The sequence below is a fragment of the Candidatus Thiodiazotropha sp. AKAK2 genome, assembly GCF_058244685.1.
The window spans coordinates 1-115,343 of the sequence record NZ_JBSYOP010000027.1 but is presented as its reverse complement, the minus strand read 5'-3'; the positions used below and the strand labels follow the sequence as shown (position 1 = coordinate 115,343).

Sequence of the window (115,343 nt, the reverse complement as noted above, 5' to 3'; positions counted from 1 at the left end):
GAATCCCGGTACAAGGTCTGTTGCTGCTTGCTAAAAAACTCGGACTGCAGGGTGAAATCGTCGATCTTCGCAACTCCGGGGACACCGCCGGGGATAAGAGCCGGGTTGTGGGTTATGGCGCCTACGCCTTTACCGAGCCATCATTGAGCCTTTGAGTAAAATTTGAACCTCAACCCATGAAGAGACGTTTTCAGCGGGACCCCTGTGTAGCTCATCTTGCCTCCTGGATCGTGCAGTCAGGTCGTGAGCTTAAACCGGACCGGCAGGAGGCTGAGTCATTCCTGCAGGCACTCGATGCGGAACATCAGCAGTTCTCCTTCCGCACCTTTTCCGATTCAGCCTATACACGCAACGGCTCAAAGGATCCTTTGGAAACTGCGCTTCACGGCTCGCTTTCCGACTGTTGGGAGAGACTTGTACAGCTCAACGGCGAAGGTGCCGTGATAACCGCAACCATCAATCAGACCAACGGGGTTGGGCGCGATGTCGAGGATATCTGTCGTGTCCGGGCGATCTTTATCGATGACGACCAGGGGATCGATGTCGAGCGGTTTCCTGTACAACCCCATATACGGGTAGAGACTTCAACGGATCACTACCATTACTACTGGCGGGTTGAAGACTTCCCACTGAGTGAATTCCAGAGCTGTCAGCAACAGCTGGCCAGATGCTATCAGGGGGACAGCCGGGTACAGGCGCTCAACCAGTCGATGCAACTGCCGGGGTTCTGGCGCAGGAAACGTTTGAACTCTCCCCGGTTGCCCAAGATTTTGGCAATATCAAACGCTCCGCCCCTGAATACATGGCTAGTCGAAAAACTACTTGGTGGATAGTTCGGAGCTGTTTTATTGATACCGCAAATGCACGCTAAGTACCGCAAGTTTTCACAAATTAGCAGGTGGGGTAAACAGCTCCCCTCTCCCCTTGCGGGAGAGGGGCCTGGGGAGAGGGGGGAATCAACGGCATCATTTCTCCAAGAATCGATATGATAAAAGATGAAGGGTAAAAGCGGCATTATCGATCACATAGTGAAACGCTTCGCGTACACCCTCTCCCCAACCCCTCTCCCGTAAAGGGAGAGGGGCATTAAGATAGACTGAAGTTAATGGTGTGGCGATGAGGTCACACAGAACAGCTTTCTATGAATCCACAATTCCAAATACAAGAAAACCCTAGCTCGGGTAACCCCGTATACAAGGCTTAATCAGTTTCTGAGTTAATTGGCTTTTCGTCATCCAATAATCGTCGGGATAGGGGAGGTTGATCCAATCAACAGGTCCTGGTGATGATTCAGGAGAACAGGGAGAGGTTATGAATCAATTGAACCGACAAGTGACGCTATTTTTGATGCTGTTTCTGCTCAGCTTGAGTGTCCATGGAAGCAGTCTGCCAAAGTTGAACATCATCTGGAATTGCGGAGCCTGTGCACAGAATGCGAAGGTCATTCCGCTGATCAGGCAGGCTTACCGGGCTGAAGCCCAAAGCCGTGGCCGCACCATCTCATCGACCGAGACCGCCCAGGTTGAGATCATCGATTTCAGACAACGAAACCCCGGTACCCGGGTGATGCTCGGAATCATGGCGGGTAAAGACCGCCTGGGTCTGCGAATCACCTACAAGGATCTGGAGTACTACACCAGCGATACGTCTGCCAATGCGATTCAGGGAATGAATCATCTCTGTGCCGCGGTGGGAGCCGAAACCTATCAGCAGCTTGATTGGGCAACAAAATAGTTTTTTGTTTAATCTGCGAATGAACGCTCATCACCACAAAGCATTGCGAATTTATATTTGAAACCACGGCTTTCCGCTAACTCTAAATTAGCCAAGGAGATGCATAAAAGCCCCTCTCCCTTGATGGGAGAGGGGTTGGGGAGAGGGTGAGCATCTTGCATTTGGTGTTACTTAGGCATCAATCATACTGTATGGAAACATCAATCCTTGTAATGCGGATTTTTATACATTTGAGGGTACTGATGGATGCTCCCCCTCTCCCCCGGCCCCTCTCCCGCAAGGGGAGAGGGGAGCTACTCTCTCCGTCTGTTTGGTGTGCTGGTGATTGGGTGCATTAACCTTTATCTCTTGTTGGTTATCGCTTTTCATGTCTCAAATTACGATAGGTTGAAGAGACCAACTGAAATTAACCCATTAGTATCAATTTAGGTTAATGGGAGAGCAGTGATTTGAAACAAAACATATACGCACTATTTGCGGTGATTTACGTCCATTTTGCGTCCAGTCTTACAGCACGTATAACTTGAGTGTCTCTATCCGGCCGCTGCGCAGTCGTCTGGCTTCTTCAGGGTTATCGGTCTCTGAACTGGTGATGAACAGGGTATCGTTCTCTGCGCCACCCACCATGCAGGCGTAAGGATCGCCGACCGGCATGACTTCACGTACGATCTCGCCGCCTTCTTTAACCAGCAGCAGACGCGATCGGTTTGGTGCAGCAACCCAGAGATTCTGTTGGCTGTCCAGCGCAATTCCGTCAGGGTAGGCGCCGTTCAGATCGGCCCAGAGTCGTCGCTGGGTCAAGCTTCCATCAGTGGAAACCGTAAAGGCGGTGATGCGGGAGGCGAAGGTCTCGGCCACCAGCAGCGTCTTGCCATCCTGACTCAGAGCGCACCCATTGGGAAAGATCAGCTGCTCCGCAGCCAGTTGCGGCTTGGCATCACGAGTTACCAGGATCAATTCAGCGGGTGCCTGGGCCTCACCACCATGCAGGTCGTAACCAAAGTTGCCGGCATAGCAACGCCCGAGGGGATCGACCAGCAGGTCGTTGCAGTGGAAGGAGGCAAGCTCATACAAGTCGGCATAGAGAGTGAGTTTGTGATCCGACAGGGCAAGAATCCGGCGCTTGGTCATGGAGACCACCAGCAGACGGCCGTCCGGCAGCCAGCCCAGACCACCGGGCAGGTCATCCAGTTCGGCGACGACATGCGACTCTCCCTGCAGATTGACCCTGACCACCTGTTGGGCGTGCTGATCGGTGAACCAGAGTTGGTTGTCCCGCCAGCGGGGTGCTTCAGGGAACATCAATTGTTCGAGCAGTACCTCAGTTTCCGCATTTCCGGGAGTGAGTTGCATGTGCTTCATGATCTGATCGGCAATCGTATCGGCTGGTTGATCTATCGGTAAGGTGAGGGCGTTTGATGGAGTCTCCAGGTCATCGAATTGGCTCTGCAGCAGCTCCACTCTCATGAAGTGATCTGGTCGCTGTTTGAGGCGTGACAGGATCAGTTCATAGGATCCTTCAAGATAGACAAAACGTACCGCCTCAGGGGATCTCATCAACTGATCCCGATAGACCTGTTTCAGCGCAGAGCAGGAGAGTACGGCGGAGCGATCCATCTGCAGATGTCTGTCGATGAGATTCGCCAGGCTGGTCAGCCAGGGTTGGCGGTCCTGATCGTTGAGTGGTTCCGCCGCTGCCATTTTTACCCGGTTTTCAGCCGGGTGATAGTGGTCTCCTTCGATAAACCGCCAGCCGGTCTTCTCAGCAAGCAGCCGACCGACTGTGGATTTACCTGAACCGGAAACCCCCATCACGATGATAATCACTCCAGATTCCTCCTTGCATGCACCCCTGACAGATGCCCCTCATCATAGCCGAGTGGGGCTCGCGCCACATCCGCATAAATAATGCCCCTATAGGCGCGATCATTTTGATTTCAACGCTGAGCCTGTTTAGGGTGTCATTCAACAGTTGGCACTTCATCATCAGGAGGTAGATTCATGGAGTACGGCCCACGGGAGATCACCACCCCTTTTCGCCCCATACCGCTGGAGGTTCCGGAGGGTATGAAGCCGAATGAGTTTTTCAACAGTACTGAAAACCTCAACGACCTGGTGCATAACAATGGCCTGTTGATGAATCCGGAGAATCTGCTGCTCTATCGCAAGGCGTTGGGGCACAGTACCGAGTTCGATACCTCGATCATCTACAACACCTCCCAGGTAATTCTGAATCCCCTGGGTCGGCCGGTGCGGCGTACACAGGTGCCTGAGGATGTACGGCATGTCTGGAACCGGATGAACCAGATCATCATCGAATATATGCTGGAGGCCTATCCCGATCCTGCGGACCATCTGTTGCTCGCCGGTGAAGCCAGTCTCGATGCGACCTGGCCGCTGACCTCGCCGGGTGTGCCGAGTATCCGAATGCTGCACAACCATTTCATCAGCTTCCCTATGGCCCAGCTGAGACAGGCGGAGATGGCCGATCCGAAAAACCCCAATCTCTCGGACGGTGGTCAGCACAGTCTGTTCCAGGCCTATATGCGGGATGTTTACCGGGAGTTTTTTGACAGTGCGCTGGAGCTGAAGGTGTTGAAACCGATCAGCTCGGATGAGTCGGGCATCAATCTGACCGGCTATCCGCAGGGGCTACCCTGTTGGGAGATTCGCGGTGGTGGCGCTGCGCTGAAGAACATCCGTTTCTGGCAGGAGTATGATGCCATCCTGGAAGGCTTCATCGATTTCTATCGAACCTTCTTCAGTCAGGTTTCGACCCGTAATGCGCCGATGCCAAGGGATGTCTACTATCCGGAGCAGGTCGAGAGCATGCTGCTTTTCAACAACGACTTTTTGGCAACGGCGAAAAGGGTCAGGGACCGTTGTATCGTCGATGCCAAGTATGCCAACTCGGTTCGCTGGCAGCCGGCCTTTAAACAGTTGATCTACAGAAACGAAGCGGGAAAACTGATCGTCACCATCAGTCAGAACTCGATTGGCAATGCGATCACCGAGCTGTTGGGTGTGGTGGTCAAACGGGTACCCGATGCGGAGGCTTACGAAAAAGCCGAGCCGGCGCTACTGGAGCGACTGCTGGAAGTACGACGCCGACTCATCGAGGCCGATCTGGGGTCCGGAATCGCAACCGACTACTGGCCTGCCGAGTGATGTTTTGAAATAGAGATTTAAGCCGCGAATCACCGCAAATATTCGCAAATAAAAAAATCACTATTTTTAGTCCGCTAATGAATGCAAATATGACTAAGGAGTCATCAGGTAACCACTTTCGGCATCCGCTGGGATGACGAAGGTCTTAAGCACCGAATATGAGTGATTTTGTTGGCGAGTATTTGCGGTGATTTGCGGCTTGAAATTTCCAGGCGATGACAACGCTTCAGGGCACAGGCTTACCTGGGCGGTATCACGATTCTGACAATACTGAACAGCAGGGCAGCCGCAACCACCACCGATGGTCCCGCCGGGGTGTCCCATTGCCAGGAGCCGGCCAGCCCAAGGATTACCGATAGGGCGCCCATCACGGCCGCCAGCAGCGCCATCTGCTCCGGTGTGCGGCTGAGGCTTCTTGCCGCCGCCGCCGGGATGATCATCATCGATGTCACCAAAAGCACACCAACGATTTTCATCGATACCGCAATCACCAGGGCGATGAGCAGCATGAAGGCCAGTCGTACCGCCATCACCGGCGTACCTTCCACCTGTGCCAGTTCTTCATGAACCGTAATGGAGAGCAAAGGTTTCCAGATCAGCATCAGTATGGTCAGAACCACAAAGCCACCACCCCAGACCCACAGCAGATCGGTGGCGTTGACCGCCAGAATGTCGCCAAACAGATAGGCCATCAGATCGACCCTCACCGAGGTTTGAAAGGCCATCACCACCAGGCCCAAAGAGAGCGCACTGTGGGCCAGAATACCGAGCTGGGTGTCGTGTGAAAGATGACGGTTTCTGTTCATGCCGACCAGTAGCAAGGCGAGCAGGATACTCAACAGGATCACCGAAAGATTGAGGTTGATTCCCAGCAGAATACCAAGCGCGATACCGAGCAGGGCGGAGTGGGCCAGTGTGTCACCGAAATAAGCCATTCTTCGCCACACCACGAACACACCCAGCGGGCCGGTTACCAGTGCAACCCCCAGACCGGCGACCAGAGCACGCAGCAGAAAATCATCCATGACCATGCCCCTCGTCATCGGACTTCACATTGCCATGAATGTCATGAGTGTGGTCATGATGATGGGTATAGATCGCCAGCTCGGCCTGGACGGCTGTACCGAACAGTTCCAGATAAGCGGGGTGCTGACTGACGCTGTCCGGATGTCCGGAACAGCAGACATGGTTGTTGAGACAAAGCACCTGGTCGGTATTCGCCATCACCAGGTGAAGATCATGGGAGATCATCAAAACACCACAATTGAAACGATCGCGGATACGGGTGATCAGGTTGTAGAGAGCGGCCTGTCCGGTGACATCCACACCCTGAACCGGTTCGTCCAACACCAGCAGGTCCGGTTGCCGCAACAGGGCGCGGGCCAGCAAGACCCGTTGATGTTCACCCCCGGAGAGTCGCTGCATGGGGTAATCGGCGAGCTGCTCAATATCCAACTCCTGCAGAATATCCTGCATACTGAGTTTGCTGTTTTTGCCCGCCATGGTGAGGAAGCGCATGACAGTCAGCGGCATATTCTCAGATAGAGTCAGATGTTGCGGCATGTAGCCGATGCAGAGCCCTGGCGATCGGACGACATCGCCACTATCCGCTTTGAGCAGGCCCAGCATCACCCGCACCAAGGTGGTCTTGCCGGCGCCATTGGGTCCGATCAGCGTGACGATCTCCCCACGTTGGACTGCCATGTTCACATTCTGCAATACCGCTCTTCCCTGATGAGAGATGCTGACCGCTTTGGCCTCGATCAGCGTCTCCCCCTGGCTATTCATCCGCTGTGCCCCGTTTGCACTGGTCGCAGATGCCGCTGATCTCAAGCGTCCATTGGGCCACGGTGAAACCCAGTTGATCGGCATCTTTCGTGATGACGGAACCGATCCGGGCATCATCCAGTTCCGCTACCTGTCCACAGGTTTCACAGATCAGGAACTGTGCGGTGTGATCATGTCCGGTATGGCTGCAGCCCACATAGGCGTTACGCGAGCTGATGCGGTGCACCAGGCCGTTCTCCATGAGGAAATCCAAAGCCCGATAGACGGTGGGTGGAGCTGCCTTACGGCCTTCTTGGGTCAATTGTTCCAGCAGTTCGTAGGCGCCCACCGGTTGATGGTTGGCCCAGATCAACTCCAGAACCTGGTGACGCAGCTTGGTCAGACGCAGCCCCTGTTGCAGACAATAGGCTTCAGCATTTTTAAGCGCAAGGGAGACACAGTGTTTGTGATCGTGGTCGGCACTTGGAAAGGCTGGGTTGTTGGTTTTCATATTGCACCGCCGAGACAGGAGGCAAGGTTGTCAGCCAAGCCGTTCAGCAATTGAAAGTAGGCTTCCGGACCCGGGTCGAGCGCCATTCCCAAAGGATCAAGAATGCCGGTATTCGCCTTGGAACCGGATGTCAGGGTTTCCACAAGTTTGGGTTGAAACTGGGGTTCGCTGAAGACACAGTTGGCTTCCAGCCTGCGGATTTTCTGTTGCAGTTCATCGATATGTTTTGCGCCACTCTGGCGTTCCGGGCTGATACTGACGGATCCCACGGCATTCAGACCAAAATGATCCTCGAGATAATGGTAGGCATCATGGAAAACGATAAATGGACGATCTTTAACGGCCGATATCGTGGTATGGAACGCCATCTCCTCTCGATCGATTCGCTGCAGCAGCTTTTGCAGGTTGGTTTGGTAGTCCGCTGTATGCTCGGGATCGAGTCTGATCAGCGCCTGAGCGAGGTATCGAACGGTGGTGCGGGCGTTTTTCGGCGATAGCCAGATATGGTTGTCCCACTCCAACTCCTCATCCGTATGAGCCTCATGATGGTGTTTCGAATGGTCATGGCTTGACCAGTCCAGATCATCTCGTATCGGCAGAAGGTGCATATTGGGGATTGCCAGCAAACTGATGACGCTCTCTGCATCGGAATTATTCTCTATCACACTGGTAAGTGGTGATTCCAGCGATTGACCTACCCACACCAAAAGGTCGGCCTGGCTGATTGCCCGGACATCCGAGGGTTTCAGTGTCATGGTGTGCGGGGACTGATTGCCTTTCAGCAGCAGATAGGGCTCGCCGATACCACTCATCAGGCCTGAAACCAGGGAGTGTACCGGTAATATGCTGACCACAACCTTGGGCCCGGCTAAATTGGAACTGCTGAACAGTAGGGTTGTGATGAAGAGCAGTAGAGCGATTGATTTGGAACTTCTGTGAGTCATGGTGCCTGATTAATCAATAAATATTTTTATATTGTTATGTTATATTGTAACATAATGCAGCGCCATGATCGAAAATCCTGATGAGCAGGATCTTTTGACTTTCCAGTGAGCTTTTAAGTAGCCGGTTCTATGCGTACAGCCTTGCTGACAATCCTGATCCTCAATCTCCTGATCTCTCAAGGGATATGGCTAGATCATATTTATCATGACCATGATCACGATCAGGATGAGATTTGCGAGGTCTGCTACTCGGCCCATGGCCATGGGCTCAGCACATCACCAAGCTTTCCCCTGGCGCTGCCGGATTGGCGTTCGCTTCCAGTTGTCTGTTTCTCATCCTCAATTTGCACCAACCACTGGGTAAACTCCCAGCTCATCAGAGCCCCTCCATACACTGGTTGATTGGTTACAGATTCCAACTGTTTTCAGTCCTGATTGACCAGGGGTATCCGCCCTGGGTCAAGCGGATTGGAGTGTGATGATTCCAGTTTTTTGTTGAGGGTTTTATGAGTACACGTCTGTTACAGGGTGCTGCCGTGATGGCGGCTATTTTATCGACAGCCGCCGGGGCCGCTGGCGACAGCAGCTTCAATCCGGAGATCAGTCTTATTCTGGATGGCCGCTATGGTTCATTCGACAACGATTCCGATTATGAGCTGCCCGGTTTTATGCTGGGTGGTGAGGCCGGTCGCGGCGAAGAGGGGTTTCATCTGGGGCATAGCGAGCTGGTTCTGAGTGCCAATGTGGATGATCTTTTCTACGGCAAGATGACGGCCGCAATCGCCGAACACGATGGTGAGACCGAGGTCGAGCTGGAAGAGGCCTATATCGAGACCTTGGGCTTGGGGCATGGTATTACCGCGAAAGCGGGTCGCTTTTTCTCAGGTCTGGGCTACCTCAACCAGCAACATCCCCACGCCTGGGATTTCACCGATGCACCGTTGATCTATCGGGGGCTGTTCGGTGACCAGTTACTCGATGATGGTGTGCATCTGAGTTGGGTTGCGCCAACCCCGATGTTTGTCAAAGTGGGTGCCGAGATCACCCGGGGGGAACGCTTTCCCGCCGCTGGTGCCAGTAATGACGGTGTCGGCGCTTCTACCATCTTCGCCAAGGTCGGGGGTGACCTGGGTGAGAGCCAGGCCTGGCAGTTGGGCATCTCCCATTGGCGGGCGGAAGTCGAGGGCCGAACCTCGGGTGGCCATCACCATCATGAGGATGAGGAGGGTGGTCATGAAACCCCCACCTACAGTGGTGACAGTGACGTTACCGGTATCGACTTCGTCTGGAAATGGTCCCCTCACGGCAATGCCACAGAGCGGCACCTGAAGATCCAGGGTGAATATTTCATCCGCAATGAGGATGGCGATGTGGTAATGGACGACGAGTCGGATGCACCGGAATCAACTACATACGACGGCGAGCAGAAGGGTGGTTATCTGCAGGCGGTCTATCAGTTCATGCCCCGCTGGCGGGTCGGTCTGCGCTACGATTGGCTCGATTCGGACAACAAAGGCTCCGATGAAGAGGTGCTGGCCGAGGCGGGCCTGGACAACGAGGGCCACACACCTCAGCGCTTTACCCTGATGGGTGACTACTCCCACAGTGAGTACAGTCGGGTGCGGCTGCAGTTTGCCCGGGATGAGTCCTATGAAGATAAGGACAACATCATCACCCTCCAATACATTGTGAGCCTCGGTTCCCACGGTGCCCATCAGTTTTAGGAGCAGACCATGTTGAGCAGAATAGTGCTGTTGCTGTCGGCGATCGGCATGATGCTCGCCCAATCGGCCAACGCCGGTCTGAATGTCTTTGCCTGTGAGCCCGAATGGGCCTCACTGGCTGAGGCTCTGGGTGGGGATAGGGTTACAGTCACATCGGCCACGACCGCCCGACAGGATCCCCATCACATTGAAGCGCGCCCCAGCCTGATTGCCAAGCTGCGCCGGGCGGACCTGCTGATCTGCAGTGGTGCGGAACTGGAGGTCGGCTGGTTGCCGATGCTGCAACGGAAAGCGGGTAACCGACAGGTCTTGTCCGGGCAGAAGGGCTATTTCGAGGCGGCCATGTTGGTGGATCGCCTGGATGTGCCTGAAGTCCTGGATCGTTCCCTGGGGGATCTGCACGCTTCGGGAAATCCCCATGTGCATCTCGACCCCCACAGGCTGTTGGCCATCGCCATGGCGTTGAGTGAGCGGATGATCGAGCTGGATCCACAGAATGGTGGCTTGTATGAGCAGCGGCGGAATGACTTCAAACAGCGCTGGCAGAACTCGATCGAAACATGGGAGCAGGTCGCTGCACCCCTGAAAGGTCTCAGAGTGGTGGTCCATCATATGGATTGGAGCTACCTGTTCGATTGGCTGCAGATGGTGAATGCGGGTGCACTGGAGCCGAAACCGGGACTGCCGGCCAGTGCCAGCCACCTGACCAGTTTGAAGCAGGAAATGGAACAGAATCCTGCTGCCGCCATCCTTCATACCCACTATCAGAGTCCGAAAGCGGCCAAACGCTTCTCTCAACTGAGTGGCATCGAGGTGGTGGAGCTGCCCTATACGGTAGGTGGTGCAGCGGAAGTGACCGATCTGTTTTCCCTCTATGACGTCACTCTCAAGCGTCTGCTGAAGCTGGTGCAATGAACTGGCAGTTGTTGGATCCGGAACTGCTGCTGCCTGCCTTCCTGGCCGGTCTGCTGGTGGCTTCGACCCATGTGCCGTTAGGTCGGCAGGTATTGCAGCGGGGGATCATCTTTCTCGATCTGGCAGTCGCCCAGACCGCCGCCATGGGTCTGATTGCCGCTTACAGTTTCGGCTGGGAGCCGGGTGGCTGGCAGGTTCAGCTGATCGCGGTCACGGCGGCGGTCAGCGCCTCACTGCTGCTGCATATGACAGAGCAGCGTTGGGCGGAGATCCAGGAGGCGCTGATCGGAACCCTGTTTGTCCTCACTTCGAGCGGTAGTATTTTGTTGCTGGCGGCCAACCCGCACGGTGGTGATCATCTGAAAGAGATGCTGGTGGGTCAGATCCTCTGGGTCGACTACCATCAACTGCTTCCTGTGGCATTGCTCTATGCGGTGGTGCTTTTGCTCTGGTACGGATTGCGCCAGCGCTCATCGTCGCTGCTCTTCTACCTGCTGTTTGCCATCGCCATCACCGCTTCGGTACAGCTGATCGGTGTCTACCTGGTCTTTGCAACACTGATCATGCCAGCGCTTGCACTCAGGAAGTCAGGCCGTTGGGCGGATGGGATCGGCTATCTGATTGCCGCATTCGGTTATGGCTCAGGCTTGATCGTTGCAGCACTCCTCGATATGCCGGCCGGGGCGATGATTGTCTACACGCTGGCCATGACTTCTCTGGTGGCAGGTTTGATATTCAGTAGAAGGGTACTCTCCCCACACTCCTGAGATTCAATTGAAGTTGATGGCATTGGTTGTTTTTGCCGACACATTAGGGCCATCTGTGTGTTTACTTGAAATCCAGAGAGTGTGTACATGCAATGTACATATGATTCAGTTTGAATGGAACTCAACTAAAGCTGTAGCAAATCTGCAAAAACACGGAGTCTCGTTTGAAGAAGCTAAAATTGTGTTTTATGACGAGTTTGCTATTCAATTCTATGACTCTGAGAATTCAGAGCTGGAAGAAGACCGCGTTCTTATGCTTGGTCTTAGCAGTGAATCCAGAATCTTGATTGTTTGCCATTGCAAAAAGATGCAGGCAGAACAATTCGGATAATTTCAGCAAGAAAGGCAACAAGTAGAGAGCGTAACTATTACGCAGGTAACTCATCATGAAAAAAGAGTACGATCTTTCTAATATGAAATCTCGTAAAAATCTTTATGCTTCCAAGCTGAAAAAGCCTGTCACGATGAGGCTAAGTGAAGATGTCATAGCCTATTTTAAAGGGGTGGCTGAAGAGTCCGGTGTGCCCTATCAGAGTTTAATAAACCTCTATCTCCGTGATTGTATGACTCATCACAGGCGGGTGGATATTCAGTGGCATAAACAACTCTGACCAGCCCCGCTTTGCAAACATAGAGAAACTTTTAGACGAATATATTAGTGCACCGGAAGTGTGCATGCTGGGCTAGAAACTTTATTAGATTCCTGCTCACAGAATCATCAGATCCTTTTGACTTGGAAGTGGCGCTGTATTAGACTTCCACCGATATTGAGTTGGTTGATTAACTTGTTGATTTTATAACAACATTAACCAACAGTAAGAAGGAAAACTCTTACCGAGCGGGCCGGCCCTGATGCGCCGGCTTTTTTTGTTTCAAGTGGCCTCTCGTATGGGCCACCACTGATGAGGATGCACACGAATGCCTGTAATCTCTCTTCCCGATGGTTCCCAACGTAATTTTGACGATCCGGTGACGGTCCATGATGTGGCTGCCGATATCGGTCCTGGACTGGCCAAAGCGGCGATGGCCGGTCGGGTTAACGGTGAACTGGTCGATACCTCCTTTCTGATCGAGGCGGACTGCGAACTCGCCATCGTCACCAGTCGTGACGAGGAGGCCCTGCCACTGTTGCGCCACGATGCCGCCCACGTTATGGCGCAAGCGGTACAGGAGCTCTATCCCGGTACCCAGGTGACCATCGGTCCTGCCATTGAAGACGGTTTCTACTACGACTTCGCCCGGGACGAGGCGTTTACCCCGGACGATCTGAAAAAGATCGAACAGCGGATGCAGGAGATCGTCAAACGCAATCTGCCGATTACCCGGGAAGTCTGGGATCGGGAAGAGGCGATCAAGACCTTCGACTCGATCGGTGAGACCTACAAGGTTGAGATCATCAAAGAATTCATCCCCGAGGGTGAAGAGGTGTCTGTCTATCGCCAGGGTGAGTGGTTCGATGTCTGTCGAGGTCCCCACCTGCCGAGCACAAACATGCTGGGTAAAGGCTTCAAATTGATGAAAGTGGCCGGCGCCTACTGGCGTGGCGACTCCAACAACGAGATGCTGCAGCGTATCTACGGTACAGCCTGGCGGGACAAGAAGGAGCTGAAGGCCTATCTGCACCGACTGGAGGAGGCTGAAAAACGGGATCACCGTAAGATCGGCAAGACCCAGGATCTGTTCCATACCCAGGAAGAGTCTCCTGGTATGGCCTTCTGGCACGACAAGGGCTGGCGCATCTATCTTACGGTTCAGCAATATATTCGGGACAAGCTGAAAGACCACGGTTACCAGGAGGTCCATACACCTCAGGTGATCGATCGCAGCCTGTGGGAAAAATCGGGGCATTGGGAAAAATTCCGTGACGACATTTTTGTCACCGAGACCGATGACCGGGTCTATGCGATCAAGCCGATGAACTGCCCGGCGCATATTCAGATCTACAACCATGGGCTGAAGAGCTACCGGGATCTGCCCCTGCGCCTGGCGGAATTCGGTTCCTGCCATCGCAATGAGCCATCCGGCACCCTGCATGGTTTGATGCGGGTGAGAAACTTCGTACAGGACGATGCCCATATATTCTGTACCGAAGATCAGATTCTCTCCGAGGTAGAGGCGTTCAATACATTGCTGCTCGAGGTCTACAAGGATTTCGGCTTCGACGAAGTGCTGGTCAAACTCTCCACCCGACCGGAAAAACGGGTTGGTTCGGACGAAGTCTGGGATAAAGCGGAAAAAGCCCTGGAAGATGCCCTCAATCATCAGGGACTCGATTGGGAGCTGCAGCCGGGGGAGGGTGCCTTCTACGGACCGAAGATCGAATTCTCCCTGCGGGACTGTCTCGGCCGGGTCTGGCAGCTGGGTACCATACAGCTCGATTTCTCCATGCCTGATCGTCTTGGGGCGAGCTATATTGCTGAAGATAATAGTAAAAAGGTCCCTGTGATGTTGCATCGGGCGATCCTTGGATCGCTGGAACGCTTCATCGGAATCCTCATTGAACACTATGCCGGCGCACTGCCGATCTGGCTGGCTCCGGTACAGGCAGTACTGCTGAATATCACCGATCGACAGTCCGAATATCTGAATCAATGCCACAAATCACTGCGGGATAACGGTTTTCGGGTAGAATCGGACTTGAGAAATGAGAAGATTGGCTTTAAAATCCGCGAGCATACGTTGATGCGCGTGCCTTATCTGCTGGTCATCGGTGATCGGGAGATGGAGGAAGGGACCGTCGCTGTGCGTACTCGCACCGGGGAGGATCTTGGATCCATGCCTCTGAGTGAGTTCATGGAACGGGCCAACGCAGAAGTGTCTCAACGAGTAAATTGAGTGTAAAAAGCACTGGTTTTCCGGTGCTTTTTCTACTTTTAGGGTTTGGACTTTTTGGAGGAACCGACTATCGCTGCTGTGAAAAAGCACCGTCTTAATGATGACATTGCTGTAGCTAAAGTAAGACTCATTGGCGCTGATGGTGAACAAGTAGGTGTTGTATCGATTGAAGATGCCCTTAGGGCTGCTCAGGATGCAGGGCTGGATTTGGTGGAGATCGTGCCGAACGGGGAGCCCCCGGTTTGTCGCGTGATGGATTATGGCAAGTTTCTCTTCGAATTGAAGAAGACGAAACAGGCTGCCAAGAAAAAGCAGAAGCAGGTTCATATCAAAGAGATCAAATTCCGGCCAGGGACTGGCGAAGGGGATTATCAGGTAAAACTGCGCAACCTGATACGTTTCCTTGAAGACGGGGATAAGACCAAGGTAACCATGCGGTTCCGCGGTCGTGAGCACGCTCACCGTAAATTGGGTTTGGAGCTTCTTGAACGGGTGGAAAAGGATCTGGCTGAATATGGTCAGATGGAACAGAAACCCGCAATGGAAGGCCGCCAGATGGTGATGGTGCTCGGTCCCAAGAAAAAGTAACTTTTTTTACGCCTTAAGGCGTACAAATCGCGGAGTTAAAACGATGCCCAAGATTAAGACTAATCGTGGTGCGGCCAAACGGTTCAAACGCACCTCGTCCGGTTCATTCAAGCGTAACTGCTCTCATCGCCGTCATATTCTGACCAAGAAGAGCACCAAGCGGAAACGCCAGTTGCGTGCACCCAACACCATCGCAAAGTCCGATGTGGCAATCGCCCGTCGTATGATGCCTTACGCCTAACCTAACGAACCGGATCTGAACTATGTCCCGAGTAAAACGTGGTGTACAAGCACACGCCCGCCATAAAAAGGTGCTTGATGAAGCTAAGGGTTATTACGGTGCCCGTAGAAAAGTTTATCGTGTCGCTAAGCAGGCGGTCATCAAGGCCGGTCAATACGCTTATCGCGATCGCCGTCAGAAAAAGCGCCAATTCCGTGCGCTGTGGATTGCCCGTATCAATGCCGGAGCCCGTGATAACGGTCTGTCCTACAGCCGCATGATCAACGGTCTGCATCTGGCCAACATCGAAGTCGATCGTAAGATGCTGGCTGACCTGGCGGTGAACGACAAAGCGGCATTTAGCGTGCTGGCAGAACAGGCCAAGGCCGCGCTTTCCAGCTAAATAACTACTGTTTCCGGTTCAACCGGTGGCAGAGTAAGCAAAGAAGGGGAAGGCCTGAGGCTTTCCCCTTTTTTTGTCATGGATCCGCATGACCTAGGTTTGTCAGTTGATAGATTGGCGAATTGGCAATGGCCGGCCACTGGAAAACTGACCGAAACAGCCCCTTTATTCGCTCACTTGAGGTTTAAATAGACAGATGGAAGATTCCACATTGGACTTACAAAGTCTGATTGAAGCTGCCGAAAGTGCAATCAAACAGGCCGACAGTCTGCCCGCATTGGATGAGATTCGCGTCTCCTATCTGGGTAAGAGTGGCCAGTTGACTTCACAATTGAAGAAACTGGGTAGCCTGCCCCCTGAGGAGAGACCTCAGGCCGGACAGAAAATCAACAAAGCCAAGCAGGCCCTGCAACGCTCGATCGAATCCCGTAAAGGTGAACTCGAAGAGGCGGCGCTGGCGCAACGACTGGCCGACGAAAAGATCGATGTGACCCTGCCGGGCAGGGGGCTGCAACGTGGCGGTCTGCATCCGGTCAGCCGAACCCTTGAGCGTATCGAACGGCTCTTCTCCAGTGCCGGATTCGAATCTGTTCAGGGGCCGGAAATCGAAGATGATTATCACAACTTCGAAGCCTTGAATATTCCCGATCACCATCCGGCGCGGGCGATGCACGATACCTTCTATTTCGATGCGCACCTGTTATTACGTACCCATACCTCTCCGGTGCAGATACGCACCATGGAAAAGGGTGAACCGCCGATGAAGATCATCGCGCCGGGCCGGGTCTATCGTTGCGATTCCGATCTGACCCACACACCAATGTTCCATCAGGTGGAGGGATTCCTGGTAGATGAGGATGTTTCGTTTGCCGACCTTAAGGGCGTGCTGTATGACTTCCTCAGCCACTTCTTCGAGCGGGAGCTGAAGCTACGCTTCCGGCCCTCCTACTTCCCCTTCACCGAGCCTTCTGCCGAGGTTGATATCGAGTGCGTGATGTGTGGTGGTGAAGGCTGCCGGGTTTGCAGTCACACCGGTTGGCTGGAGGTTCTTGGCTGCGGCATGATCCATCCGGAGGTTTTCCGCCATGTGGGTATCGACAGTGAGAAGTACACTGGATACGCCTTCGGCATGGGGGTCGAACGTTTGACCATGCTGCGTTACGGGGTCAATGACCTTCGTCTTTTCTTTGAAAATGACCTGCGCTTTCTAAAGCAGTTTGCCTAATAAACAGAGTGTTCGGCGTCAGTAGAGCTATAGAGTGGTAGATAAGCATGAAATTCAGTGAAGCCTGGTTAAGGGCGTGGGTCAATCCACCGGTAACAACCCAGGAGTTGGCGGACCAGCTGAGTATGGCCGGTCTGGAGGTGGATTCCGTTGAACCGGTCGCCGCCGCCTTCAATGGGGTGGTGGTTGGTGAGGTGTTGGCCCGTGAAGCCCACCCGGATGCGGACAAGTTGAGCGTATGTCAGGTCAGCATCGGCGCTGAGGAGCCACTGCAGATTGTCTGCGGGGCGAAAAATGTTGCGGCCGGGATGCGTGTGCCGGTGGCCACGGTCGGCGCCCGTTTGCCTGGTGATTTCAAGATCAAAAAGGCCAAGCTCAGAGGTGTCAGCTCATCCGGGATGATCTGCTCCGCCAGCGAACTGGGATTGGCGGAACAGTCCGACGGTATCATGCCGTTGCCGGAAGATGCACCGGTTGGAGATGATTTTCGCCAATACCTGGGACTCGAGGATCAGAGTATCGATGTGGATCTTACCCCGGACCGCAGTGACTGCCTGGGACTGCTCGGCATAGCCCGGGAGGTGGGGGTGATCAATCGCTGTGCGGTTGAGTTTCCCCGAATTGAGTCTCAGCCAGCAACCACAGATGAGCGGGTCGATGTGGCACTGGAAGCGGACCAGGCCTGCCCCAGATATCTCTGCCGGGTGGTGCGTGGTGTGGATGTCAATGCACAGACGCCGTTGTGGATGCAGGAGCGCCTGCGCCGTGGTGATGTGCGATCGCTCGGACCGGTAGTGGATGTGACCAACTATGTGATGTTGGAACTGGGTCAGCCGATGCACGGTTTCGATCTGCAGAAGATCGAAACGGGGATCCGGGTACGGCTTGCCGAGCCTGACGAGAAGCTGACCCTGATCGGTGGCCAGGAGATCGAGCTCAGCGAAGGGACACTGGTGATCGCCGATGCCAATCGTCCTCTGGCGCTGGCCGGTATCATGGGAGGCGAGGATTCGGCGGTGTCTGACGCTACTCGGGATATCCTGCTGGAGAGTGCCTTTTTCGCACCCACCGCAATCAGTGGTAAAGCCAGAGCCTATGGGCTGCATACAGATTCCTCGCATCGTTTCGAAAGGGGCGTCGATCCCTATCTGCAGGCTCAGGCGATGGAGCGGGCGTCACAACTGCTGGTAGAGATTGCCGGAGGTGAACTGGGTCCGGTGGTGGAAGCGAACAATGAGTCGATGATCCAACAGCGACCGGAGATTCTGCTTCGTGCGGACCGGGTCAATCGTCTGCTCGGGGTTGAAATCGATCGGGCCGAAGTGACTGATATTCTCAATCGTCTCGATATGAGAATCATCGAAATGACGGCGGGCTGGCGGGTAACAGCACCAAGCTGCCGATTTGATATTGCGATCGAAGAGGACCTGATTGAAGAGGTTGGGCGTATCTATGGTTACGCAAAAATTCCGCCTCACAGAGGCAAGTCCGCGATGGTCATGGCCGATCGTCGGGAGGCTGAGTTCAGTCTGTCGAGCGCAAAAAACCTGTTGGTGGGACGAGATTACCAGGAAGTGATCACCTACAGTTTCATCAGTCCTGAGATTGAGGCACAGGTCGATCCGGAGGCGAAAGGCATTCGCCTCGCCAATCCAATCTCTGCCGATATGTCGGTAATGCGCACCTCTCTGTGGCCGGGATTGATCCAGACAGCCGTCTACAACCAGTCGAGGCAGCAGCAGCGGGTGCGGATTTTCGAGTCCGGTCTCTGCTTTCGCCAGGGAGACGGCATTGAACAGGAGCCGATGATCGCAGGCTTGATCGCGGGTAACGCTCAAGCCGAGCAGTGGGGTGAAGCCGGCCGTGCGGTCGATTTTTACGATATCAAGGCGGATCTGGAAGCACTGTTGAGTCTGACAGGGCGCCATCAAGGTATCGGTTTTGCGGCCGTTAAACATCCTGCACTGCATCCAGGTCAATCTGCCGAGGTGCGCATCCACGACAAGGTGGTGGGTATGCTGGGTATGCTGCATCCGGAACTGGAGCAGAAAATGGGCCTGAATGGGGCGACGTTTGTGTTCGAATTGGCCTTGGAAAACCTGGCCGAGGGTGTGCTGCCCGGATTTCAGGCGCTCTCCAAATACCCATCCATCCGTCGAGATATCGCTCTGGTGGTGGACGAAAATGTCAGTTTTGAGTCGATCAGGAATCTTATTCGTGATGAATCCGGCAAAATTATTAAAGACATCCTGCTTTTTGATGTCTATACTGGAGAAAACATAGATTCGGGTCGAAAAAGTCTCGCATTGGGATTGATTTTACAGGAAAAATCACACACTCTTACTGATAAGGAAGTGGATGAGGTGGTCGACGCGGTGTTACAACGGTTGGCTAAGGATACAGGCGCGAAACTGAGAGATTAGGACAACAAATGGCACTGACAAAAGCAGATATGGCAGCCAGGCTTTTTGATGAGCTTGGACTGAACAAACGTGAAGCCAAGGAGATGGTGGAGATGTTCTTTGAAGAGATCCGCATGTCTTTGGAACGAGGGGCGCAGGTAAAGCTTTCCGGGTTCGGAAATTTCGATTTGCGTGAAAAGAAACAGAGGCCTGGACGAAATCCGAAAACCGGCAAAGAGATCCCGATCTCGGCGCGTCGGGTGGTGACATTCAGACCAGGACAGAAACTTAAGGCACGAGTAGAAGCCTATGCTGGATCCGAGCAGCAGTAATACCGATCTGCCCGCAATACCGGGCAAACGCTATTTTACGATTGGCGAAGTGAGTGACCTTTGCCAGGTTAAGCCCCATGTTCTGCGTTATTGGGAGCAGGAGTTCCCGCAGCTCAAACCGGTCAAACGGCGGGGTAATCGACGCTACTATCAACGGCACGATGTGCTGATGATCAGGCAGATACGCAGCTTGCTCTATGAGCAGGGATTCACCATCGGTGGGGCACGTCAGCAGCTTTCCGGGGATACCGCAAAAGAGGATCTGCAGCAGAGCCAGCAGATCATCAAGCAACTACGCGGTGAGTTGGAAGAGCTTCTGCATATCCTCAAACGATAAACCTTTCCTGGCATTGACATAGGCCGTGTAACTGCCTAGTATTGCCGCTCTTTCCGGGCGTAGCGCAGTCTGGTAGCGCACTACAATGGGGTTGTAGGGGTCGGGTGTTCGAATCACCCCGCCCGGACCAAATAAAAAAGGGGTTACCCATGGGTAACCCCTTTTTTTTGCCGTGATTTCAGTCTTACTTGTTGACTGTGGTCAGGCCCAGGCTTACCCAGTCCTGCATGCCACCGCGATACCATTTCAGTTTATAAGCGGGATATCCCAGGTTGAGCAGGGTTTTGATGTTGCTCGAAGACTGAGGACACCAGCTGCCGTTACAGAACATCACCAGGGTCTTGGCATTACGGAAGTCAAGGTTGCCTTTGATATCCTGTACACCAAGCTGATTGATCAGAATGTCATGCAGTGTGTCAGCTTCTGCAGACACGTCAAAGGCACCCTGAACATCCACATTGATCCTGTTCCAGGGAATGTTAACGGAACCGGGAATGGTGCCGCGAATGATCCATTCAGGGGTGCGTGAATCCACCACCATCACTTTACGATCACCATCACTGACACGTTTCAGGTAACCCAGGACTTCCAATTCACCCACAGTATCCACCCCGGCTGAGATGGTCGCAGGTTGAATGCAGAAGGGTGGGCAGTGACGAGATGTTTTGGAAAAGGATTTCGGTACCACCGCATTCTTATCGGCAGAGCGGGTGATCATGACCTTTTCACCGCCATGCATCACTTCCACTGACTGCAGTCCTGGTGAAATCTGATTACCTTCTTCCGCACGCAATTGTGTAGTAAGTGCTACGCCACCAACAAGTGTGGTCAGCATGAGTACTTTGACAAACTTCATTATGTCTTCCTCCCGTGGCGTTAGCCGTTATTCGTAGTGTAGGTAAGAGGGCAGTTTAAGCTCTTTCTGTGACATCGCCTGTTCATAACCCAGGTGCCCCTGCTTGGCTGCTTTGTTGGCAAGCTTCGCCGCTGCCACAAAATCACCTTTTTTAAGAAGCCCTTTTGCCTTCTTGATCATTTTACCGGTATCACGCCATTCGCCGCCCACTTCGGCGGCCTGTTTTCTGGCAGCATCCGCTGCGTCAATCAGTTTTTGCACCTTGGCGGTAGATACTTCGTCAGCCAGGGCTAAGGTTGTCATGCTGCTGCATAAAATGCCAGCCAGCAGGCTGAATTTGAGAACTTTTCTTTTGTGCATCGCTTTTACTCCGATCACGTAATCTTGTCCTGATAGGGGTTACTTTCTGGCGCCGGGGCCGTTGAGTGGCAGGCCATTGCTCATGTAGGTCAGGAAGTACTCCAGATTACGGTACTCCTCACCATGCGCCTTGAAAGGTTTGGCACGGACCTGTTTGTTACAGCCGGTGAAACGGCGATGCAGTGTGCCTACCGTACCCCACTTCGAGCGATAGACAGGAAAGTGAGTGGTATGTCCGAGAGCCGGACTGAGAATCTCGGTACGTAGAATCATACCCGCATTCTGCAAATGACAATGGGCACAGGAGAAGTTCAGCTGTCCACGGCGGGTATAGTAGAACTTCTTACCATCCTCATAGGCCTGCAGGGCTTTTGGATCATCACTGGGTACGACCACATTAGTAACCTGACCGCGGGACTCATATGAGAGATAAGAGAGGATGCTGTTGATTGGGCCTTTCTTATACTTCATCGGCTTTTCGCCATTAGCTTTGCGGCAGTTGTTGAGTGCCAGAGGCAGGGTCATGACCATGCCTTTATCCTTGTCCCAGTGCGGATATTTACCGGCCAGGGCAGGACCGTCTGGAAAACAGTCTTTATAGGTTTTGCCATTCGCAAAGGGGGTCTCCCACATGGCTTGCCCTTCATCAATGAAAGGTTCATAGGGGGGGAACTCTTCGATGGCTTCCCAGTTTTCACGCCCGACCGGGTCGATGGAGTAGGCGCCATTGATATAGTCTTGGGTCTCTACATTGGGAAAGCGCTTTTTGAAGAAGTTCTGGAACGCCGCCAGGTCTTCTTCAGGGGTTGTTGCCTGTGCAGAAGCAATAAAGCCACAGGTCATGACCAGCAAGGTCAACTTACGAAATAGTTGTTTCATGTTATTTCAACCTCAAAGGAGTGCAGTCTTGATCTTTAGGAGTTGTATGGCTTAAAGGGTCCAGACGTACTCAACCACTTTTTTGAAATCAGACTCGGAAAGAATGCCGTGCTTGCCAAAAGGTGGCATTGAAGATTCCGGGTTTTTAATGGTGGCATCCCAGATCTGCTCAGTGAGTGCTTCCTTTGTCGGATAGCGGGATTTCATGGCAATCAATGCCGGTGCGATATTACCCGGTGAGGGCGCGCCGCTGATGTTGTGACAGGCCAGGCAGTTGCCTTTTTTCCTGTCGAATGCGATTTTTTTGCCTTCTGCGACATCTGCATCGCCGGCTAGGAGAGTGGGGGAGACCAGAACTTGGCCGGCTATGACACCAATCATACCGACTTTTCCAATCCACTTTTTGGTATTACCAATCATCGTGTCCTCCAGGATGGGGGTTAATGTGGTTGTAACCTGTTGTTTAATAAGCTTTATTGAGTTTATTTTAAGCTAACTGGATTACAACAAGTCGTTTGCTTGCCATTGTCTCTCAGGACGAATTTTTGGCTGATTGCATTGTGATACTTTGTAGTAGACTCTGTAAAGTCCTGAAAGTAGCAAAAATTATAGTGGTAAACCATGGTATCGACTATGGAAATCTGATTTGGCATGAGTATCTGGTTAATATTAATGAAAAAAACACCATTCAGCAGACAGCTTCACAGCGGCTTAAACAGGCCCTAGTGGCCCACGAGTGACTTTGATCGTCAAGCCTTGGTAGATCGATGACAACAGCAGATAAATCAGATTGGTATGTTTATATATTGAGATGTACTGATAACACGCTCTACACCGGCATAACAAATGACATCAATCGGCGGGTTGCTGAACACAATCGTGGGATAGGCGCCAAATACACCCGGGGAAGAACCCCCGTCGAACTGGTCTTTACAGAAACCCTGCCAGATCGAAGTGCTGCGTTACGTCGTGAGCTGGCAATCAAACGGATGAAAACCGCAGAAAAGCAGCTGATGATCAATCAGACCGTATCGTCATGAGGATTCACTCAGGATCAGACTGCTACCGCAGGTTTGGCAGAGATAAGTGACGCCGGAGATGATTCTGTTGTGCCGGATTGCACTGAGTTTATGTTGTCGGCAAAGACAGTGGTAATCGAAATAACGCATGCTGCGGGCTGCACTTTGCGAGGTGTCAAAACTGTGGCAACGGTTTGCCGGTACATTGAAGTAAGACATGATCGACCGCCACTCGCTGCCATGGGGTTTGATCGACTGACCGTAGAGTCTGCGTGCTAGCAGGTGTGCGACTTCATGGGGTACGGTCTGCTCAAGAAACTTCTCACCATACTGTGCCAGCAGCGTTGAGTTGTAGCGGATTTTCATTTGGCCGCTGGGGTGGATCACCAACAGCCCGGCCGATTTACCCTTCAGATCAAACAGGATCTCCGGATGGCAGGGGGATAACTTGAAGCTTTGCTCAGCTGAAGCCAGTAATTGGCGCGTTCTTTCCCTTGCTGCTGTTTGCGCTTGTTGTTCAGTCATCTGACCCTATGTAACCCGGTATCGACAAATCAAAGATTCAATATATCACCAGATGTGGTCGGTCCGGTAGGCTGATAAATCTGCTGCGTTCGCAATTGCAGTGTCCCAGATAGGGTGATCAATTACTGAGTGTTAACAGGCCCAAATAGGTGGTTCAAAAAACAGCCAGCTATGACTCAATCGGAGTTAAAAAAAGCCCCTGATATCAGGGGCAGGAGGAACTACATATAGTTTTTGGCCTCCTCTCCTGGATTGGGGAGTCCTGAGATACGCCAGGCTTCCCGGCAACCGCCAAACAGACGGGTCACACCATGCTTACCTAGGTGCATGATTCGGCAGATATGAGACATAACCGGGAGTCCACCGGATTCAAGGTGTTGCTCACGAAGATAGAGAATCACAGACCAGTGATCGGGGGTTAACTCTCTGATGCCATCCATTTGGGCAATCAACCTTCCGGTTTCCCGTGTCCATGCCTCTGTGTTGATCAGGAAGCCGTCCTCATCAAACTCCAAAGGTATATTGCCTTTACCTTTCAGAGGCGCTTGTGTGGAAATCTGTGCCATTACCAGCTCCTTTAGTCGTTTAATCAGTGATGCCCTATTGGATAAGAAAAACTAATGCGCCAATAAGTAGTCGTATTGGATAATATAGTCTGAAAAATCGCTCATTCAAGTTGAGAGTAATGGCATTATCCGCTGTCTAAATCAGGGATTTCTCTGTTTTCGTACAACCTGGGGAGGGTGCGGTGAAAAGAATCCTATTTTTAATAATAATGGTGTTGCATCCACTCGTGCTAAGCGCAGATGATGAACCGATAATCACTCAACCTAACTACGACTCGCCCAAAGTGGTTTACGATTTTTTTCTGGATGAGCCGGAGAAAATGTCTGCGGCTCTGTTCTGGATACGTTCACTGATGAATCCCCTGACTGAATCCCCCTATGACCTGGCGCCGGAGATGATGGACATCAAGGTCGTGATACACGGCACAGAGATCGTGACACTGGTAAAGAAGAACTATGCCAAGTACAAAGATGTGGTTGAACGCATGCGCTATTACGCCGCCCTTGGCGTTGAGTTCAAGGTCTGTAATCTGGCAGCCAATGACTACGACTATAAATTGGGTGATTTTCATGAGTTCGTCGAGTTGGTGCCTTCGGCCTTTACTGAATTGGTGCATTGGCAGCAGCATGGCTATGCACTGATCATTCCTCAGGTGCATATCCGCAGAAGAAGTCTCGAAGAGATACGCTGATTATCACTCAAGCGGGTATCAATCTTCATTCCATAGCCATGGATGGGTCCTTTCGACTTTGGCTTAACACAGAATATCAATCAGTTATCTAAAACTACCCAAGTCTGACTGTTTTTAACAAATGCGTCATAAAAAGACGCTACAGATCACAATCCCTATCCGCTAAAGGAATTACTATACGCTGATTTTTTCAAGCAGTAGTCCCATATGTTACGACCCAATCTGGTTATTACGCTGGCCATAGCTCTGTTGACGCTGATGATCTGGAATCTGCTCAGCGGAAGTTCCAGCGAGCCGCCCTGGCCAAAACGCATCCAGGGTTTTTCATTCTCTCCGGTCAGAGCCTGGCACGATCCGAGTCTTGGCCACTACCCGAGTGAAGCGGAGATTGAAGCGGATCTGTTGCTGCTGTCGGATAAGACTTATGCGGTACGTAGCTACTCGGTCAGCGGCAGTTATCGGGAAATACCCAGACTGGCTGAAGAACAGGGTCTGAATGTGGCGCTCGGCGCCTGGATCGATGGTGATCAGGCAACAAATTCAGAGGAGATCGAAAACCTGATCTCACTCAGCAGACAACACCATAGAAATGTTGTCCGCGTGATGGTCGGTAACGAAGCCCTCTATCGTGGTGATATCACACTGCAACAGGCGATCGACTACCTTACCCTGGTAAAGCAGCGGGTCTGGGCGCCGGTCAGTGTTGCTGAGCCCTGGCATATCTGGTTGGAGTATCCGCAGCTGGCTGAACATGTGGACTATATTGCAGCCCATATCCTGCCTTACTGGGAGGGGCAGTCTGTGGATGCTGCCGTCGATTTCACTGTTCGCACGTTTGAAAAGCTGCAACAGACCTTCCCGAACAAGCCGATCGTGATCGCCGAAGTAGGTTGGCCCAGCAACGGCAGGCCAAGGCGCGAGGCTACACCATCGCAAGCGAACCAGGCCAGCTTTCTAAGGCGGTTTTTGCAGGTAGCGGAAGAGCGAGGCTATATCTACTACGTGATGGAGGCGTTTGATCAACCCTGGAAAGAGCGGCAGGAGAGTGGGGTTGGTACCTACTGGGGTGTCTACGACATCGACAGGAATGCCAAATTTACCTTTTCCGAACCGGTTGTCGATGTACCTCATTGGCGTGAGTTGGCGGCTATTTCGATTCTCTTCGGTGTTATTGCTCTGCTGTTCCTGTTTCGAGACAGCGAGGGTTTACGCTCCAGTGGCCGGGGTTTTCTGGCACTGGTTGCCTATGCGGCAGCGACTGGTGCGGTATGGATGTTCTACGACTATACCCGGCAATATATGACGCTGAATACCGTACTGGTAGGTATTGTGCTATTTATCGGCATGCTGGGTGTTCTGGTGGTGCTGTTTGCCGAAGCCCATGAATGGGCAGAGTCTTTGTGGTTGCGACAGTGGCGCCGGCAGCCGAAGCGTAAGCAGGTGAATGATGATGATCTGCCAATGGTTTCAATACATGTGCCGGCCTACAACGAACCACCGGATATGATGATCGAAACCCTGAATGCTCTGGCCAAGTTGGATTACCCCAACTATGAAGTTCTGGTTATCGATAACAACACCAAAGATCCACTGGTATGGAAACCGGTTGAAGCACACTGTGAAAAACTGGGCCAGCGGTTTCGTTTTTTTCATCGATCACCATTGGCCGGATTCAAGGCCGGGGCATTGAATTTTACCTTGCAGGAGAGCCATCCCGATGCCCAGGTGATTGCCGTGATCGACAGTGATTATCAGGTTGAGGCGAGTTGGTTGCGTGATCTTGTGCCGCTGTTTCAGCGCCGTGAGACGGCCATAGTCCAGTCGCCGCAAGACTATCGGGATGGCAGTGAAAGCTGTTTCAAGGCGATGTGCCTGGCTGAGTACCGCGGTTTTTTTCACATCGGCATGGTTACCCGCAATGAGCGAAACGCGATCATACAGCATGGCACCATGACCATGGTCAGACGTAGCGTGCTGGATGAGATTGGCGGTTGGGGAGAGTGGTGCATTACAGAGGATGCCGATCTTGGATTACGGGTATTTGAGCAGGGACATGAGGCGGTCTATATCCCTAAGAGTTATGGCCGAGGCTTGATGCCGGACACCTTTCTCGATTTCAAGAAACAGCGTTTCCGTTGGGCCTATGGTGCGGTTCAAATCCTCAAGCACCACCTGGGGATGCTGTTTGCAACCAGAACCAGCCAGTTGACCCCGGGTCAACGCTACCACTTCATAGCCGGATGGCTGCCCTGGTTCGCAGACGGCTTCAATCTGTTTTTCAATATCGCCGCGATCACCTGGTCCGCCTGCATGCTGATCTGGCCGGTGGATTTTACCGCACCATTGCCGTTGTTTGCTGTACTGCCGATGAGTCTGTTCGTGTTTAAGATCTTGAAGATGTTTTTTCTCTATCGACGTCGCGTTGAGGCAACGGTACGCCAGAGTATCGCGGCAGCACTGGCAGGTCTGGCACTCTCCCACACGATTGCTCTAGCAATCGTGCAGGGTATCTGGACCAGCGGTTTACCCTTCTTCAGAACGCCCAAACAAGCCAATAACTCGGGGCTATTAAAGGCATTGCAGGATGCCCGTGAAGAGGCGCTGTTCTTTCTCGCCTTGCTGTTGGCCGCGACGGTGATCAATTGGCAGTATGGTGCTGATTCCCCGGACGCGCAGATTTGGTCCATCGTGTTGTTGCTGCAGGCCATACCCTATGGTGCGGCAATCATTGTTTCCATGATCAGTGCCTTTCCTAACTTGTCGGCAAGGATTGTGGGTCCGATGGGTGTGATGCCTGATACGCTTGAAGGTCAAACTACAGAGATCGACCCTGGTTTATTATTGCAAAATCCGGACAAGTAATTTTCATGTCATCAATTCAAACTCCAGTTTGCCGGTTATTGGATCACAATCCCGCTCTATTTCCATGAAAAATTGAGTGGATTTTCTTAGAGGTTTTCTACCGGGAGACACTGCCAAGTGGCTTGCCGGGTGAATGGATAACTACTATTCTGCATAGCCACACGGTGAATCCAATCTGCAACGACCATCGTAATAAATAGAGTGCGTTCGTTGCACACTGTTTATCCTCTGTACTTGATTTTAAACAACAATGAGGTTTTGGAATGGATTTGGTTTTGCCTCTCCTGGCCGTTTCAATTGCATTGGTATCGATACTGTTGGCGCCCAAGGCGAATGGGGAGGGAGCTTTCTACAAAGGACTATCACCTGCGGGAGAGACACCTGGTTTGGTCATGTTGATCTTTTCCCAGGTTACGACCTGGATTTTTGCCCGCTCACTGATGAATGCAGCGATCCTCGGTTTCTACTACGGTTTGTGGGGTACGCTTGCCTACGGGCTCTACTATCTCTCATTTATAACCGGTGGCATGATTATCGATGATCTGCGTTTTCGCAAAGGTTACGACAGCATTCAGGCCTTCTTGTTTGATCGATTTGGCGAATGGGGTACGGGTTGCTACAACCTGGTAATCGGGGTGAGATTGACCAGTGAGGTATTTGCCAATTTACTGGTAATCGGCATTCTGTTTGGCGCGGCCGGCAGTGGCTCTTATGCCTTGGCGGTGGTGGGTCTGGCTCTGGTGACCCTGACCTACTCCATGCTGGGGGGGCTGCATGCGTCATTGAGAACCGATCTGTTCCAAATGGTTATCTTCCTGGTTGTCTTGGTTATGTTGTTGGTACTGGCCTTCAGCGGCGGGCATGTGAGCCTCGATAATCTACTGTTCAAACCTTTCGAGATCGATCAACCTGGGCCGATCCTGATGCTGGTGGCACTGCTGCAGATCTGGAGCTATCCAATGCATGATCCGGTGATGATGGATCGGGGCTTTCTCGCCGATCGACAGACGACGCGCCGTAGTTTTTATCATGCCGCCTGGATCAGTATGAGCTGCATACTCTTATTTGGTGGCTTGGGAATATTAGCCGGATCGCAGGCGGCAACAGGTGAGGCCATGAATGATGTTCTGATGCGCCTGCTGGGTGATGTGCCGATGTTGCTGTTCAATGCTGCGTTGGTGATTTCCGCCATGTCGACACTGGACAGTACGCTTTCAAGCTCAGCAAAACTGGTGGTTGTGGATATGAAATTCCTTTCACCCACGATGAGAAATGGGCGTATGGTGATGGCGCTATTTATGTTGCTGGGTCTGTTGATGGTCTTCGTCGGTAACAAGGATCTGTTCAGTGCTGTAGCGGTTAGCGGTACAGCCTCCCTCTATCTGGCACCGGTGATCTTCTTCTCTCTGTGGCGGAATTGGGAGCGAATCCCCGTTTGGAGTTATTTGGCAAGTTTTACACTCTCAATCACTGGAGCTGTGCTCTATTTCATGGAGTCCACCGGCTACACCATGTGGCTGGGAGAGAGTCATAAATACACCAAACTGCTCACGATATCCTTGAGTGTGTTAATTCTGGGGTGTTTGATGTTTTGGCTTGGGCGCCGGCAGAGTGATACCTATAAGACCATCCCTGCAAGTGCCAGTGATTACTGAGCGGCTGGCAACTTCAGGTTGACGAGGGAGTTATAAGAGTGACTGATAGCGCCGTACTCAATCTGGGTTGTTTTGAGCAGGCTGTAATGATCTTTGGCGGTCCCTATGGAAACCTGCAAGCGACACAGGCTCTATTACAGGTTGCCACTGAGCTGAAGCTACCGCCAACACAGGTGATTTGTAATGGCGATTGTGTTGCCTACTGTGGCCAACCGGCAGAGACCGTAAAGTTGATCAGAGAGTGGGGGATTCCTGTCGTTATGGGGAATTGTGAGGAGTCTCTCGCAACAGGGCGTGAGGATTGTGGCTGCGGTTTTGAATCCGGCAGTCGCTGTTCAGTGTTGGCAGAGTCCTGGTATCCCTACTGCAGTGAACAATTGAACGAAGCGGATAAAGCATGGATGGGGACACTGCCTAAGGCAATCCAGTTCACAATGAATGGCCACAGCTTTCATCTCGTGCATGGTGCAGTCAGCGCAATCAACCGATTTGTTTTTGCTTCATCTCCGGCGGATATAAAGCGGCATGAGTTATCCTTGGCCGGCACCGATGTATTGATTGGTGGCCATGCTGGAATCCCGTTTGCTGAAAAACTGGAAAACAGATATTGGCTGAATAGTGGTGTGATCGGTATGCCAGCCAATGATGGAACCCGGGATGGTTGGTATCTACTGCTCATACCCAATGAGGACTCTGTTAAGTGTCAATGGCATCGATTGAAAACTGATTACCGACAGACCCGGCAGGTGATGAAGCGGGCTGGTCTGGATAATGGTTATTGTCAGGCATTAGAGAGTGGATTGTGGCCAAGCATGGATGTTTTGCCGGAAAGTGAACGTGAACAACAGGGAAGGGCGATTACACTTCAGCCACTCTCATTGTGATAACTTATCAAGTGTCAGGTTATTTTAAGCTTGTCTGTTTGATTTTACTGCAGGGTTATGGATGTTCATTGAGAGACCGCTCGAAGCAGGTTAACAGGCCCGAACTCTTCCAGCCGCTTCAATCCCTCCTGATTAATCACAAACAGTGAGCCGACGTAAGCCATCGCATTGACAGATATCTTCTGCCAGCACTCTGTCGTGCGTGGTACCAGCAGCATCCATTGTTTCGTCACCAGTAGATTGTAAGGGGTTGAGTGGTGTTGCTCCTTTGAACCGGCCAATCTGGTGATCTCAAGGCGTTCCAGCATCCTGTGGTAGAGATGGTGACAATGGATTGCCGCCTGTTCCGGGTTATTGAACAGGCCCTCCGGCAGGCAGCAAAAGGCGTGTTTGAACGGCAGTTGGGTGAGTTGTGAGATTGTGTCGGTTTCACTCTGTTTTGCAAAAACCGCTGAGAATGGGAAGGGTTCTGCTTCTCCGTAGAGTGGTAAGGGCGCCATTTGCAGATGCTTGTGTTTCTGGCTGGCGCCGGCAGCTTCCCCGGCATTGTAGAAACCGAGACTGGGATACTCCGGCAGGCAGTGGCAGAGCGCAGAAAAATCCGTCATGGTCAGCAGACTCTGCTGTGATTCGAACTGTCGTGTGACAATCAGCAGGTGATGTTCAACCACATTGAATTTATTCAGTACGGCGATATGGGATGTGGAGATGTCACATACCGTCAACGCGGCTTCCGGCGGTAGAAACGGATTGAAATCGGGCGCTACTCTATTCTGATCTCTCTTGCGCTTGATGTTTTCAGCAACCCGAACCGTAAAATTCAAGCCTTGCTGCCGGATGTTGTAGGAGTGGGTCTCGATGGTAAGCAGGCTTTTATTGTCAATGGCCTGTTGAGTCGTGTCGACGACCTTCCTCCACAGGGTGCCTTTTTCAAGCTCGATTGACATACTTGATGACAGCTTTGTATCAAATATCCGCTTGAGTGTGTGTCATCCGCTGATACAGCTCTGGCAGTAGGTTGGTCACCGTATCGACGATCGCCTGGGTCTGCGGATCAATCTCAATGTTCACCCGGTCACCGATTTGACGACTGCCGATGTTGGTGCGCTGCAGGGTTTCCGGGATCAGGTTGACTTCAAACTCATTGGCCGCCACATCACCGATTGTCAAGCTGATGCCATCGATGCCTATGTAGCCTTTGGTGAAGATGTATTTTGTCCAGGCATGCGGCAGGGAGAATCTGATTTGATGATTGTTTTCGGAGGTCCTCACATCAACCACCTGGGCGGTACAAAGGATGTGCCCCGACATGGCATGTCCACCTATCTCATCACCATATTTCGCAGCGCGCTCAAAGTTGACCGCATCACCTACCTCGAGTTCACCAAGGTTGGTAATGTTCAGGGTCTCCTGCATCAGATCAAAATCGACCAGTTCACCGTCGATCCGGGTTACGGTCAGGCAGCATCCGTTATGGGCAATGGATGCCCCCGGGGTTAATCCAGTCAGCGCCTCTGAGGGGAAGCGTGCCCGGTGTGTGCGGAAGTTATGTTTCTGTTCAATGGCGACAATTTCGGCGGTGCCCTGAACAATACCGGTAAACATCAAAAATCTCCTCAACCGATGGTGTGATTCTGCATATGATAACAACACAGAAGCCGGTCTGGTCAGTAACTGTTCGAACCCTGTTCCTGACGGCCGTATAGGGTACTGTAGAGGCCATTGTTCTCTATCAGCTCATCATGCCGTCCCTCTTCGACCACCAGGCCATCTTCAAACACCAGTACCCGGTCCGCCTGTTTCACGGCGCTCAATCGGTGTGCAATGATAATCGTTGTACGCCCGTCGAGAAACACCTGCAGAGCCGAGTGAAGGTTGCCTTCTGTGGTGGTGTCGAGTGCCGATGTGGCTTCATCGAGTATCACCACACTGGGATCGGTCAGGACCATTCGGGCAATGGCCAGGCGTTGCCGTTGACCGCCGGACAGCCTGACGCCAAAGCGACCTATCAGGGTTTCCAGCCCCTGTTCCATCTCCATGATGGTATTTTTCAGTTGTGCAATCTCCAGAGCCTGCCAGAGTTTTTCCTCGTCAATATCCTTTCCTAGGGTGAGATTGATTCTGACACTGTCATTCAGTAGAGCCGGGTGTTGCAGGACGGTGGCCACATGGTCGCGCACGATGTCCATGCCGATCTCTTCAACCGGTACATCATCAAAATAGACGTGACCGGACTTCACCGGGTAGAGACCCAGGATGATCTGTACCAGGGTGGTCTTGCCGCCACCACTGGCACCGACAAAGGCTACTTTTTCTCCGGCGGCGATGTTCAGCTCAACCCCGTTGAGTACGGGGGGGCCGTCGCCATAGGCGAATTTCAGATCCTGCAGGCGCAGACTGACCGTTTTCTTTCCTTCGAACGGATTTTGCTTATGCGGATAGCAGGGCTCCAGGTCGACCTGCATCATAGCATTGATTCGACCGAGCGCGGCCTGGGCCCCGTTATAGGAATACTGAATGTTCAAGACCTCCTGAACCGGCCCCATCATAAACCAGAGGTAAGCGTAGACACCCAGCATTTCGCCAATGGTGAGATCTGACCAGAGCACCATGAACATACTGACACCGCGAAAGATATCGAAGCCGAACAGGAATATCATGAATGAGAGTCGATTTGCCGCATCGCTTTTCCAGGTGAATGCGGCTGAATGCTTACGGATATTATCCGCCTTGTCGATAATGCGGTGTATGTAGTGCCGTTCCCGATTACTCGCTCTGATCTGTTGAATGGCATCCAGTGTCTCTTCCAGGGACTCCTGAAAAGCCTGAAATGCTGAGTTCTCCCTTTTTTTGAGATGTTTGACTTTGCGTCCGAATATCGTGGTGAAGTAGATCACCAGGGGGTTGAGAAACAGGATGAACAGGGCCAGTGGCCAGTTGATCCATAACAGCACCACGGCTGTACCGATGATGCTCAATGCCGCGACCAGGAATTTACTGGTGGTGACACTGACAAAAGTGTCGACCGCTTCCAGGTCGGTGACCAGGTGAGAAGCGACTGTGCCACTGCCCATGGTTTCATAAGAGGACATGGAGATCCGTTCCAGCCGATGCAGCAGATCCCGGCGGATATGGAAAATCACATCCTTGGCGATCCGGGTAAACTGCCAGGTCTGCCAGACGCCGAAGATGAGGGCAAAAATACGCAGAATCAGGGTTAAGACCAGGACCGCCATAATATAGAGCACCGGGCCATGCCAGTGCTCCGGAAACAGACTGTTCATGATGCCCACAGCTGTTCCGGGCTGATTGAGCAGAACTTCATCAACCAAGAGTGGAATCAGCAGTGGAACCGGAACGGCAGCGACAGCTCCCAGGATCGCAATCAGGTTGGCGGCAACCAGCTCCCGACGATGCTGAAACACCATCTGGGTCAGCTCGCTCCAGCGGTAACTCTTCTCCCTTATGGCAGGCGGTGAGGCGATCTGATCGGCATCAATACTCATAACAGCGAAGTCTGGCCTTCATCCGTCGTAGCGCTTCAATCCGGTTCTCTGCTTCACTGACCCGATCCTGTTCGGAGTATTCTGCAGCACCTGAATAGCCCAGATAGGCCAGTGCGCCTGGGGCCCAAACAGCACCGACAAAAATCGAAGCTCCGGCATATGGGTCTTCATAGAATCCGGGTTTGGCACTGTATGTATCGGATTCAAGACTGGCAAGCTGCTGATCCAACTGGCGACAATTCAGCCTCTCATCACCTGCTTCAAAGGCTGGTCCCATCGGGCGTGGATAGAATCGGGTCTCACTGCTGTCGGCAGGTTGGGTCGATTCAGGCTGTTCGGCTGTCCTCGTCGAGTTTATTAGAAGGGGATCTATCGGGCTGGGATGGTTATCGATTTCAGCCATCAGATTCTGTGAAAAGAGAACCAGAAGGGTAGAGATCATGAGTTTGAGTGGGATTGTTTGCATGATAATTCACCTCCGGTGCCTATTAATCAGTCAAGCAGTTGGCCTGAATACATGAAAAAACATGCATATTACGAGCCAAAACCCCGGATTCAATGGCTGAAATCCTCTCTTTTTGAATGCGATTTAAGTCAAGTTTCCAGTCTGTCGTCGAAAATGAGTGAGCTTGATCCAGGACCGCCGGTTTGCTGTCAATTCACTCCTGGTGGGGATCAGGTCAACGGTGTGATCAGCCTCAGAGTACTGACTCATTGAAATCATAGATGAGGTTGCTCTCCGGTCTCTGTACAAAGTTGCCCTGTACATAGTCGGCGCCGCTGCTCCACAACAGAGCGATACTGCGTGGATCCTCAACCTGGGGAGCAATGACTTTGATGTTGCGTTTATGCACCATTTCAACCAGCTGTTTCACCTCATCCCCGGCATCGAGCAGGAGACTTCTATCCAGTTTGATATAACTGATCGGCAAATGTTGCAGTACCCGTTCGGTTTCCGGGTTTATGGAGACCCGGGTTAAAAGGGTGGAGATGCCCATTTTTTGCAACACTTCGAAACAGATCTTTGCCGATTTCATTGATTTGGCAACTTCATGAATATTGAATTCGAAAGTCAGCGTGTTTGGGGCCAATTGCCCGCCGCGCCGCTTGTCTTTTAGCCAGGTCAGTCGCTCCATGTTGTCCAGTAGATCGGCTGATTGAGAGACGAACAGATGCAGTGGCGTACCCTGTTTTCGGTGTTCATTGATCACGGCTATGGCACGCCGGGTTGTCCACTGGTCTACCTTACTGATCAGACCGGCTTCTTCTGCGGCCGGTATGAAATCGGCTGCCGCATGCAGGTTCCCGTCAGGTTCCTGCAGCCTCAGCAGGGTTTGGTAGTGGGCGAGGGTGGATCCCTGCAGGGCCACCACAGGCTGGAAGAAGACTTCAAAATAGTCCTCATCCAGGGCTTTCAGGATCAATGCCTCCATATCGTGGGCTTTGTCCTCTTCACTCTCGCTCTTTTTCTCAGGAACAAAGACTTGTACCTGATTACCACCCGCTTCAGTGGCCTGACGACTGGCGATCTGTGCATGTGCAATGATCGCACGGGAATCCTGATTTCCCGGTTCCACCGGGTAGATGCCGATGCTGAGGGTTACACCAAGGGTGGTGTTTTCAACTTCGATGATCTGCTGACTGAGGTGCTTGCATAGATTTTCGCCAAGTGCTGTTAGCGCCGCCTGATCACTACGCATGACAAGCAGACTTAGGCTGCTGTTACCAAATCGGGTCAGAATATCCTGTGATGTCAGCTGGTTTTTCAGGTGTTTGGCGACTTCCGCAAGCACTACGTCCAGCCCGCCTATGCCGACCGAGGCAACCAGGTCTTCCGGTTTATCGATCTTCAGAAAAAATACACCGGTCACCTCGTTGAGGGCTGAATCCGAAAGCAGTAGCGCATCCAGGCGTTCCAAAAGATAGTTTCTGCTGTGCAGACCGATCTCTTTTTCACTGCGGAAGTGGCCTGGCAATCGATGACTGAGCTGACTGGCGCGCCGTATCCTGTTGGTTACCGTACTGATCAGATGTTTCGGGGCGATCGGTTTGGAGAGGAAGTCTTCACCGCCAAAGCTCAATGCCGCCAGCTGTTTATCCAGATCCTGTTCACCGGAGAGGAAGACGATCGGTATGTCGACGTATTCATTCTGTTCCCTGATCACCGCCGTCAGTTCTGATCCACTGGCTCCCGGCATGTAGAGATCCATCAGAATCAGGTCCGGCTTGAACTCATTGAGTGCGTCCAACACTTTGAGGGGATCGGTAACGCTATGACAATCGAAATTGGCTTTGCTGAGTATCGCGTCGGCAAAATCTGCCTGGGCAGGATCGTCTTCAACGATCAAAATCCGATAATTCTTATGGCTACCGGTGGTGGAGAGCTCTTCGATCCGCTTTGCCACCAGATAGGGATCAACCGGTTTGGACCAGTAACCGCAGGCATCGACCCGCATCGCAGCCAGCCTTGTCTTCAGGTCTGATGAATCGGCGATAAAGGCCACGGGAAGACCGGGTAGACCGTTACTCTTGTTCCATAATCCACCTGATTTCGATTCGGGAAACAGCTCATCAAGCATATCAACATGGCTGATCAGGAAATCGGCCTCGTTGGGATCGAGGTCATAGTGACGGATGATCTCGGCAGGTGTCTCAATCAGTACAGCTTCAAGATTCTTGGCTTGAAAGTTTCTCATCAAACCTGCGGCAAGTGATTCTTCTATGCCCAGCAGATAGACTTTATGTTCTCCATTGAGTCGCTGGCCATCCTCCGCTGGAGCCTCTTGCTGCTTACTCGCCAGAGCTTCAGCCTGTTGATTACAGGCTTGTATCGAGGCATCTTTAAACGCATGGATCAGCCCGTCCAGGGCCACCACGTCGTCATGTTGGGGCTTCAGGCCGGTATTATGGTAGTCGCTCAGATGGCCAATCAGTGAGTTGCCGCTCTGGGTGATTTGCGGTACACCAAACTTGGTGCCCGATTCGGCAAGGGTGGAGATTCGTTCGATCAGGGTGTCGATCAGGTTCCCTTTCCAGTCGCTTTGTACCAGCTGATGCCAGTTTTCCAGGATGGCTGAGATCCTGCCGGGTACCTGATTGAGAAAAGATTCGATCAAGCTTGTGCTGGCGGCTGTTTTACTGGAAATATCACTGCTCATAGGGGTCGAGTCTTTAGCCCAGGGTTGATGACGAATGAATTTTTGGCGCAAAACCGGCAAGCGGCGGTGTGTCCATCCTTACAGGAAACTTATGTTATCCGAAGTGCTACCTTCGATTTTAAGTCTAACTGTTTGTCTCTAATTGAGAATAATAACGTTTTGTGGTGTTCGCCGAAAGGGGGGATATCATTGATAGGTTGCTTTTTTAGAGATTTTAACAACTCTGTGGACACAGAGTGGCAATCTCTCTCACCGCATATTGATTCAAGTAAACGGTTGATCGCTGAGCGGGGATAATTCAGTGATCAGATATCGGTCGTCTTCAACCTCCCAAATGATGTTGAAATCATAAAGCCGCATCCCAAATCGGTTACGTTTTTCTTGCTCCAGATAGGATGGACGGGGATTGTTGGACAATATCTGATAAATGAGCCGTTTCAGTTGGGTAATCTGATCAGCAGAGTGCTTTTGTAACTCAGACTCAGCTTGCCGGCTGAAATTGAGTTGAATCTCTTTGCCAGGTGGTGTCGGTGCAAAACCGGCTGTAGCATCCGGGATGGCGTCGGAATAGGGTACATAGGGCTTTATATCCAGCACAGGTGTGCCATCCAACAGGTCTACGCCGCCCAGCTTCAGTTTGATCTGTTGTGCCGAGAACTCCAGATCGATCAGCTTCACCACCGAGAGTCCGATGGGATTGGGCCGAAACGGGCTGCGTGTGGCAAACACCCCGACACGCTGGTTTCCACCAAGCCGGGGTGGGCGTACAGTCGGTTTCCACTGATCCCTGATCGCCGCGTGAAACACAAAACTGAGCCACAAGTGTGAATAACCCTCGATATCACGAAACGCCTCCGCACGATTGTAGGGTGGGAGGATAGTCAATATCGCCTCGGCCTCAGGGATCAGCCCCGACTGACGTGGGATACCGAACTTCTCCTTGAAGCAGGATTGGATAATACCGATGGGTTGGAATTCAAATTTCATGAGGGGTTGAACTGGATGACTTTCTTCAGCGGATTGAGATTGATTTCATCAAACACAGTGCCTGGATGGGCGTTCAGTACCCAATGGACCGCCTCTGCGATATCCTCAACCCGCAGGTGGTTTTCCGGGGCATCACCCGGCCTGAAATCCAATTCGTTGAAGAAATCACTGGCAACCATACCCGGATTGATCAGGCAGACCCGGGCTCCGCTGGTACTGCATTCAGCCCGCAGGGACTGGGCAAATCCCCGCAGCGCGAATTTGCAGGCACTGTAGAGGCTGCCTCGCTTGCCACCACTCAGGGCTGATTCGGATCCGATGATGATGATGTCACCTCGGCCCAGCTTTTTCAGCTGGGGAACCATCGCTCTGGCAGTATAGATGTGCTGTGTCAGATTGACATCGATCATCTGGCGGATCTGTTGAAATGAGAACTCCTCAAGTGAACCGAATTGACCATAGCCAGCATTCAGAACAACGCCATCAAGATCCGGGTGGGAGCGAATGATCTGATTCAGACAGTCAGGTAAACGCTCTAGATCGGACAGATCGAATGTTACCTTGTGAAGCCGGTCTGGTGGATCAGTCCATGCACTGAAATCCCGTCCAATTCCGACAACCTCATTGCCCTGCTCAAGCAGAGATCGGGAGATGGCCTTGCCAATGCCGTGGGTGGCGCCGCTAATCAGCAACTTCCTTCTGGCTTGATCACCCATCTTCAGAGACCTTTTCGATAAATTCCCTGATCAGGGAAATTTGATCTGTTATCAAACTGTTTACCCGTTTGGCGTTAATCGTTTCAATCCCGTTTTCGGGATTGTCGGAGACAACCTTGAGAATATGCACACGATCCAGAGACGTTGTTGGCGTCAGGGATGCGAGGAATCCTGAAGACTCCATATCATAGGCCATTTGTGGTTGGTAGACAGCCTGAGGCGATGCAACACAATTCAATTGTCCGTGATTTGCAATTGAACCTGCCGGGCTCTGTAGTTTCCAATGCAAACCGTCTGGCGTTGTAACCTGATTGGCAAGCAGCAGTTCTCCGGTGGCCAGGGAGCCGTGACCACAAATCCCAAGATTGATCCAGACCGGTTGGCTTCCCTTGGGGGTCATCGCTTGCAGATAGCTGATCGCTGGCTTTATCGATTTCAAACCGGGACCTGAAATGGCCAGATGGATGCCTTGTGTCGTGTAGAGCGGGATGGTGCCAACCGGCTGATGCCGTTGCAAAGCAAAACACTTGATCAGTGGTTTGGCTTCTGCAGGCAGGGCAGTGAGCAGATTTAGTTGTCGCCGGTGTTGCAAGCTGGCAACTCCTGTTGATATTGGGTATGGATCGCCATGAAATGGTCAGCGCGCTCCTGATGGCCACGTTTTTCGGCGCCCTGGCTGAGGATCAAGCACTTCTTGCAGAGTGTTTCAATGGCAGCACACCGGTCAGCATGATTCAAATGGTGGTTATCGAGCAGCTTCTGCAAAGCGTAGACTCGGAAACGGTCCATTCCCCAGTGTTTCCGTGAAAGCTGATCCTGGTGTCCACCAGTTTTGACAACCAATGGTTTTTCTACGAAATCCACCGCTTCTTTGGCGCAGATTCGAAGCCAGAGATCATAATCCTCACAGGCTGGTAAATGGGTGTCGAAGAGGCCGTACTCCTGGAAAACTGAATGATGTATGAGTGCAGCGGATGGGGAGATCACGCATAATGGTAGACACTGCTTAAAGATGTGCCCACCCTGTTTGGCGTGTTTGTTCATTTGATTAACCCGGACTCCATTTCTGATCCAGATTTCATCCGTGTGACTGATACGAAGTTGAGGTGAGCGGTTCAAACTCGCCATCTGCAATTGCAGTTTTTCCGGAAGCCATGAATCATCAGAGTCGAGCAGCGCCAGCCATTCACCTTTGGCGTGCTGGATACCGGTATTGCGCGCATGGCTTACGCCTGAATTGGCCTGCGACAGATAGATCACATCCGGGTAGTCCCGTTCAACCACTGTTTTGGTCTCATCCTCAGAGCCATCATCAATGACGATCACTTCCAGAGGAGGATGGGTTTGGGCGAATACGGAATCCAACGCCCGGGGGAGGGTGGAGGCGCGGTTGTAAGTGGGGATGATAACCGATACAGACATCCCTGAAAGCCTAACCTTTAAGCTTTCGGTTGTTAATATGTTTATTGAAATTGTGAGGCAAGTATTAAAAAAAGCAGTATTTATTAAATACCCCAAGCCAGACAAACTGTAATAATTGCTTTATACTGACAAATGGTGTTTGCCGTTGTAAGTGCTAATGAGGGATTACTAAGTGCTTATTTGGAAAAGGATTTTTCTGAACATAATCTCCTACCTACATAGGGTGGGTAGACATGGAGCCTCTGCTAAAGTGAAATCGAGACGATTTGATACAGAAGCGGTACTAAAAAAGATCCTAAAACATGATAAAGAGGGATTCTCCTCTTTTTACGAACGATATCGGGGGCGTGTCTATCGCTTTATCGTTCGCCAATACGGCACCAGTGAATATGGCAAAGCAGCCTACTATTCAACCTGGCGACACTTGGTTGTAGCCGGTGTCAGCTGCAAGACTCCCAAAGAGTTAAAACTCTCTTTCTTTCAATATCTTGGTACATCTGTAGGCTCATTGATGTCAGCCCAGCGTATACAAGAGCAGACCAACTATCTGCCGAAAGACATCGAACAGGATGAGAACTGGAGTCTGGCTCTGATCGAGCATATGAAACAGTTGGGTGATGATCAGAAACGCTACTTCCTTTTCAAACACGAAATTGGCATCAGTGAAGCGGCGATTGCCAGGACATTCAGCGTTAAAAGAAAGGCGATTGAAAGCTGTATCACTGCGGCTGAGGAGACGCTGAAGAGCAGTCTGCATGAGGCCGGAATGCCACAAAAACTCTCTTTGGAAAAGGTCTACCGGGAGAGTCGGGTGGTGAAGCCGCCGCACTCCTGGGATAAAGAGATACTCGATTCGTTCGATATGTGGGTCAAGCAGGCGGATGGCCCTGTCAGCAGACCTGTCAAACAGGAAGATCCGCAGATCAGTGACGGCATTGCCGGCAAGTGGCATCAACTTCGTGATCAACTGAAAAGCAAGTTTTCATCCATCAACAGAAAGTCATCGGCAAAACAGAGTCGAGATCGAAAGCTCTCATCTTCACACAACTGAGTGCCGTGGTTAATCAATGCATAAATCCTCTACGCATTGACAGCAACGTCGATCAACCCAATCAACCCCAGCAGGACGCATTAAAGTCGTGTTAACAGGCACGAATGAGCGATCAATCTCATTGTGGTGTCTGATGCTTCGATAACAAGACTTCAGCGGTTGGTTTTTCAACCGGTGGATAGAGTTCATTCAATGGCAGGGATTTTCCATTCTCGACCACCATTCGGGCATGAAACCTTTTCAGTTCACGAGGCTCTTTAACTCCGCAGGAGTGGGCCAATAGACCGACTTCATAGCTCATGTTTTTTACATAGTTGGCAACCCGCTTTGTCTTCTCGGTAGAGACCAGGCCACGTTGCAGTTTCTTGTTATGGGTGGTGATGCCGGTGGGGCAGGTGTTTTTATTACACTGCAGAGCCTGTATACAACCTAAAGCAAACATGAATCCCCGGGCTGAAACCACAAAGTCAGCGCCGATCGCCAGTGCCCAGGCAACCCCGGCGGGGGTGATCAGTTTACCTGAACAGATCACTTTGATACGGCTTCTGAGGCCATATTCACAGAGCATATCGACTACCATCGGCAAGCTTTCGTGCAGGGTCAATCCCACGTAATCCATCAGTGCCATCGGTGCAGCGCCTGTACCGCCGTCCGCACCGTCAATGGTGATGAAGTCGGGGGCGCAGTCATCACCCCGTTGGATGATTCGCTCACATAGGGTTTCCAGCCAACCGTAGGCGCCAACCACCGTCTTGAAGCCAACCGGTTTTCCAGTAACGCGTCGAATGCGCTGGATCATATCCAATAGATCATCAGGATTGTTGATATCCGGATGACGGTTTGGGCTGATCGCGTCTGCGCCTGGCTTGATGCCACGGATTTCAGCGATCTCCGGAGTGACTTTAGCGGCTGGAAGAATACCTCCCTTACCCGGTTTTGCTCCTTGGCTGAGTTTGATTTCAAACATCCGTACAGCCTGGTGGGCTGCGACCTGCCGAAGCTGCTTATCTGACAGTTCGCCATGCTCATCCCTGACGCCGAATTTTGCCGTACCGATCTGAAACACCAGGTCGGCGCCGCCTTCCAGGTGGTAGGGGGAGAGGCCGCCTTCACCTGTATTCATCCAACAGCCTGCCGCCTTGGCGCCCATGGAGAGGGATCTGACCGCAGGTATCGACAGGGCACCGTAACTCATCCCGGAGATATTGATTAAAGAGTTGGTTTCATAAGGTGTGTTGCAGTTTGGCCCTATGACGATCTTTTGGGTTGGTACTGCATCCTCGCCAAGGGTTGGATAGGGACAGTTTACAAACAGGATTGAACCGGAGTGGCGCAGATCCCGCGTCGAGCCGAAACCGATGGTGTTGTTGACATCCTTGGCCGCCCGGTAGACCCAGGATCGGTCTGCCCGGTTGAAGGGGAGCTCCTCCCTATCCATAGCGAAAAAATATTGGCGGAAAAACTCCCCCAGGTGTTCGAAGAAGTAACGGAATCGTCCGATTACTGGATAGTTGCGCCGAATCGTCTGACGGGTTTGTGTCACATCGATCACATAGATGACCGCAACGGCCAAGACCGCTATACCAATCAGGAAAATGAAGACTACCGTTAGAATTTCAATAAAACCAAAAAACCAGCTCTCTGCGAGTGTCGTCATCATAGTGATTCTATCCTCCTGGTATAGGGTACGGTGGATTGACCTGGTTGGATGTGGTCAATCGAAACAATTTATCGCTCTCCTCCTGGATGATGGTCGAGTTTGAAAAAACCTGTGTCACTTTTTTATAACTTTTTTATAAGATTATCGGGTCGCCGGGTTAATAAGATCAGAGGGGGCGCAGTTGTCATGGCTTTTCCATTTGGTGATCACTGGGGTTAACACTGATAGGGTAATTCCCAGCTTGTTGGTGTGCATTGAAAGTGATCTATTGAACACCAGTTGCCACCTGATCCGAAATAAGGAGTGTTCCGATGACGTTTTTCTCACCAACCAATCCAATGAATGCAGCTGGACTCTGTTCCCTGTTGAGTAACGCCGGCAATCAACAGTTCTGTCTGCCCTCTCTATTCAAGATCCGTTGCCTGTTTCAGCCTCAGGGGCAAGCCATGAGCTCCATTATGGCAGGTGGTTGTTTTAGACCCGACGTACAGATGAACATTCCAGGACGTCCACCCCAGTGTCCACCAGAACCGTCCTGCCCATCAGAACCAGCCTGTCCCGAGGAACCTCAATGTCCTGTTGAACAGGAGTGGACGGTTTGTCAGCAGGAGAACGGTCGGGCGACCATCGATCTTGGCGATAAATACGAACTTGAGCTGAATGAAAACAAGTCACAAATGATCATTCGCAACAAAGCGAATGGTGAAGAGACCAACATCTGGGGTGATCCCCATGTGGACTGGAACGGGGATGGAAAAACCGATGTGGATTTCTGGGGTAAGACCACCTTCCAATTGGAAGACGGAACCAAGATCACCATTGATACCGAAAAATGGAAAGGCAATGAGAATATGTACGTTGCCAATGAGTTGACCATCACCAAAGGGGATAAGGTGATACAGGTCACCGGATTGAGTCAGAATGAGGTTGGCGATATGCAGATCAACCAGAGTGACAGGGGCGGTCAACTGATGGATCTGCTGGTTACTGATGGCTTCGTGGTGAGTGAAAATGCCTGTGGTGAGGGTTGGATCAATCCGGAGACCGGGGAAATGGCCACTCAGGAGGATTTCAATGTGACCAAACCCGGGGCGGAGAAACCCTATGAGTTTTGTCAGGACTTCGGTCGTGCATTGGGACTGTTCCTGGTTACCGGTCTGATGGACTGGAGCTGGAACAAATAATGACTAACAGGCTGACTGCCACGGCTGAGTCGGCAGTTTGATCCAGAGGTGTCGGATGTGGCTCTTAATACATCCGACACCATAAAACCTGCCGACTGAATCGTCTGCTCGGAAACGACCCTCAATTGGCTGTCTGAAATGCGGATATCCGGACTCATGGTTTTCCCATTTGGCTCCGTTTTCAACCTGTAACCAGTTTGCGCAAAATTGAAAATTGCTTGCTTCTGACGCTAACTGTATGAAATTAAAGATAATAGTTAGTGCGATTATTCTGATTGTCTGAGTTGGGCAGGCTGACCCCTGATCGATATGGGGCTGCTTTATATCGCCCCCCTCAATTTGCACACTCGATCTGCCGTTCAGCACTAGGCAGCTTGGAATGTGTTGAGGCTTTCTGCTACATCTCAGGTAGTGTAGAATCCCCGCTTTTTCCCGGCCGGTGTTGCAATGCAAGATATCAATCCCATCAACCATCTGATCGATGACCTGAAGAGACGGGCGGCATCCCTCAGGGGGTATCTTTGACTACGAAGCCAAACAGGAGCGCCTGACAGAAGTCCTGAGAGAGCTGGAAAACCCTGAAATCTGGAATGATCCGGATAGGGCCCAGGCACTCGGGCGTGAACGCTCGACCCTTGAAAACGTGGTGTTAACCCTGGATGAGCTGGACCAAGGTCTGGGCGATGCCTCGGAACTGCTGGAAATGGCGGTGGAGGAGGGTGATGAAACCGCTGTCTCCTCGATAGAGAGCGATCTCTCCGACTACGAAAAACAGGTCTCAGGCCTGGAATTCAGACGCATGTTCTCCGGCGAGACCGATGCTTGTAACGCGTTTCTCGATATACAGGCCGGTTCCGGGGGAACTGAGGCTCAGGACTGGGCGGAGATGCTGCTGCGCATGTATCTGCGCTGGGGAGAGCATCGTGGCTTTAAGACCGAACTGATCGAGGTCTCTGCCGGGGAGGTCGCCGGAATCAAAAGTGCCACGGTACGTTTTGAAGGTGAGTATGTATTCGGCTGGCTGCGCACCGAGATCGGTGTCCACCGGTTGGTGAGGAAATCCCCCTTCGATTCCGGCAATCGGCGCCATACCTCCTTCGCTGCCGTATTCGTTTCACCGGAGATTGATGATTCCATCGAAGTCGAGATCAATCCTGCCGATCTGAGAATCGATGTCTATCGGGCCAGTGGTGCGGGTGGACAGCATGTAAACCGGACAGAATCCGCTGTACGTATCACTCACAATCCTACCGGTACCGTGGTGCAGTGTCAGAACGACCGTTCACAGCATAAGAACAAAGCCACGGCAATGAAGCAGTTGAAAGCCAAACTCTACGAGCTCGAGATTCAGAAGCGTAGCGCTTCACAGCAGGAACTCGAGGAGACCAAATCCGATATCGGATGGGGTAGCCAGATCCGCAGTTATGTCCTGGATGCTTCCCGTATCAAGGATCTGCGAACCGGTGTAGAGACCGGCAATACCCAAGCGGTGCTCGATGGCGGACTCGATATGTTTATCGAAGCAAGCTTGAAAAGCGGTTTGTGACAGAACCTCGCCAAGACCAGTAAGCCAAGTATTAAAGAAGTTAGACCTAACTGAGTTGACAAGACTATGAATGATCAGACACAGGACGAAAACAAACTCATCGCCCAGCGTCGTGAAAAACTGCAACAGTTGCGTGATGGCGGTAACGCCTTCCCCAATGACTTCCGGCGCAACAGCATGGCCGGCGAGTTGCATGCAGAATATGATGCTAAAAGCGATGAAGAGCTGGAGTCCCTCTCACTGAGAGTCAGTCTGGCCGGGCGAATGATGAGTCGCCGGGTGATGGGAAAAGCCAGTTTTGCCCATCTGCAGGATATGTCCGGTCGTATGCAGCTGTTTGTTCAGCGGGATGTCCTGGAGGAGGGTTTTTACAACCAGCAGTTCAAAAAATGGGATATTGGCGACATCATCGGTGCTGAAGGTGTGCTGTTCAAGACCAAGACCGGGGAGCTCTCGGTAAAGGTCGACAGCTTGAAGTTGCTGACCAAAGCGCTGCGTCCACTGCCTGAAAAATTCCATGGCCTGTCTGATCAGGAGCTGCGTTATCGTCAACGTTATGTGGATCTGATCATGAATGAGGCCTCCCGGGAGACCTTTCGTCAGCGCACCCGGATTGTTCAATTCATCCGCAGTTACCTCGATGGGCGGGGGTTCATGGAAGTTGAGACGCCGATGATGCAGGTGATCCCCGGGGGCGCCACAGCCCGACCCTTTGCCACCCGGCATAATGCGCTGGATATGGATATGTTTCTGCGTATCGCACCGGAGCTCTATCTGAAACGCCTGGTTGTGGGCGGCTTTGAGCGGGTGTATGAGATCAACCGAAACTTCCGCAATGAAGGGCTCTCCACCAGGCATAACCCTGAATTCACCATGCTGGAGTTCTATGAATCCTATGCAGACTATCATGATCTGATGGATCTGACTGAAGCCATGTTGCGGGATCTCTGCCAGCATGTGCTGGGCACCCAGCAGGTCAGCTACCAGGGTGACAGTTACGATTTCGCCGCACCCTTCCAGCGCATGACGGTGAAAGAGTCGATCCTGCATTTCAATCCCGATATGACCGAACAACAGATCGATTCTCTGGAACAGGCAACAGCCACCGCGGAGAGACTGCAGATTCCCATCAAGTCCAGTTATGGGTTGGGAAAAGTACAGATCGAGATTTTTGAAAAGACAGTGGAACATCGTCTGATGAATCCAACCTTCATCACCGCCTATCCCACAGAAGTTTCACCTTTGGCAAGGCGTAATGACAACGACCCGTTCGTTACAGACCGTTTCGAGTTTTTTGTCGGTGGGCGTGAAATTGCCAATGGCTTTTCCGAGTTGAACGATGCGGAGGATCAGGCCGAGCGTTTTCGCAACCAGGTGGCCGAAAAAGAGGCTGGAGATGATGAGGCCATGCACTATGACGATGATTATGTGCGGGCCTTGGAACACGGCATGCCGCCCACTGCCGGGGAGGGCATCGGCATCGATCGATTGGTGATGTTGTTGACCGACTCGCCCTCCATCCGGGATGTGTTGCTGTTCCCCCATATGCGGCCTGAATAGGGTCAGCTACTGCAGGCAGGGCGGCAGATCGATCATTCAGTTGTTGTCTATACGAATGCTGATAGTCGGTTAGTGACCATACAATAGCAAGCCTTCAGCATGCTCCAGGTGGTGTGGTGTACCGGCAAGCACCAGTACATCACCCTCCTTCAAGCGGGTTTCAGGCCCAGGTGCTTCACCCCGGATGCCGCCGCGACGTACGGCTGTAACACTTACCTCCCAGTCCCATAGGTGCAGGTCTTCAATGGTGTGACCCACGGCAAAAGCCCGATTGGGCAGGGTTACCGTATGCAGACGCTCCTGGAATCCCTCATCATGCTCGATATCGATCGCCTCCTGGCCATGATAGAAATCCCGCAGTAGCTTGTAGTGATTCTCACGGATCTCACGCATGATCTTGAGAATACGGGAACCGGGGACCTTGAGCAGCAGCAGTAGCTGGCCACCCATCATCAGACTCGCTTCCACCGCTTCCGGCATAACCTCTGTCGCTCCGGCCAGTTCCAGGGTTTCCATGTGTGTGTCGTCCCGGGTGCGCACCAGCACCTGGATTTCCGGGTAGTTGGATTTCAGATGGTGGAGGATTTTCAGTGCTGTGGTGTGCTCTTCAAAAGTGATCACCACTACAGCGGCTCTGACGATACCGGCTGCCTGGATGATCTCCTGTCGGCTGGCGTCACCGAAGTGTACCGGTTCACCCGCTTCATGTGCCTCCTGCACAACCGTCGGATCCAGGTCCAGGGCAACATACGGAAACCCTTCGTTTTGCAGTAGCCGCCCAAGGTTTTGCCCGATACGACCGTAGCCGCAGATGATCACATGCTGTTCGAGATGTTCTGCCTCATGCACCAGGTCATCGATGGGTCTCTGATTTGCAGTGGAACTGCGCAGTGAGCAGAACAGCTGTGCCAGGCGGCCGTTATAACGGATCAGAAACGGGGATATCACCATACTGATGATGATCGCCGCGAACAGTATCTGACTCGTCTCCGAGGGAAGCAGTGACGATTCGAGGCTCAAATCGAGTAACACAAAACCAAACTCGCCACCTTGGGCGAGCAGCAGACCGGAGCGGAAACTGGCCTCAATCGGTCGTTTGCTGAGATATCCGATGAGAAAGATGATGCCGGCTTTGAAGACGATCAGCACAATGGCTGCGAGGGTGACCCAGTGGAGTATCGGCAGCAGTGAGCTGAGATCCACCCGCATGCCCACGGTGATGAAAAAGAGTCCGAGCAGCACATCCTGAAAAGGTCGGATGTCCGCTTCAATCTGGTGGCGATACTCTGTTTCGCCCAACATCATACCGGCGAGAAAGGCACCAAGGGCCAGGGAGAGTCCCGCTTCATGGGTCAGCCAGGCGGCAGCCAGCGAGACCAGTAGTACGGTCATGGTAAACAGCTCGGCAGATCGGGCGCGGGCAATCTCGTGAAACAGTGGCCGCAGAATCCAGTGGCCGAAGGCCATGATGACCGCGAACACCGCCGCCGCCTTGACCAGTGCCCAGACAAGCGGCATCAGCATGCCGTCAGAGCCGCCTGCCGAGAGCAGGGGGATGATTACCAGCATTGGGATCACCGCCAGATCCTGGAACAGCAGGATACTGATCCCCAAACGTCCATGGTCCGTATTCAATTCCACCTGTTCAGAGAGTTGTTTGGTGACAATGGCTGTGGAGGAGAGCGCCAGAACCGCTCCGGTGATCAACGCGGCGGAGGTCTCCAGTCCCAACAACCAGGCAATCAACGCGGCGACAATACCGGTTAACAGAACCTGGGTCCCACCCAGGCCGAAAACAGCCCCTTTCATGGCCATCATCTGTGGAAGGGAAAATTCAAGACCGATGGTGAAGAGCAGAAAAACCACCCCGAATTCAGCCAAAAATCTTGTGTCTTCGTTGGAAGCGATCATGCCGCCGCCGAAGGGGCCGACCAGGATCCCGACAATCAGATAGCCGAGTATGGGCGGCAGGTGCATGCGTCGGAACAGGGTAACCGTCAATACCGAGACAGCAAGCAGCAGGAGAATGATCTGAAGGGTATGGATGTTCATCGGTGTTTTTTTTTGGGGCTTCTTAAGGAGTGTCAGTTTGCGCAAATCGATTGAAGAAATCCATTCAACATGAGTACGGAAATACAAGCCGAGTGGCCAAGCCGTTCGAACTCGGGGCATCAAGTCAGTCATCGATCAAGGCCTGGTTCGAAGAGAGTGGTTGTCCCCTGTCAAGTGCCACAAGCCAGAGTGAGGGCTGTCTTGATGTCCCTAACATTCTGTTTCTATTAAAGACAGGCTATTGTGAGCGAACTATTTGGCCGCCGGGTCAATAATTCATGGGGTAATAAACACTTAAGTGTTAAAATCAACGGATTTAAAGCAAAAGAATGAAATACCGTGGCAAAAAGATCTAAAAAAGGCGCGACTCATAAGGATCCGTACCGGGATCGCGAATCGCGTAAGTACGAGAATCCCATACCCAGTCGGGAGTTCATCATGGAAACCCTGGAGGAAGAGGGGATTCCAATGAATCGTCATGCACTGGCGGATAAACTGAAGATTGAGTCGGAGGAACAGTTAGAGGCACTGCGACGCCGTTTGCGGGCCATGGAGAGAGACGGCCAGTTACTCTGCAACCGCAATGAGAACTACTGTCTGGTCAATAAACGGGATCTGATCGTCGGCCGGGTGATCGGTCATGCGGATGGTTTCGGTTTTCTTCGTCCGGATGACGGGGGTGACGACCTCTATCTCTCCTATAAGGAGATGAGACCGGTATTCCATGACGACCGGGCGGTGGTTCGGGTGACCGGACTGGACCGCAGGAACCGCCTGGAGGCTGCCGTGGTCGAGGTGCTGGAGCGGAATACCAGCCGAGTGGCCGGCAGACTCTATATGGAGAGTGGTGTCGGTTTCGTGGTACCCGATTCGAAACGCCTGAGCAAGGATATCATCATCCCCTCCAGTGAGATCAACCAGGCTGATCAGGGGCAGATGGTAGTTGCGGAGATTCTGGATCAACCCACCAAACGCACACCGCCCATCGGTCGTATCCAGGAGGTGCTGGGGGATCACATGGGTCCGGGTATGGAGACAGATATCGCAATCCGCACCCATAGCATACCGGTCGACTGGCCGGATGAGGTCACTCAGCAGATCAAATCCCTGACCACCGAAGTCGCCGAGAAAGATAAACAGGGTCGGGTCGATTTGAGAGAGCTGCCACTGGTCACCATCGATGGTGCGGATGCCAGGGATTTTGACGATGCGGTCTACTGTGAACCAAAACCCAAAGGTTGGCGGTTGCTGATCTGTATCGCCGATGTCTCCCACTATGTGGAGCCTGCCAGCGCCCTCGATCAGGAAGGAAGAACCCGGGGTAACTCCGTCTATTTTCCAGACCGGGTGATCCCGATGCTGCCGGAGGTGCTGTCAAACGGTCTCTGCTCCATCAATCCGCAGGTAGACCGACTCTGCATGACCTGCGAACTCTATATCAGCAAACAGGGTACGATTACCCGCTCCAGGTTTTTCACCGCGGTAATGCGTTCCCATGCCCGCCTGATCTATGATGATGTGGCGGCAATGCTGGAGGGTGATGCGGAGCTGACGGCACAACACGCTGAGCTGTTGCCTCATCTGCACAATCTCTATCAGCTCTATCAGGTGTTGCAGTCACAGCGTGCCGAACGGGGCGCCATCGACTTCGATACCACAGAGACCCGGATTGAGTTCAATGATCTCAAACGGGTGGAACGGATCGTTCCTGTGGTCAGAAATGATGCCCACCGTATCATTGAGGAGTGCATGCTGGCGGCAAATGTGGCCGCTGCACGGTTTCTCCTGCGCAACAAAGTACCGGCCCTCTATCGCATTCATGAAGGGCCGGCAGAAGAGAAGTTGACCGATCTGCGGGAGTTTCTTGCCGAGCTGGGCCTGAGTCTGCCAGGTGGTAAAAAGCCGACTGCCGGAGACTATGCGATCCTGTTGGATCAGATTCGGCAGCGACCCGATCGGCATCTGATCCAGACCGTACTGCTTCGTTCACTCTCCCAGGCGGTCTACAGCACGGACAATGTGGGCCACTTCGGACTCTCCTATCAGGCCTACACCCACTTCACATCACCGATACGCCGCTATCCTGATCTGATTGTTCACCGTGCTCTGAAACATGCGATCTCCAAACGCAAGCCCGATGATTTCGAGTATCCGAAATCTGAGCTGCAGAGTCTTGGAGAGCACTGTTCCAGTACTGAACGCCGAGCTGATGAGGCGACCCGCGATGCCCTGGACTGGCTGAAATGCGAATACATGCAGGACAAGGTTGGTGAGACCTTCAGCGGCATCATCACCAGTGTCAACTCGTTTGGTGTGTTCGTTGAGCTTGAGGAGATCTATGTCGATGGTCTGGTCCATATCACGGCGCTCGACAACGACTACTACCACTATGATCCGGTAGGACACCGGCTCACCGGCGAACGCACCGGCAAAGTGCTACGCCTGGGAGATCCATTGACGATCATTGTAGCCAAGGTCAACCTGGATGATCGCAAGATCGATTTCGTGCCGGCCAAACCGGCATTGAGCGAAGTCGAATCAAAACCAAAGCCGAAGCGAAGAAGATCGAAACGGAAAAGCAAAAGCAAAAGCAGCACCAACACCAGCACCTCTGGACAGTCTGATAGCAGTAAGAAAAAAAGCAGCAAAAAGAAGCGCCGTAAAAGCAAATCCAATTAATGTCTGATCAACGATCCTGGATATTGGGCCTGCATGCAGTAAAAGCCGCCCTGCAACAGAACAGGGCGGCTGAAGTGCTGCTGGTTGATGCCGCTCGTCATGATGCCCGAATCCGGGAGGTGATCTCTCTGGCTGAGGCTGTCGGTGTCAGCTGTCAGAAAATCACCGGAAGAAAACTCGATGAGCAGGTCGAGGAGAGCCACCATCAGGGGGTAGCGCTTCGCATCCGACAGCAACAGGTACAGGATGAGCCCTATCTTAAGGCGCTTCTCAAGCGACTCGGTGGATTACCGCTGCTGTTGATACTCGATGGGGTTAAGGATCCGCACAATCTGGGTGCCTGCATGCGCACCGCGGATGGTGCAGGAGTGAATGCCATTGTGATACCAAAGGATCGCTCGGTCGGCTTGACGGCTACGGTGAGAAAAGTGGCGAGTGGGGCGGCCGAGACAGTGCCGTTGATTCAAGTGACCAATCTTGCACGAACCCTGAAGTGGCTGAAGGCCGAGGGCGTATGGTTGATCGGTACCGCCGGCGAAGCGCAGCAAACTTTGTATCAGGCTGACTTGAGCGGACCGCTCGCCCTGATCATGGGGGGAGAGGAGAAGGGGCTTCGCAGACTCACCCGGGAAAACTGCGATCTGTTGGTCAAGTTGCCAATGCAGGGAAGTGTGGAAAGCCTCAATGTTTCTGTGGCGGCCGGTGTGTCACTCTATGAAGCGCTCAGGCAACGCCAGTAGATGCTTGGTTTCGAAATCTATTTTTGGGAATGATTCAGTTTAATTGGAGATTTAATGTGATGAGAAAACTTTCCTGTCTCGCCTTGCTGTCTGTTCTCTCGAGCGCTCAGGTGCAGGCAGATACGCTGCTGGGATTTACCGCAGGCATAGACCTATGGAATATTGACTCATCCGGTTCCATTTCCGATATCTCTGAATCGGATCTGCAGTTTTTCGACCTGGGAACCGAGGTCAAAGGGGTCGTTTCGATCGCCTTTGAACATCCCGTACCACTGGTACCGAATCTGAAAGTCAGAACCAATGATTTGAGCTCAGACGGGGATATGGTTCTGAGCGAAACATTTCGTTATGCGGGCATGACATTTTCCGCCGGTCGTGAGGTGGATGTCGAGTTCGACATGCAAAGCACCGACTTCGTCTTCTATTATGAACTGTTCGACAATGATCTTGTGTCATTCGATTTCGGACTGAATCTGAAATATCTGGATGGTGACATCCGGGTCGAGGATATCGGTACCAGTCAGGCCTCACAGGACCGCTTCAAAGGTTACGTGCCGATGCTCTATGGCGCCGCACAGGTAGGCATACCATCAACACCGCTGTGGGTTTACGGTGATCTCAACATACTCAGTGTTGGGGACCATAAACTGCAGGACTACCAGTTCGGCCTGGCCTATAGCCTGATCGACAATCTGGCGATGGATCTGCGCCTGAAAGGCGGTTACCGGAGCTTTTTACTCGAGCTGGATGATCTGGATGGGGTCTATACCGACTGGGATTTCGACGGCTTCTACCTGGGATTGGACGTGGACTTCTAAGGACTCATCCTCCGCCCCCTGGTGGCCCTAAAGAGATTTACCGCAAATACACGCCAAAATTGACAACAAAATAGTAGTTATTCACGACATTTTGCGGTGATTGGCGTTCATTTGCGGCATGGTGGCCATTTACCCGTCCAAGATTACGGTGGTAAATCTTGCGGTTTTCCAGGCAAAACGGTAGAATCCGCCGCTTTCTGATACCCGATTGCCAAAGGCAAACCCTCTCCGGGGGGTGAATCGACTGCCGATCGGGTATCGCTCCTTGCCTTACTGCACATGCAGAAGGCTGCCTAAACCGTAAGGAGATACAATGAGGCACTATGAAGTTGTGTTCCTGGTTCATCCGGACCAGAGTGAACAAGTACCCGCTATGATCGAGCGTTACCGCTCGGGTATCGAAACCAAGGGTGGTTCCATCCACCGGCTTGAGGATTGGGGACGCCGTCAACTGGCCTATCCGATCAACAAGATCCACAAAGCACACTATGTTCTGATGAACATTGAGTGCGATCAGGAAGCGCTGGACGAGTTGGAAAGCGCCTTCCGTTTCAACGATGCCGTCATTCGCAATATGGTGATTCGTCGGGAAGAGGCGATTACCGAGCTCTCGCACTTGGCCAAATCCCAGGAAGCTGACGAACGCCCAGCGAGCCGTGGCAATGATGATGATGCACAGAACGAAAACGAAGATTCAGTTGAAGAAGCGACTGAATCAAGTGACGACTGAGCAGCAGGAACAGAGAGAGGACAAATAGATGGCACGTTTTTTTCGACGTAAGAAATATTGCCGCTTCACAGCGGAAGGCATCAGCGAGATCGATTACAAAGATCTGAATCTCCTCAAGGCCTATGTCAGTGAGAGTGGCAAGATCGTACCCAGCCGTATTACCGGTACGAAAGCAAAGTATCAGCGTCAGCTGGCGAGCGCGATCAAGCGCGCTCGCTATATCGCGCTGCTGCCATACACTGATCAGCACTAAGGGGAGTTCATACCTGCCGGGGTAGCGGAATGAAAGCAGTGGCATCCTTCGTGATGCGTGGGCCAGCGCGATCAGCCATGGTGGCAACGGTACTGGCCGTGCTGTCGATCATCATTCCATTTATCGGTGTGTTCAGCAGTGCCAGTGTTGCTCTGGTTACCCTGAGACTGGGTGGTCTGGCAACAGCCAAGGTATTACTCCTTGCAACATTCGCCTGCGCTGTCCTGATGACACTGATTTTTGGTAACCCGCTGGCGGCGCTGGGCTTTCTGCTGGTGTTATGGATACCAGTGGTGTTGCTCGGACTGCTGCTTCGCAATACCCGCTCTTTGGCTTTGACAACCCAGGCCGGATTGATTTTCGGCCTACTGGCGATACTGGTGCAATACATCAGTATGGGGGATCCGGCCACTTTCTGGCGAGAGTATCTGGAGCCCATGAGTCAGCGCTTCATTGAGGCTGGTCTGTTTGATCAGGCTCAAAGCATTGAGGTTTTAGACCAGCTTTCCAGAATGATGTGTGGGCTGGTCTCGGTCGGTTTTCTGCTGCAGATGTTACTCAGCCTCTATGTGGCTCGTTGGTGGCAGTCGATACTCTACAACCCGGGCGGGTTTGCCGAAGAGTATCAGCAGATGCGACTGCACCGGTTTGTGGGCGTTGCAGGTGCTGCGGCACTGTTGCTGGGACTGCTTCCGGAACAGAGCTATCCGGCCATATTGGGTTGTTTGGGAGCAGTGGTTCTGGGGTTGTTGTTTCTTCAGGGCATGGCGGTGATTCATGGTCTGGTGAAACTGATCAAATCCGCCCAGCTCTGGTTGGTAGTGACCTACCTGATGCTGATTGTTTTTTTACCACAGATGGTGCTGGTGATGATCAGTATCGGTCTGCTGGATATTTGGATCGATTTTCGAGCCCGCTTTAAATCGCAAAGCAGCGGGTAAGAAGTCGCGCGACAAGCCGCCGAAGGTGGTTTGGACGCAACTAAAGATTTGACCTAATAAGGGTGATTACAATGGAAATTATTCTATTGCAAAAAGTGGATAACCTGGGTGATCTGGGTGAAAAGGTAAATGTTAAGAGCGGTTTCGGCCGTAACTTTCTGATTCCCAGCGGTAAAGCCATTCCGGCTACCGAAGCGAATCTGAAGGTTTTCGAGCAGCGCCGTGCTGAGCTTGAAAAAGAGGCTCAGGAGAAATTGCAGGCTGCCGAGGCCCGCAAAGCCAAGCTGGACGGTATGGAACTCTCCATCACCTGTAAGGCGGGTGATGAAGGACGTCTGTTCGGTTCGGTCGGCACCTCGGATATCGCCAAGGCGGCAAGCGCTGCTGGCGAGTCGGTGGAGAAGAAAGAGGTCATGCTTCCGAATGGCCCCTTCCGGATTGCCGGTGAGTATGAAGTCGACCTGCATCTGCATGCGGATGTGGACGTCACCATCAAACTGACCATCGTTCCAGAGGCTTGATCGCCAGCCTCGGCTGTCGATCGTTTCCCGCTAGCCACAGTTCTCGACGGCGCCTTTCAGGCGCCGTTTGAGGATATGTGATGCCGGCTGTTTCAGCCAGCGGCACGACAGCTTCGCTTTCGCTATGGCTCAATGGTATGCAGCTGGCAGTTTTTGCAGTTGTTTCAACCATTTGCCACACTACCTTCAATACGCCTCTCAGCACGGTGATTGATCCGCGGCTTTTCATTCCCCCATCGGGCCGTTTTGATGCGTGCTCCAGCCGAAGCAAGGGACGGGTTCTCTTTCCTCGACTCCTCCAATACCGTATCCTTGTCTGTCCTTGCGGCCAATTTGATAAACTTAGATTCCGCAGTTGACCGCTCCATTCTGTTGCTATTTTGTTGAATGAGATGAAAAAAGTTTCGATAGAGGGTGTCCCTCGCTGGGTGGGTCAGGCTACAGGGCGAATTGCACGCTTGTGGCGGCGCATGGCGGCGTTGCAACTCCTTGCCCTGCACCCCCACAAGCGCACACTTCACCCTGTCCAACTGCGGATTCTAGGTTCAACCCAAAAACTAACGTATTCCGATGTCTGAATCTGCCTATCCAGAAGAGCTTGCTGTCTATCCGGAAGTCGAACAGCGGGCGATCAAGGTACCGCCCCATTCAAGCCAGGCCGAGCAGTCGGTTCTTGGGGGATTGCTGCTGGATAATGCCAGTTGGGACAAGGTGGCGGATCTGGTGGTCGATGGGGATTTCTACCGCAAAGAGCATCGTTTGATCTTTAGCGCCATCGCCGCACAGGCTGAGGATAACCAGCCTTTTGATGTGGTGACCCTGGCAGAGCATCTGGAGCGTAAAGAGGAGCTTGGGGATGCCGGTGGCTTACCCTATCTGGTACGCCTTGCGGAAGAGACGCCCAGTGCCGCAAACATAAAATCCTATGCCGGGATCGTGCGTGAGTATTCGGTAATGCGCCAGCTGATTTCGGTTGGTACCGATATCTCCGATAGTGCTTTTCACCCCCTGGGTCGTAAGGCTGAAGAGCTGCTTGATGTCGCTGAACGCAAGGTTTTTGAGATCGCTGAACAGACCAGTAAGGGTAAGGGTGGATTCACACCAATCAAATCCCTGCTGACCAAGGCGGTTGACCGGATTGAAACCCTGTTCCAGCAGGATGAGCCGATCACCGGTATCAGTACCGGGTTTTCCGATTTTGATCAGATGACCTCCGGTCTGCAGCATGCGGACCTGATTATTGTTGCCGGCCGTCCCTCGATGGGTAAGACCACCTTTGCCATGAATATTGCCGAGAATGTCGCCATTCAGGCGGGCAAAGCGGTGGCTGTCTACAGTATGGAGATGCCGGGCGACGCTCTGGCGATGCGTATGATGTCATCCCTGGGGCGTATCGATCAGTTGCGGGTGCGTACCGGTAAACTGGAGGATGAGGAGTGGCCGAGGCTCTCTTCCGCCGTGAGTATGCTGGCAGAGACCAAGCTCTATATCGACGATACTCCGGCCATGTCGCCGACCGAGGTGCGTGCCAGAGCCCGTCGCCTGAAACGGGAACACGATGATCTCGGACTGATTGTGATCGACTATCTGCAGTTGATGCAGGCACCTGGTGAAGGGGAGAACCGGACCAATGAGATCTCCGCCATCTCCCGCTCCTTGAAGGCGTTGGCAAAGGAGTTGGATGTGCCGGTGATCGCTCTGTCTCAGCTCAATCGCAGCCTTGAGCAGAGAACCAACAAACGGCCGATCATGTCTGACCTGCGTGAGTCCGGTGCGATTGAGCAGGATGCGGATCTGATCGTCTTCATCTATCGGGATGAAGTCTATAACGAAGACAGCCCGGATAAAGGCATTGCAGAGATTATCATCGGTAAACAGCGTAATGGTCCGATTGGAACCACACGTCTGACCTTCCTAGGAAAATACACCAAATTTGAAAACTATACGGAAGATGTCTACGGCGACGAGGGGTATTGATGGAGTTTGCCCCACAGGCATTAATCGATCATGCTGCCCTGAGGCACAATCTGAGACTTGCCCGACAAGCCACTGACACGAGTAAAACCTGGGCGGTCATCAAAGCGGACGGTTATGGCCATGGTCTGTTCCGGGTTGCCGAGGCGTTGGATGAGGCAGATGGGTTTGCTGTTGCGCGGCTTGATGAAGCAATGGCGCTCAGACAACAGGGTGTGGTCAAACCCCTGTTGGTGCTCTCAGCCTGCATCAGCCGATCTGATTTCGAACAGGCCATATATGCAGACCTGCAGGTGGTTGTGCATCATCGAGATCAGTTGGATGTTTTAGAGTCCCTCTCCTCGACAGGCCAGCGGCTATCCGTCTGGTTAAAGCTCGATAGCGGCATGCACAGACTGGGGTTTACTCCGGCTGAGCTCAACGATAGCCTGGCGCAACTCAAGACTCTGCCGGTTGTTGGTGATATCAATCTGTTGAGCCATCTGGCCAATGGGGATGATCCTGACGATCCGATGACGGCTACTCAGTGTGAGCAGCTGATGCAAATCGATCCATCCCCTTATACGGCACGCTCACTGGCAAACTCAGCCGGGCTGTTGGCAAATCCCGCAACCCATCTTGACTGGGTGCGGCCCGGTATCATGTTGTATGGTGCTTCCCCTTTCATCAATACAACCGCAGCACAGTTGGGATTGCAGCCGGTGATGACCCTGAGCAGTCGGGTGATGGCGGTCAAATCCTGTCAGGCGGGAGATGCAATCGGCTATGGGGGGAGTTATGTCTGCCCCGAAGCCATGCCGGTGGCCGTGGTTGCGATTGGCTATGGGGACGGTTATCCCCGTCACGCGCCGAACGGCACGCCGGTGCTGGTCAATGGGGTTCGACTTCCGCTGGTAGGACGGGTTTCGATGGACATGCTGTGTGTCGATGCCAGGGCGCTGAACGGAATACAGGTTGGCGATGAAGCAGTATTGTGGGGAGGGGAATTGCCGGTGGAGGAGATCGCCCGGCAGGCGGGTACCATCGCCTATGAACTGCTCTGCGGTGTCAAGCGACGGGTTCGATTTCACGATCTCAATCGTCAACAGCTGGAGGGGTAATGGCGCAGGGCGGTAAAAAAGCGGCGAAAACCCAATATACCTGCAGTGCCTGTGGCGCCAGTTTTGCCAAATGGTCCGGTCAATGTTCCGAGTGCCACTCCTGGAATGTGCTGGAGGAGAGCCTGGCCCCGGCCACATCCGCAAAGGGACGCTTTGCCGGTTATGCAGGAACCGGTGGTCAGCAGGTGATGCCGCTGACTGAGGTAGAGACAGAGCATGAGGCCCGCACCACCACCGATAGTGCGGAACTCGATCGGGTTCTGGGTGGGGGGTTGGTCGAAGGTTCGGTGGTGCTGATTGGCGGTGATCCCGGCATCGGCAAGTCAACTCTGTTGATCCAGACCCTGGCCAGATTGTCCGTGAATATGCGCTCTCTCTATGTGTCGGGCGAAGAGTCTCCACGGCAGATATCGCTACGCGCCAAGCGACTCGATCTGGCGGTCGACAAGTTGAAGCTGTTACCCGAAACCTGTGTTGAGAGGATCATCGCTGTCGCCGAGCAGGAGAAGCCGCAGGTGATGGTGCTGGATTCAATTCAGACCATGTATACCGAGCTGCTGCAGTCTGCACCGGGTTCCGTCTCCCAGGTGCGGGAGGCAACGGCGCAACTGGTGCACTACGCCAAACGAACCGGTACCGCACTGTTTCTGGTTGGCCATGTGACGAAGGAGGGCAGCCTGGCCGGACCCAGGGTGCTGGAGCATATGGTGGATACGGTGCTCTATTTCGAAGGGGAAGCGGGGAGTCAGTTTCGTCTGATCCGTACCATCAAGAATCGTTTCGGTGCGGTCAATGAGCTGGGCATGTTTGCCATGACCGACAAGGGTTTGAAGGCGGTCAGCAATCCCTCCGCCATATTTCTGTCGCGCCAGGCGGAGCAGGTGCCGGGCAGTGTGATTCTGGTAACCCGTGAGGGAACCCGCCCGCTGTTGGTCGAGGTTCAAGCCTTGGTGGATGAGAGTCCCCTGGCCAATCCGCGACGTATCACCTTGGGTCTGGAGCAGAACCGGCTCTCCATGTTGCTGGCGGTGCTCCACCGGCATGGTGGTATCGGCATGTTCGATCAGGATGTCTATGTCAATGTGGTCGGTGGAGTGCGGATCACGGAGACCGCATCGGACCTGGCTGTGTTGATGGCGGCCCTCTCCAGTTTCCGCAACCGACCACTCGATCAGGGGTTGGTGGTATTCGGTGAATTGGGATTGACCGGGGAGATCAGGCCGGTCCCGAACGGAGCGGAACGGTTGCGTGAGGCGGCGAAACACGGTTTCATACGGGCCGTGGTGCCTAAAGCCAACGCCCCGAAACAGCCGATTGAAGGTCTGGAAGTGGTTCCGGTTGAGACCCTGGCTGAGGTTTTGCAGATCACTTGAATCAGCGGCAGGGCGTTATCTTATTTGCCGCGTGGCCCACTAACCAAGGGCTTCCAAATCTCTGTGCAGGATGATGTCGTCACCGAGATTCAGTTCAACCAGACGGCGCAGCAGAGAGATGCTGATCATATCGATCTCTTCACAGAGCAGGCCGAGCTGATCCTTTTCGACATGGGCGCAGGAGGCCAGCATCGAAATGGTGCCCCCATCGTCCAACAGCACTTTCAGGGTGACACTCTCTCCCACCTCGGGTGACCAGGCTGTCGGTATCTTAGCCAGGGCGCCTTTCAAGGAGATATCGATCAGTTCCGTTTCATAGCTGCCACTGCTGGTTTCAAGGGTGGCCCGAGCGTCGAAAATGATGCGGTGAAAGCGTCTGCGCTCTTTGTTGTCGTGATCACTCATAGATGACTCTGGTTAGGCGTGAAACTGCATCTGTGTGCCGCCCACTTCGATCAAATCCCCATCATTCAGCAGCTGACCCTGATCTGCAAGGGGCTGTTTGTTCACTGTGGGTGGATTGATCCCTTCGAGAAAGGAGATGTAGTAACCCTCTTCACGACGGGCGATCATGGCGCAATCCCCACCGGTATGCCCGATTCGGGTCATGTGGCGGTGTAGCGAGATTATGCGGCCGAAATTGTCGCCATTGACAATCTGCAATACACTGGAGGAAGCCTCTTCATTCTCCTCACTTTCATCTTCTGTCTCAGCCTGGGGTTGCTCGTCCGCTGCGGCAGGGGAGAGCGTAAGATCCGCACCCAGTTCCATCACATCTTCAGCAAAGGTGAGGGTGTGCTTGCCGATCTGTATGACATCACCATGATGGAGATTGATCTCTTCTGTCTTTGCATGGTTGACCAGCACCGGAAACGCCTCATCCTGAGCTTCCAGGCGATAGACATCCCCGGATTCGGTAATGGTGGCTTGTACTGGCGCGATGGCCAGGCTATCGATGGCGATGGCGCAGTCCGGATCACGACCGATCTTGGTCGAATCGGTTTCAAGGTGAAAAACGTCGATAACTCGACCTTTGAAGGAGAGGGTTAGTTTTGGCATGGAGCTATTTTAGATACAACCTGTACAAATGTAAGTATATATCCAGTTTCATTGATAAATCACTAATAAACTCACTTTCTAATTCCCATTCTGGGAATTAAACTACTGCGAAGAGGGGATTTCAATATCAGCCTATATTTCTGCTAACCTTATTTAATAACAATATGTTAATGGAACTTGTTTAATTAAAATCTTGGTTCGTCGTAATTTTGACATTTTGCAAAAATGCTGCTTAACTTCGCACCATTGCTACAAAATTCTCACTGCAATTAGGGCCTGATGAATGGGGCAGAGTTCTGACAAAGACGGTTCAGTGTTTCCTAATCTCTGTATTTATCTTTTCGATCAAGACGATCAGCGTCAAAATTATCTACAACACATCCTGAGCTTTGTTGAAGGGGATGTGGTTGTGGTTGATGACACCTCTCAGATCGAACTCAGTGAGCAGAGTCGGTATAACTGTGTGGCCGTGATGGTCGGCGCCGGAGAGGGGCGTGATAAGCAACTGGCCATGGCCAAGGATCTTGCCGAGAGCTATCCTAACCTGCCCGTGTTTCAGATTTACGATGAGCAAGAGGGCGCACCTCAGCTATTCGAGGGTCTCGAAAATGTCATTGGCAGCTTCAAACTACCCACCCTTTATGACGATCTCATGGCCCTGGCTCACAAGGCGCAGGTATTTCAGGAGCTGAAGAATCCTGAAGCAGGCAGTTCAAGACCTGTGGAGCTGTTCCGCAGTCTCTCCGGTAGCAGTCGTGCGACGCGCCAGGTCAATAAGATGATCGAACAGGTTGCCGATTCCGAGGCAACCGTTCTGATTCTTGGGGAGTCGGGTACCGGTAAAGAGGTGGTTGCCCGTAAACTCCATTTTCACTCGGTTCGCCGCGGCAAACCGTTTGTGCCGGTGAATTGTGGTGCGATTCCGGGTGATCTGCTGGAAAGTGAGCTGTTTGGTCACGAGAAAGGGGCGTTTACCGGGGCGATCAGTGCCCGTCAGGGCCGTTTTGAGATGGCCGAGGGTGGCACCCTGTTCCTCGATGAGATCGGTGACATGAGCATGCCGATGCAGGTCAAACTGCTGAGAGTCTTGCAGGAGCGTTCCTTTGAGCGTGTCGGCAGCAACAAAACCATCCCCTGTAATGTGCGGATCATTGCGGCTACCCACCGTAACCTCGAATCGGCAATCAAAAACGGTGATTTTCGTGAAGACCTCTTCTATCGTCTCAACGTTTTCCCGATTGAGATGCCGCCGCTCAGGGATCGGGTTGAAGATATCCCGGTGCTGGTGAATGACCTGATCCACCGGATTGAGAATGAGAAGCGGGGTTCCGTGAGGCTGACCCCTGCAGCAATTGCGGCTTTGAGCCACTACCGCTGGCCGGGAAATGTCAGGGAGCTGGCGAATCTGATCGAAAGGTTGGCGATTCTCTATCCCTATGGAGTTGTGGATATGGGGGAGCTACCGGAGAAGTTTAAACCGGCGGCTGAATTGATCGACACCACCAAGCTGCCACAGGTCAGTCTGGACGGGGATGAGCCTGGCACGACCCAGAATGCGCCACGACTGCCGAATGACGGCATCGACCTCAAGGCCCACCTCAACTCCCTGGAGCAGAGTCTCATTCAGCAGGCCCTGGATGAGTCGGACGGTATCGTAGCCCATGCCGCCAAACGTTTGCATATGCGCCGTACCACACTGGTGGAGAAGTTACGGAAATATGGCCTTCAGCGTCAAACAGAGTCGACGGGAATTTGACGTCTCTTCAGTTTAGAATTTATAACCTACTGATAATAAATAAAAAATAGTATAGGCACACATTTTGCTTCATTAGTCAGTGATGAATAAAGACTGACTACAGAGGCTATCGACGTGTCACCAAAACCATCACTTGCCGATCGACAACACGCCCTTGAGGCGGCCTTCACTATGTTCAATCAACTCTCCGAAGAGTTGACCGGCTCCTACCAGCAGTTGCAATCCCAGGTTCTGGAACTGAGTCAGGAGCTGGCGGCGGCACGTAGCGAGCGGATGGTGCAGCTGGCCGAGAAAGAACGTTTGGCCGATCGTTTGGAAAGGTTGCTGGAGACCCTGCCAGCGGCGGTGATCGTACTCGATGGTGAAGAGCGGATTCGTGAGTTCAACCCGGCCGCACAACGTCTGCTGGGCGGTCTAGAGGCCATGGCTCCATGGCCTGAGGTTGTTCGTCAGAAAGCATTGGGCGGTGTGATCAAAGGCAACGAGCTGAAACTGCTCAGCGGTCATTTGCTAACGCTTTCATCCAGTCGCCTGGAACAGGCACCTGGCCATATCCTGGTGCTGGTTGATGTCACCGAAACCCGCAAGTTGCAGGAACGACTCAACCGTCGTGAGCGGTTGACCGCGATGGGCGAAATGTCTGCTCAACTGGCCCATCAGATGCGCACCCCGCTGAGCAGCGCCTTACTCTATGCTTCCCATCTTGCCAGTGAGGATCTGAATCTGGCCAAACGTCAGCAATTTACCTCAAAGTTGAGAGACCGATTGCAGCATATGGAGCGTCAAATTCACGACATCCTGATGTTTGCCCGGGGTGAAGATGCAGGCGAATCGCGCATTCTGCTCAGTGAGCTGCTAATGCGTTTTTACTCCACTGTCGAGCATGATCTGCAACAGAGTAGCGTCTCATTGGTGATCGATGATCAGAGTCAGGGACGGGCGGTCATGTTGGGGCGGGAAGATGCCTTACTGGGTATGTTGAGCAATCTCCTTGAGAACGCAATTCAGCAAGGAGCGAAGGTTGTGCAGATCGTGCTGCAGGTTGAAGACGAGATAGAGATTCATCTGGCCGATGACGGTAATGGCATTTCCGATGAGCTGTTGCCACGAATTTTTGATCCATTTTTCACCACCAGAAGTGGCGGTACTGGCTTAGGTTTGGCAGTGGTGCAGAATCTGGTGCTTAACCATGGTGGTGAGATTCTGGCAAGTCACTCAAGCCTCGGCGGGGCACTCTTTCAAATCCATTTCCCACTTGCCTCACCGGCAATCGAGCAGCTTTCTCCGGTGGGATTCGACAAAGAAAAACAAACGCTTGGCGTTGCACACATAAGGAGCCTGTCATGAGTCAAACGACGGTGCTGATAGTAGAAGACGATCCTGCACTGCGGGAAGCGCTGAGCGATACCCTAGAACTGGCCGATTATTCGGTGGTCACCGCTGAAGATGGCAGATCGGCCCTTGAGCTGTTAAAGCAGGCGCCTGTTGGCATGGTTGTCAGTGATGTGCAGATGCAACCCATGGACGGCCATACCCTGTTGCGAGAGCTCAGAAAAGGCTATCCCGACCTGCCGGTTCTGCTGATGACCGCCTATGGCAGTATTGAAAAAGCGGTTATGGCAATGCATGACGGTGCCGTCGACTATCTGGTCAAACCTTTTGAGGCGGAAGTCCTGGTCAGCAAAGTGGCAGGCAATATTCTACCACTGGTGGAATCGGTGGATGCCGGACCGGTTGCTGAAGATGTGCGTAGTCGTGAAGTACTTGAATTGGCCCATCGGGTGGCGCAAAGCGAGGCTACGGTATTGCTGAATGGCGAGAGTGGTACGGGTAAGGAAGTATTCGCCCGTTATATCCATCAGCATTCCCCACGAAACAGCGGACCTTTCATTGCGATCAATTGTGCCGCGATTCCTGAAAACATGCTCGAAGCGGTGCTGTTCGGTTATGAAAAAGGGGCCTTCACCGGTGCCTATCAGGCCACAGCCGGCAAATTTGAGCAGGCCCAGGGCGGTACCCTGCTGCTGGATGAGATCTCCGAGATGAGTCTGGCTCTGCAGGCCAAATTGTTACGGGTACTGCAGGAGAAGGAGCTGGAGAGGCTGGGTGGTCGTAAAATGATTGAACTGGATGTGCGGGTTCTGGCGACCACCAATCGCAAGCTTCGGGAGGAGGTCTCGGCCGGTAGATTTCGTGAAGACCTCTACTATCGACTCAATGTCTTCCCGCTGACTTTGCCACCGCTGCGTGTGCGGCAGCGGGATATCCTGCCATTGGCGAACCATTTGTTGCAGAAGAGTCTGCGTCCCGGCCAGAAGCTGCCTCAGTTCAGTGAAACTGCTGAGCAGCAACTCATGACACACCCCTGGCCCGGCAATGTCCGGGAGCTGGACAATCTGATGCAGCGTGCATTGATTCTCAACGGCAGTGGTGAGATCGGTGTTGATGACCTCTGCTTTGAGTCGACGACCATTGATACCAAGCCCGAGATGGAGCGACAAACCGGCAATGCCGGAAAACTTCCTGACGATCTCCGTTCAGTGGAGGAGCAGATGATTCTGGACGCCCTGGGTGAAGGTGGGACCAGCAGAAAACATGTCGCCAGTCGTCTCGGTATCAGTGAACGGACATTACGTTACAAGATTGCCCGTATGCGGGATGCGGGTGTGGCCATACCGGGCTAACTGGTGCGGATAGTGCATAGACCTAAGTAGTTATGAAGATAATGGAGCTTTACGAATGAACAACAGCATGAACATCGATCAAGTATTGGCTCAAATGCGGGTGATGTCTGCTCAAGCTGCTGACAATGCACAGGAGTCACCGAAAAGCTCAGGGGCCGATTTTTCCGATCTGCTGAAGCAATCGATCGACCGGGTTAACTCGATCCAACAGGAAGCCAGTGCACTTCGCACCAGCTTTGAGAGCGGCGAAGGTGAGATGGATCTGGCTCAGGTGATGATCGCGGCACAAAAATCGAGCCTCTCTTTCGAAGCCATGGTGCAGGTCCGCAACAAGCTGGTTGAGGCCTATAAAGATGTCATGAGCATGCCAATTTAACTGATTGAATAAGAAGGCGAAAAATGGCAACTGTAACTCCCGAACAAGCAGCAAACGAAGTCGAAGTGGCACGTATACAGGATAACCCCATCGTCAGGCAGATCGCCGTGATGGTGGGTATAGCAGCCAGTGTCGCATTGGGGGTAGCCGTTGTGCTGTGGACCCAGAAGCCAAGCTATGCGCCACTGTTCGGTAACCTTCCCAACAAGGATGCCATGGAGATCTCACAGGCTCTGCAGCAGGCCGGTATCGATTATGAAATCGATCAGGCCAACGGCATCGTGATGGTACCCAGTTCAAGCCTGCAAGAGGCGCGGATGAAACTTGCCGGCCAGGGTTTGCCGCGTTCCGGATCGACCGGTTTCGAACTGATGCAGGAGGATACCGGATTCTCAACCAGCAAACTGGTGGAGACGGCCCGTTATCAGCGTGCCATCGAAGGGGAACTGGCCCGTTCGATCATGACCATGGCCAATGTGGATAGCGCTCGGGTACATCTGGCAACACCGAAACAGTCAGTGTTTATCCGTAAAAGAAAATTCCCAAGTGCTTCGGTGGTGGTGAAACTCTATCCCGGACGAAGCCTGGAAAAGGGGCATGTGGAAGCGATCACCCATCTGGTCGCCTCGAGCGTGCCTGAACTGGATGTATCAAATGTCACGGTGGTCGATCAGAAAGGACGTCTGCTGAGCACCAAGAAAGACAGCCGTGAAATGCAACTGACTTCCCGGCAATTTGAATACACTCGCGAGCTTGAAGGCCACTACAAGCAGCGGATTGAAGATATCCTTGAGCCTGTGGTCGGACGGGAAAATCTGCGAGCAGAAGTTACCGCTGATGTGGATTTCACCTATGTTGAACAGACCCAGGAATACTATAATCCGGATGTGAACGCACTGCGATCAGAGCAGATCAATGAGCAGCAATCTGTGTTGAGCGATGTGCAAGGTGTTCCAGGTGCCCTGACCAATCAGCCTCCGGCCGCTGCGAATGCGCCTCAGGTGGCTGGTGGAGAGGGTGAAGCCGGTGGTACTCCAGTCAATACCAGCAAACGGGCCACCCGCAATTTCGAGCTGGACAAGACCATCAGCCACACCCGTTTGCCTAGCAGTCGGCTGCGCAAACTCTCAGTTGCTGTTGTGGTGAATGATCGTTATCAGGCCGGTGAGGATGGTGTGGCGGTGCCGGTTGAACGGACAGCGGAAGAGATTACCCGCATTTCCAACCTGGTCAAAGAGGCGGTCGGATTCGAGATCCAGCGTGGTGACAGAGTACAGGTGATCAGTGAGGCATTCTATGTCCCTCAGCCCATGGAACCACTGCCTGAAGTGCCGATGTGGGAACAGAGCTGGTTTTGGGATCTGATTCGTCAGGTTGGCGGCGCATTGCTGTTCCTGCTGTTGGTTTTCGGGGTGCTGAAGCCCACCATGACCCGACTGACCAAGCAGGTGGTGACGACACAGATGAGTGAATCGATGGCGACCGCAGGGGCCGTTGCAGGTGAGGGAGGTATGGCGCAGATGCCTGGTGGTGCTGGCGGTGGTGAAATGGGTATGCTGTCCGAAGATGATGATTCCCTGCAGCTGCCAGGGCCGAGAAGTTATGAGAAAACACTGGATGCTGCACGTAATATGATTCAAGACGATCCTAAGCGAGTGGCTCAGGTAGTTAAAAAGTGGATTGCTGAAGATGGCAACAAATAATCAAACGGCTAAACAAGCAATGACGGCATCTGATGGTAATGCCTCGGATGTCAATAAAACGAGTGGACTTGAACGGTCTGCAATTCTGTTGCTGGCACTGGGTGAGAAAGATGCGGCTGAAATCCTCCGTCATATGGGACCCAAAGAGGTTCAGGATGTGGGGCTTGCAATGGCCTCTCTGACAGGGGTGAGCACGGACCAAATGGAAGCGGTGATGCATCAATTTGTATCCACACTGGAAAAACAGACTGCCTTAGGACTGGGCTCTGATGAATATATTCGCAACATGCTCACCAATGCCTTGGGAGAGGATAAGGCCGGCGGTGTCATCGACCGCATCCTTCTGGGTCGCAACAGTAAAGGTCTCGAACAACTGAAGTGGATGGATCCCCGCGGAATTGCCGAGTTGATTCGCCTAGAGCATCCACAAATCATCGCCATCGTACTCTCTTTTCTGGAGCCGGATCAGGCTGCTCAGGTGGTCAGTCAGTTCGCTGATCGCGTACGTACTGATGTGATCATGCGCATAGCCACTCTGGATGGCATTCAACCGGTTGCTTTGCAGGAGCTTGATGAGATCCTTGAAAAGCAGTTTTCCGGCGCCTCCAACGTCAAATCATCCAACCTGGGTGGAGTCAAAACTGCAGCCGAAATTCTCAACATGCTGGATGGCGCGGTTGAGAGCAAACTGATGGAAGAGATCATTGAAGTGGATTCGGATCTTGGTCAGGAGCTGCAGGATAATATGTTTGTGTTTGAAAACCTCATCGATGTGGATGACCGGGGTATTCAGGCACTGCTGCGTGAAGTCAGTACCGAGCAGCTGCTGCTGGCGCTGCGTGGTGCCGATGAAGCACTGAAAGAGAAGATCTTCAAGAATATGTCGAAACGTGCAGCTGAAATGCTCAAGGATGACCTGGAAGCAGCCGCTCCTGCCAAGTTGAGTGATGTGGAGGCCTCGCAGAAAGAGATACTACAGGTAGCACGCCGCCTGGCGGATGCCGGTGAGATCATGCTCGGAGGCGGTGGCGATGAGTTCGTCTAAGTCCGGTGACGGTGGCACTGCAGATATCAGGCAGTGGTTGCCGCCGGAAATGGGAGATGGCAAGAAACGGACAAATCGAGGCACCATCAATCCCCCCAGTGCGCCACCTACTGCAAAAGAGCTTGAGGCGATACAGCGCCAGGCCTATGAAGAGGGCTTCGAAAAGGGTAAGCAGGAGGGATTTGAGTATGGCCATAAAGAGGGTCTGAACCAGGCCCAGCTGGAGCTGAAACAGTATACCTCTCAATTTGATCGCCTGCTGCAAACCTTCGAACGGCCATTGAGAAATCTGGACAATCAGATTGAGAAAGAGCTGCTGGCGCTGGTTATTGCAATTGTTAAGCAGCTTGTCCGCCGGGAGGTCAAAAGTGACCCAAATCTGATTGTCGGTGTGGTCAGGGAAGCGCTTTCCGTATTACCGGTCTCTTCACGCAATGTACGACTGCTGCTGCATCCGGAGGATGCTGAACTGATACGTGAGGTCTACGCGCTGGGTGATTCCGAAGTGGGTTGGCATCTGATTGAGGATCCGGTGATCAATCGGGGTGGCTGTAAAGTGGTGACCGATACCTCCCAGGTCGATGCATCATTGGAATCCAGGCTCGCCAGTCTGATTGCGCCACTGTTGGCCGGTGCCCGTGCCATCGACGAGCAGATGGAAGAGGAGTAGTCATTATGCAACTGGGTGCGGAGAGACATCAGATTTGGGCGGAACGGTTACGCCGCTATCAGGATCGACTCGGAGATGACCGGGGTCTGGTGGTTGAAGGTCGATTGACGCGAATGGTCGGTCTGACCCTTGAGGCGATTGGATGTCGCGCCGTGATCGGTGGCCAATGTGATGTGGTCAGCAGCAACGGTACGCATATTGAGTCCGAGGTAGTTGGATTTGGTGAAGACAGTCTCTACCTGATGCCCACAGGAGATATTCATGGCCTGGAGCAGGGGGCGAGAGTCATTCCGACCGGGCGTGTCTGCGAAGCTGTGGTTGGTGAACACCTGCTTGGACGGGTCATTGATGGCGCCGGAAAACCGCTGGACAACCTCGGACCTATCCACAACGACGAACGTCGTCCCCTGACCGGAACCAGTTTCAACCCCTTGGCCAGAACCCCGATCAGGGAGCCATTGGATGTCGGTGTGCGTGCGATCAACTCACTGCTGAGTGTCGGGCGGGGCCAGCGACTGGGTCTTTTTGCCGGCTCCGGTGTTGGTAAGAGTGTGTTGCTGGGGATGATGACCCGCTACACCAATGCGGATGTCACTGTGGTGGGGTTGATCGGTGAACGTGGTCGTGAGGTGAAGGAGTTTGTCGAAAATATCCTGGGAAAAGAGGGATTGAAACGTGCCGTCGTGGTTGCCGTACCGGCCGACAACCCTCCGCTGCGAAGAATGCATGGCGCTATGCTCGCCACCAGTATTGCCGAGAGCTTCAGAGAACAGGGTAAACATGTTTTGCTGCTGATGGACTCACTGACCCGCTTTGCCCAGGCACAGCGTGAGATTGCTCTGGCCATCCATGAACCGCCGGCAACCAAGGGTTACCCTCCCTCGGTTTTTGCCAAAATGCCACAATTGGTGGAGCGGGCCGGTAATGGCGATAAGGGTGGGGGCTCAATTACTGCATTCTATACGGTCCTCACTGAAGGGGATGATCAAAACGATCCGATTGCCGATGCGGCCCGGGCAATTCTGGATGGACATATTGTACTCTCCCGACAATTGGCGGATGCTGGTCACTATCCGGCAATCGATATCGAGGCTTCGATCAGTCGAGCGATGAACGATATCACCAGCTATAGCCATCAGGATGCCGCGCGCTCGTTTAAGCATCTATACTCTCTATATCAGCAGAACAGAGATTTGATCAGTGTTGGCGCCTATGAGGCTGGCAGTGATGAACAGATCGATATTGCGATATCAGCGATGCCGGCACTGAATGAGTTTTTACGCCAGGACATGCACACACCCGTGACTCTGGCACAGAGTCTTGAGGACCTTGAAACCCTGTTTCCAGCTGAGCCGGAGCCTGAAGCAGAGATGCCGGCAGGTTTGAATTTGCCGAATCCTGTGGAATAACAAACTGAGAATCGATTATGTCGCCTTCGAAACGACTCAAGCCAGTACAGAGATTCGCACACTCCAAGGAGCAGAATGCAGCGCGCACTATGGGAAAGGCGCGTAAGAATCTTGAGCAGGAGGAGGCGAAGCTAAAACAACTGAAGCAATACCATCAAGAGTATCTGGAGCGCTTTGAGCTGATGGCGCGGGAAGGCATGACATCCACACAACTGCAGGAATACCGAACCTTTCTTGCGAAGTTGGATGAGGCGATCAATCAGCAGCAACAGGTCGTTGCCGCCAGTATGGTCAATCACAATAGCCAGAAAACCAATTGGAAACAGAAACACAGTCGTACTCAGGCACTGAATAAAGTGCTCGATCGTTATCGTGAAGAAGAACAGAAAAGTGCAGATCGCAGAGAGCAGAAAGAGAACGACGACCATAATCAAAGAAATCGCTGACACGGCTCTTATAAAGGTCTTTTCTTCGAGCCAACCCTAGTGGCCCACTAGATTCGGTAGATGCTTGACGTCTTGCATAAACCTCAGTTTTATATCTTACATAGGCAGTTGAACACTGCAGTCTGAATAGATTACACAGCTTAAATCTGCTATCACAAATCCAATCAGTACAGACACTTTGGTATCTTGCAGAAAATGTACCGCTTGGTTGTGCTCGTTGTTCAGTGGCAACGGCCAGGTTTTTTCCTTACTTAATGTTGCTCCATTTCAAGGTTTGTAGAACCGAATGGATTTACATTTTCCCGCTCAACGACCATGGTAGTCGTACAGTTAACTTTATTGAAATCAAGGACTGATAACTCTAACTTATGTATGATAAACAGCATGAGTGAAACGATGCCAGACGCTGAATTGCATCTGCCCCCGGAAGTCGTTCAGGTGGGTCGCCAGCCTATTCTCGACAAAAACCTGAATGTCTATGGGTATGAGTTGCTCTATCGGTCAATCTCTGACTCACAGCAGGGTTTTGATGGTGATATGGCGACTGCCCGTACTGTGCTGAACAGTTTTCTGGAGTTTGGCCTGCATCGCCTGGTTGGCAAACATCGTGTATTCATCAACATGACTCAGCGGTTTTTTACAGAGTTTACTTCATTGCCTGTTGACCCACATCAGATTGTGATCGAGGTTCTGGAGGACTTTGAGCTGACACAGGCAGTTGTTGACGGTATTCGAAAACTCCATGAAGCCGGCTATGCGATTGCATTGGATGACTATCGTTTCGAGGAACGCTGGATACCCTTGCTGCCTTATTGTTCATTGATCAAGGTCGAGATTCTGGGGCTTGATCTCGAGAATTATGTTGAGCCAATCAATGATCTGCTGAGGCGAGGTATCACACTGCTTGCTGAAAAAGTGGAAACCCGCGAGCAGTTTGAAACCGCAAAACGTCTCGGTTTTACCCTGTTTCAGGGCTATTTCTTTGCCAAACCCCAAACACTCAGTACCACCCGAAACCCAGGTAACAGGACTATATTGCTCAAAACCATCGCTCAGATCAACGATCCCAATGCGGACATTGAGGAAGTGGCCAAACTGATTGAGCTCGATCCCAATTTGAGTTTTAAGCTGCTACGGGTCATAAACTCTGCCGCTCAGGGATTGACGCGCAAGATATCATCGATCCAGGAGGCGGTTGTTTTTATCGGCCTGAATCGTCTAAGGGCCTGGTCGACGCTGTTTGTGATGGCCAGTATTGAGGAGGCTTCTCCCGAATTGATCACCACCAGTCTGGTCAGGGCAGAGATGTGCAGAGCGCTGGCCGATGAGTTCAACACTGGCCATCCCGATAGCGGCTATACCGTAGGCTTGCTATCCACCCTCGACGCGATGTTGAATCAACCGATGGAACAGCTGCTCAAAGAGATCCCTCTGGCGGACCATATGATCGAAGCCCTTGGTCGACACTCCGGCCCATTCGGTAATGGTCTTCAATGTGCTATCGATCTCGAAAGATGTCACTGGATGAGTGAATCGACAAAGCTGCTTCCGGTAGAACAGCTGAATACGATGTATGTCCATGCGCTTGAACGGGTTGAGGAGATCAGAGGGGTGTTCTCCGCTGAGGAGATTCAGGAGAGATGAGATTGTAACCATCCGCAAGAAATGGCGGTTGATTCACATGTCAGGGTAAACCACCGATCCATACCTGACGCCTTATTCTGTTCAATCAGTTGTTTATCCAGGCACTATGGAATCACAACACCGTGTATCGGCCCTGATGGTGTATTGCATATGCAGTAGGCACCGACCTCACTGCGTTTGCTCATTGGACAGATACCTGAGTAGATAGCGCATTTTCGACTGAGCTTCGGTCTGCTGCCGCTACCCGCGGTATAGGTTTTGTTCTGTGCAGTTGGTGTTTGCTCAGTAGCCTTCTCTTCAGCCTGCAGACTCATGGCAATTGAAAAACAACCTAGCAAAAGGCTATAGATCAATATCTTTCTTTTGTTCGGCATGATTCGCTCCGTGATTGCAGTGTGGTGATTAATGTTAACAGGCCCTAGGAGAGTTATTGGTCCTCAAACCCAGGCGGACGTTTTCCGGAGAGCAGATAGGCGAAGGCAATCACCTCTGCAACGGCCCGATAGAGAGCCTGGGGTATCTCATCTCCAAGCGGTATCTGAGAGAGTAGGGCGGCAAGCTCCACATCTTCATGCAAAGGAATATTGTGCTCTTCCGCCAGAGCCAGGATCTTTTCCGCCAGTTCACCGCGGCCTTTCGCCGTCAGCCTTGGGGTATTTTCCCCATCGTACTTGAGTGCGACGGCAAGATCCGAGCTATCTAGGTCTTTTTTATTCATGCCTGCTCGTTGAGTAATGAATGTTCGCCAGGTATCTGCTCTTCGTTATGCGCAGCACCTTGAAAGGATTCCAGCTTCTTCACTTCCAGACCAGCGGTTTCAAAACCGATGCGCAGCCTGTCCAGATGGTTGCTTACCAGCTTTGATGTACTCGGGTATTCCGACCAGATGGTGGTCGAGAGGCTTTCACCAACCAGATGCAGTTTGATACGCATGGGACCAAGTGGTTGTATGTTCATGTGCAGGGTTAACTGCCATCCGGGTTGGGCGGCAGCACCCCGATGTCCATCCCTGGCAATTTTCAGGTGAAACAGGTCGAAACCGTTTTCATGCCGTATCGGCAACTCGAACTGCCAGATCTGTCTGGCTGATTCGTCTGTCGGTGGCAATGAACTGAGCTGGTTGGTTTGAATCCTGGCGATGGCGCCATCGAGATGTTTGAACAGATCGAGCAACAACTTCAGTGTGGGGCTGGCTTCCAGGGTCTGGGCTGGCAATGCCGCCTGCGGATTGGATAGCAGGATTTGATTGGGTAAAGTCACGGCTGGGGCAGATGACGATGGATTGTTTTGGCTGGTTGCGGGTGCGCCAGTCACGGGGAGCTTTAGACCTGCGGACTCAAATGATTGAGCAAGATAGGGTTTGATAATGCTGATCAATCTGAGCAGATTGAGCTTCAGATCCTGATTTGCCGGTAATTGTCGAATCAGTAGGGATTCAGTCTGGTTACCACTCAGTTGCAATGCCTGATTCAGCTCAGTTTTAAATGTTGGCTTGTCAATCGAAAGGGCGCTTGTCAAAACCTGGCTGATCGCCTGTCTGACCGGTTCCGGTAGCGGTTTTGTCTGTGGTTCCGAGGCCAGCTGGGTAAGTGCTTTGAACAGTTGAGGCAGGGGCTGTTGTCGCGGTAGATTACTTTTCAATGCCCAGGCAGTCAGCTCCTTCTGGGTGGGTTGAGTGAGGACTCGCAATTCAGGTAACTTACCGGCCTTTTCCACTTGAAGTAACAGGGATTGGCCAGGAGTGACACTCAAGGTTGTCTGGGCAGTCAACTGGGTTACGCCAATTTGTAATTTCATGGCCCCATTGAGGTTTTCGGACAGTGCTGTACCTTTTAACAACTGCCCGGGCTGAATTGCCTCAAGCAGTGATCTGGCACTGGTTGTGGTCGGCAGTGGCGGTAAAATTTTGGCGATCGAAAAGGGCATGGAAACTTCCAGTGGATGGATAATCAGAAGTATACTCAACTTATCAGTCCGGTGACCAAATAGTTCACTTTCAGGAATTCAGGCTTCGTTCCGCATTCAGGAGATGCTTGAAGGTCCTAAGACAGAGCCCGGTCAAATTTCCAGTCAGCGGTTTACTATGAACGAACAAAACAGCGAATCCCCAAAGGCCTGGTTTACCCGCCATGATGGCTTGATCTCAGGACCGGTCAGCGAGGCTCGTATCAGACAGCAGTTGCTCGAGGGATTATTAAATCTGACGGATCAGATCAGCCTGGATCAGCAGGAGTGGCTGGAGATCGGTAGGGTTGCTGAGGTTGTTCCCCTGCAGATGCGTGCTGAATCGGGAGATAAAGCGGCCATGGCCAAGGTTGAGGCCAGAGCCAAGCAGCGCTCCAAGGAAAGGGCGCGAGTGGGAAGGATTCCAGTCGTACCGCTGGTGGTCACTGTGGTGATTCTGCTTGGGGTGTTGCTGCTCTCACTCTTGATCGGTATGCCAGAGAAGATTGATACCCCCCAATGTGATCAACCGCCGGCGCCTGGTGTCAATTGGCGTAACTGTCTGCTGTTGGGTATCGACGTCGGTTCATCGAGTTTGGCCGGCGCTAATTTGAACAGCGCTGTATTGCGTCAGGGAAAGTTCAGTGCCACCAACCTTTCGGCTGCTGATCTCAGTTATGCCGATTTGAGGAAGGCAGATCTGCGTTATGCGCAATTGACCAATGCACTGCTGGTTGGCGCCAATCTACAGGGGGCCGATCTTCGCGATGCTGACCTCAGAGAGGGTGATCTACGCTTTGCAGACTTTACCGGTGCGCGTATGCAAGGGGTGCTGTTGTCGGGATCCCGACTCGATGATGCAATCTGGACCGATGGCAGGCAATGTGCTGAACAGTCATTGGGAACTTGCCGATAGGTGGGGATAACTTGGACAACCAGGTTAAGGCTCTAACCTGATCTTGCCAATGGGTTGATCAGTGAGAACAAATCGACTCGAATTATTCTGCAAAGGATTCGCTTTCGTATCGCATCACTTCCAGGCTGTCTGACCAGTAGTTACTGGGTAGACCGGCCTTCAGTTTGAGCTGGTCAACAAAATCCCGTGGATTGGGCAACGACTCCCAGACCGATGGCAGAAAGGTACCTCGCCGTATCCCTTCGATCAGAATCAATCCATCTATGCCGGGTCTGATCTTGGCCAACAGATCGGCTTCGGAGCTGAATTCAATGGCAACCGAAGGGGTTAGAAGGGAGAGATGAATCGCCACCTGCTCTCTTTCCGAGGGGGTTAATGGCGGAAATCGAGGGTCACGAAAAGCCGCTGCGTAGGCATTTCCAGCCACATCGCATACCACCGGCTGGATGGCTTCCAGGTGACCGATGCAACCACGTAGCTGATCAGCCAGTTTCAGGGTGACAAAACTGGCGCGGACGGCTCGCAGTGTTTCTGGGTAGTCCTCCGGCTTCACTTCCAGCGATGTGTGATTTTTGAGGCCGTAGTCGATTGAGCGGTTTGCAATATCCAGTAATCGGGCGCGATCCTGATCGGAAAGGGTGGTGAATTCGGAGGTCATACAGGCCCTAACTCCGTTGCTGTGGATTGGGCAGAGTGTTGGTACTTTAAGCCAACAGGCCCCGATTTGCCATTTACTTGAGATGAACTGAAGAGATGAAAATGCAATCAGTCAGAACCTCTCCACTCTTAAAGAATAGCCTACCGGCAGCAGGTGCCCGAGTACAATCAGAGCAGAGATTTTTTATAGTTGACTGAACTCTCTGATTTCCCAATGAAAGCATGATGGTTGCATCACCCATTACCGGAGATTGCAGGAAAATCGGTTTGACTCGACAACTGAGAGTTCTGGATAATCCGCTCCCTGACACTCTCCGATGGAAATAATATATGTGGTTTAAGAATCTCCGGATCTATCTGTTGCAACAACCTTTGAATCTCTCACAGGAAGCCATGGAGGAGCAGCTGAAAAGCAAGGCCTTTCAATCCTGTAGCAGTCAGGAACTGATGAGTCTGGGGTGGGATACACCTCTTGGCAGGCAGTCGGAGCTGCTGGTTCATGAGATCGCAGGGTGCCAGATGATCTGTGCCCGCCAGGAAGAGAAGTTGTTACCGTCGACGGTCATCAATGAGATCGTGGAGGAAAAAATCTCTGAGATCGAACAGACCGAGGGGCGTAAGGTGGGGCGCAAAGAGCGTACCGAGCTGCGTGAGGATACCTTCCAGCAGCTGTTACCCCAGGCCTTCAGCCGCCATACCCGGCAATATGCCATGATCGACAAACAGCAGGGATGGATTTTGGTGGATGCCGCCAGTGCCAACCGGGCAGAGGCTTTGATTTCCCTGCTACGGGATACTTTGGGTTCTCTGCCGGTGAAACCTCTGGAGAGCGCCACAGCGCCAAGTTTTATCATGACGGAGTGGTTGAAACACCCAGGTCAGCATAAGAACTTCAGCCTGCTGGACAGCTGTGAACTACAAGATCGATCGGAAGAGGCAAGTGTGGTGCGCTGCAAGGGACAGGACTTGACTGCTGATGAGATCCTGGCCCATCTGGAAGCGGGTAAGGATGTGGTCAAGCTGGCGGTTGAGTGGGATGAGCGTATCTCCTGTCTGATCGAGTCAGATCTCTCGATCAAACGGTTACGGTTTTTGGATCTGATTCAAGAGCAGGCTGCAGACAATCAGATTGAGACTGAGGCAGATGCATTCGACAGCCACTTCACCTTGATGTGTCTGGAGTTTCGGCGATTTCTACCCAGTCTGATCGAGCTCTTTGGCGGTGCCTCGGAATAGGTGGGCCCAGATATGTTTGGCTTGGTTACCAGGCGGGTATGTGTGCTTGTCGTAGTTTTTTGGACATTGTTCCCGAATAACCTGATGTAGTTTAGGGTTTATTGACTCAGGTCAATGTCCGCCGGGAAGAGAGCCTATAGTCTCTCCCTACGCTCACGGTTGGTCGTTTCCGTGTTAAGCGCTAGTCTGGCGGGGATCGATGGCCCAACTGCCTCCAGGGCCATCCCCCGCCTGTTTTTTTTCCAAATATACTCCCTCCCAGGCTGTTTGCGATTGTCGTTCGTCAGCGATTGTGGCTCTAATTAAACCGGTAGCTGAACAGGTTAGGTAACGCCTAAGCGTGCCTTGATACGGGCACGCACGCTTAGACCTATCTTTTAGATTCAGATGGTTAGCGGCTTAAAAAATGCCCTGAACAGAACCTATTGAGTTTTTCGGTTAAGAAGGTGGCGATTGATCAGTAATCGTAGTAGTCGAGGAACCAGCGGGCGAAGTTGGTGACGCCGTCTTCCAGGCGTGTAGCGGGTTTATATCCGGTATCTTCGATCAACTCTGCCACATCAGCGTAGGTTGCTATCACATCCCCATCCTGAAGTGGCAGCAGATTCAGTTGTGCCTTATTACCCAGGCTCTCTTCGAGAAGCTCGATGTAGCGCATCAGCTCCACCGGTTGATTGTTACCGATGTTATAGAGGCGGTAGGGGGCGGTACTGCTGGCGGAATCAGGATGGTCGGAATCCCACTCCGGGTTGGGCTCAGGTATCTTGTCCAAAACCCTGATCACCCCTTCGACAATGTCGTCGATATAGGTGAAATCCCGCTTGTGTTTACCATAGTTGAAGACATCAATCGGCTCACCCTGCATAATTTTGTGGGCAAACTTCAGCATCGCCATGTCCGGGCGGCTCCAGGGGCCATACACCGTGAAAAATCTCAATCCGGTCGTCGGCAGGCGATAGAGATGGCTGTAAGTGTGAGCCATCAGCTCATTGGCTTTTTTTGTTGCGGCGTAGAGGCTGACCGGGTGATCCACATTGTCATGCACAGAGAAGGGCATGGAGGTATTTGCTCCATAGACGGAGCTGCTCGATGCATACACCAAGTGCTCAACGCCGTGATGACGGCAACCCTCCAGAATATGACCGAACCCGACCAGGTTGGAATCGACATAGGCCAGTGGGTTTTCGATCGAATAACGAACCCCGGCCTGGGCGGCCAGATTGACAACCCTTTGGGGTTGATACTCTGCAAAAATCTTTGCAATCCCAGACCTGTCCTCAAGCTCCGTTCGAAGGTCGGTGAAATTTGCGTGTGCCTGAGTACGGGCCAGCCGTGCCTTTTTCAGATTCACATCGTAGTAGTCGTTCAGGCAATCGATGCTGATGACCTCATCGCCCCTATCCAACAAACGCAGAGCCAGGGCGGATCCGATAAATCCGGCACCGCCGGTGATGAGTACACGCATGACTTCAATTTCCTCCTTTAAATACAGATTCCTGAGTGTAATTAGATAGAAATGATCTGTAGCTGATCGACAGCTATGAGATCAGATGATTTGATTCAGCTGGCTAAATCATCGATATACCAGGACATCGCTTCAGCCAGACCCTGATCGATGTTATGGCTGGGTTGATAGCCAAGCAGGGATTTTGCCTTATCGATATTGGCCAGGGAGTGACGAACGTCACCTGCCCTGAAGTCCCGGTATACCGGGGCCAGATCACTCAGATAGTTAAACCTGTCTGCAAGGGTGTCTCTGATTTTGGTGAACAACTGATTGAGGCTGGTTCGATCACCTACCGCCACATTGTAAACCTGGTTAGTCGCATCCGGATTGGTGGTTGTGGCAGCTAACAGATTTGCCTGAACCGCATTGTCGATATAACAGAAATCACGACTGGTCTCACCATCCCCATTGATGAAGACATCCTCCCGGTCGATCATCGAAGCCACCCATTTGGGAATCACAGCCGCATAGGCCCCATTCGGATCCTGGCGTTGGCCAAAGATATTGAAATATCTCAGGCCGATGGTGTTGAAATCATAACAACGGGCAAATACCTGAGCATAATGTTCATTTACCAGCTTTGTGACGGCATAGGGTGAGAGCGGGTTTCCGGTTTTATCCTCGACCTTTGGCAGACCCGGGTGATCGCCATAGGTCGAACTTGAGGCGGCATAGACGAAACGCTTGACCTGTGCATCCCTGCCGGCAACCAGCATGTTCAAAAATCCGCTGATGTTGCTCTCATTGGTGGTTATCGGATCACTAAGCGAGCGGGGTACCGAGCCGAGAGCCGCCTGATGGAGTACATAGTCAACCCCGTTACAGGCATCGTGGCAGGTCTGCAAATCACGAATATCACCCTCGATGAAACGGAAACCGGACCATTGTTCTGCGGAAACAGCGGCCTGAACCTTGTCAAAGTTGTACGCATGGCCGGTTGCGAAATTATCCAGGCCGACAACTTTCTGATTCAGTTTCAGCAAAGTTTCCAGGAGGTTAGAGCCTATAAACCCAGCTACACCGGTGATCAGCCAGGTGGCCTGTTGGTTTTTAAGGCGCTCTTTCAGTGATTCATAAGTAGTCATAGTCTGGCATCAACCTCATCAACCGGGAGTACGTTCTTAACGTCGAATAGTACGCCGTTCTCTTTGCAAAGTGCTCTGATCTGGTTCGCCCCCATCTGTTGGAATTCCTGATGGGCTACCGCCAGGATGACCGCATCATAAGTGCCTTCAGATAGACTATCGATGGGGCGTAATCCGTACTCTTCCTCTGCCTCCTGCGGATTGACCCAGGGGTCATAGACATCGACAGATGCCCCGTACTCCTCAAATTCACTGACGATATCGACGACCCTGGTATTTCTCAGGTCCGGGCAGTTCTCCTTGAATGACAGGCCCAGTACCAGAACACGGCTGTTGTTGGTGGACAATCCCCGTTTCATCATCATCTTGACGACGCTGTGTACCACATAGGCCCCCATGCCATCATTGAGACGACGACCAGCGAGGATAATCTCCGGCTGATAGCCGATGGACTGGGCTTTGTGGGTAAGGTAGTAGGGGTCAACGCCAATGCAGTGGCCACCCACCAGTCCTGGTCTGAAGGGAAGAAAGTTCCACTTGCTTCCGGCCGCTTCAAGCACTTCCAGAGTATCAATATTCAATTTGTTGAAAATCAGAGCCAACTCATTAATCAGGGCGATATTGACATCCCTCTGGGTATTTTCGATGACTTTTGCCGCTTCAGCCACTTTGATGCTGCTTGCTTTATGGGTTCCGGCCGTGATGACTGTCTTGTAAAGTTCATCAACAAAATCAGCGACTTCCGGGGTGGAGCCTGAGGTCACCTTCTTGATGGTGGGTAGTCTGTGCTCTTTATCTCCGGGATTGATACGCTCAGGGCTGTATCCGACAAAAAAGTCCTGGTTGAATTTCAAACCGGACTCCGCTTCCATAATCGGTACGCAGACCTCTTCGGTCGCTCCGGGATAGACTGTCGATTCGAAGATCGCAATATCACCGGGCTTCATCACTTTGCCCAGTGCGTGGCTGGCGCCGACAAGCGGTGACAGATCCGGCTGTTTGTGCTCATTGATTGGTGTCGGAACCGTAACAATGAAGACATTGCATGGTTTCAGGTCTTTAAGCTCGCTGGTAAAGCTGAGGTGGGGAACCTGCTGAAGCTCAGCCGGATCGACCTCCAAAGAGCTGTCCTTACCCTGTTTCAGCTCCTCGACACGTGCTTCATTGATGTCCAAACCGATGGTGGGAAATTTCTTTCCGAACTCAACTGCCAGAGGCAGCCCAACGTAACCAAGACCAAGTACACCTATGTGCACTTTATCGAAATCGATCATTCTTCCAAATCCTTTCTGCCATGAGAGTATTAATGCGTAATCAGAGTGTTACCTGAGAAAATTGAGCAGAGTCTCAATATCTGCAATCAGGCTCATGAATGATAACTTGGCAGGCCATTGAAATCGAGGAATTTCTAATGATCAAGTGGCAATGATGAGGAACCCGGAAGGTGTACAATACACAGCTGATTTTGTCATCAAGGATCTAAGCTTGTCAGGCTGCCAGTGCTTCTGGGGAGTGAAGTTTGATAGATGAATCTTATTCCTGGATCGTATTAAGGGTAGAGGAAAAACTTGTTACCGCCATCCGCTTCAGAAAATCGTCCCAAGGTCGCGCTTGTAGCGCTGCATGCTGGATACAGCCACAGCTCGCTTGCTCTCCAATCCATTGCAGCCTATGCGGATGCTCGAGGCTGTGAGCACCGAATGGAGTTGTTTGATGCGCTGGTGAATACCAATCACCAGGTGCTGATTGAGAGGCTGGTTGAATATGCACCGAAAATCCTCGGGTTCTCCACCTATTTATGGAATATCGCAGCCAGCATACGTTTGACCAGACTGCTTAAGCAACTATTGCCTGATACGCATGTGGTATTCGGTGGGCCGGAGGCTGGCGCCAGAGGGGAAGAACTACTGAGCAGGGTGACTGAAATCGACTATGTGATCGAAGGGGAGGGGGAAGCCGCCTTTACCGACCTGATGAACGTGATTATTCAGGCGCAAGGGAGCTATGAGACGGTTTCAGGTCTGGTCTACCGGAAAAACAATCAGATTCAACAAAATCCAATTCAGTTGATGGCTGTATCCGAGATTCCCCCGGTTCTGACTGAAGGACGGTTCGATAGCGACAAGCCCCTGGTTTACTGGGAAACTTCCAGAGGCTGCCCCTATCAGTGCAGCTTCTGTAGTAGTGCAACAGAGCGCTTGAGAGCATTTCCCATGGATCGGGTCGAAGCCGATCTGCAAGTGCTCGAACGGTTATCCAATAAAACCGTCAAACTACTGGACCGTAGCTTCCATCTGGGAGAAAAACGCACCACAACACTGCTGCGACGTTTTGCTGCAACGCCTGCAGGCTTGCGTTTTCATCTGGAACTCAATCCTGACCGGATCTCTGAACAGGCCATGCGTGTGTTCCGGGAATCGATGCCGGGGAAGTTCCAGTTTGAGATCGGATTACAGACCCTGAACGACCAGGTGCTTTTCAATATCGATCGCCACATGGATGTGGCAAAGTCACTGGAGAATATTCGTCGCCTGGTTGAGATGAGACGACATCCGGTCCACCTTGACCTGATCGTTGGGCTTCCAGGAGAGTCCGTTGAACTGTGTGCCAGCTCCCTGGATCAGACTTTCACGCTCTATCCGGATCATTTGCAACTGGGCATTCTGAAAATGCTCCCGGGGACCCCTTTACAGCAGCAGGCTGTGCAACTCGGTTATCGGTGGGATACCGAGCCACCTTATGAGGTATTGTCCAATCCATCTTTAGAATTCAAAGAGATAGCACACTTTAAGCGCTATGCGGAATTACTCGAAAGGCTCTACAACAGTGGTTTGCTAAAAACCACCTTGTCGGGACTTGTAAAGCACTGTTTTACAGCAAGTGTCAGCCTCTGTTTTGACCGGTTGCTTGAGGTTTCAGGAGAGGAGATTGCCAGGCACAACCTGCAGCCTGACACGCTCTTTGAAAAGGTCTGCAATTTCATTATTCCCTACCTAGATGATGCACCGGAGTTAGAGGAGTGGTTGCTATGGGATTACTGTCAATTCAGCCTGGTCAACGGTAAAACACCCCGATGGATCGCAGATCGATTGACCCGGAGCGAGAAGGTAGTTGTGCAAGGTAGTCGAAGGCGACTACCTGTCATTACTTTGACCGATAGTGGTGTGAGTATGATTAATCAGTTATCTGAGAGTAACCATAAGGCAGGTCGGCATGCACTCTGGCCGAGACAGCATAAAAAAGGCAAACCGGTAGAGGTATTTTGCCTCACTCAGGCGAACAGCGTAACACTTTAACGATTTTCCACCCCCTTGAAGTGCTGCCGTCTGTACAAGTCTCAGAATATGTGGGTAATATTTTTCTATCTGAACAGCAGTCTTTTTTGGATGTTACCGCATGGAATAGCCATTAGGCTCTTAGGGCCTGTTTGCTTTCTGCTGTTCTACAAATGCTGTAAAGACTAGACACTTCAATGTAATTGAACAACTTAATTTAAGTTCAGGATGTATAGGAAAGATGTTCCTATCAGCAATCCAATAGATTGCTGGACTATCGAGTTATTGTACAGATCGTGACGGATGACTAGCGGCAGAGTTTTAAGATCGTCAAAGATTGCTTTTTTATCGGTATGACTTCAAATACTCGATTGTTATTGGGATGTAATTACCATACTCAAAGGGTCTGTTCCGATTCAATATAATTGAACAATCACTATTTATTGATAATAAAAAAAAAGCTGTACTCCATATTTGTTGCAGTCACCGCAATCAAAAAAAATCAACTAAAATTGGGTTGAGTTTCTGTGGATCTGCATATCCAATAATGTATGATTGGACTATTAGTTCTACTGTACATTCATCACTCGCTATATGAAAAAACTGACCAGGCCATGTCGGTTCTGTACGGTAAACTTAATAATTATATGCTCCAAGGAGGTAGCTAATGCTGGTACTGACACGCCATTTGAATCAGTCACTGCAAGTAGGAGAGGCAGTAACACTTAGGATTCTGAGTATCCATAATGGCAATGTAAGATTTGGGATCGATGCGCCATCTGATGTGTTGATATTGCGCGAAGAGCTCGCGAACAGAATGAATTCGACCACACTTAAACCCACTGTTACAGATCGAAAGAAGAATCAACCACAGGTTACGTACAAACCAAGGCGTAAAAAGCTTGTTCTCGATCTCTGACTCCGAGGAAAAACTCAACACGGGTACAAGGGCGGATATAGACCAATAAGAAAACCTGCAACAGCTCAGTAAAGGAAAGATCAAAGGCAAGTTTTACCAGACAAAGAGGTTAACGAATTCTCATAGGGTTGATGCCGGTGTTATTTTTGTCTGACTTGTTGCAGTAGAGCGAGTTGGTGTTATTGTGCGGGCTAGCGGATAACGTGTGATTTACGATTGATGACTGAATCGTATAGACCGAGTTATTCCTCGACCACTATTTCTGTATGACTGGCCCACTGTTGTCCTGTCCAGTATTCGAACGGGCGGAAGCGGGACTTATAGTTCATTTTACTGCAGGCTTCAATCCAGAATCCCGGGTAAACCCACTCCAAGCCGAGCTCTTTTGTATGGTAGATCTGCCATATTAAAGCAAACACACCCAAACCCTCCCGGGTCAGTTGCGGATCATAAAAGGTATAGACTGATGAAGTGCCATTTGGCAGTAGATCACTGACCGCAACAGCAGCTAAACGATCGGCATCACGGAATTCAATAAACTGCGTGTCAGCCCAATCACAGGTAAGAAACTGGGTATATTGCCCGGGACTGTTACATGCCATGGCGCCATCAGGATGTCTCTGCAGAAGGTATCTCTTGTAGAGCTGGTAGTGTTCATCAGAGTAGTCGGAGTTCAAGAGTTTGACCTGGTAACGATCACGGTTCCTTGTCCAGTTTCTACGCTGACTGCGTGATGGTCGATAAGCTTCGACCGGTATTCGTAGCGAGACACAACTGGTGCAGTTGGGACAGGCGGGCTGATAGAGATAACAGCCACTGCGTCTAAAACCTCTGTCGATCAACTGCTGGTAGAGTTCATCAGTGACCTTTGCCATAGGGTCGAGAAACAGGTTTCTGGCTTCTCTACCAGGTAAATAGGAACACTCATGCAATTGGCTCATATAGAGCGCATAGGCATTCTCCTGTGCAAAGCCCGGGTTATCTAACATGGTTGGATTGGCTCGATGCTTGCCCAGCTGCCTACCTGGGTATCGAGGCGGGTCCAGCTGTAGAGGTCCTGACAGAATTGCTGTCTCGGAATCTCCTCAGCTCCAAGACTGGCCAGATGTCTGGTGTAGACCTGACAATCGATCATTCTGAAACCCCATGCTTTCAACTGGCTGCTTAAATAGACCAGGGCAACCTTGGAGCTGTCATTCGCCCGGCTGAACATGGACTCGCCAAAAAAGACACGCCCTATCGCCATACCGTATAGCCCACCCACTAATTGGTTCTCCTTCCAAACCTCGACTGAGTGGGCAAGCCCCAGCTTATACTGTTCAGTATAAGCATTGATCATTTCCGGCACCAGCCATGTCCCAGGTGAGTCGTCTCTGGGCGCTGCACAGGCTCGAATGACTTCATCGAATTTATGGTCAAAGGTGACACGATAGAGTTTTTTTCTCAGGGTTTTACGTAGGCTGCGACTGATTTTGATCTTTTCGGGATAGAGCACGGTTCGAGGGTCAGGTGACCACCAGAGTATGGGCTCACCCTCGGAAAACCAGGGGAATATGCCCAACTGATAGGCCTGAATAAGGCGTTGAGGGGTGAGGTCTCCACCCACTGCCAACAACCCATCCGGCTCTTTTTCAGCCAGTGACACATCCGGGAACGGGGTGTTAGGGTTATCGTCGAGTAGAAAAATCATAGTTTGTTTATAGCCTGGTTTTAATATAATCATAACAGGCACTTGTACAAACAATAAAAAATTCGCATTATTCACCGGATGAATATGTGGTTATCGGAAAAGCGCTGAAATATTTTCCCGGGTCCACATCACTGATTGGGATGCGGCTCTGGTATTGGCTGGGGAGATGGAAGTGCAACTGATCTCCGGTAGCGGTATAAGCTAAGCAGTAAGCACCTGTATACAATTGTTGTCAGATTGTCTCGATGGCTTGAAGGGGTATTTATTTTGAATCAGATTGCGGAGTATTGTTTTGTCTGACGCCGTCAAACACCTGCAGATTGGTGATGTATTACAATTACAGTTTGCACCTCCCGCGGAAAACCTGGATCGCTATTCCGCTACCCTGGTCGGGTTTCTGCCAGGTCAAAGCCTGGTGATCACCACACCACGTAAAGCCGGTAATCCCATCATTGTCCGCGACGGTCAGAGTTTTACGGTACGGATGTTACAGGGCAGTAACATTTTCGGATTTGTCGCCAGAGTGCTTCACGCCTCGTCAAAGCCCTATCCACACATTCATCTGGCCTATCCTGACGATGTTGAGAGTGCGGTGGTAAGAAACGCACCTCGTGTACCCACTGAATTGCAGGCTGTGGTTATCAAGCCACAAGGCACAAGCGGCACGGATCTGCAGCGACATGTGATCATCACCGACCTGAGCAGTACCGGCGCAAGGGTAATCGATAGTGACAAACTTGGTGATGTGGGATCGATCATTCAGATTACCCAGACCCTATCGGTCTGTGGTGGCAATGATGTCCTCAAGGTGTTGGCCACGATCAGGAATATCCGTGAGACACCTGCGCCTGATGGGTCTATGCGTTATCTGCACGGCCTGGAGTTTCGCGGACTCAATCGCTTTCAGCAGTTACTGCTCTGCTCCTATGTGCTTGGCAGTATTGCCCGCGAGCGAGGCTGATAGCCTCAGCCCCCTCTTTAGATAATTCTTAGGAAGGGGTTACGCCTGATTAAGTGCCACTACTCGTCGGTGTTGCGCGTTTTGGGCTTGACTAAAAAGACAAAAGGTATCGCTATCGGCCCTAATAGCAGGCCTAACAGGCCCCAAACAGCACCATTTCCTCCTCTTTTTACAGCGATCCTGTGGCAGAGGATTGCACTGCCCAGGGTGATGATGAGCAATACGATTAACCCGGCCATACGCAAACAGATGGCAGCAGACTGGCACTCAGGGAAAACTGCCTATTGACCGGCGAGTGAGGGTAGTGGTGTTTGGCTTGACCGGATGAGCGGGGGAGGGAGGCAGCCAGATTCATGAGCCTATTGTATCTATCCCGGTTTCCGTTTCAGAAACCGGGCTAGTCCAGAGTGGTCATTCGGATTTGACGGCCAAGGCATCCAGGAATCGTTCGGCATCCAGCGCCGCCTGACAGCCTGTGCCGGCAGAGGTTATGGCCTGACGGTAGACATGGTCCATTACGTCTCCAGCGGCGTAGACCCCCTCGATTGAGGTCTCTGTGGCATTACCTTCCAGGCCACCTGCAACCTTGATGTAGCCGTTGTGCATATCCAGCTGACCTTCGAACAGGGCAGTATTCGGGCTGTGTCCAATGGCGATGAAAACACCTTGCAGGTCGATCTCTTTGGTTGAGTCATCTTTGACATTCTTGATTCTCATGCCGGTCACACCAGTTTGGTCTCCCAGCACTTCATCCAGCACATGGTCCCACTCAATGGTGACATTTCCCTCTTCAGCCTTCTTTTTCAGCTGATCAGAGAGGATTTTTTCCGAGCGGAATTGATCACGCCGGTGCACCACCACAACCTCAGCGGCAATATTCGACAGGTAGAGTGCTTCCTCAACGGCGGTATTACCACCACCGATTACAGCTACTTTCTGATTTTTATAGAAAAAGCCATCGCAAGTTGCACAGGCTGATACACCTTTTCCGCGAAATGACTGTTCCGATTCAAGTCCCAGGTATTTCGCCGAGGCACCGGTGCAGATGATCAGTGCATCACAGGTGTAGATGGCCTGATCGCCAGTCAGACGAAATGGACGTTGGCTTATATCCGCTTTGTTTATATGGTCGAAGATGATTTCAGTGTTGAATCTCTCCGCATGTTTACGCATTCGCTCCATGAGATCCGGACCTTGAACGCCGTCGTTGTCACCAGGCCAGTTATCCACTTCCGTGGTGGTCATCAGTTGGCCGCCCTGTTCCATCCCGGTGACCAGGACAGGCTGCAGATTGGCTCGTGCTGCGTAGACGGCCGCCGTATAGCCGGCGGGACCGGAGCCGAGGATCAATAGGCGGCAATGCTTGGTTTCACTCATGTATACTTACTCCACTCGGAATCTGCCCTGAATCGGCGGCAGATTATGAAAAACTATGGGACTAGAAGATTATAGAGTCCGAAAATCGGAGACCCGCATCCAAGTCTGAATTAGAGAATGCGGGAATACTACGGAATCATCACTCCTGGGTAAAGATTCACCACGAGAAACATGGTATGAAAATTGGTATTCCAACAGAAATCAAACCCCTGGAGGGGCGTGTTGGCCTGGTGCCGGAAGCCTGTGCAGAGCTTGTGAAGAAAGGTCATCAAGTGCTTCTGCAGAGTGGAGCTGGCCTGGCAAGCGGCTACCCGGATCAGAGCTATGAGAAGCTGGGGGTAACCCTTGTCGGAAGTGCCGCAGAGATCTATCAGGAATCTGATCTGGTGGTCAAGGTGAAGGAGCCCTATGGTGATGAGCCGGAGATGCTACGGGCCGGGCAGTTGCTGTTCTGCTTTCTGCATCTCGCGGCTGATGAATCACTGACCCGGCGGCTACTTGCATCCGGGGTCACAGGAATTGCATTCGAGACGGTGGAGGCGCAGGGTAAATTACCGATTTTGGCGCCCATGAGCGATATTGCCGGACGTCTTGCAGTTCAGAACGGCATCACTCTATTGCACCATCATCAGGGCGGCAAGGGATTGCTGCTTGGTGGTTTACCGGCTGCAGAGCGGGGTCACGTTGTGATTCTCGGTGGCGGTCAGGCGGGTGGAAATGCTGCGGAGTTGGCTGCCGCCATGGGAGCGCGGGTGACTGTGTTTGACCGATTGAGGGAGAGGATGGGGGAGTTGCGCCGGATCGGTAGGAATGTGACCGCAATCTATCCCTATACGGATGCGGTGAGTGAGGCCGTGGCAAATGCGGACCTGTTGATCGGGGCTGTACTGATTCCCGCATCCAAGGCACCCAAAATTGTTGATCGGTCGCAGATCTCCTCAATGAGTCCTGGTAGTGTGGTGGTGGATATATCCGTGGATCAGGGTGGGTGCATTGAGACCACCCGACCGACCAGTTACGAAGATCCAACCTACAAAGTGGATGGTGTGACGCATTTCTGCGTGACTAACATGCCTGGTGCGGTGCCGAGAAGCGCCAGTCAGGCCCTGTCGGCATCAATGATGCCTTATCTACATCGTCTGGTCGGGGAAGATTGGCAAAGTGATCAGCAGCTGTGGGGTGCGGTAAATCTGGCAAAGGGGGAACTTGTGCATCCTGTATTGCGCGATCAATACTTGTGAATCAAGAATAACAAAAATATGTAACCCTATAATATAGAAGTGATAATTGATAGAATATTCCAGATTGAAATAACCGGAAACCACAGCTTGAGCGCAGACCCCTGTGGAATATTCCTCCTTAGGGCGCACGCTCCTGATTGAACCCGCCAGGGTCAGCGATTGGATTGAGACGAAACTATGGCAGTACAGGCAAAAAGCCAACAAACACCAGCACAGAGTGCCTTCCATTCCCATGTCAGTCATGCCATGCGGGAAGGTATCATGTGGAGCCTGTTCTGTCTTAGTGGTTATCTGCTTCTTTCGCTGTTCAGTTACTCCCCGCTTGATCCGGGCTGGTCCTATACCGGTTCGGAAGCCAAGGTTCTCAATTCAGGGGGACCCGCCGGCGCCTGGTTTGCGGACGTCTTTCTCTATCTGTTTGGCATCTTTGCCTATCTGTTTCCGATCATGCTGAGTTGGAGTGCGGTACTGGTTTTTCGCCGTCGCAATCCGGACGACTCTGTAAACATCAATCTGGTACTGGTTCGCTGGCTCGGTTTTTTCATCACCCTGGCCTCAGGATGTGCGCTGGCGGCACTGCATACCAATCATCTGATGGCTAATCTGCCTACCGGTACGGGCGGGGCTCTGGGTACGCTTCTGGGTAACTATTTCGAGGCTGTTTTCAGTAGTTCAGGCAGCAGTCTGTTGATGTTGGCTCTGTTTCTCAGCGGTTTTACCCTGTTTACCGGCGTCTCCTGGTTCACCGTAATGGATTTTCTCGGTGGCCTGGTACTGAAAACCACACACGCTCTTCAGCGGGGATTTCTTTCACTGCAGGAGCGTCATGCTGCGAAGCGTGCGCGACAGGAACGGGTGGAGTTGATCAAAAAGGAGCAGAAAAAGGAGAAGAGCCGCAAACAACCCAGAATAGAACCGGTAATCAATGCGCCTAAACCCAGTGCGCGGGTTGAGAAGGAGCGTCAGGTCCCTCTGTTTGAAGCCGATCCCAACAGCGAGCTTCCACCTCTGGCACTACTCGATCCGGCCAAGCAGACGGTGCAGGCCTATTCACCTGAGGCGCTGCAGGCCATGTCACGTCAGGTGGAGCTCAAATTTGCCGACTTCGATATCGATGTCGAGGTGGTTGCCGTACATCCCGGACCCGTGGTCACCCTCTATGAGTTGAAGCTGGCGGCAGGTACCAAGGTCAGTAAGATCAGTGGCCTGTCGAAAGACCTTGCCCGGGCACTCTCAACCATTGCGGTGCGGGTGGTGGAAGTCATTCCGGGGAAATCGGTGATTGGCCTGGAGATCCCGAATGAGTATCGGGAGATGGTCTTCCTCAGTGAGGTGCTGCAGTCGGAGACCTACGAGTCCTCAAAGTCGCCCCTGACACTCGCTCTGGGTAAGGACATCGCGGGTAATCCGATGTGTGCTGATCTGGCCAAGATGCCCCACGCACTGATCGCAGGTACCACCGGTTCCGGTAAATCCGTTGCGATCAATGCCATGATTCTCAGTCTGCTCTACAAATCGAAACCGGATGAAGTGCGGATGATCATGGTCGATCCGAAAATGTTGGAACTTTCGGTCTACGAGGGCATACCTCATCTGCTGACTCCGGTGGTGACCGACATGCAGGAGGCAGCCAATGCCCTGCGCTGGTGTGTCGGTGAGATGGAGCGTCGTTATCGTCTGATGGCCAGTCTGGGGGTTCGTAACATCACTGGCTACAACCGTAAAGTGAAAGAGGCGATCAAAAAGGGCGAGCCGATCAAGGATCCGTTGTTTCAGCCGGAACCGACCGAAGTCATCGAAGCGATGGCTCATCCGACCCTGGAACCTCTGCCATTTATTGTGGTCATTATCGACGAGCTTGCCGACATGATGATGATGGCAAGAAAAAAGGTCGAGGAGTTGATTGCACGATTGGCGCAGAAGGCGAGGGCATCCGGTATCCATCTGATCCTGGCGACCCAGCGGCCCTCAGTGGATGTCATTACCGGTCTGATCAAAGCGAATATTCCTACCCGAATCGCTTTCCAGGTCTCATCCAGAGTCGATTCAAGAACAATCCTCGATCAGATGGGGGCCGAACATCTGTTGGGTCATGGTGACATGCTCTATATGGGAACCGGCAGTAATATACCCCAGCGTATGCATGGCGCCTTCGTCGACGACAACGAAGTGCATCGGGTGGTGAAACACCTGAAGGATTCGGGGCAACCCGACTATCTGGAAGAGATCGTGCAGGAAGCGACGGAATCGGTACCTGGATTTCCAGCTGAAAGCGGTGATACGGAGGACAATGATCCGCTCTACGACGAAGCGGTACGAATTGTCACGGAGACCCGGCGGGCCTCAATATCCGGCGTGCAGCGCAGGTTGAAGATTGGTTACAACCGGGCTGCCAGAATGATAGAAGAGATGGAGCGTACCGGGATTGTCGGACCGGCTGAAAATAATGGCAGCCGTACTGTACTGGCACCACCTCCGCCTAAAGATTAAACCAACTCGTAAACGGATCACTCTATGAAAAAGTGCCTGAGCGGCTTGATGCTGCTGCTGTTCTTAAGCTTCTCCCAAAGCCTCTGGGCGGAGAGTGGAATCCGGCAGCTGGAGACTTTTTTGCAGGATCTGAAAACCCTCAAAGCCGACTTTCGTCAAACCCTGCAACAGCCGGATTACGATCAGGTCTATGCCAGTAACGGGGTTTTCTATCTGAGACGCCCCGGACAGTTGCGTTGGGAGTATCAGACGCCCAGTGAACAGTTGATCGTAGCTGACGGGGATCGGGTCTGGTTGCATGACATCGAACTGGAACAGGTCTCCCACCGCAGCCAAGAGGCGGTATTGGATGGTACTCCGGCACAACTGCTGAGCGGTACCGGACCGATCTCCCAACACTTTGAGGTCTATGAGCTGGGCGTGGAGAGTGAATTGACCTGGATTGAGCTGATTCCAAAAGGCAAAGAGGCTCAGTTTGCCAGTGTTCGCCTGGCACTCCAGGAGAGTCGCCTTGAACGCATGGAGATGTTTGATAATTTTGGCCAGGTCACCCGGTTTTTCTTCGATAATATGCAACGCAACCCTAAGTTGGATGATGCGTTGTTCGAATTCGAACCACCCCCTCTGATCGACCTCATTGGCGATCTATGACGGTTCAGGATCAGGATCTTTTTACGCAAAACCGGGTTGAGGAGTTTCGACCTCTTGCTGACCGTATGCGACCCCGCAAACTGGCGGCGTTCATCGGCCAAGGCCACATCATCGGCTCCGGTAAACCACTGCAGGTAGCGATCGAAGAGGATCGTCTCCACTCGATGATACTCTGGGGGCCCCCAGGCACCGGCAAGACCACCCTGGCCGGTATGATTGCTGAACATTCCGGCGCGCAGTTTCTCAGCCTTTCCGCGGTACTCTCCGGGGTCAAGGAGATCCGTGCGGCGGTGGAAAAAGCGAAACTTTCTCAGCAGCAACAGCGTCCGACGGTGTTGTTCATTGACGAAGTGCACCGCTTCAACAAATCACAGCAGGATGCCTTTCTGCCTCATGTGGAGGACGGCACGGTGGTGTTCATTGGTGCCACCACTGAAAATCCATCGTTTGAGTTGAATAACGCGCTGCTCTCAAGGGCCCGTACCTACGTTCTCAAAGCGCTGACAAAAAGTGAGATCGAAAAGATTATCCTGCAGGCGTTGGAAGATGCATCGAACGGTCTTGGTGTCAGGCAGTTGCGTATCGAAAAACAGGCTCTGGCCTTACTTGCTGAAGCCGCCGACGGGGATGCCCGAAGGGCGCTTAATCTGCTTGAGATTGCCGCCGATCTGAGTGATTCCAAACAGATCGGAACTGCGACGGTCGAGGAGGTGGCGAGTGGTACCCTGCGTCGTTTCGATAAGGGTGGCGAGGCCTTTTATGACCAGATCTCCGCACTGCATAAATCAGTTCGTGGATCCTCACCGGATGCCTCACTCTACTGGTTGGCCAGGATGATCGATGGAGGCTGCGATCCCCTCTATGTCGCCCGCCGGGTGGTCAGAATGGCCTCAGAGGATATCGGCAACGCGGATCCCCGGGCCTTGCAACTGGCGATCAATGCCTGGGATGTCCAGCAGCGGCTGGGCAGTCCGGAAGGGGAACTGGCGATTGCCCAGGCTGTGGTGTACATGGCCTGTGCGCCGAAAAGTAATGCGGTGTATATGGCTTGGAAAAGCGCGCTTGCGGATGCCAAATCTTCAGGCTCACTGGAGGTGCCGTTGGCGCTTCGAAATGCACCGACCAAGCTGATGAAGTCTCTGGACTACGGTAAGGCTTATCGTTATGCCCATGATGAACCTCACGCCTATGCAGCTGGTGAAAGCTATATGCCGGAGGAGTTGCAGGGGTGTCACTACTACGATCCGGTAGATCGGGGTATGGAGATCAAAATCGCAGAAAAACTGGCGTTTCTGCGCAAGCTGGATCAAGAAGCAGGCGAGGAGTGATGTGTGATTCCTAAACTTCTGCCAGATCTAGCCGCAAATTACGCAAATCACCGCAAGTACACGCCAACACTTTAATCACTCGTTAGATCCATTCGCGCCTTTTAGCAGTGCCTGGCGTGAATTGGCGAGTTGAGTGAATCTAACGCATCAAGTCGAGCAGTCCGCCACTGCCTTTATTGGCCTCGATATACTCGGCCACCTCATCATGATTACCCTGTCTGGCGAGGTCTTCGGCACTCTCACGTCGGAGGTTGAGATGGTGGGCGTTGGCTTTCATCTCCAACAGGCGTTTCACAACGGAGAGATGTCCTTGTTCTGCTGCAAGCATCAGGGCACTGTTTCCCGCATTGTTGCGATGTTCCAGGTTTTCAGAATAGCGTAACAGGATGTTCAGAGTGTTTAGTGAACCGCTTCTGGCTGCCAGCATCAATGCCGTATTGCCATTGTTACTCAGCCGGTCCACATAACCTTCACGGGGAATCAACTCTTTCACCATGTCGGCATGACCGTTTGCAGCGGCGCGCATCATGGGTGTGAGTCCATCATCAGCCTGCAACTCGATTTTTGCACCACTCTTCAAGAGTTGATGAAAAATCGCGGGATCACCAACACCAATCGCATGGTAGAGCGGGGTTCGGCCCTTGTTGTCTGCCTGATCCGGTGAGGCACCGCGCGAAAGCAATATTTTAACGATCTCAGGCTGGGATTTGAGTACAGCCAGAATCAGTGGTGTGATGCCGGTGTCGGTGGTCTTGGACAATCGGGCATTGTTTTTGATCAACAGCTCTACCAGTTCCAGATTCTGCTGCTCGATCGCCAAATGCAGTGGCGTTATATCATTTTTACCTGAGACATCGATTTTGGCGCCACGTGCTATCAACAGCTTTACCAGTTTCAGATTATTCTCACGGCAGGCCAGCAGAAGCGGGGTGGGGCTGCCAGGGGTTGCCAGATTGGGATCGGCTCCATGATCAAGCAGTAATGTGGTCACTTCAGCATGGCCTTGCCATACGCTTCGGCTTAACGGGGTTAAGCCTTCCGGATCCAGTGTGTCGAGTTCATTCTCCTGCTTGAGTAGAGCCTCGATCAAAGGCTTCTGGCCGCGCCAGGCAGCAAGATGCAAAGTGCTCCAGCCTGCAAAGGGATTACTCTTGTTATCCGGGTTTTCATTGGACAGGGATATTGATGCGCTGATCTTCGCCAGATCCGGGAACTCTTTGGTTTTATTTCGAGTTTGGGTTGCTATGCCACCAGCTGCCTTGAGCTGTTTGGCAATCGCTTTGTCATTGCGCAGCAGTGCCATATCCAGCGAAGTCTGTTTTTTACGGTTTTTGGCATTTACGCTGGCACCGTTTTCCAACAGTACCTTGATGGTCTCCAGGTGCTTTCTGCCGGTGGCAACCAACAAAGCTGTGTTTTCATTGGCGTCGAGGGTTTCCGACTTGGCGCCAGCCTTGATCAGGCTGCGCACAATCGATGTGTACCCCAATCCTGCAGCGGAGTGGAGTGGGGTGTCCCCAAGGCTGTCACTGGTATTCGGGTTGGCACCTGCCGCAAGCAGGATTTCAACCGCATCTGTACGGCCATTGATGGCCGCCTCATGCAGGGCGCTACGGCTGAATTCATCTCGGGTGTCGGGAGAGAGGCCTGACGCCAGGATACGTTTCAGGGTTTCACTCTTGCCCGCTGCCGCCGCGCGATTGAGAAACTCAGCCGCCTGCTGGTCGCTCAAGCCTGTCACCGGGGAGGTGGTGGAGAGATTTTCCATCCGCTTTTTCGCCAACCGATGACCCTGTATGGCGGCTTTGTCATACCAATCACTGGCAACCGCTGAATCCGCATCAATTCCCCAGCCGTTCTCATACATGGTTCCGGTGGTGTATTGGGCTTCGGTATGCTCCTGGTTGGCGGCTTTCAAGTACCAGTGGAGTGCCTTGGCATAATCCTTCTTAATACCGCGGCCGGCACGATACAGACCGCCCAATGCAAATTGCGCCTCGGCATCTCCCTGTTCGGCTAGTTGAGTGTAGATCTCCACGGCACGATTGAAATCCCGGATACGAATCGCCGCTTCGGCCTCGGCATGTTCTGCTGAGAGTATTGGAAAGGGTACTACCAGCATGAGACACAGTAACATTACCATCCCTGTCTGTCTGATTATTGTGTTGGATCTAGGCGGTGCCATGTTTGGTTTCCACATTGATGCCGGTCTCTTTAAGAAATCCTGTTGGAAGTATACCGCCGGCGCAGATGATGGCAGCGTCATTAGGAATTTCAATCTTCTCTCCACCCTTGTCGATGGTGACAGTCTCTTCAGTGAACTCAGTGACATTGGTGCTGAGTAACAGGTTGATCTGGCCTGATTCGGCAGCTTGATCCACCTTTTCCCGATTTTTTTTCTTCGCCCGGCTAAAGGCTCCACTGCGGTAGGAGAGGGTGACTGTGGTGCCTGGCTCTGCAGCGATACTGGTTGCAGCCTCAAGCGCACTGTCACCGCCGCCAACCACCAGGACATGCTGGTTTTTATACTGTTCCGGATCGATTAAACGATAGGTGATCTTACTCAGATCCTCCCCAGGTACACCGAGTTTCCGGGGAGTGCCCCGTCGGCCGATGGCCAGCAGGACCATGCGGGTATGATAGGCGTCTTTGTTGGTTTTGACATCATAGCCACCAGCAGGGTTGGCTGTAATCTTCTCCACCCGCTCATGGTAGCTGATCTGCACGCCGGTCTTGCGCTCTACATCCTCCCAGAACTCAAGCAGCTTCTCTTTGGTGGTTTCAGTAAATTTGACCTCACCAACCAAGGGCAGCTTTACCGGTGCGGTCATCACAAGTTTGCCTCTGGGAAATTGAAAAACCGTTCCACCCAGAGACTCCTGCTCCAAAGTCTTGTATTTGATCTTTTTCTCCATCGCCCTCAATGAGGCACAGAATCCAGCAGGTCCGGCTCCTACGATCAGTAGATCGAGGGGTGCGCTGCCTTCACTTTTGAGTGCCTCCAGGATCTGATCCATGGCTTTGGTTCCCTGTACGATGGCATTTCTGATCAGACCCATGCCACCCAGTTCACCGGCGATGTAAATGCCCGGCATGCTGGTTTGAAAATTATCCAGCAGGGGAATATCGACACCGCGTCGTTCTGTGCCGAAGACCAGGGTAATGGCATCGAAAGGGCAGGCGGTTTTACAAGCGCCGTGGCCGATGCAGTTGGTTGGGGCGATCAGCTCAGCCTTATTGTCGATCAGCCCCAGTACGGGATGGTTGGCCTGCTCCGGGCAGGCTTTTACGCAGGTTCCACAGCCCATGCATTTTGCAGGATCGATCAATGGGTGGAGCGAGGCCGGTTCGGTCAGGCCTGCTTCGAACTCTTCTGTCTTAAGAGCAAGATTCTTTTTACTTTTCCTGCGGCTATGCAATATGTAAATAGCCCATACAAGTAGTATGGGTATTAGGTAGATCAGCAGGAAATCGATGGTGTACTGCATTGTTGATCGTGTCTCAAAGGCTCAAAAGAGTGCTAACTGTCACAGTTTGTGGGAAAGGATGCCTAAATTGTACACAGTAATTTCAATCACTGAGGTTTCTGCCGAAAACATAAATGTATTTAGAGTGATTTTTTGTGAAGCCCTTCATGGATGGGAAATTTGTCCCAACATAACATAGAGACGTAATGTGGAGAAAATGCTGATCGCGGCTCTCATTCTAAATAAAAAGCAGTAATAAAAAAGTAAGTGATTGAAATTAATACTAAATATGTAGGTGATGTCGATGCAAACAGCAGCCATATCAACCAGTGTAAATGAGACTCTACTGGAGAGCATTCTCTCTGCCTGGCAACGCAGAGCGGGGTTTATAACAACCCTGGGATTTACCCTGTTTTCACTCTTGCTCCTCTATATGGCCTGGTTGAACCACTCCCAGGCAGTATGGACAGCTGAGGTCGGCTGGGGCTACTGGTTAGGTATCGTCGGTGGCAGCATGATGTTGCTGTTGCTGCTCTATCCGATGCGCAAACGTTTACACTTTATGTCCAAATGGCTGACTGTCAAGTTCTGGTTCCGTCTGCACATGGTGTTTGGTGTGCTGGGTCCGGTTCTGATCATGATGCACTCCAGCTTCCATATCGGCTCTCTGAATGGCCAGGTTGCACTCTACAGTATGCTGTTTGTAGCAATCAGCGGTCTGTTCGGCCGTTACTTCTATACCCGAATCCACTACGGTTTGTATGGTAAAAAGGCGACATTTGCCTCCTTGCACGCTGACTCTCTGGTGCTGAAGAAAAAACTGGGACGTCTGTTCGAATTGAATCCGAAAGCCAAGGAGCTGATGAAGCAGTATGAAAAGGATGTCATGAATGCTCCTACCGGCCCGATCTCCAGCGCCAAGCACTGGGTCAAAATGCGCTATACTTCTGCGGTACTCTACCCAAAGGTGATGCGTTCTCTGAACAAGAAACTGCTGGCCGTGGGCTACAAAAAAGGCTGGTCCAAGTCCAAAGTTCGACGCAATCAGTTGCGCATCAGAAAAATGCTGTTGTCCCACAGGTCTATCCTTCGGCAGGTTCTAGAGCTACATTTCTATGAAAGACTTTTTGCGATCTGGCATCTGCTGCATATGCCGCTCTTCATCATGATGGTGATTACCGGTTTTGTGCATGTCTATGCTGTGCATGCCTACTAGACCGTTAAGCAAGCAACACTCTACCTACATTCGTCATGAACCGATTTGGCTGTCATGTCATTTGCGTACTATTGCTGATGATATTTACCCTATCTCAAAGCCACGCAGGGAAGCTGGATCTACTGTTGATGCCGGGACCGGTCATCGAAGGCCATGCCGAGTTCGAAGAGAAGTGTGAGAGCTGTCATGAGACCTTGAAAAAAGCGGATCAAGTTGAGCGATGTCTCGCCTGTCACGATCACAGCGATGTGGCCGAAGATATTGAGCAAGGCACAGGTTTTCACGGACGACTGGACAAACAGCGCGCCGCCAACTGTAAGCAGTGCCATACCGAGCATAAAGGAAGAGATCGGGATATCGTCAATCTGGACACTGAGGATTTCGACCATTCACAGACCGATTTTCAGTTACGGGGTCGTCATGAGCAGCTGGCCTGTCAGCTTTGTCATAAGCAAGATCTGAAAAAGTACAGTCATGCCCCCTCACTCTGTTTCGATTGCCATGAGTCGGACGATGCCCACCGGGGGGAGTTGGGTGAAGAGTGCGATAAATGTCATAACGAAAAGGGTTGGCGTAAACAGGATTTCGATCATGATCTGGATACCGACTATCCATTGACCGGTAAACACCGGGATCTCGACTGCAAGCTCTGCCACGCCGATGAACACTACAAAAATACACCCAAAGAGTGTATTGGCTGCCATTTGATCAATGATGCGCACAATGGCCGATATGGCAAAGTCTGTGCGAAATGCCACGCAACCGAGGATTGGAAAGAGCTCTCATTCGACCACCGTGCGGATACCAAATTTCCGCTTGAAGGGCGTCATAAGGATGTGCCTTGTGATACCTGCCATATCCGCGGCCCGTTCGAAAAGAAAATCTCAAGTAAGTGTTTCGCCTGTCATGAGAAAGATGACGATCATAAAGGACGTAATGGCGAGAAGTGCCAGGACTGTCATCGTCCATCAAGTTGGACAGAAACACAGTTCGATCACGGCAAAGACGCTAAATTCGAACTGAAAGGCAAGCATAAAAAGCTGAGTTGTCACGCCTGTCATCGAAATGCCGCAATGGATGATTTGAAAGAGGCCGAGTGTATCACCTGCCATAGGGCAATCGATTTGCACAAAGGTGACTTGGGTGAGGATTGCGGCTACTGCCACAATGAAAAGGGCTGGACTGAGAAGCTCTTTTTTGAGCATGACATCACACGCTTTCCACTGATCGGTATCCATAGTGTTACTGCCTGTGAATCCTGTCATCTCAATGCTGTCTACCCACAGACAGAGATTGAATGCTTGTCCTGTCATGAAAAAGATGACACCCATGAAGGAAAAATGGGTGAGTTGTGTGGCGATTGCCACAACCCAAATGCCTGGATGCTCTGGACTTTTAATCACGATGAACAGACAGAATTTCCATTGGATGGTAAGCACGGCGAGGTTTTCTGCCACGCTTGTCACCGCGCTGAGCTGACCGAACATAAACAGTCAGCCAACCATTGTTACGGTTGTCATCGGGGGGATGACATACATCGAGGTGGATTTGGCCGGCATTGTGATCGTTGCCACTCTACAGAAACGTTCGAAAACCCGGAAATTCGTTGATCGATTCGGTATGGAAAATAGGATGATGAGACTGCCCAAATATAGATTACTGTTACAACAGGCCAGTTGGCTACTGCTCTTTGTTGTCAGTCTGTCATTGATGAATTTCGTGCAGGCAGAGAGTGCTGAATTCGACCATTTTGAAACAGGCTTTCCGCTCACAGGTGAGCATCGCAATGTTGAATGCGATCAGTGTCATGACAAGGGCCAGTTCCAGGGTACCCCGGTCATGTGTGACGGCTGCCACAACGATACCGATGCAGCCGGTAAGCCGATTGATCATATTCAAAGTGACGACCGTTGTGACGATTGCCATACCACTGTCGGCTGGCATGTGGCCCGCTTCGATCACGGTACCATCGACAGTGGCTGTTTCTCCTGTCACAACGGCTCCGCTGCCCAGGGCAAGGACAGTGATCATATCAGTACCGGGAATACCTGCGAGTTCTGTCACACCACTTTCAGTTGGGGACGGGTCAGCCGTGTGGATCACTCGGTCGTCACAGGCACCTGCGAGAGTTGCCATAACGGCAACATCGCCCGTGGCAAACACGATACCCACATCGCAACTGAAGAGCCCTGCGATACCTGCCATATCACCAACAGCTGGTTACTGGTCTTTTTTGATCACTCTACCGTCGCCGCCGGCAGCTGTGAAAGCTGTCATAACGGCACCAGCGCCACAGGTAAATCGGCCAATCATATTGTGACCAATGAGGCCTGTGATCTCTGCCACACCACCAACAGCTGGCAAGTGGATAACTTCTCCCACGCCGGGATCCGGGGAGATTGCGAGAGCTGTCATAACGGGGTCAGTGCAATCGGAAAGCCTGTCGGTCATGTGCCAACCAGGGAGCCGTGCGAGATCTGCCATACCTCGACCAATTCCTGGTTGGTGGTTAACTTTGTCCATGGAGAGGAGGTGTTTGGCCGTTGCTCCAGTTGTCATGACGGTATTACACAGCCCGGTAAGGATGCGGATCATGTACAGACCACGGCAGAGTGCGATACCTGTCATACCTCAACAGAAGACTGGAGTGTGGTCGGATTTGATCACAGTGAGGTTGTACCGGGTACCTGTGCAAGTTGTCACGACGGAGTACAGGCGCCAGGCAAACACGATACCCATATTGTCACCAATGAATCCTGCGACGTCTGCCATGCGACCACCGCCAACTGGCATGTCATCAATTTCAGCCATGACGGATTCCAGAGTGCTGGCGTCTGTTCCACCTGTCACGACGGTACCCGGGCGACCGGTAAGCATGCACTGCACATTCAGACCAGCGAACAGTGCGATGTCTGTCATCTCTCTACCGACAACTGGCTGAATACCAGTTTTGATCATAGCGGCGTGGATGCCGCCGGGCGCTGCTCCACCTGCCATAACGGCAGCCAGGCAACCGGCATGCATGCGACGCATATTGAGACTGCCGAGCAGTGCGATGTCTGTCATAACTCAACCAGTAACTGGAGTGATGTCAGCTTTGATCACAGCTCGATTGAAACCGCAGGCGTCTGCTCCACCTGTCACAACGGTGTACGCGCCACCGGTAAACACGCCAATCACCTGCAGACCAACGGCGAGTGCGACACCTGCCACACAACCACTGCCTGGAACGTCAACAACTTCTCCCATGAGGGTATCACCGCGGATTGTGAGTCCTGCCACAACGGGGTGACCGCCACCGGTAAGCATTCGGATCATATCCTGACCAGCTCACCCTGTGAGGCCTGCCACTCAACCAATGACTGGACTCTGACAGGGTTTACCCATGAAGGTGTCTCCGGTACCTGTGAATCCTGCCATAACGGCAGTGTGGCCACCGGTAAACACGATAACCACATTCCAACTTCGGCATCATGCGACAACTGCCACACTACCAACGCCTGGACGATCAGCAACTTCAGTCATGAAGGGGTCACCGAGAGCTGTCACTCCTGTCATGATGGTGTTCGTGCCACCGGCAAACACGATACCCATGTGGCCACTACGGCGGTCTGTGAAGGTTGTCATACCTCGACAACCAGTTGGGCGGAAGTCACTTTCGACCATTCAATCGTGACCGGTAGCTGCGCCAGCTGTCATGATGGCGTGACTGCAACTGGTAAATCGGCCGACCATATCGAGACCGATGCGGCCTGTGACAACTGCCATATCTCCAATGAGACCTGGACAGCGGTGCGCTTCGATCACAGCGGCATTACCAGTGGTTGTGAATCCTGCCACAACGGGGTGGATGCCACCGGTAAACCCGATACCCACATACCCACCACAGAGCCCTGTGAGAACTGCCACAACACCATTACCTGGAGTACCGGTCGTTTTGATCACGCCGGTGTGGCAGGGGCCTGTTCAAGTTGTCATGACGGTGTGGTTGCAACAGGCAAACACGCCTCACACATTCCCACCGATGCCCAGTGTGACAGCTGCCATACGTCAACCATCGACTGGCTGCTGACCACCTTCAATCATGACAATGTGGCTGCCAGCGGTAACTGCTCAAATTGCCACGATGGTACGCAGGCAACTGGTAAACATGCACAACATATCGAAACGACCGCTCAGTGTGATATTTGCCACCTCTCTACCATCAACTGGCAGGATACAAGCTTCGATCATAGTGGCGTGACCACCACCGGTGTCTGCTCAAGCTGTCACAACGGCACCACCGCCACCGGTATGCATAGCAACCACATTGCCACCACTGAGCAGTGTGATGTCTGCCACAACTCGACCACCAGCTGGTTGAGGGTCAGTTTCGATCACAATGCGGTGCCGACCTCAGGGATCTGTTCGAGCTGTCACAACGGGGTGCGGGCAACCGGTAAGCACGCCGGTCATCTGCAGACCAATGCCCAGTGCGATACCTGTCATACGGTTGATGGATGGCTGATCTCCAATTTTGACCATGCGGGGATTACTGGGGATTGCGAATCCTGCCATGACGGGACCACCGCCACCGGTAAACATGCCGGACATATTGCCACCAGCCAACTATGTGAGGATTGTCATACCCCCACTAACTGGAACCTCAACGGTTTCACCCACAGTGGTGTCACAACAGCCTGTCACCTCTGCCATAACGGAGATATCGCCATCGGCAAGTCGCCATCCCATGTGTTGACCAACGCCACCTGCGATACCTGCCATACCACCAGCAATTGGAATATCTCCAATTTCAATCATGATGGGGTTACCGGTAGCTGCCAATCCTGTCATGACGGGGTCAGGGCAACCGGCAAGCATGCCGCCCATGTGGCGACCACAGCCTCCTGTGAGGCTTGTCATACGTCAACCAACAACTGGTTGCAGATCACTTTCGATCATGCGGTGGTCTCCGGTGCCTGTGCCAGCTGCCACGATGGCAATACAGCAACCGGCAAGCCGGCCAATCATGTCCAGACCAATGCCGCCTGTGACAACTGCCACATCTCCAATACCACCTGGTTGAACATTCGCTTTGATCACACCGGTATCGTCTCCGGCTGTGCAAGCTGCCATAACAATGTGGATGCCACGGGTAAGCCGGCCAATCACATACCGACCAATGAGCCGTGCGAGAACTGCCATACCACGGTGACCTGGGCAACCGGCACATTCGATCATGCCGGCGTGGCTGGAACCTGTTCCAGTTGCCACAATGGCAGCATTGCCACGGGTAAACATGCGGCCCATATCGCCACCAGCGGCCAGTGCGACAGTTGTCATATCTCAACCGCCAACTGGCGCTCGGTACGTTTCGACCACAGCACAGTGACCGGTAGCTGTCAGAGCTGCCATAACGGCACCATTGCAACCGGAAAATCGGCAAGCCATGTGGCCACCAATGCAGCCTGTGATGTCTGTCATACCTCCCAGACTACCTGGACAGCCGTCAACTTCGATCACTCTGTGGTTACCGGTACCTGTTCAAGCTGTCACAATGGGGTTACCGCTACTGGTAAACCGGCTAGCCATGTACCGACCACATCCGAGTGCGATGCCTGCCATACCTCCCAAACGAACTGGTTGGCGGTCAGGTTCGATCACACCAATGCGGCGGGTAACTGCTCCAACTGCCATGATGGCATCACCGCTACCGGTAAGGATCCGGGGCATGTGCCGACCACCGCACAGTGTGATGATTGCCATCTCTCGACAACCAACTGGCTGAACGTGCGCTTTACCCATGGCAATGTGGCGGGTACCTGTTCAACCTGTCATAACGGTGTGACTGCAACCGGCAAACATGCCGGCCATATCCAGACTTCAGGTCAGTGCGATACTTGCCACATATCCACAACCGATTGGACCAATGTCGATTTCAACCACGGCAGCATCATTACCGGTTGTTCAAGTTGTCACAACGGTTCCCTGGCGACCGGCAAGCCCGGCAACCATATACCCACTACGCAAGAGTGTAATATCTGTCATAACTCAACCGACAACTGGTTGAATGTGACCTTCAGTCACACCAATGTGGCGGGTACCTGCTCCAACTGCCACAACGGCACATTCGCCACGGGTAAGTCGGCTAGCCATCTGCCCACCACGGCTCAGTGTGATAATTGCCATACCTCAACCAGTAACTGGCTCAGCGTTACTTTTGATCACAGTGGTGTAACGGGTAACTGTAACAGCTGCCATAACGGTACGACGGCCACCGGTAAGCCTCAAGGGCATTTCGTTACCACCCAGCAGTGTGATGCCTGCCATACCACCAATGGTTGGTTGCCCGTAATAAACTATCGTCATACATCCGGAAACTATCCGGGTGATCACCGGGCTAACCTGTCATGCCAAGATTGTCACACAAGTAACAGTGAGTCAGTGCCTTGGCCGTTTCCAAGCTATGCTCGCTCCTGTGCGGGATGTCATGCAAACGACTACGAAAATGGTGAAGATGACCATAGCGGACTCAGTGCTGATCGTAATTGCGGAAGCAGCGGCTGTCATAGAGTGAGCGACAGGGAGTGGTAAATGATATCTGAATAATCCCTTAGTGATTAGGGATTATTCGGGTCATTTTAAGCACTTTGTTCATTATTCTCATGACCTGATAGGATGGCCTTGCAGCCCATCAACCAGCAGTCTTTATTTAATAACATTTTTTAATTCAATCAGGTAACAAGCGTGCAGCTCAAAGTTCAATCGAGGGTCTATTTCTGGCTGTTGTCAATCGTGTTGTTGCTATTGACCACACAGTCACAGGCTGCATCCAGAATTCTCGATCGTATTGAAATCGATTCTGAAGCGGGGGCAAATGTCATCGCTGTCCACTTCAATGTGCCGGTCCGTTATGTGTCTCACCTGATCAATGAGTCAAACAGTGAACTGGGAGTGCAGGTCAGGGTAGGACAGACCACGGATGAAGAGCTGGGTGCGACAACCGAGCAGGACCAGGATGGCGAGCTCGATCAGGAGGATCAACTAACCTGGAGCCCATCTGCTGCGATACCACTTGATAAAGTGGTTTTTCAGGGTAGCCGTCTAGGCACCTCCACCCTGCTGGTCTCATTCGCCACGCCGGTCAGGGATGTGAAAATCCGCCAGGGCAGGGATTTCTATGTGATGGAGTTTGTTCTCCCGGAACAGGCCAAACGCAGCTCTGGTTTCGGCCAGGCCAGATTGAAGACGCTGCAGACCGAAGTGCCTGAAATGAAGGCGCCATTGAGTGTCAAGTCACTGCCCCTGGTGATCTATGTACTCAATCTCGGTGTCCAATCCGAACCGGTCGACTATGAGGAGATGCCACCGGTGCCAATCGGCGAAAATCAACTGCTCTACAGCACCAAGGGGGAGATCGAAGGTAATCCGATCTACCGTCTGCGGCTCGGATTTTTTCGCACCAAGCAGGATGCCAAACGGCAGTTAGAGGCGGTAAAGAGCTTCTATCCGAATGCCTGGATCGACACGGCGGATATTGTTGAGCGTCGACAGGCCTTTTTTGAGAGGGGATTGGAGCCGGGATTGGACGGTCAATACATGGAGGAGCCTGAACTGGCCAATGTGGACCCCCGTATCACCAAGATGATGGAGATGATCCGGCGCACCATCACGGCGGGTGACTATGCCAAAGCGGTACGCTTGTTGGAAGCCCTGCTGGAAGAGCCTGACAACATCTACACCCAGGAAGCCCTGGAGCTGCTGGGTCTCTCCCGTGAACGTAACGGTCAGATTGCCCATGCGAAAGGGGAGTACAGACTCTATCTGGAAAAGTACCCGGAAGGTGAGGATGCGGAGCGGGTGACACAGCGTCTGCTGGGCCTTGAGACCGCACCTCAACGGCCCAAAGAGACCTTACGCAAAAGGCCCAAGCCGGGGGAACCAGGCAGCGAAGAGGAAGGGGAGAAGGCGATTTGGGATGTCTACGGCAGTTTCTCCCAGAACTACCGCCGGGATAAGATCGACAGTCCCTTTGTCGAGGACGAAGACAGTATCTCCCGCTCGGAGATTGAGAGTTTCGTCGATTTCAATGCCCGTCGCCGCAGTGAAGATTACGACATGCGCATGAAAATCACCGGCAGTTATATCTACGATCTGCTGGATGATGGGGAAAACGATACCACCCTCAGCGATGCCTATATCGATGTTGAACACCTGGACACCCGGACCAGCGCCAAGTTTGGCCGTCAGAGACTCCGTTCAAGCGGTATCCTGAACCGATTTGATGGATTGGTACTCGGTTACGAGCTCACCCCGGATATCAAACTCCGGGCCTCAGCGGGTCTGCCGGTCGAACGCTCCCGGGATACCTTTCTGCATGAACACAAACAGTTTGCCGGGATCAGTGGTGATTTCTCCAGCATATTTGAAAACTGGGATGCGAGCCTGTTTTTAGTCGAGCAGCGGGTCGATGGTCTGGTTGACCGAAGAGCACTGGGTGGTGAGGTCCGCTATTACGATCCGCAAAAGTCCCTGTTCAGTCTGGTCGATTACGATATCTTCCACAAAGAGCTGGGTATTTTTATGCTGCAGACCAACTGGCGCCTGGAGAACAAAACCAGCCTCTATCTCAATCTGGATTATCGCAGCAGTCCAATTCTGATGACCTCGAATGCCCTGAGTGGACAATCAGACCCGGACACCTTTCTGCCGATCGAGTCAGTTGAGGAGATGCAGGATTTCTATAGCGACGATGAGATCTATGATCTGGCCCTGGATCGTACTGCCAAATCCTCGAGTATCTCCTTTGGTGTCACCCATCCTTTCTCGGACACCCTGCAATTGAGTGGCGACTTTACGGCCAGTAAAACCGGTGAAACCCCCGCTTCAGGTGGCGTACTGGCCACGGAGGCCACCGATACGGAGTTCTTTTACTCCTTTCAGGTGATCAAGAACGATCTGCTGAAACAGGGGGATATCGGAGTGTTCACCCTCCGATATTCCGATTCGGATACCTCGGATACCTATCGGGTTGGGGTCAGCAGCCGTTATCCCATCACCAACGCCTGGCGGGTCAATCCGCGTCTGGACGTCTCCTATCGGGAAAACAAAGAGAATGAAGGAACCCGGTTTACGGTCAGTCCGTTTCTGCGGATGGACTACCGATTGCGGAAAGACTTCAGCTTCGAACTGGAGGGGGGACTCAACTGGTTTGAAGAGGATGATGGTACGGAAGTGACCAATTTTACCGACTACTTCTTCTATGCGGGCTACCGATGGGATTTTTAAACTTCAGCAAACGGCCACTGAAAGCTCTAGGGATGTAACAACGGATCCTTTTTTGGTCCAAATATTTTTATTTACCCTAGCCAAAAGTCCATCAACAGCGGTTATAATCCCATCTTTTCCAGTCCCTAGGATTCCGGATTGTATCAACTACTCGTTATTGCCAGCGGCGGTGCCGCCGGAGCTCTATTCCGCTTTTGGGTATCCAGCGGCGTCTATGGGGTTTTGGGACGAGGGTTTCCCTATGGCACCCTGGCGGTCAATGTATTGGGTTCCCTGGTGATGGGATTCCTCTATGTGTTGTTTATTGAACGCATGGTGGTCTCGACTGAATGGCGGGCCGGATTGTTGATCGGCTTTCTGGGGGCTTTTACCACTTTCTCCACATTCTCTATGGAGACTTTGAACCTGCTGGAGCAGGCCGAGGTCCTAAAAGCGGGCTTGAATGTTCTACTCAGTGTGGTGGCCTGTTTGTTGGCTTGCTGGCTGGGTCTGGTACTCGGGAGGCAACTATGAAACAGGCCGAAGTCACCATGGTGCGGGTCTATATCACCGAGGGAGATCACCAGCTGAGAAAGCTGCTCGACTTCCTGCATAATGAAGAGCAGGTAAGGGGAGTCACTGCATTTCGCGGCATTGCGGGCTTTGGCCGCTCGGGCAGAGCCCATGAGGCGTCACTTTTGGACATCTCCATGGATCTTCCTCTGGTGATCGAGTTCTTTGATAGCCCGGATCGGGTGGAAAAGGTTTTACAAGATTTGAATCAATGGGTAGAGCCAGGTTACGTAGTGAGCTGGCCTGCCCAGGTTAATATGGGTAAATAATCGATGTTGGATCCACGACTGATAAGAAACAATCTGGAAGAGGTGGCAGCACAGCTGCGTCGCCGTGGTTATGAGTTGGATACCCAACTCATCGCTGAACTGGAGGAGCGTCGCAAGGGGCTTCAGGTTGAGTCCCAGGAGCTGCAGAATGAGCGCAACAGTCGATCAAAATCGATTGGCAAGGCGAAGGCGGCCGGTGAGGATATTCAGCCACTGCTGGCTGAGGTCGCCGAGCTGGGAGACCGGCTGAAACTCCTGCAGGAGGATCTGAATGGCGTTCAAGCCGAACTCTCCGAGATCACCCTGGGCATACCCAATATTCCTCATGAAACAGTACCTGACGGCCGGGATGAAGCGGACAACCGTGAAGAGCGGCGTTGGGGCGAGCCCCGTGAGTTCGATTTCGAGCCCAAGGACCATGTGGACCTGGGTGATGCCAGTGGGTTGCTCGATTTCGAAGCGGCAGCACGGATTACCGGTTCCCGCTTTGCGGTGATGGCGGGCCCGCTGGCCCGACTGCATCGCGCCCTGATTCAGTTCATGCTCGACACCCACACCACAGAGCATGGCTACACAGAGGCCTATGTTCCCTATATGGTCAACAGTGACAGCCTGCGGGGAACCGGTCAGCTGCCAAAATTCGAGGAAGACCTGTTCAAACTCTGCGGTGAATCCGGTTACTACCTGATCCCTACCGCAGAGGTGCCGGTCACCAACCTGGTTCGGGATCAGATCATCGACGCGGAGGATATGCCGAGGAAATGGGTGGCACACACACCTTGTTTTCGCTCTGAAGCAGGCTCCTACGGAAAAGACACCCGAGGCATGATTCGCCAGCATCAGTTTGAAAAGGTCGAGCTGGTGCAGGCGGTCAGGGCGAGTGAGTCCTTTCAGGCATTGGAGGAGCTGACCGGACACGCCGAAACGATTTTGCAGAAGCTGGAACTGCCTTACCGGGTTGTCACCCTGTGCACCGGCGATATCGGGTTCTCATCCACGAAGACCTATGACCTGGAGGTCTGGCTTCCGGGACAAAGTCAATACCGGGAGATCTCCTCCTGTTCCAACTTCGTCGATTTTCAGGCGAGAAGGCTACAGGCCCGCTGGCGAAATCCGGAGACTGGAAAGCCGGAGCTGGTCCACACCCTGAACGGATCGGGACTGGCGGTAGGCCGTACCTTGGTTGCTGTAATGGAAAACTACCAGCAGGCTGACGGATCGATAGAGATCCCGGAAGCCCTGAAACCTTATATGGGTGGAATTGAGAAAATCTAGAGGAATATGGGTGGCTAGACCATCATGATCAGTAAGGCCACAAAGCCCACTACAGCGGCCAGTGGCAAAATGGCAGCCATCCAGTCTCCCTCTTTCGCCTTGGGACTGTTCTTCATCCAGTGTTTGGCCCGTGGCCAGAGGAATATGATCCATCCCACGATGAGGATGGCGGAGAATATTTTTACCCAATCCATCGTTTTGCCTGTTCTATAAAAAAACCCCGGCATCGCCGGGGTTCTCTCACCACATCAATTGTGCTGATTAATCTTCCCCACCCAGTGCGCCAAGCAGATGCAGCAGGCTGGTGAAGATGTTGAGAATGGCCAGATAGAGACTTACCGTGGCCATGATGTAGTTGGTCTGAGCGCCGTTAACCATCTGGCTGGTCTCAAACAGGATATAACCGGACATCAGCAGGATCACGGCTGCGGAGATGGCCAGATGCAGGCCAGGCATATTCAGGAACAGACCGGCAAGTGAAGCGAGCATCACAACAATCATACCGGCAAAGATAAAGCCGCCCATGAAGCTGAAATCCCGCTTGGTCGAGAGGGCATAACCGGAAAGCGCAAGAAAGATAATACCGGTACCGCCAAATGCCGTTGCTACGATCTGACCGCCATTAGAGAGGGCGACATAGTAGTTCAGAGTGGGGCCGAGGCCAAAACCCAACAAGCCGGTGACACCGAATACTACCCACAGGCCTGCGGCAGAGTTGGCATAACGGGGCAGCACAAACCAGAGCACCACCAAGGCGCCGAGGGAGGTTCCCAGGGAGATCATTGGTGAAGGCGCTATGGCCATGGAAACAAGCGCCATCAACGCACTCCAGACCAGAGTGGCGGATAGCAACATATAAGTATTTTTTATTAGCTTATTAGTCGAAAGAGTGGACTCAATCGATTGTGTTGCAGTGAAATCTAGACGATTCATTTTGGTGTAATCTCCTGATTTATTCCCAAAAATCAAACTCTTTGTATCAGACAGTGGCTGCCATGAAATGTTCAGCACAGCATACCGTGCCGGCACAAAAGGTCAATACATATATAGGTAGGGATAACACTAGCAATTTCAAGGATGGTTATGTATCCTAGCGCCCCTTCAGGAGAGGTGGCAGAGCGGCCGAATGCGGTGGTCTTGAAAACCATTGAGGGTTAGTAGCCCTCCCAGGGTTCGAATCCCTGCCTCTCCGCCAAATAAAAAGGGGTGCTCAAATGAGCACCCCTTTTTATTTGGCGGAGAGGCAGGATTTGATTCGAACCCTTCGTTCGAAAGGAACGCAGTGACGCAGACGCCGCAGCGCAGCGGAGGCGCCCCGAAGGGGTGAGCGCAGCGAATCAATCCCTGCCCATCAGCAGGCACCCAAACCTCGCGTGGCGAGCACCCTTTATTACTGGCGGAGAGGCAGGATTTGATTCGAACCCTTCGTTCGAAAGGAACGCAGTGACGCAGACGCCGCAGCGCAGCGTAGGCGCCCCGAAGGGGTGAGCCGAAGGCGAATCAATCCCTGCCCATCAGCAGGCACCCAAACCTCGCGTGACGAGCACTCTTTATTATTGGCGGAGAGGCAGGATTTGATTAGAACCCTCGTAAGCTTCCCCCCCTGAAAACAGATTGAAACTGGATTTTTCTGGCGAACTACAGCCAGGAGGCTCAGATGAAAAAGTTCCGATTCACTGAAACACAGATCGTCTCAGTCCTGAACGAGGCGGATGCCGGCATGAAGGTTGCTCATCTCTGTCGTAAACACGGCACTTCCGAGGCGACCTACGACAACTGGAAACCGAAGTACGGAGGCATGTCCGCCTCGGAACTGAAACGGAGAAAGAGATGGAAGCCGAACTCTCGCATTTGAAACGCATGTTTGCAAATCTAGCACTGGAAAACAGGGCAATGAAGGACCTGATTGGAAAAAAGCTCTAAGACCGTCTGAAAGATGTGAGGCGGCTGAGTACATGATTCAGAATCATGACATTTCCATATCCCGGAGCTGTCGCTGTGTACGCTTGTCTCGCACCGCGTTCTATCAACAGCCAATTGACTGGATGCAGCAGACAAGCCGGGTATTGATGCCTTGAATCAGCTGACGGAGGAATTTCCCCGTTTCGGCTTCTGGAAATATCGGGATATTCTTGCTCTCTGGGGCTACCCCTGGAACCACAAGAAGATTTACCGGGTGTACTATGAAGTTGGGATTAAATCAGTCCAGGTCGACGAAGAAGCGCCTACCAGATTGCGATCCAATTCCTCTGTTTGTTCCTCAGACTCGAGGATCACGATTCGGTATGTTCAACGTGATCGACAATTTTAACCGGGAGTCGCTGGTGATCAAAATCGACACCTCACTTCGTGCTGCTCGCCTAGTCCGGGTGTTCGAGCGTTTGAAAGAGACGAGGGGCCTGCCAGATGTACTTCGGGTGGGCTATGGCTCTGAGTTCCTGGGCGGTATCTTTGTCGAATGGTGCCAAGCCAATGCTATCTTTATCGACTACATAGTAGCCGGGTAAGCCAAACCAAAATGCATTCATCGATCGCTTCAGCCAGAGTTTGAGAAATAAAATTCTGGATCTATATCTCTTCCCCAGTCTGGCTCAACTACATTAGCTTGGCGATAACCGATCATCCTCTTCCCTCGCCGTGATGGTCTGCAGCGTGATCACTTTGCGCCCTTGCAGTCAATTCCTGCTGGGTGGGTGTATGCACCCATTCGGCTCGCACGTCGTGCCGGGAAAACAATGATGACACACTAGACGGCCGGGCATCTCCAACCAATACGAGATGACGGCCGCCGTGGAATGTCAATTCATTGTTTGCTGATGTAAAACTCGATCAGCGGTTGAATGTCTTCGTCTTTGACCTTCTTCATTTTCTTCTTCATCTTTTTTGTCGTTTCGCGTTCGCCCGAGGTGATCAATGCGAACTGTCGTTCCAGATAGCCGCGCCACTGACCTGCCAGGATTGCTGCGTCGTCATCGGCATTGGCGCCGCCTTCCGAGTGGCATTTTTCACATAGCTTGTCGTGCACTTCTGCACCCCGTTTGGCGGCCACTGCATCGAAATCCTGTTTGATGGGTTTGAAAGTCTGCTTGGCGTAGTGGGCGGAGATCGCATTGATATCCTTGTCACTCATATCCTTGGCAATCACCTGCATGTCGGTTTCCTCGCCACCACTGGGCTTGTACTTGTCCGCAGGTCGATCCCCCGCCTTGTATTGTTCCATCATATCTACCATTGAGGATTCGGAAAAACCGGCTATCGAAGGAACCTTGTCATCTGTGCTGTTGCCGTTGCTGCCATGACACTCATCACATTCCTTTGCCATGTCGGATAGGCTGGCCGCGAATACGGAACCGGAGAACACCAGACAAATGGATGAAAGTATGCCAAACACGGCAACGCGTTGCTTGTTATTCATATAGATCCTCTCTCTCATAGATTTGATTATTTTGATATCGATTGAATCCCTCCGGCACCATTCCTATGCTGCAGGCGAGCATCCTGCAGTGTACGATAATAGTAGCATTTCATTTAAAAAAAACGAGATTGAACCTGAAAAAAACATCATCAGCGAACATAAACTCTAATATCAGAAACAAACGCTGTCTAACCCGAACCTGTTTTCTTAAGCTTCCTTAATAAACAAGGCCGGAGCGGAATAATCTTTATATTTAGAAACATTTTCTCTTGGACCCTGTATGTTATTTTTACTTTACTTTTAAGACGCCAAATACGATACAAATGGCACCACCCACCATACCAGCTCAAGCCTCAATTGGTGCGTCATCACTTAAGACGCTGCTAACCTGAAAACCAGCAGGATCATAAATGTTGTAACCCCATGCTGCCAAAACAACACCAGCAATCATGAACACAATTCCGATAACTTTGTTATTCATAATCAATCCAGTTTGTTGAGTTCAAGATTTACTTTCTGCTTTCACATTAAGAGTTACGTTAACGAGATCCCTGTACCATTGCGATTTTTGAGCAAGATCTCTGAATAACACCCAAGCAACCAAAAAAAATTTCCTGATTACCCATAAACTCAGCCATCCTCAAGAGACGATATGGCATCGGTGATGTGCATAGAGCAACAAAGCGTAGCCGCTCGATCATTTCTGGAAAATTGAAATGACGATTAAATCGATACTCGATCTCTGTTAAATAGCGAGGCGCATGTTTTTCACGAATAGCATGAAAAGATCCCAGCATAGTATTCACTCATTTGAAGATGAACAGCCGGACGCTCTTTCTTCCACCATCCATAAAAAGAGCAATATGCTCATACTCGGTATCGGTGACTGCCTTGAAACAGTACAATTCATCCGAATAGACGGTACTACCCGAAACCAATCTGGCTTTGGCATATCGGGTAATCTCCGTACTACGAAAACCACGTATCCGGCATAGATGAATCTTAAGTGGCCTGCCGTCCTGCCTCATCTCAATGGCGGCTTCGAAAGGGATTTTGTTACGCGAATCCCGTCCACGTTTACCGGGCTTCTCGCCGCCAATATAAGACTCATCCTTATCAATGGGACCGCCCAGATTCTTCTCACACTGTCATTTCATCATGACTTGTATCAGCTTATGCTGCACTGCGAGCTCAAGACGACATCGCATGACGGCACCACGCCTGTGATTTTTGAGTTGCTGGAATAGATGGCACATCCTTGTGCGTCACCCGGCTGTCTGCGATGACACCCCGGCCAAGAGTCAGCCTTACCCGCTTTCCTGGGGTGTTTGCACCTGGCCGCCGGCACCGGGTGTTGGTGATGCCGGCAATGCGGAAACTGCTGGGACAATAACCCAGTTGAACGATTTTTTAAGAAGCTTGAAAACCGAATGGATGCCTGAGATCGTTTATCGCACATTTAAGGAAGCGAAGTGCCATATCACGAAGTAGTTTATTGGATACGATAGCCATTTCAGGCCACATACACACAACGATGGGTTGGCGCCTAGTGGGCCATGCGGTTAATTGTGTAACGCATTCTTGGCTCGGCCCACAGCAGCAATAATGTTGGCTGCAGGTTTGCTCCACTTAAAAGGTTTGGCGCTGTGCGTATTGTGAACCTTGATGAATC

The 115,343-nt window shown here is 52.2% G+C and carries 107 protein-coding genes, 2 tRNA genes and 1 pseudogene (1 of these 110 running past the window's edge); 68 read left to right on the top strand and 42 right to left on the bottom strand.

Annotation, left to right across the window (positions count from 1 at the left end; genetic code table 11):
* From amrB to AC4IE8_RS12065, 3 genes are all read left to right on the top strand, one after another.
* Positions 1–155, top strand: the final stretch of a protein-coding gene (gene amrB, locus AC4IE8_RS12075) for an AmmeMemoRadiSam system protein B (RefSeq protein WP_490791113.1). It extends 646 nt beyond the left edge of the window; 155 of the gene's 801 nt are visible here — the last part of the coding sequence; the start codon falls outside the window, past its left edge; its stop codon occupies positions 153–155.
* Between the two features lie 21 nt (positions 156–176).
* Complete coding sequence (locus AC4IE8_RS12070) at positions 177–833, top strand: DNA-primase RepB domain-containing protein (RefSeq protein ID WP_490791112.1); 657 nt, start codon at positions 177–179, stop codon at positions 831–833.
* Between the two features lie 478 nt (positions 834–1,311).
* Positions 1,312–1,734, top strand: coding sequence for a hypothetical protein (locus tag AC4IE8_RS12065; RefSeq protein WP_490791111.1), 423 nt, complete (start codon positions 1,312–1,314; stop codon positions 1,732–1,734).
* 507 nt (positions 1,735–2,241) lie between these two features.
* On the opposite strand, the gene AC4IE8_RS12060 is transcribed toward AC4IE8_RS12065, so the two are convergent.
* Positions 2,242–3,561 (bottom strand): gluconokinase, GntK/IdnK-type, encoded by a 1,320-nt coding sequence (locus AC4IE8_RS12060; RefSeq protein WP_490791110.1) that lies wholly within the window; start codon positions 3,559–3,561, stop codon positions 2,242–2,244.
* A gap of 174 nt (positions 3,562–3,735) precedes the next feature.
* On the opposite strand from AC4IE8_RS12060, the gene AC4IE8_RS12055 reads away from it, so the two are divergent.
* Positions 3,736–4,902, top strand: a complete 1,167-nt coding sequence (locus AC4IE8_RS12055; protein WP_490791109.1) for a hypothetical protein — start codon at positions 3,736–3,738, stop codon at positions 4,900–4,902.
* A gap of 239 nt (positions 4,903–5,141) precedes the next feature.
* On the opposite strand, the gene znuB is transcribed toward AC4IE8_RS12055, so the two are convergent.
* The 5 genes from znuB to AC4IE8_RS12030 all read right to left on the bottom strand — a co-directional run bounded on the left by znuB (position 5,142) and on the right by AC4IE8_RS12030 (position 8,501).
* Positions 5,142–5,927, bottom strand: coding sequence for a zinc ABC transporter permease subunit ZnuB (znuB, locus tag AC4IE8_RS12050; RefSeq protein WP_068993862.1), 786 nt, complete (start codon positions 5,925–5,927; stop codon positions 5,142–5,144).
* Complete coding sequence (znuC, locus tag AC4IE8_RS12045) at positions 5,920–6,690, bottom strand: zinc ABC transporter ATP-binding protein ZnuC (protein WP_068993859.1); 771 nt, start codon at positions 6,688–6,690, stop codon at positions 5,920–5,922. The genes znuB and znuC overlap by 8 nt, the downstream gene beginning before the upstream one ends.
* Positions 6,683–7,180: a Fur family transcriptional regulator gene (locus tag AC4IE8_RS12040; RefSeq protein WP_490791108.1), complete on the bottom strand. Its 498-nt coding sequence runs from the start codon at positions 7,178–7,180 to the stop codon at positions 6,683–6,685. The genes znuC and AC4IE8_RS12040 overlap by 8 nt, the downstream gene beginning before the upstream one ends.
* The gene (locus tag AC4IE8_RS12035) at positions 7,177–8,124 is read right to left on the bottom strand and encodes a zinc ABC transporter substrate-binding protein (protein ID WP_068993853.1); all 948 of its coding nucleotides are present in this window, start codon (positions 8,122–8,124) and stop codon (positions 7,177–7,179) included. The genes AC4IE8_RS12040 and AC4IE8_RS12035 overlap by 4 nt, the downstream gene beginning before the upstream one ends.
* Positions 8,125–8,369: 245 nt before the next feature.
* Complete coding sequence (locus tag AC4IE8_RS12030; RefSeq protein ID WP_490791107.1) at positions 8,370–8,501, bottom strand: hypothetical protein; 132 nt, start codon at positions 8,499–8,501, stop codon at positions 8,370–8,372.
* A gap of 129 nt (positions 8,502–8,630) precedes the next feature.
* On the opposite strand from AC4IE8_RS12030, the gene AC4IE8_RS12025 reads away from it, so the two are divergent.
* The 14 genes from AC4IE8_RS12025 (at position 8,631) to AC4IE8_RS11960 (ending at position 20,002) form a co-directional block, all read left to right on the top strand.
* On the top strand, positions 8,631–9,848 hold the full coding sequence (locus AC4IE8_RS12025) for a hypothetical protein (protein WP_068993850.1): 1,218 nt from the start codon (positions 8,631–8,633) through the stop codon (positions 9,846–9,848).
* 9 nt (positions 9,849–9,857) lie between these two features.
* The gene (locus tag AC4IE8_RS12020; protein WP_068993845.1) at positions 9,858–10,763 is read left to right on the top strand and encodes a metal ABC transporter substrate-binding protein; all 906 of its coding nucleotides are present in this window, start codon (positions 9,858–9,860) and stop codon (positions 10,761–10,763) included.
* The gene (locus tag AC4IE8_RS12015) at positions 10,760–11,530 is read left to right on the top strand and encodes a metal ABC transporter permease (RefSeq protein ID WP_068993842.1); all 771 of its coding nucleotides are present in this window, start codon (positions 10,760–10,762) and stop codon (positions 11,528–11,530) included. The genes AC4IE8_RS12020 and AC4IE8_RS12015 overlap by 4 nt, the downstream gene beginning before the upstream one ends.
* Positions 11,531–11,630: 100 nt before the next feature.
* Positions 11,631–11,861 carry a BrnT family toxin gene (locus AC4IE8_RS12010; RefSeq protein ID WP_490791106.1) on the top strand — a complete coding sequence of 77 codons (231 nt, stop codon included), beginning with the start codon at positions 11,631–11,633 and terminating at the stop codon, positions 11,859–11,861.
* 55 nt (positions 11,862–11,916) lie between these two features.
* Positions 11,917–12,141: a BrnA antitoxin family protein gene (locus AC4IE8_RS12005; RefSeq protein WP_490791105.1), complete on the top strand. Its 225-nt coding sequence runs from the start codon at positions 11,917–11,919 to the stop codon at positions 12,139–12,141.
* Between the two features lie 307 nt (positions 12,142–12,448).
* The gene (gene thrS / locus AC4IE8_RS12000) at positions 12,449–14,365 is read left to right on the top strand and encodes a threonine--tRNA ligase (RefSeq protein WP_490791104.1); all 1,917 of its coding nucleotides are present in this window, start codon (positions 12,449–12,451) and stop codon (positions 14,363–14,365) included.
* Positions 14,366–14,419: 54 nt separating this feature from the next.
* Positions 14,420–14,953, top strand: a complete 534-nt coding sequence (gene infC, locus AC4IE8_RS11995; RefSeq protein WP_490791103.1) for a translation initiation factor IF-3 — start codon at positions 14,420–14,422, stop codon at positions 14,951–14,953.
* Positions 14,954–14,996: 43 nt separating this feature from the next.
* Positions 14,997–15,194, top strand: coding sequence for a 50S ribosomal protein L35 (rpmI, locus tag AC4IE8_RS11990; protein WP_068993829.1), 198 nt, complete (start codon positions 14,997–14,999; stop codon positions 15,192–15,194).
* A 22-nt stretch (positions 15,195–15,216) separates the two neighbouring features.
* Positions 15,217–15,576 carry a 50S ribosomal protein L20 gene (rplT, locus tag AC4IE8_RS11985; RefSeq protein WP_068993825.1) on the top strand — a complete coding sequence of 120 codons (360 nt, stop codon included), beginning with the start codon at positions 15,217–15,219 and terminating at the stop codon, positions 15,574–15,576.
* A gap of 196 nt (positions 15,577–15,772) precedes the next feature.
* Positions 15,773–16,801 (top strand): phenylalanine--tRNA ligase subunit alpha, encoded by a 1,029-nt coding sequence (gene pheS, locus AC4IE8_RS11980; protein WP_068993821.1) that lies wholly within the window; start codon positions 15,773–15,775, stop codon positions 16,799–16,801.
* 47 nt (positions 16,802–16,848) lie between these two features.
* Positions 16,849–19,224: a phenylalanine--tRNA ligase subunit beta gene (pheT, locus tag AC4IE8_RS11975; RefSeq protein ID WP_490791102.1), complete on the top strand. Its 2,376-nt coding sequence runs from the start codon at positions 16,849–16,851 to the stop codon at positions 19,222–19,224.
* An 8-nt stretch (positions 19,225–19,232) separates the two neighbouring features.
* The gene (gene ihfA / locus AC4IE8_RS11970; RefSeq protein ID WP_068993812.1) at positions 19,233–19,535 is read left to right on the top strand and encodes an integration host factor subunit alpha; all 303 of its coding nucleotides are present in this window, start codon (positions 19,233–19,235) and stop codon (positions 19,533–19,535) included.
* A complete protein-coding gene (locus AC4IE8_RS11965; protein ID WP_068993809.1) occupies positions 19,513–19,872 on the top strand; it encodes a MerR family transcriptional regulator in 360 nt (119 codons plus the stop codon). The genes ihfA and AC4IE8_RS11965 overlap by 23 nt, the downstream gene beginning before the upstream one ends.
* A 53-nt stretch (positions 19,873–19,925) precedes the next feature.
* Positions 19,926–20,002: transfer RNA gene (locus tag AC4IE8_RS11960), tRNA-Pro, on the top strand.
* A gap of 54 nt (positions 20,003–20,056) precedes the next feature.
* Here AC4IE8_RS11960 and AC4IE8_RS11955 read toward each other — a convergent pair.
* Genes AC4IE8_RS11955 through soxX form a run of 4 tightly spaced genes read right to left on the bottom strand, consistent with a single transcriptional unit; the run spans position 20,057 to position 22,387 of the window.
* A complete protein-coding gene (locus tag AC4IE8_RS11955; RefSeq protein WP_068993806.1) occupies positions 20,057–20,728 on the bottom strand; it encodes a rhodanese-like domain-containing protein in 672 nt (223 codons plus the stop codon).
* Between the two features lie 27 nt (positions 20,729–20,755).
* Positions 20,756–21,088 (bottom strand): hypothetical protein, encoded by a 333-nt coding sequence (locus tag AC4IE8_RS11950; protein WP_068993803.1) that lies wholly within the window; start codon positions 21,086–21,088, stop codon positions 20,756–20,758.
* Positions 21,089–21,127: 39 nt separating this feature from the next.
* Positions 21,128–21,967, bottom strand: a complete 840-nt coding sequence (gene soxA / locus AC4IE8_RS11945; protein ID WP_068993798.1) for a sulfur oxidation c-type cytochrome SoxA — start codon at positions 21,965–21,967, stop codon at positions 21,128–21,130.
* Positions 21,968–22,018: 51 nt separating this feature from the next.
* Complete coding sequence (gene soxX, locus AC4IE8_RS11940; RefSeq protein WP_083226157.1) at positions 22,019–22,387, bottom strand: sulfur oxidation c-type cytochrome SoxX; 369 nt, start codon at positions 22,385–22,387, stop codon at positions 22,019–22,021.
* Positions 22,388–22,734: 347 nt separating this feature from the next.
* Here soxX and AC4IE8_RS11935 point away from each other — a divergent pair, with 347 nt between their 5' ends.
* The gene (locus AC4IE8_RS11935; protein ID WP_068993794.1) at positions 22,735–23,007 is read left to right on the top strand and encodes a GIY-YIG nuclease family protein; all 273 of its coding nucleotides are present in this window, start codon (positions 22,735–22,737) and stop codon (positions 23,005–23,007) included.
* On the opposite strand, the gene AC4IE8_RS11930 is transcribed toward AC4IE8_RS11935, so the two are convergent.
* The gene (locus AC4IE8_RS11930) at positions 23,002–23,511 is read right to left on the bottom strand and encodes a SprT family zinc-dependent metalloprotease (RefSeq protein ID WP_490791101.1); all 510 of its coding nucleotides are present in this window, start codon (positions 23,509–23,511) and stop codon (positions 23,002–23,004) included. The two genes, AC4IE8_RS11935 and AC4IE8_RS11930, sit on opposite strands and share 6 nt — an antisense overlap.
* A 221-nt stretch (positions 23,512–23,732) precedes the next feature.
* Positions 23,733–24,077, bottom strand: a complete 345-nt coding sequence (locus AC4IE8_RS11925; protein WP_068993790.1) for a TusE/DsrC/DsvC family sulfur relay protein — start codon at positions 24,075–24,077, stop codon at positions 23,733–23,735.
* Positions 24,078–24,304: 227 nt separating this feature from the next.
* On the opposite strand from AC4IE8_RS11925, the gene AC4IE8_RS11920 reads away from it, so the two are divergent.
* The 4 genes from AC4IE8_RS11920 (at position 24,305) to AC4IE8_RS11905 (ending at position 30,170) form a co-directional block, all read left to right on the top strand.
* Positions 24,305–24,769: a DsrE family protein gene (locus AC4IE8_RS11920; protein WP_490791100.1), complete on the top strand. Its 465-nt coding sequence runs from the start codon at positions 24,305–24,307 to the stop codon at positions 24,767–24,769.
* Positions 24,770–24,976: 207 nt separating this feature from the next.
* Entirely contained in the window at positions 24,977–27,631 is a 2,655-nt protein-coding gene (locus tag AC4IE8_RS11915) for a glycosyltransferase (protein ID WP_068993783.1), read from the top strand.
* 263 nt (positions 27,632–27,894) lie between these two features.
* Positions 27,895–29,286, top strand: a complete 1,392-nt coding sequence (locus AC4IE8_RS11910; RefSeq protein ID WP_490791099.1) for a sodium:solute symporter family transporter — start codon at positions 27,895–27,897, stop codon at positions 29,284–29,286.
* A gap of 38 nt (positions 29,287–29,324) precedes the next feature.
* Entirely contained in the window at positions 29,325–30,170 is an 846-nt protein-coding gene (locus AC4IE8_RS11905; RefSeq protein WP_490791098.1) for a metallophosphoesterase family protein, read from the top strand.
* Between the two features lie 65 nt (positions 30,171–30,235).
* Here AC4IE8_RS11905 and AC4IE8_RS11900 read toward each other — a convergent pair whose 3' ends face one another.
* The 9 genes from AC4IE8_RS11900 to AC4IE8_RS11860 form a co-directional block, all read right to left on the bottom strand.
* On the bottom strand, positions 30,236–31,117 hold the full coding sequence (locus tag AC4IE8_RS11900; protein WP_490791097.1) for an ATP adenylyltransferase family protein: 882 nt from the start codon (positions 31,115–31,117) through the stop codon (positions 30,236–30,238).
* Positions 31,118–31,136: 19 nt separating this feature from the next.
* Positions 31,137–31,775, bottom strand: a complete 639-nt coding sequence (locus tag AC4IE8_RS11895; protein WP_490791096.1) for a riboflavin synthase subunit alpha — start codon at positions 31,773–31,775, stop codon at positions 31,137–31,139.
* A 62-nt stretch (positions 31,776–31,837) separates the two neighbouring features.
* Positions 31,838–33,676: an ABC transporter ATP-binding protein gene (locus tag AC4IE8_RS11890; RefSeq protein ID WP_490791095.1), complete on the bottom strand. Its 1,839-nt coding sequence runs from the start codon at positions 33,674–33,676 to the stop codon at positions 31,838–31,840.
* On the bottom strand, positions 33,666–34,142 hold the full coding sequence (locus AC4IE8_RS11885; RefSeq protein ID WP_490791094.1) for a hypothetical protein: 477 nt from the start codon (positions 34,140–34,142) through the stop codon (positions 33,666–33,668). Before AC4IE8_RS11885 ends, AC4IE8_RS11890 begins: the two co-directional genes overlap by 11 nt.
* A gap of 232 nt (positions 34,143–34,374) precedes the next feature.
* A complete protein-coding gene (locus AC4IE8_RS11880) occupies positions 34,375–36,834 on the bottom strand; it encodes an EAL domain-containing response regulator (protein ID WP_068993768.1) in 2,460 nt (819 codons plus the stop codon).
* Between the two features lie 264 nt (positions 36,835–37,098).
* The gene (gene tsaA / locus AC4IE8_RS11875; RefSeq protein WP_068993761.1) at positions 37,099–37,821 is read right to left on the bottom strand and encodes a tRNA (N6-threonylcarbamoyladenosine(37)-N6)-methyltransferase TrmO; all 723 of its coding nucleotides are present in this window, start codon (positions 37,819–37,821) and stop codon (positions 37,099–37,101) included.
* Positions 37,818–38,537 (bottom strand): SDR family oxidoreductase, encoded by a 720-nt coding sequence (locus AC4IE8_RS11870; protein ID WP_068993758.1) that lies wholly within the window; start codon positions 38,535–38,537, stop codon positions 37,818–37,820. Before AC4IE8_RS11870 ends, tsaA begins: the two co-directional genes overlap by 4 nt.
* On the bottom strand, positions 38,530–39,129 hold the full coding sequence (locus tag AC4IE8_RS11865; protein ID WP_490791093.1) for a hypothetical protein: 600 nt from the start codon (positions 39,127–39,129) through the stop codon (positions 38,530–38,532). The genes AC4IE8_RS11870 and AC4IE8_RS11865 overlap by 8 nt, the downstream gene beginning before the upstream one ends.
* Positions 39,108–39,959 carry a glycosyltransferase family 2 protein gene (locus AC4IE8_RS11860; RefSeq protein WP_068993752.1) on the bottom strand — a complete coding sequence of 284 codons (852 nt, stop codon included), beginning with the start codon at positions 39,957–39,959 and terminating at the stop codon, positions 39,108–39,110. The genes AC4IE8_RS11865 and AC4IE8_RS11860 overlap by 22 nt, the downstream gene beginning before the upstream one ends.
* A gap of 250 nt (positions 39,960–40,209) precedes the next feature.
* Between AC4IE8_RS11860 and AC4IE8_RS11855 the strand changes: the two genes are divergently transcribed.
* The gene (locus AC4IE8_RS11855; RefSeq protein ID WP_068993749.1) at positions 40,210–41,010 is read left to right on the top strand and encodes a hypothetical protein; all 801 of its coding nucleotides are present in this window, start codon (positions 40,210–40,212) and stop codon (positions 41,008–41,010) included.
* A 118-nt stretch (positions 41,011–41,128) separates the two neighbouring features.
* On the opposite strand, the gene AC4IE8_RS11850 is transcribed toward AC4IE8_RS11855, so the two are convergent.
* Positions 41,129–42,670, bottom strand: coding sequence for an FMN-binding glutamate synthase family protein (locus AC4IE8_RS11850; protein ID WP_490791092.1), 1,542 nt, complete (start codon positions 42,668–42,670; stop codon positions 41,129–41,131).
* 311 nt (positions 42,671–42,981) lie between these two features.
* On the opposite strand from AC4IE8_RS11850, the gene AC4IE8_RS11845 reads away from it, so the two are divergent.
* The 3 genes from AC4IE8_RS11845 to lysS all read left to right on the top strand — a co-directional run bounded on the left by AC4IE8_RS11845 (position 42,982) and on the right by lysS (position 46,960).
* Entirely contained in the window at positions 42,982–43,854 is an 873-nt protein-coding gene (locus AC4IE8_RS11845) for a DUF1521 domain-containing protein (protein ID WP_068993745.1), read from the top strand.
* A gap of 447 nt (positions 43,855–44,301) precedes the next feature.
* Positions 44,302–45,400 (top strand): peptide chain release factor 2 gene (gene prfB / locus AC4IE8_RS11840; RefSeq protein WP_490791091.1). Its coding sequence is split into 2 segments (ribosomal slippage): positions 44,302–44,376 and positions 44,378–45,400, totalling 1,098 coding nucleotides; the frame shifts between segments, so codons are not numbered across the junction.
* A gap of 66 nt (positions 45,401–45,466) precedes the next feature.
* Positions 45,467–46,960: a lysine--tRNA ligase gene (gene lysS / locus AC4IE8_RS11835; protein WP_490791090.1), complete on the top strand. Its 1,494-nt coding sequence runs from the start codon at positions 45,467–45,469 to the stop codon at positions 46,958–46,960.
* Positions 46,961–47,029: 69 nt separating this feature from the next.
* Here lysS and AC4IE8_RS11830 read toward each other — a convergent pair whose 3' ends face one another.
* Complete coding sequence (locus tag AC4IE8_RS11830; protein ID WP_068993730.1) at positions 47,030–49,012, bottom strand: monovalent cation:proton antiporter family protein; 1,983 nt, start codon at positions 49,010–49,012, stop codon at positions 47,030–47,032.
* 339 nt (positions 49,013–49,351) lie between these two features.
* Here AC4IE8_RS11830 and rnr point away from each other — a divergent pair, with 339 nt between their 5' ends.
* The 10 genes from rnr to radA all read left to right on the top strand — a co-directional run bounded on the left by rnr (position 49,352) and on the right by radA (position 60,141).
* Positions 49,352–51,691 (top strand): ribonuclease R, encoded by a 2,340-nt coding sequence (rnr, locus tag AC4IE8_RS11825; protein WP_490791089.1) that lies wholly within the window; start codon positions 49,352–49,354, stop codon positions 51,689–51,691.
* The gene (gene rlmB, locus AC4IE8_RS11820; protein ID WP_490791088.1) at positions 51,691–52,431 is read left to right on the top strand and encodes a 23S rRNA (guanosine(2251)-2'-O)-methyltransferase RlmB; all 741 of its coding nucleotides are present in this window, start codon (positions 51,691–51,693) and stop codon (positions 52,429–52,431) included. The genes rnr and rlmB overlap by 1 nt, the downstream gene beginning before the upstream one ends.
* A 59-nt stretch (positions 52,432–52,490) precedes the next feature.
* On the top strand, positions 52,491–53,249 hold the full coding sequence (locus AC4IE8_RS11815; RefSeq protein ID WP_490791087.1) for a TIGR04219 family outer membrane beta-barrel protein: 759 nt from the start codon (positions 52,491–52,493) through the stop codon (positions 53,247–53,249).
* Positions 53,250–53,562: 313 nt separating this feature from the next.
* Complete coding sequence (gene rpsF / locus AC4IE8_RS11810; protein WP_068993714.1) at positions 53,563–53,979, top strand: 30S ribosomal protein S6; 417 nt, start codon at positions 53,563–53,565, stop codon at positions 53,977–53,979.
* Positions 53,980–54,007: 28 nt separating this feature from the next.
* Positions 54,008–54,232: a 30S ribosomal protein S18 gene (gene rpsR, locus AC4IE8_RS11805; RefSeq protein ID WP_068993710.1), complete on the top strand. Its 225-nt coding sequence runs from the start codon at positions 54,008–54,010 to the stop codon at positions 54,230–54,232.
* Positions 54,233–54,261: 29 nt separating this feature from the next.
* Positions 54,262–55,173, top strand: coding sequence for a DUF2232 domain-containing protein (locus AC4IE8_RS11800; RefSeq protein WP_490791086.1), 912 nt, complete (start codon positions 54,262–54,264; stop codon positions 55,171–55,173).
* Positions 55,174–55,244: 71 nt separating this feature from the next.
* On the top strand, positions 55,245–55,694 hold the full coding sequence (gene rplI, locus AC4IE8_RS11795) for a 50S ribosomal protein L9 (protein ID WP_068993703.1): 450 nt from the start codon (positions 55,245–55,247) through the stop codon (positions 55,692–55,694).
* A 570-nt stretch (positions 55,695–56,264) separates the two neighbouring features.
* Entirely contained in the window at positions 56,265–57,671 is a 1,407-nt protein-coding gene (dnaB, locus tag AC4IE8_RS11790; RefSeq protein WP_068993698.1) for a replicative DNA helicase, read from the top strand.
* The gene (alr, locus tag AC4IE8_RS11785; RefSeq protein ID WP_490791085.1) at positions 57,671–58,768 is read left to right on the top strand and encodes an alanine racemase; all 1,098 of its coding nucleotides are present in this window, start codon (positions 57,671–57,673) and stop codon (positions 58,766–58,768) included. Before dnaB ends, alr begins: the two co-directional genes overlap by 1 nt.
* A complete protein-coding gene (gene radA, locus AC4IE8_RS11780) occupies positions 58,768–60,141 on the top strand; it encodes a DNA repair protein RadA (RefSeq protein ID WP_490791084.1) in 1,374 nt (457 codons plus the stop codon). The genes alr and radA overlap by 1 nt, the downstream gene beginning before the upstream one ends.
* Positions 60,142–60,180: 39 nt before the next feature.
* Here radA and AC4IE8_RS11775 read toward each other — a convergent pair whose 3' ends face one another.
* Both AC4IE8_RS11775 and AC4IE8_RS11770 read right to left on the bottom strand, forming a co-directional pair.
* Positions 60,181–60,546: a PilZ domain-containing protein gene (locus AC4IE8_RS11775; protein WP_068993689.1), complete on the bottom strand. Its 366-nt coding sequence runs from the start codon at positions 60,544–60,546 to the stop codon at positions 60,181–60,183.
* Positions 60,547–60,558: 12 nt separating this feature from the next.
* Positions 60,559–61,200, bottom strand: a complete 642-nt coding sequence (locus AC4IE8_RS11770) for an FHA domain-containing protein (protein ID WP_068993686.1) — start codon at positions 61,198–61,200, stop codon at positions 60,559–60,561.
* Positions 61,201–61,483: 283 nt separating this feature from the next.
* On the opposite strand from AC4IE8_RS11770, the gene AC4IE8_RS11765 reads away from it, so the two are divergent.
* The 10 genes from AC4IE8_RS11765 to AC4IE8_RS11720 all read left to right on the top strand — a co-directional run bounded on the left by AC4IE8_RS11765 (position 61,484) and on the right by AC4IE8_RS11720 (position 72,933).
* Positions 61,484–62,956: a sigma-54 dependent transcriptional regulator gene (locus AC4IE8_RS11765; RefSeq protein WP_068993681.1), complete on the top strand. Its 1,473-nt coding sequence runs from the start codon at positions 61,484–61,486 to the stop codon at positions 62,954–62,956.
* Between the two features lie 114 nt (positions 62,957–63,070).
* Positions 63,071–64,303 (top strand): sensor histidine kinase, encoded by a 1,233-nt coding sequence (locus AC4IE8_RS11760; protein WP_490791083.1) that lies wholly within the window; start codon positions 63,071–63,073, stop codon positions 64,301–64,303.
* Positions 64,300–65,640: a sigma-54-dependent transcriptional regulator gene (locus AC4IE8_RS11755; RefSeq protein ID WP_068993676.1), complete on the top strand. Its 1,341-nt coding sequence runs from the start codon at positions 64,300–64,302 to the stop codon at positions 65,638–65,640. Before AC4IE8_RS11760 ends, AC4IE8_RS11755 begins: the two co-directional genes overlap by 4 nt.
* A 55-nt stretch (positions 65,641–65,695) precedes the next feature.
* On the top strand, positions 65,696–66,016 hold the full coding sequence (gene fliE, locus AC4IE8_RS11750) for a flagellar hook-basal body complex protein FliE (protein WP_490791082.1): 321 nt from the start codon (positions 65,696–65,698) through the stop codon (positions 66,014–66,016).
* Positions 66,017–66,039: 23 nt separating this feature from the next.
* The gene (gene fliF / locus AC4IE8_RS11745) at positions 66,040–67,719 is read left to right on the top strand and encodes a flagellar basal-body MS-ring/collar protein FliF (protein ID WP_068993673.1); all 1,680 of its coding nucleotides are present in this window, start codon (positions 66,040–66,042) and stop codon (positions 67,717–67,719) included.
* A 19-nt stretch (positions 67,720–67,738) separates the two neighbouring features.
* A complete protein-coding gene (gene fliG, locus AC4IE8_RS11740) occupies positions 67,739–68,764 on the top strand; it encodes a flagellar motor switch protein FliG (RefSeq protein WP_139117054.1) in 1,026 nt (341 codons plus the stop codon).
* A complete protein-coding gene (locus AC4IE8_RS11735) occupies positions 68,751–69,434 on the top strand; it encodes a flagellar assembly protein FliH (protein ID WP_068993666.1) in 684 nt (227 codons plus the stop codon). The genes fliG and AC4IE8_RS11735 overlap by 14 nt, the downstream gene beginning before the upstream one ends.
* Before the next feature lie 5 nt (positions 69,435–69,439).
* The gene (gene fliI, locus AC4IE8_RS11730) at positions 69,440–70,843 is read left to right on the top strand and encodes a flagellar protein export ATPase FliI (RefSeq protein WP_068993662.1); all 1,404 of its coding nucleotides are present in this window, start codon (positions 69,440–69,442) and stop codon (positions 70,841–70,843) included.
* Positions 70,844–70,860: 17 nt separating this feature from the next.
* A complete protein-coding gene (gene fliJ / locus AC4IE8_RS11725) occupies positions 70,861–71,289 on the top strand; it encodes a flagellar export protein FliJ (RefSeq protein WP_068993659.1) in 429 nt (142 codons plus the stop codon).
* A gap of 384 nt (positions 71,290–71,673) precedes the next feature.
* A complete protein-coding gene (locus AC4IE8_RS11720; protein ID WP_490791081.1) occupies positions 71,674–72,933 on the top strand; it encodes an EAL and HDOD domain-containing protein in 1,260 nt (419 codons plus the stop codon).
* Positions 72,934–73,037: 104 nt separating this feature from the next.
* Here the strand turns inward: AC4IE8_RS11720 and AC4IE8_RS11715 are convergent, their stop codons facing one another.
* Genes AC4IE8_RS11715 through fliK form a run of 3 tightly spaced genes read right to left on the bottom strand, consistent with a single transcriptional unit; the run spans position 73,038 to position 74,898 of the window.
* A complete protein-coding gene (locus AC4IE8_RS11715; RefSeq protein WP_490791080.1) occupies positions 73,038–73,307 on the bottom strand; it encodes a hypothetical protein in 270 nt (89 codons plus the stop codon).
* A gap of 53 nt (positions 73,308–73,360) precedes the next feature.
* Positions 73,361–73,651 carry an EscU/YscU/HrcU family type III secretion system export apparatus switch protein gene (locus AC4IE8_RS11710; protein ID WP_068993653.1) on the bottom strand — a complete coding sequence of 97 codons (291 nt, stop codon included), beginning with the start codon at positions 73,649–73,651 and terminating at the stop codon, positions 73,361–73,363.
* On the bottom strand, positions 73,648–74,898 hold the full coding sequence (gene fliK, locus AC4IE8_RS11705) for a flagellar hook-length control protein FliK (RefSeq protein WP_490791079.1): 1,251 nt from the start codon (positions 74,896–74,898) through the stop codon (positions 73,648–73,650). Before fliK ends, AC4IE8_RS11710 begins: the two co-directional genes overlap by 4 nt.
* Before the next feature lie 118 nt (positions 74,899–75,016).
* On the opposite strand from fliK, the gene AC4IE8_RS11700 reads away from it, so the two are divergent.
* Positions 75,017–75,793, top strand: coding sequence for a pentapeptide repeat-containing protein (locus AC4IE8_RS11700; protein WP_490791078.1), 777 nt, complete (start codon positions 75,017–75,019; stop codon positions 75,791–75,793).
* Positions 75,794–75,875: 82 nt separating this feature from the next.
* Here the strand turns inward: AC4IE8_RS11700 and amrA are convergent, their stop codons facing one another.
* Positions 75,876–76,451, bottom strand: a complete 576-nt coding sequence (gene amrA / locus AC4IE8_RS11695; RefSeq protein WP_490791077.1) for an AmmeMemoRadiSam system protein A — start codon at positions 76,449–76,451, stop codon at positions 75,876–75,878.
* Positions 76,452–76,780: 329 nt separating this feature from the next.
* On the opposite strand from amrA, the gene rdgC reads away from it, so the two are divergent.
* Positions 76,781–77,686 (top strand): recombination-associated protein RdgC, encoded by a 906-nt coding sequence (rdgC, locus tag AC4IE8_RS11690; protein WP_068993640.1) that lies wholly within the window; start codon positions 76,781–76,783, stop codon positions 77,684–77,686.
* Positions 77,687–78,143: 457 nt separating this feature from the next.
* Here rdgC and AC4IE8_RS11685 read toward each other — a convergent pair whose 3' ends face one another.
* The 3 genes from AC4IE8_RS11685 to tviB all read right to left on the bottom strand — a co-directional run bounded on the left by AC4IE8_RS11685 (position 78,144) and on the right by tviB (position 81,552).
* On the bottom strand, positions 78,144–79,151 hold the full coding sequence (locus AC4IE8_RS11685) for an NAD-dependent epimerase (RefSeq protein ID WP_068993634.1): 1,008 nt from the start codon (positions 79,149–79,151) through the stop codon (positions 78,144–78,146).
* Between the two features lie 95 nt (positions 79,152–79,246).
* On the bottom strand, positions 79,247–80,278 hold the full coding sequence (locus AC4IE8_RS11680; RefSeq protein WP_490791076.1) for an NAD-dependent epimerase/dehydratase family protein: 1,032 nt from the start codon (positions 80,276–80,278) through the stop codon (positions 79,247–79,249).
* Positions 80,275–81,552, bottom strand: coding sequence for a Vi polysaccharide biosynthesis UDP-N-acetylglucosamine C-6 dehydrogenase TviB (gene tviB, locus AC4IE8_RS11675; protein WP_490791075.1), 1,278 nt, complete (start codon positions 81,550–81,552; stop codon positions 80,275–80,277). Before tviB ends, AC4IE8_RS11680 begins: the two co-directional genes overlap by 4 nt.
* 294 nt (positions 81,553–81,846) lie before the next feature.
* On the opposite strand from tviB, the gene AC4IE8_RS11670 reads away from it, so the two are divergent.
* Entirely contained in the window at positions 81,847–83,574 is a 1,728-nt protein-coding gene (locus AC4IE8_RS11670; RefSeq protein WP_490791074.1) for a B12-binding domain-containing radical SAM protein, read from the top strand.
* Between the two features lie 646 nt (positions 83,575–84,220).
* Positions 84,221–84,472 (top strand): carbon storage regulator, encoded by a 252-nt coding sequence (locus AC4IE8_RS11665; protein ID WP_068993616.1) that lies wholly within the window; start codon positions 84,221–84,223, stop codon positions 84,470–84,472.
* Between the two features lie 242 nt (positions 84,473–84,714).
* On the opposite strand, the gene AC4IE8_RS11660 is transcribed toward AC4IE8_RS11665, so the two are convergent.
* Together AC4IE8_RS11660 and aat are read right to left on the bottom strand one after the other, a co-directional pair.
* A complete protein-coding gene (locus AC4IE8_RS11660) occupies positions 84,715–85,461 on the bottom strand; it encodes an arginyltransferase (protein WP_490791073.1) in 747 nt (248 codons plus the stop codon).
* Complete coding sequence (gene aat / locus AC4IE8_RS11655) at positions 85,455–86,162, bottom strand: leucyl/phenylalanyl-tRNA--protein transferase (RefSeq protein ID WP_068993610.1); 708 nt, start codon at positions 86,160–86,162, stop codon at positions 85,455–85,457. The genes AC4IE8_RS11660 and aat overlap by 7 nt, the downstream gene beginning before the upstream one ends.
* Positions 86,163–86,454: 292 nt before the next feature.
* Here aat and AC4IE8_RS11650 point away from each other — a divergent pair, with 292 nt between their 5' ends.
* Complete coding sequence (locus AC4IE8_RS11650; protein ID WP_068993607.1) at positions 86,455–87,123, top strand: flagellar brake protein; 669 nt, start codon at positions 86,455–86,457, stop codon at positions 87,121–87,123.
* 411 nt (positions 87,124–87,534) lie between these two features.
* Here the strand turns inward: AC4IE8_RS11650 and trxB are convergent, their stop codons facing one another.
* The gene (trxB, locus tag AC4IE8_RS11645; protein ID WP_068993603.1) at positions 87,535–88,500 is read right to left on the bottom strand and encodes a thioredoxin-disulfide reductase; all 966 of its coding nucleotides are present in this window, start codon (positions 88,498–88,500) and stop codon (positions 87,535–87,537) included.
* A gap of 176 nt (positions 88,501–88,676) precedes the next feature.
* Between trxB and ald the strand changes: the two genes are divergently transcribed.
* The 4 genes from ald (at position 88,677) to AC4IE8_RS11625 (ending at position 94,210) form a co-directional block, all read left to right on the top strand.
* On the top strand, positions 88,677–89,741 hold the full coding sequence (gene ald, locus AC4IE8_RS11640) for an alanine dehydrogenase (RefSeq protein ID WP_490791072.1): 1,065 nt from the start codon (positions 88,677–88,679) through the stop codon (positions 89,739–89,741).
* A gap of 246 nt (positions 89,742–89,987) precedes the next feature.
* Positions 89,988–92,231 carry a DNA translocase FtsK gene (locus tag AC4IE8_RS11635; protein WP_490791117.1) on the top strand — a complete coding sequence of 748 codons (2,244 nt, stop codon included), beginning with the start codon at positions 89,988–89,990 and terminating at the stop codon, positions 92,229–92,231.
* 24 nt (positions 92,232–92,255) lie between these two features.
* Positions 92,256–92,882, top strand: a complete 627-nt coding sequence (gene lolA / locus AC4IE8_RS11630; RefSeq protein ID WP_490791071.1) for an outer membrane lipoprotein periplasmic chaperone LolA — start codon at positions 92,256–92,258, stop codon at positions 92,880–92,882.
* Positions 92,879–94,210, top strand: a complete 1,332-nt coding sequence (locus AC4IE8_RS11625; protein WP_068993589.1) for a replication-associated recombination protein A — start codon at positions 92,879–92,881, stop codon at positions 94,208–94,210. The genes lolA and AC4IE8_RS11625 overlap by 4 nt, the downstream gene beginning before the upstream one ends.
* Before the next feature lie 139 nt (positions 94,211–94,349).
* Here the strand turns inward: AC4IE8_RS11625 and AC4IE8_RS11620 are convergent, their stop codons facing one another.
* Positions 94,350–96,347 carry an ankyrin repeat domain-containing protein gene (locus tag AC4IE8_RS11620; protein WP_490791070.1) on the bottom strand — a complete coding sequence of 666 codons (1,998 nt, stop codon included), beginning with the start codon at positions 96,345–96,347 and terminating at the stop codon, positions 94,350–94,352.
* A 34-nt stretch (positions 96,348–96,381) separates the two neighbouring features.
* Positions 96,382–97,698 (bottom strand): NAD(P)-binding domain-containing protein, encoded by a 1,317-nt coding sequence (locus tag AC4IE8_RS11615; RefSeq protein ID WP_490791069.1) that lies wholly within the window; start codon positions 97,696–97,698, stop codon positions 96,382–96,384.
* A 283-nt stretch (positions 97,699–97,981) separates the two neighbouring features.
* Here AC4IE8_RS11615 and AC4IE8_RS11610 point away from each other — a divergent pair, with 283 nt between their 5' ends.
* The 7 genes from AC4IE8_RS11610 (at position 97,982) to serS (ending at position 110,256) form a co-directional block, all read left to right on the top strand.
* Entirely contained in the window at positions 97,982–98,893 is a 912-nt protein-coding gene (locus AC4IE8_RS11610) for a hypothetical protein (RefSeq protein WP_490791068.1), read from the top strand.
* A 128-nt stretch (positions 98,894–99,021) separates the two neighbouring features.
* Positions 99,022–100,503: a cytochrome C gene (locus AC4IE8_RS11605; RefSeq protein WP_490791067.1), complete on the top strand. Its 1,482-nt coding sequence runs from the start codon at positions 99,022–99,024 to the stop codon at positions 100,501–100,503.
* Positions 100,421–105,466, top strand: coding sequence for a cytochrome c3 family protein (locus AC4IE8_RS11600; RefSeq protein WP_490791066.1), 5,046 nt, complete (start codon positions 100,421–100,423; stop codon positions 105,464–105,466). The genes AC4IE8_RS11605 and AC4IE8_RS11600 overlap by 83 nt, the downstream gene beginning before the upstream one ends.
* 153 nt (positions 105,467–105,619) lie before the next feature.
* Positions 105,620–108,160: a tetratricopeptide repeat protein gene (locus AC4IE8_RS11595; protein WP_490791065.1), complete on the top strand. Its 2,541-nt coding sequence runs from the start codon at positions 105,620–105,622 to the stop codon at positions 108,158–108,160.
* Positions 108,161–108,298: 138 nt separating this feature from the next.
* Positions 108,299–108,673, top strand: coding sequence for a fluoride efflux transporter CrcB (gene crcB, locus AC4IE8_RS11590; RefSeq protein WP_490791064.1), 375 nt, complete (start codon positions 108,299–108,301; stop codon positions 108,671–108,673).
* A complete protein-coding gene (locus tag AC4IE8_RS11585) occupies positions 108,670–108,981 on the top strand; it encodes a DUF190 domain-containing protein (protein ID WP_068993567.1) in 312 nt (103 codons plus the stop codon). The genes crcB and AC4IE8_RS11585 overlap by 4 nt, the downstream gene beginning before the upstream one ends.
* A gap of 3 nt (positions 108,982–108,984) precedes the next feature.
* Positions 108,985–110,256 (top strand): serine--tRNA ligase, encoded by a 1,272-nt coding sequence (serS, locus tag AC4IE8_RS11580; RefSeq protein WP_068993564.1) that lies wholly within the window; start codon positions 108,985–108,987, stop codon positions 110,254–110,256.
* A 14-nt stretch (positions 110,257–110,270) separates the two neighbouring features.
* Here the strand turns inward: serS and AC4IE8_RS11575 are convergent, their stop codons facing one another.
* Together AC4IE8_RS11575 and AC4IE8_RS11570 are read right to left on the bottom strand one after the other, a co-directional pair.
* Complete coding sequence (locus AC4IE8_RS11575; RefSeq protein ID WP_068993561.1) at positions 110,271–110,450, bottom strand: hypothetical protein; 180 nt, start codon at positions 110,448–110,450, stop codon at positions 110,271–110,273.
* A gap of 67 nt (positions 110,451–110,517) precedes the next feature.
* Positions 110,518–111,189 (bottom strand): Bax inhibitor-1/YccA family protein, encoded by a 672-nt coding sequence (locus AC4IE8_RS11570; protein ID WP_490791063.1) that lies wholly within the window; start codon positions 111,187–111,189, stop codon positions 110,518–110,520.
* A 171-nt stretch (positions 111,190–111,360) separates the two neighbouring features.
* On the opposite strand from AC4IE8_RS11570, the gene AC4IE8_RS11565 reads away from it, so the two are divergent.
* The 4 genes from AC4IE8_RS11565 to AC4IE8_RS11550 all read left to right on the top strand — a co-directional run bounded on the left by AC4IE8_RS11565 (position 111,361) and on the right by AC4IE8_RS11550 (position 112,860).
* A tRNA-Ser gene (locus tag AC4IE8_RS11565) sits at positions 111,361–111,451 on the top strand.
* 462 nt (positions 111,452–111,913) lie between these two features.
* Complete coding sequence (locus AC4IE8_RS11560; RefSeq protein ID WP_490791062.1) at positions 111,914–112,111, top strand: transposase; 198 nt, start codon at positions 111,914–111,916, stop codon at positions 112,109–112,111.
* Between the two features lie 430 nt (positions 112,112–112,541).
* Positions 112,542–112,763 (top strand): hypothetical protein, encoded by a 222-nt coding sequence (locus tag AC4IE8_RS11555; RefSeq protein ID WP_490791061.1) that lies wholly within the window; start codon positions 112,542–112,544, stop codon positions 112,761–112,763.
* Positions 112,764–112,782: 19 nt separating this feature from the next.
* Positions 112,783–112,860 (top strand): hypothetical protein, encoded by a 78-nt coding sequence (locus AC4IE8_RS11550; protein WP_071891899.1) that lies wholly within the window; start codon positions 112,783–112,785, stop codon positions 112,858–112,860.
* Between the two features lie 199 nt (positions 112,861–113,059).
* On the opposite strand, the gene AC4IE8_RS11545 is transcribed toward AC4IE8_RS11550, so the two are convergent.
* From AC4IE8_RS11545 to AC4IE8_RS11535, 3 genes are all read right to left on the bottom strand, one after another.
* A complete protein-coding gene (locus AC4IE8_RS11545) occupies positions 113,060–113,671 on the bottom strand; it encodes a c-type cytochrome (RefSeq protein WP_490791060.1) in 612 nt (203 codons plus the stop codon).
* A 346-nt stretch (positions 113,672–114,017) separates the two neighbouring features.
* Positions 114,018–114,152 (bottom strand): DUF3185 family protein, encoded by a 135-nt coding sequence (locus AC4IE8_RS11540; protein ID WP_071891894.1) that lies wholly within the window; start codon positions 114,150–114,152, stop codon positions 114,018–114,020.
* Positions 114,153–114,477: 325 nt separating this feature from the next.
* A complete protein-coding gene (locus AC4IE8_RS11535; protein WP_490791116.1) occupies positions 114,478–114,792 on the bottom strand; it encodes a transposase in 315 nt (104 codons plus the stop codon).
* Positions 114,793–115,044: 252 nt separating this feature from the next.
* Here AC4IE8_RS11535 and AC4IE8_RS11530 point away from each other — a divergent pair.
* Positions 115,045–115,237 (top strand): annotated as a pseudogene (locus AC4IE8_RS11530) (integrase core domain-containing protein); the annotation flags it as partial.
* Between the last annotated feature and the right edge of the window lie 106 nt (positions 115,238–115,343).

Bases quoted from the DNA above. Each gene is read 5' to 3' on its own strand.
- AC4IE8_RS12070 (WP_490791112.1), top strand. From the start codon at position 177: ATGAAGAGACGTTTTCAGCGGGACCCCTGTGTAGCTCATCTTGCCTCC.
- AC4IE8_RS12065 (WP_490791111.1), top strand. From the start codon at position 1,312: ATGAATCAATTGAACCGACAAGTGACGCTATTTTTGATGCTGTTTCTG.
- AC4IE8_RS12055 (WP_490791109.1), top strand. From the start codon at position 3,736: ATGGAGTACGGCCCACGGGAGATCACCACCCCTTTTCGCCCCATACCG.
- znuB (WP_068993862.1), bottom strand. From the start codon at position 5,927: ATGGATGATTTTCTGCTGCGTGCTCTGGTCGCCGGTCTGGGGGTTGCA.
- znuC (WP_068993859.1), bottom strand. From the start codon at position 6,690: ATGAATAGCCAGGGGGAGACGCTGATCGAGGCCAAAGCGGTCAGCATC.
- AC4IE8_RS12040 (WP_490791108.1), bottom strand. From the start codon at position 7,180: ATGAAAACCAACAACCCAGCCTTTCCAAGTGCCGACCACGATCACAAA.
- AC4IE8_RS12035 (WP_068993853.1), bottom strand. From the start codon at position 8,124: ATGACTCACAGAAGTTCCAAATCAATCGCTCTACTGCTCTTCATCACA.
- AC4IE8_RS12030 (WP_490791107.1), bottom strand. From the start codon at position 8,501: ATGAGCTGGGAGTTTACCCAGTGGTTGGTGCAAATTGAGGATGAGAAA.
- AC4IE8_RS12025 (WP_068993850.1), top strand. From the start codon at position 8,631: ATGAGTACACGTCTGTTACAGGGTGCTGCCGTGATGGCGGCTATTTTA.
- AC4IE8_RS12020 (WP_068993845.1), top strand. From the start codon at position 9,858: ATGTTGAGCAGAATAGTGCTGTTGCTGTCGGCGATCGGCATGATGCTC.
- AC4IE8_RS12015 (WP_068993842.1), top strand. From the start codon at position 10,760: ATGAACTGGCAGTTGTTGGATCCGGAACTGCTGCTGCCTGCCTTCCTG.
- AC4IE8_RS12010 (WP_490791106.1), top strand. From the start codon at position 11,631: ATGATTCAGTTTGAATGGAACTCAACTAAAGCTGTAGCAAATCTGCAA.
- AC4IE8_RS12005 (WP_490791105.1), top strand. From the start codon at position 11,917: ATGAAAAAAGAGTACGATCTTTCTAATATGAAATCTCGTAAAAATCTT.
- thrS (WP_490791104.1), top strand. From the start codon at position 12,449: ATGCCTGTAATCTCTCTTCCCGATGGTTCCCAACGTAATTTTGACGAT.
- rpmI (WP_068993829.1), top strand. From the start codon at position 14,997: ATGCCCAAGATTAAGACTAATCGTGGTGCGGCCAAACGGTTCAAACGC.
- rplT (WP_068993825.1), top strand. From the start codon at position 15,217: ATGTCCCGAGTAAAACGTGGTGTACAAGCACACGCCCGCCATAAAAAG.
- pheS (WP_068993821.1), top strand. From the start codon at position 15,773: ATGGAAGATTCCACATTGGACTTACAAAGTCTGATTGAAGCTGCCGAA.
- pheT (WP_490791102.1), top strand. From the start codon at position 16,849: ATGAAATTCAGTGAAGCCTGGTTAAGGGCGTGGGTCAATCCACCGGTA.
- ihfA (WP_068993812.1), top strand. From the start codon at position 19,233: ATGGCACTGACAAAAGCAGATATGGCAGCCAGGCTTTTTGATGAGCTT.
- AC4IE8_RS11965 (WP_068993809.1), top strand. From the start codon at position 19,513: ATGCTGGATCCGAGCAGCAGTAATACCGATCTGCCCGCAATACCGGGC.
- AC4IE8_RS11955 (WP_068993806.1), bottom strand. From the start codon at position 20,728: ATGAAGTTTGTCAAAGTACTCATGCTGACCACACTTGTTGGTGGCGTA.
- AC4IE8_RS11950 (WP_068993803.1), bottom strand. From the start codon at position 21,088: ATGCACAAAAGAAAAGTTCTCAAATTCAGCCTGCTGGCTGGCATTTTA.
- soxA (WP_068993798.1), bottom strand. From the start codon at position 21,967: ATGAAACAACTATTTCGTAAGTTGACCTTGCTGGTCATGACCTGTGGC.
- soxX (WP_083226157.1), bottom strand. From the start codon at position 22,387: ATGATTGGTAATACCAAAAAGTGGATTGGAAAAGTCGGTATGATTGGT.
- AC4IE8_RS11935 (WP_068993794.1), top strand. From the start codon at position 22,735: ATGACAACAGCAGATAAATCAGATTGGTATGTTTATATATTGAGATGT.
- AC4IE8_RS11930 (WP_490791101.1), bottom strand. From the start codon at position 23,511: ATGACTGAACAACAAGCGCAAACAGCAGCAAGGGAAAGAACGCGCCAA.
- AC4IE8_RS11925 (WP_068993790.1), bottom strand. From the start codon at position 24,077: ATGGCACAGATTTCCACACAAGCGCCTCTGAAAGGTAAAGGCAATATA.
- AC4IE8_RS11915 (WP_068993783.1), top strand. From the start codon at position 24,977: ATGTTACGACCCAATCTGGTTATTACGCTGGCCATAGCTCTGTTGACG.
- AC4IE8_RS11910 (WP_490791099.1), top strand. From the start codon at position 27,895: ATGGATTTGGTTTTGCCTCTCCTGGCCGTTTCAATTGCATTGGTATCG.
- AC4IE8_RS11900 (WP_490791097.1), bottom strand. From the start codon at position 31,117: ATGTCAATCGAGCTTGAAAAAGGCACCCTGTGGAGGAAGGTCGTCGAC.
- AC4IE8_RS11895 (WP_490791096.1), bottom strand. From the start codon at position 31,775: ATGTTTACCGGTATTGTTCAGGGCACCGCCGAAATTGTCGCCATTGAA.
- AC4IE8_RS11890 (WP_490791095.1), bottom strand. From the start codon at position 33,676: ATGAGTATTGATGCCGATCAGATCGCCTCACCGCCTGCCATAAGGGAG.
- AC4IE8_RS11885 (WP_490791094.1), bottom strand. From the start codon at position 34,142: ATGCAAACAATCCCACTCAAACTCATGATCTCTACCCTTCTGGTTCTC.
- AC4IE8_RS11880 (WP_068993768.1), bottom strand. From the start codon at position 36,834: ATGAGCAGTGATATTTCCAGTAAAACAGCCGCCAGCACAAGCTTGATC.
- tsaA (WP_068993761.1), bottom strand. From the start codon at position 37,821: ATGAAATTTGAATTCCAACCCATCGGTATTATCCAATCCTGCTTCAAG.
- AC4IE8_RS11870 (WP_068993758.1), bottom strand. From the start codon at position 38,537: ATGGGTGATCAAGCCAGAAGGAAGTTGCTGATTAGCGGCGCCACCCAC.
- AC4IE8_RS11860 (WP_068993752.1), bottom strand. From the start codon at position 39,959: ATGTCTGTATCGGTTATCATCCCCACTTACAACCGCGCCTCCACCCTC.
- AC4IE8_RS11850 (WP_490791092.1), bottom strand. From the start codon at position 42,670: ATGATGACGACACTCGCAGAGAGCTGGTTTTTTGGTTTTATTGAAATT.
- AC4IE8_RS11845 (WP_068993745.1), top strand. From the start codon at position 42,982: ATGACGTTTTTCTCACCAACCAATCCAATGAATGCAGCTGGACTCTGT.
- lysS (WP_490791090.1), top strand. From the start codon at position 45,467: ATGAATGATCAGACACAGGACGAAAACAAACTCATCGCCCAGCGTCGT.
- AC4IE8_RS11830 (WP_068993730.1), bottom strand. From the start codon at position 49,012: ATGAACATCCATACCCTTCAGATCATTCTCCTGCTGCTTGCTGTCTCG.
- rlmB (WP_490791088.1), top strand. From the start codon at position 51,691: ATGTCTGATCAACGATCCTGGATATTGGGCCTGCATGCAGTAAAAGCC.
- AC4IE8_RS11815 (WP_490791087.1), top strand. From the start codon at position 52,491: ATGAGAAAACTTTCCTGTCTCGCCTTGCTGTCTGTTCTCTCGAGCGCT.
- rpsF (WP_068993714.1), top strand. From the start codon at position 53,563: ATGAGGCACTATGAAGTTGTGTTCCTGGTTCATCCGGACCAGAGTGAA.
- rpsR (WP_068993710.1), top strand. From the start codon at position 54,008: ATGGCACGTTTTTTTCGACGTAAGAAATATTGCCGCTTCACAGCGGAA.
- AC4IE8_RS11800 (WP_490791086.1), top strand. From the start codon at position 54,262: ATGAAAGCAGTGGCATCCTTCGTGATGCGTGGGCCAGCGCGATCAGCC.
- rplI (WP_068993703.1), top strand. From the start codon at position 55,245: ATGGAAATTATTCTATTGCAAAAAGTGGATAACCTGGGTGATCTGGGT.
- dnaB (WP_068993698.1), top strand. From the start codon at position 56,265: ATGTCTGAATCTGCCTATCCAGAAGAGCTTGCTGTCTATCCGGAAGTC.
- alr (WP_490791085.1), top strand. From the start codon at position 57,671: ATGGAGTTTGCCCCACAGGCATTAATCGATCATGCTGCCCTGAGGCAC.
- radA (WP_490791084.1), top strand. From the start codon at position 58,768: ATGGCGCAGGGCGGTAAAAAAGCGGCGAAAACCCAATATACCTGCAGT.
- AC4IE8_RS11775 (WP_068993689.1), bottom strand. From the start codon at position 60,546: ATGAGTGATCACGACAACAAAGAGCGCAGACGCTTTCACCGCATCATT.
- AC4IE8_RS11770 (WP_068993686.1), bottom strand. From the start codon at position 61,200: ATGCCAAAACTAACCCTCTCCTTCAAAGGTCGAGTTATCGACGTTTTT.
- AC4IE8_RS11765 (WP_068993681.1), top strand. From the start codon at position 61,484: ATGGGGCAGAGTTCTGACAAAGACGGTTCAGTGTTTCCTAATCTCTGT.
- AC4IE8_RS11755 (WP_068993676.1), top strand. From the start codon at position 64,300: ATGAGTCAAACGACGGTGCTGATAGTAGAAGACGATCCTGCACTGCGG.
- fliE (WP_490791082.1), top strand. From the start codon at position 65,696: ATGAACAACAGCATGAACATCGATCAAGTATTGGCTCAAATGCGGGTG.
- fliF (WP_068993673.1), top strand. From the start codon at position 66,040: ATGGCAACTGTAACTCCCGAACAAGCAGCAAACGAAGTCGAAGTGGCA.
- fliG (WP_139117054.1), top strand. From the start codon at position 67,739: ATGACGGCATCTGATGGTAATGCCTCGGATGTCAATAAAACGAGTGGA.
- AC4IE8_RS11735 (WP_068993666.1), top strand. From the start codon at position 68,751: ATGAGTTCGTCTAAGTCCGGTGACGGTGGCACTGCAGATATCAGGCAG.
- fliI (WP_068993662.1), top strand. From the start codon at position 69,440: ATGCAACTGGGTGCGGAGAGACATCAGATTTGGGCGGAACGGTTACGC.
- fliJ (WP_068993659.1), top strand. From the start codon at position 70,861: ATGTCGCCTTCGAAACGACTCAAGCCAGTACAGAGATTCGCACACTCC.
- AC4IE8_RS11720 (WP_490791081.1), top strand. From the start codon at position 71,674: ATGAGTGAAACGATGCCAGACGCTGAATTGCATCTGCCCCCGGAAGTC.
- AC4IE8_RS11715 (WP_490791080.1), bottom strand. From the start codon at position 73,307: ATGCCGAACAAAAGAAAGATATTGATCTATAGCCTTTTGCTAGGTTGT.
- AC4IE8_RS11710 (WP_068993653.1), bottom strand. From the start codon at position 73,651: ATGAATAAAAAAGACCTAGATAGCTCGGATCTTGCCGTCGCACTCAAG.
- AC4IE8_RS11700 (WP_490791078.1), top strand. From the start codon at position 75,017: ATGAACGAACAAAACAGCGAATCCCCAAAGGCCTGGTTTACCCGCCAT.
- amrA (WP_490791077.1), bottom strand. From the start codon at position 76,451: ATGACCTCCGAATTCACCACCCTTTCCGATCAGGATCGCGCCCGATTA.
- rdgC (WP_068993640.1), top strand. From the start codon at position 76,781: ATGTGGTTTAAGAATCTCCGGATCTATCTGTTGCAACAACCTTTGAAT.
- AC4IE8_RS11685 (WP_068993634.1), bottom strand. From the start codon at position 79,151: ATGCGTGTACTCATCACCGGCGGTGCCGGATTTATCGGATCCGCCCTG.
- AC4IE8_RS11680 (WP_490791076.1), bottom strand. From the start codon at position 80,278: ATGACTACTTATGAATCACTGAAAGAGCGCCTTAAAAACCAACAGGCC.
- tviB (WP_490791075.1), bottom strand. From the start codon at position 81,552: ATGATCGATTTCGATAAAGTGCACATAGGTGTACTTGGTCTTGGTTAC.
- AC4IE8_RS11665 (WP_068993616.1), top strand. From the start codon at position 84,221: ATGCTGGTACTGACACGCCATTTGAATCAGTCACTGCAAGTAGGAGAG.
- AC4IE8_RS11660 (WP_490791073.1), bottom strand. From the start codon at position 85,461: ATGTTAGATAACCCGGGCTTTGCACAGGAGAATGCCTATGCGCTCTAT.
- aat (WP_068993610.1), bottom strand. From the start codon at position 86,162: ATGATTTTTCTACTCGACGATAACCCTAACACCCCGTTCCCGGATGTG.
- trxB (WP_068993603.1), bottom strand. From the start codon at position 88,500: ATGAGTGAAACCAAGCATTGCCGCCTATTGATCCTCGGCTCCGGTCCC.
- ald (WP_490791072.1), top strand. From the start codon at position 88,677: ATGAAAATTGGTATTCCAACAGAAATCAAACCCCTGGAGGGGCGTGTT.
- AC4IE8_RS11635 (WP_490791117.1), top strand. From the start codon at position 89,988: ATGCGGGAAGGTATCATGTGGAGCCTGTTCTGTCTTAGTGGTTATCTG.
- lolA (WP_490791071.1), top strand. From the start codon at position 92,256: ATGAAAAAGTGCCTGAGCGGCTTGATGCTGCTGCTGTTCTTAAGCTTC.
- AC4IE8_RS11625 (WP_068993589.1), top strand. From the start codon at position 92,879: ATGACGGTTCAGGATCAGGATCTTTTTACGCAAAACCGGGTTGAGGAG.
- AC4IE8_RS11620 (WP_490791070.1), bottom strand. From the start codon at position 96,347: ATGTTACTGTGTCTCATGCTGGTAGTACCCTTTCCAATACTCTCAGCA.
- AC4IE8_RS11615 (WP_490791069.1), bottom strand. From the start codon at position 97,698: ATGCAGTACACCATCGATTTCCTGCTGATCTACCTAATACCCATACTA.
- AC4IE8_RS11610 (WP_490791068.1), top strand. From the start codon at position 97,982: ATGCAAACAGCAGCCATATCAACCAGTGTAAATGAGACTCTACTGGAG.
- AC4IE8_RS11605 (WP_490791067.1), top strand. From the start codon at position 99,022: ATGCCGGGACCGGTCATCGAAGGCCATGCCGAGTTCGAAGAGAAGTGT.
- AC4IE8_RS11600 (WP_490791066.1), top strand. From the start codon at position 100,421: ATGACATACATCGAGGTGGATTTGGCCGGCATTGTGATCGTTGCCACT.
- AC4IE8_RS11585 (WP_068993567.1), top strand. From the start codon at position 108,670: ATGAAACAGGCCGAAGTCACCATGGTGCGGGTCTATATCACCGAGGGA.
- serS (WP_068993564.1), top strand. From the start codon at position 108,985: ATGTTGGATCCACGACTGATAAGAAACAATCTGGAAGAGGTGGCAGCA.
- AC4IE8_RS11575 (WP_068993561.1), bottom strand. From the start codon at position 110,450: ATGGATTGGGTAAAAATATTCTCCGCCATCCTCATCGTGGGATGGATC.
- AC4IE8_RS11570 (WP_490791063.1), bottom strand. From the start codon at position 111,189: ATGAATCGTCTAGATTTCACTGCAACACAATCGATTGAGTCCACTCTT.
- AC4IE8_RS11560 (WP_490791062.1), top strand. From the start codon at position 111,914: ATGAAAAAGTTCCGATTCACTGAAACACAGATCGTCTCAGTCCTGAAC.
- AC4IE8_RS11555 (WP_490791061.1), top strand. From the start codon at position 112,542: ATGTTCAACGTGATCGACAATTTTAACCGGGAGTCGCTGGTGATCAAA.
- AC4IE8_RS11545 (WP_490791060.1), bottom strand. From the start codon at position 113,671: ATGAATAACAAGCAACGCGTTGCCGTGTTTGGCATACTTTCATCCATT.
- AC4IE8_RS11540 (WP_071891894.1), bottom strand. From the start codon at position 114,152: ATGAATAACAAAGTTATCGGAATTGTGTTCATGATTGCTGGTGTTGTT.